Origin of the sequence: Leptotrichia sp. oral taxon 498, assembly GCF_002240055.1 — a bacterium.
In the GTDB taxonomy this organism is placed as follows: Bacteria; Fusobacteriota; Fusobacteriia; order Fusobacteriales; family Leptotrichiaceae; genus Leptotrichia; species Leptotrichia rugosa.
In genome coordinates, this window is the sequence record NZ_CP016753.1 from 57,672 (window position 1) to 173,014 (window position 115,343).

The window sequence follows — 115,343 nt, forward strand, 5'->3', positions numbered from 1 at the left end:
AATCAACAATATTTTCAGTAACAAACTCCGTCATTTTTTCATCATTAATCACAGGAGTATAACCAAGTCTTATGCTAACTTTCACTTTTCCACCAAGACTTTCTACAAAAATTGGCAAATCCCTCTCAATAGTTTCTTTTATAAAAAGTCTAGTCTCATTAGAAAGTGTTCTAATTGTCCCTAACATTTCCACTTTATCACAGACAATATTATTCGTCTCTCCACCTTTAAATGATCCAATCGTAATAACTGCACCTTCTCTAGGATCAATTCTTCTGCTCACAATTGACTGAAAAAACTCCAAAACTTTCGCTCCAATCAATATCGCATCAACCCCTTTATGTGGTAACGCCGCATGAGCTGAAACTCCATGAATAGTAGCTTTCAATTGTGCCGAACAAGCATGAGCTTTCCCAACTTTCACACCAATTTTCCCAGTCGGAATCTCTGGTGCCATATGAAGTGCAAAAAACGCATCAATCTTTCTTCCAGCACCTTTACTGTTTTTTTCTTTGTCCTCAAAATCACTATTTCCAAAAGCTTTTTTTTCAAATTTTAAAGCGCCATTTTTTATCATTCTATCAGCACCACCATTAGTTTCCTCCGCAGGTTGAAAGAAAAATCTCACAGTTCCATTCCATTTATCCTTATTTTCCACTAAAACTTTCGCGACTCCCAATTGAATAGTTGTGTGAGTATCGTGCCCACAAGCGTGCATTTTCCCAAGATTTTTCGACTTATACTCCACATCATTTTCCTCAAAAATCGGCAATGCATCAATATCTGCCCTCGTCGCAACAGTATGATTTTTACCATTTTTCTTATCATCATTATAAATTGTCGCAACCACGCCAGTATTTATAATCTCAAAAAATTCAATATTATTTTTTGATAAAAATTCCTTAATTAGTTTACTCGTTTCAAATTCTTCGTCCCCCAATTCAGGATTCATATGTATAGTTCTTCTAATTTTTACCATTTCATCATAAATTTTATCAACATTTTCTTTTATAAATTTATTTAATTCTTGTGAATTCATCATCATCACTTCTTTCTCTTTTTATTTTCTATATTATATTTGAAAAATCGAATAAAATCAATGTTTATTTGATTAATGGCTAAATAAACTTTTTTCAAAAAACTGTAATACTAAAATCAAACTTAAAAGCTATGGCTATTTACTCAAAACCTAAATTTATACAATTTCATTAGTTTAATTTTAAATTAGTTCGAATATATTTAAGAAAATAAAAATAATTATAAAAAGCACCAAGATATTTTTTTCTCAGTGCTTTATTTTTTATTTAATCTTTAAATTTAATAGTAGTCTGTAAACTATAATATTTTTAATCTAAAAATTTATTTAATTTAATCAATTTATCTAATTTTTCCTTTTACAAAAGCACCTACTTTCACAATTAACATTATAACAATCAAAGCTACTATTATAGCTGGTCCTGATGGAATGTTGAAAATATATGAGAATAATAATCCGAATAATATTCCTAAAAATGAGAATAATATTGACAAATATATTATTACACTGTATTTTCTTGCGATAATTGCCGCTGTTGCTTGTGGTATTGTTAAAATTGAGATTATTAGAATAATTCCAATTGTTTTTATATTTATAATAATCGCTGATGAAATCATTATAATCATAAAGTAATTTACAAACTTGACTGGTACGCCGTATAATTTATAAAAATTTTCATCAAAACTTGAATAAACTATTGCTTTGTAGAAAATTACGAAAAATATGATTGTAATAATGTCTAAAATTAGCAGCGAAATTATATTTATGCTATTTGACAGCAAAATATTTCCAAAAAGATAAGTTGACATATCCGCTTGATAGCCCGGTGTCATAAAGGAAAATATAATTCCAATTGCCATTCCAAATGACATCATTATTCCAATTCCTAAATCGCCATTTACACCAAAAAAATCTTTCAGTATAAGTATCAATACTCCTGATAATATAGAAAATATTAATCCAAAAATCAATGGATCGTTTAGTGGCAATTTGAAAAAATATATTAAATACACTCCTATTCCGATTCCACCATACGAAGCGTGACTGATACTCGACGATATGAACACCATTTTTTTATTTACAATATAGGTTCCTATTATCCCACAGCAGATGCTTGATAAAATACCCACAATAAGAGCATTTCTCATGAAAGCATAGTTAAAAATTTCTAAAAATTCCATTTTTCTCCCATTCTTTATGTATTTCCTTTTTTATAAAAATATTAGTATCTTTATTTATGACTCGTTACTTTTACTGTATTCTTACTATTTTTGAAAAATCTCTATTTTTAATAATTATTAGCTAAAGCTCTATATTTTATGATTATGAATGTGCCTGTGAGCAAATTCACTCTTGAAAAATTCATTTTTATCTTCAAAAATACGAATTTCTTCTTCCACAATAAAAATCGAATCGACATAACAGCATAATTTATCCAGTTCATGCGAAATTACAACAATCGTAGAATCCGATAATTGCTTTATTTTCTCATATAACTCAAACTCAAATTTTTTATCCAAAAAAGATTCAGGCTCATCCAAAAATAAAATTTCTGGCGATGATATTAAAGCTCTCGCAATCAAGGCTCTCTGTAACTGACCTCCAGAAACTTCGCTAATCAACTTATCTTTCAATTTTTCGATTTCAAATTCAACAAGCAAGTCATTTGTCCTTTTTCTATCTTCTGCACTAAATTTTTTAAATAAATTCGACTTTTTTGTAAGTCCAGAAATCACTAAATCAAAAATATTAATAGGAAAAGAAGTATCAAACTCTCTAATTTGTGGCAAATATCCAATTTTATTCTTGTCAACATAGTAATCTATTTCTCCAGACTTTTTCTTCAAAAAGCCAAGCATCAATTTTACCAAAGTTGACTTTCCGCCACCATTTCTCCCAATTATTGCAACATTTTTTCCTTTATAAATATCCAGCGAAATATCACTCAGAATAGCATCTTTTCCATAATTAAAATTCAAATTTTTTACTGATATTAACTTTTTATTATTCTGCATCTTTTCCCCTTAATTTTGTAACTCTGTTTATTAATTACACAAAAACAATTATTGTAAGCTATCCACAAATTTTCTTAAATTTTCAAAAACATCTTCTTCATCTGTATTAAATGTTACAATCTTCGCATTCGGAATCTCTTTTGCAATAATGTCAATACTTTGTTTTGGAAATTGAGGTTGCACTAAAATAGTTGAAATTCCGTCTTCTTTTGCTTCACTTATTATTTCTTGAATTTGCTTAGCTGATGGTTCCTTACCTTCAGATTCAATCGCTTCTTCTTCAATTCCAGTTCCTTTCAAGAAATATTCCAAAGCTGGATGGTAAATCATAAAATGTTTTTTTGTTTTTTTAGACATTTTTTCTGAAATTTCTTTTTTAAATCCATCCAATTCTTTTATAAAATCATTATAATTTTTTTCAAATTTATCTTTTTGATTCGGATAAGTTTCAACCAATTTATTTTTTATATTTTCTGCAACTTTCGGCATCATTTCCAATGAAAACCAAACATGCGGATCAAACTTCCCATTATGTTCATGCTCGTCGTGATGATGTCCACCATGTTCGTCGTCATCGTGATCTTCCAAAAACAAATGCGGATCAATTCCATTTAAAACATTTAAAACTTTATTTTTATCATTAATCGCACTCGTAATTTTTTCCTCAAAATTTAAAGCATCATATGTAAAAAATAATTTAGATTTCTCAAGTCTTACCAAATCATCAGTTTTAGGCTCAAATAATTCATGATTCATATTCGGCTGAATTACAGAAATCACATTGTATTCTTTTCCTGCTATTTTTTGCACTACCCATTTTAATGGCGGAACACTTGCAACCAAAGTTTCTTTATCTTGATTTTTTGAAAAATTAACATTTTTTAAATCATTTTTCCCACTTTCAGTTTTATTTCCGCACGAAACGATAATCAATCCCGCCGCCAAAACAATAAAAAATTTCTTCATTTTCTTCTCCCTTCAAAACTTTGTTCTATAAATAGAATTTTACTACAAAACTTTTATAAAGTCAAATATTTATCTCAAAAAGTTTGACTAACAAACTATAATATGATAAAATATTAATAATTTTTTTCACTATTAATATAAAAACTTTGAACAAAGCATTAATGTGAACAAAATAAAAAATAAATTTATCGAAGGAGATATATGAGAAATTTTTTAAAATTAATTTTGTTAGGTTTAGCAGTTTCACAATTTGGAGCAGCAAATCAGGATTCATTAAAAAAAATTAGTTTTCAAAGTGAATGGAGAAACCGTTATACTGATAGGACAGGAGATGATGCAAACAACTTAGGAAATAAAGGATTTAAAGGCTCAAATAGAAACAGAAGCCGTTTTAGAAACACAACTTCGGGGACGATGAAATTATCCGATGAATTTGATATGGACGGAAACTTTAGAATTTTGAGAAACCAAGATATAATTTATGGAAAACCTAGTACAAGAACTTCGGAACATGAACTTTGGGAAACAGAGTTTTCACTTACAAAAAATTTAAAATTAGGAAATCTTGACACAAAATGGAACTTAGGCTGGGAAAATAAGACAAATAGAGCAAGAGCCGAAAAAACAAGTGGAAGCTATAAAACTACAGGAGCTTCAAATGAAATCTATTTTGGACCTTCCTTCGACCTTAAATTATTTGGTCAAAAAATAGGAACTAGTTTACAATTGGCATATTTTGACATAAAAGATAATAAAACAGGCGATTATTATTTAACTGGAAGTAAATTGGCAAGAGGAAAAGGGGAAGGCTGGGGAATAAACCTTAATTTAAACAACTCGAATGATATTTTAAAAGGAAAATACGGAACTTTAAGCTACAGCATTAATTTACTAAATAAATTGAGAGATATAAGAGGAAAAATAGCTGCAACAAACGAAGAAGCAAAATCAAGTGTCTATTTAGACTATGTAACAAATTTAGTATACACAACCCCTTCATTTGCTGGATTTACAGCATTTGTCTCACCTGGAAACGAATATGAAAAACATACGGCAAAAACAGGATATGACAATACATTTACTATTTGGACAGGTATTGGATATAAAAAATCGATTGAAACAAATGTTGGAACAATTACTCTTAATCCATCTGTAAAATATAGTGCACTTGAAAGATATACATACAAAAATAAAAGCACAAAAAAAACTATCGAAAGAAACGAGCTAAGAACTGGAATAACAGTAAGTTTGTCAGCAAAATAATAATAAAATAAAAAAACTATATCTAAGTCGACTTAATAGGGTGTGTAAAAATTTTTGTGTAAACCTCTAGATAATATATGGTAAAATAACTGTATAATATTTGGAGGTTTTTGTTATGGCTAAAAAGAAAATTAAGAAAGACTATTTCATTAGACTTGACATCATACATAGTCCAAAAGCTCCACTATTTATAACAGACTGGGAATTTCTTTCATCTATTCCGCCTATTGCAAATACAGGAATGTTTAATACGGATGATAGATTTTCAACAAATTTTAGTCCTCTTGGCTCTAAGCCTTTTTTACAATCTGTTTTAAATATATGTCCTGCAACCACATAGTTTGCTCCCAAACTTTCTGCTTCTTTAGCTTCCTCAAGACTATGTACAGATACTCCTATTTTTTTATATTTTTTTATAAGTCCTGTTTTAATATTTTCTTCTAAAGACTTAAAAACATTATAACTTAAATGAATACCTTCAATATTATATTTTTTATCTAAGTTTAAATCATGATTTTGATGTAAAATTAAATTTATCTTATATTTTTGACAAATAGGATAAATTTTTTTCACTAAGTTTAGATATTTATTTTTATCTAAATCTTTTTCTCTTAAAGTAAGTGCAGTAATCTCAAAATTTTTTAAAATTATTTTTTTCTCATAAGCAGAAAAAATTTTTTCTATTTGTTTTTCAAGATTGCCATTAGCACATAATTTTCTGTTACTAATAATATTTAATTTTATTTTATCCATAACAATCAATTAATCCTTTAAATAAATATAGTCGTTCATCACAGGTTGTAAATTTTCACTTTTTATCTTTTCAAATATTTGGGCTACTGTTCTTTTATCTGCTATTTCAAACTGCTCGTCACCTTTTTTATTTGAACATTCACTATGAGCGCCTATTCCTGTATCCACTCCTGCCGAAATTTTTGTTGCGGCTATTTTTATTATATTATCCCTAAAATTAGGCTTTTCTCTTGTAGATATTGTTATATTTGCAAAAGGTAAAAATAGTCTATATGCACATACAATTTGAAACAGGTCTTTTTCACTGATAAATTTTTGTTCTATTTTTAGATTATTGATAATAGGTCTTAATCTTGGACAAGAAATAGAAATTTCTGCATGAGGATATTTTTTTTGTAAGAGATAAGCATGATAACCTGTTGAAAAAGCATCTTTTCTAAAATCATCCAGCCCTAGCAATGCTCCAAAAGCAACACCTCTCATCCCCCCCATTAAAGCCCTTTCCTGTGAATTAAATCTATATGAAAAAACTTTTTTATGTCCTTCTAAATGTAATTTTTGGTATTTTTCTTCGTTGTATGTTTCTTGAAAGATTGTTACATAGTCTGCTCCACAAGAATTTAGGTACTTATAGTCTTTCACATTTACAGGATATATTTCGATTCCTACATTATTAAAATATTTTCTTGCTAATTTACAAGCCTTTCCAATATATTCAATATTGGAATATTTTTCACTTTCTCCTGTAAGTATAAGTATTTCTTCCAAACCTGTTTTTGCTATTTCCTTTAATTCAGCTTCTATCTGTTCAAAATTTAATCTAGCCCTTTTTATCTTATTATGCGAGTTAAAACCGCAGTAAACACAATAATTATCGCAATAGTTTGAGATATATAGGGGTGTAAACATATAGACAGAATTTCCAAAATATCTTTTTCTGCATTCTTTTGCTTTTTGTGCCATTTCTTCAAGATAATTTATAGCTTTTGGAGATAGCAGTGCTTGAAAATTTCTTGTGGATAAATAATCTTTATTTAAGGCTTTTTTTATATCTTCATCTGAAAAAGAATTGTAGTCATAATCATTTATTTTATTTATTACTTTATTCAAAATATCTGAGTTAATGTTTTCTAGTTTCATTAGTCCACCTCATTTAAAAATCCTGTAAGCGGTGAAGAGGCACAGCCTCCGTTTTCCAAAACTCTTCCTACTTTTGCAAGATAAGCATCTCTTCCAGCTTGTATTGCATACTTAAAGGCTTTTGCCATTCTTGGAATATCATTTGCAGTTGCTATTGCAGTATTTGCCATAATTGCGGTTACTCCCATTTCCATTGCTTCACAAGCTTGAGAAGGTTTCCCTATCCCTGCATCAACTATTATTGGTAAATCTATCTCATCTATTAAAATCTGTATAAATTCCTTTGTTATCAGGCCTCTATTAGAGCCTATTGGTGCTGCAAGAGGCATAATACAACTTGCCCCTGCATCCCTTAAATCTCTTGCAACATTCAAATCAGGATACATATATGGCATTACAATAAAGCCTTCTTTTGACAATATTTCAGTTGCTTTTATAGTTTCATAGTTATCCGGCAAAAGATATTTGCTATCTTTTATAACTTCAATTTTAATAAAATCTCCTTGAGTGCATTCTCTTGCAAGTCTTGCTATTTTTACTGCTTCTTTTGTATTTCTTGCACCAGAAGTATTAGGAAGCAAGGTTATGTTTTTAGGAATATAATCTAAGATATTTTCCTGAACTCCACTAACAGCTCTTCTCATCGCAACAGTTACCATTTCTGCCTGTGCATAATTAATGGCACTATTTATTAATTCATTTGAATATTTTCCTGAACCAAGGATAAATCTTGAATTAAATTCTTTATTTCCAAGTTTAAAACTATCTTTCATTTTTCTTCTCCTAGTATTAATCTTAAAACCATATTGGCTTGGTGTGCGGCACAGATCATAACTCTAGTTGATATAATGCCCGAATATTCTTCATAATCTGAATAATTATCCCCAATCAAATAAAAATTATCTCTAACTCTTCTTGTAATAATTTCATTTGATGAGCCTAAACCAGCCATTCCAGATGCGGATATAACTATTTTATTTTTATTTGTCAGTAATTTTTCTATTGCCATAGCTTTTGTTTCAGCTCTATCAAAGGCTTCTACAATAATTTTTATATCTTTAACTATAGAAGATATATTTTCTTTATCCACTTTTGTATCCAGAATATCAACTTTTACAAAAGGATTAATTTCCTTTATAATATTTTTTATAGCTTTAGTTTTTTTCATTCCTATATGAGATACTCTATATTGCTGTCTGTTCAAATTACTTGCTTCAACAACATCAAAATCTACTAATTTTAAATATCCTATCCCTGCTCTTGCAAGTAAAGCCGCCACATTTGAACCCAATCCTCCCAAGCCTAAAATACAGATTTTTGTCTTTTTTAATTTTTCAAATGTACCTTTCACATTTCTTTTAAGCAAATCTTCTTCTTTTAAATCCATATACTAACCTCCACCAACAAAACATACGATTTCTATCTTATCTGTATTTTTTATATTAATTTTTTCAAAATCTTCCTTTTTTATTATATTTCCGTTGAAATCAACAACAATTCTATCTGTTCTATATTTATTTTTTGTTAAATAATCTAGCAAGTTAATATTGTTAATTTCTTCATATTTTCCATTAATTTTTGCCATTTTACACTCCTATTTTAAAATATTTACATCTTCACCTGACATTATTTTTTTCATAGTTCTCATAGAACACATTTTTCCGCACATAGTACAAGTATCTTCATTTTCAGGAGTAGACTCTTTTCTATATCTTCTGGCTTTTTCTTCATCTATTGCTTCTGCAAACATTCCTTCCCAATCTATATCTGCTCTATATTTTGCCATTCTATTATCCCAATCTATTGCCTTTGGAACTTTTTTACTGATATCAGCAGCATGAGCAGCAATACGAGAGGCTATTATTCCTTCTTTCATATCATCTAAGTTTGGTAATCTCAAATGTTCAGCTGGTGTTACATAACATAGGAAATCAACTCCAGCTGCTGCTGCTATTGCTCCACCAATAGCTGAAGTGATATGGTCATAACCTGGAGCAATATCTGTTACCAATGGTCCTAGTACATAGAAAGGGGCATTGTGGCAAAGTTTCTTTTCTAACTTTACATTTGCTTCTATTTCATCTATTGCCATGTGTCCTGGTCCTTCAATTATTATCTGTACATTTCTTTTCCAAGCTCTTTTAGTTAATTCTCCTAATGTTATTAGCTCTTTTATTTGGCAGGCATCTGTTGCATCATTTAGACAACCTGGTCTTAATGCATCTCCTAAACTTATTATCATATCATATTCTTCACAGATATCAAGAAGTTTATCAAAGTTTTCATAGAATGGATTTTCTGCATTGTTAAGTTCCATCCAAGCATACATAAGAGAACCACCTCTTGAAACAATATTAGTTATTCTTTCATTTCTTTTAAAAAGCTCCACTGCTTCTCTATTTAATCCTGCATGGATAGTAACAAAATCCACTCCATCTTCTGCATGTTTTCTTACCACATCTAAAAATTCTTCTGCCTTTATATCCTTTAATTCCTTATCATAAAAGCCAATTGCATCGTAAACAGGAACTGTTCCAATCATTGCAGTAGACATAGCGATTAATTTTTTTCTAAATTTTTCTGTTTTACCAAACGAGCTTAAATCCATTATTGCATCTGCTTTCATATCTATGGCAACTTTTGCTTTTTCCAATTCTCTATTTAGATTAGGACAATCCTTTGATATTCCTAAATTTACATTTATTTTTGTAGATAAACCTGTTCCAACTCCTTTTGCTAAAAGAGAGCTATGATTTTTATTTGCAGGAATAGCAATTTCACCTTTTGCCACTCTTTCCATCAAAATTTTTTCATCCATAGATTCGCTTTCTGCAATAATTTTCATCTCCTTTGTTAAAATACCTTTTTTAGCAGCTTCCATCTGTGTTTTATACATAATAATATCATCTCCTTGTATTAAATAAAATTTTTTAACATAATATTTACTGTTTTTTTACAATCTTTTTCTGATAATATCCCTGAAACTGCACATATTCCCTGCAGTCCAATATTTTTTAACATACATACATTATTAATATTTATTCCTCCTATTGCAAAAACTGGTATTTTTACACTATTTACTATCTTTTTTAAATCTTCCATTTCTAATTTTTTTGCATTGCCTTTTGTATTTGTTCCAAAAATAGCTCCGCTTCCAATGTAATCTGCTCCTGACAGCTCTGCTTTTTTAGCTTCTTTTACATTTCTTGCTGTTGCTCCAATTAAAAATTTATTTTTTAAAATCTTTTTTGCCTTTTCTATTGGCATATCAGTTTGTCCTAAATGAACTCCATCTGCCTCAACAGCCTGTGCTATGTCCAATCTATCATTTATAATAAAGAGTGCTCCATAATTTTTGCATATTTCTTTTACTTTTAATGCCTTTTCATAAAAGTCTTTTGTAGAGCTTTTTTTTTCTCTTAATTGAACTATTTTTACTCCACCTTTGATACTTTCTTCTATACATTTATAAAAATCTTTTCCAAGACAGGCTTTTTCATCGGTTACTAAATAAATTCTACAATCTTTTAAGTCCATATACTCCCCTTAATAAAGTTTTTCTATATCAATATTTTTATATATTTCACCCATTTGATTTATCGTCCCACCTATTTCTCCAAAATCTACTGAATTTCTTATTGAACATAAAACAAAATTCTTAGCTTTCTTAACTGAGTCCAGCATAGAATAGTCCTTAGCTAAATTAGAAGCAATAGCTGAAGATAAACTGCAACCAGTCCCATGAGTATTGTTATTAAAAATTTTTTCTCCTTTTAAAACATATACTTTTTCTTTATTTATAAGAATATCCACTGCACTATTTGAAAGATGTCCCCCTTTAACAAGAACCCATTTTTTAGTAAAATCTGCAATTATCTTTCCATAAGTTTTCATTTTTTCTATGCTATTTATGTCCTCAATATTTTTATTTTTTAAAATTATTTTTACTATTTCTTTTGTTTCATCTAAATTAGGTGTAATTATATCCGCCAGTTTAAATAATTTATTTACTAAAAAGTCTTTTGTTTCATCTTTTATTAAAGAATTTCCGCTTGTCGCAATCATCACAGGATCAAGAACTATATTTTCTGCTTTATATTTCAATAAAGATTCATATATTATTTTCCCGTTTTCTCTAGTATTTATCATTCCAATTTTTATGGCAGAAACTTTTATAGTATCTAATATTGCTTTTATCTGACTTTTTAACATCTCTATTGAGACATTTTCTATCATCTTTACTTTCTGCGGGTTCTGTGCAGTTAAACTTGTAATAACTGTCATTCCATAAACTTCATTTGCAACAAAAGTTTTCAAGTCAGCTTGTATTCCCGCTCCTGCACTGCAATCTGAACCTGCTATTGACAATACATTTTTCATATTTTCCTCCAAATACAAAAAAAGTATATACCTAATTTGTATATACTTTGTAATCTAAAATAAACTTTCTTACTTCCTACGTTGGCATTATCCAAATCAGGTCAAAAGGTCAAGGCTCACATCCTTTTCTCAGTCAATTTATTGACTCCCTTGTAACTAGTTTTATTATTTAATTTTATTATATTTTATTTACACTTAATATAATAGCACATATTTAATTTTTATGCAATAAATAAAAAAAGTTATTCTGCACTATGTATTATTAAAATTATGAACACTCTTAAATAATAAAAAAACTATATCTTAAAAATTGGCTTAATGCCTTTTAGATATAGTTTATTTTTTTATATTATTTAATATATTCTTTTGTAACTTCTTCCACATTATAGTCTTTTGCAATTTGGTCAATTAAGCTATTTCTTTCCTGTACTGCTTTGTTATTCAATAAACCGTTTGCAATTTGCTGGTATGCGCTGTTTGGAGTTACATTTCCTAATTTTGCTTTTTCTTTTTCATAAATTTCTGTAATTTCTTCTTGAGTTACCTTTACATTTTTTCTAACTTGTAAATCTAGATAATAGTTGATATAAACATTGTCTTTAACAATTTCTAAATCTTTTTTATTTTTTTCTTCAAAGTTTTTTTCTTCCATTTTTTTAGCAATTATTTTTCCAACAATCAATGTTTTTAAAACTTCTGAATTTCCTTTAGAAAATAAAATTTCTTCTTTTGTGATTTCTACTTTATCTTCCATTTCTTGAACTAACTTGTCCAACTCTTCAGCTTCAAGAGTTGCAACTTGTTGATTCAATAAATCTCTTTGAATAATTTCTTTTGCTTGTGAAAACGAAATGTTTTGTGCATCAAAATTTGCTTTATTTTTAGTGTAAATTTCTGTAACATCATTTTCATTTACTACAATTTTATTTTCAATTAATTTTGCAATAAAAAATTTGTTTTTTTCATTTTTGTAGAAATAATCAAACTCTTCCTTTTCTTCATCTGTAAATTCATATTTTTTTGCTGTATCCAAAATTGCTTTATTAATTAAAAGATTTTTTATTCCTTCTTCATTTAAATCTTTTATTTCTTCATCAGTTAAAATCAATTTTGCTTTTTCAATCTCTTTTTCTTTTTTAGCCATTATATCTCCTAAATTTCTTATTTTTATTTTATTTGGTTATTTATTATTTTACACTATTTTAGAAAAAATTTCAAGATTTTTCTTTAATTTTATATTACTTTTCTAATTTTTTTCAAAAATGTATAAATACTGAGTTTTTAAATATTTATAAAAAATTTTATTTTAAAATCTAGATATATAAAGAAACTAATTATTATAAAATAATTAGGTAATTTCTTTAAATTCTATTGCTTTATCTTAATTTTTTGTTTTTTCAATAAATTTAAAATAATTATTCACTAATTAATTCCTTTACATAATTTGGAAGTGCAAAAGCTCCTTTATGAAGTTCTGTATTATAATATTTTGTCTTTATCCCAAAACTGTTCCAGATATCAGCTTTTAAGTCGGTTACTGGATTATATTTTTTTGAAGCGAATCCGAATAGCCAATGTCCTGACGGATATGTTGGAATATGCAACTGATAAACTGTCGCAAAGGGAAAAACAGCTTTTAACTGTTTATTTGCTCTTTTGGAAGCAATTGCATCAGCTTCGTAATAAGGACTCTCATGCTGATTTACAAGTATTCCATCGTCTTTTAACGCATTAAAACAATTCCCGTAAAATTCTCTTGTAAATAAATCTTCTCCAGGCCCAAAAGGATCTGTGGAATCGACAATTACAATATCATATTCATTATGTTTGGAACGGACAAATTTTAAACCATCTTCATAATAAATATTTACTCTTTTATCTTCTAATTTACAGGCAGTCGATGGCAAAAACTCCCGACACAGATCAACGACGGCTTTATCAATCTCAACCATATCTATTTTTTCAATGTGGTCATATTTTACAAGCTCTCTTACTGTTCCACCGTCCCCAGCGCCGATTACCAATATTTTTTTTGTATTTGGATTAACTGCCATTGGAACATGAGTTATCATTTCGTGGTAAATAAATTCATCTTTTTCTGTGAGCATCATAAATCCGTCTAATGTTAAAAATCTCCCAAACTCTTTCGATTCAAAAATATCTATTCTTTGAAATTCGCTTTTAAAACTAACTAGCTGTTTGTCAACTTTTATCGAAAAACGGACATTTTTCGTATGTTCTTCAGTATACCAAAGCTCCATAGTTTTTCCTTTCTTTTTTACTTTTTTTCTTGTTTTATTTTTTTTTTCATTTTTTAAACATTTTTCAAATAATTTTCTTTTCTTTTTACTCTGTTTAGCCATCCAGCCAAAAAGACTTTTTGCTTAGGATTGCTTTTAACAACTGCATTGTAATATTCAATTTGTAATTTATGATATTCTGCTTGTAATTTATGATATTCTGCTAAAAATTTTTCAGAATTTACCAAATTTAAATATTTGACTGTCTGAAGACCTATTATTCCATCGGCTGGTGAACTACTCCCGCTTTTAGAAGCGGGAGCTTCTTGGGAAGTATCTGCTTTTGCTAGCCAAATATTATTTACCAAGCTCTTCGGGCAGTTCCTGACCTGTTTTTTTATTTCCTAATATTTCAACATTTCTTTTCCAACATCTCTTATATTCAATGCCGCATTGTAATCTCTATCAATTTCAATCCCACAGCACTCACATTTATAACTTCTTTCTGATAATTTCAGTTCCTCTTTAATATTTCCACATCTACTACAAGTTTTCGACGATGGAAACCATTTATCTATCTTCAAAAATTGTTTCCCTAAAAACATCAGTTTATACTCAAGCATTCTCAAAAACATTCCCCATCCATTATCTCCTATACTTTTACCAAAATTTAATGCCTGGCTCATCCCTTTCATATTCAAATCCTCAACAACTACAGCATTATACTCTTTAGATAATTTTTTCGATAATTTATGCAAAAAATCTCTTCGGCAATTTTTGATATACTCATGCAATCTTGATATTTTCTCTTTTTGTCTATACCAATTTTTAGAAAATTTCACTTTTCTTGACAATGATTTCTGTAATTTCTTCAATTTTTTCTCCAGCATCCTAAAATATCTTGGATAATCAGCCCTTTGGTTTTCAGAACTGACAAATAATTCAGGCATTGAAAAATCAAGCCCAATTACTTTATCGCTACTTGGTATTTTTTGAATTTCTTTTTCAAATTCCGTCAAAATAGAAACATAGTAATTTCCATTACTGTTTGTCAATGTTACCGACTTTATTCTGTAATCCTTTGGTATTTCTCTATGATATTTCAATTTTACTCTTTTCAATTTTGGCAAAACCAAATATTTGTTTTCCTCAATTTGTATTGAATTGTTCACACAATTTGTCGTGTAACTTTTAACATTATTCTTTTTAGATTTGAACTTTGGAAACTTCGCTCTCTTCTGAAAAAAATTCGTAAACGATCGTTTTACATTCAATTGAGCATTTGAAAGTGCTAGACTGTCAACTTCTTTCAAAAATTGGTTTTCACTTTTCAAACTGGCAGGTGTAATTATTTTATTTTTTCCAGTCTCTTCATAAATTTTATTAGCAGTGTACAAAATCGTATTGTAAACAAAACGAACACATCCAAAAGTCTTGTTTATCAACAATTCCTGCTCCTTATTTGGATAAATTCTGTATTTGAATGCTAAATTATATTTCATAAAATTACACCTCCTTTTGATTTTGAATATTATTTCTAATTATTTCTTTAGAAATTTTATTATTTATAACGTCTCTTCGATATTTTATACAAAAATTGTATCATGGATGTATCCTTTTTTCAATTTTTTTACAAAAAAAGCAATTCATCTCCCACTTGTAGAGAGCCTACGACTTCTTGCTATCTTTTTGTTAAAACATTTTTTTCATAAACTTTATTTACAGCTTCCTGCGCTTTTTTTATTCCATATTTTCCAGAGTTTACGACAAAATCAAAGATACTAAGAGCCATTTTATCATTTTTAATTTTGTCAATTTTATAAGCTTTGTAATATTTCTTTTCATAAATTTTTTGTGCAAGAGCTTTTGTCAAATCTGTCATTTCTCCTTTGTATCCATAACTTCTGGCAGTTTCTTTTGTTATTCCGTATTTTGTTTCACCGCCTTTGTCATCAGGATGATTGGAATAGTTCCCTTCTATAAATAAAAGATAGTCAAAAAATTTATTAAATCTGTCAATCATTTGATATCACTTCCTTTTTTATTTTATTTTTTATTTTTCTCGCTCTTCTTTTCTCCTTCTTCTTTTTTATTTTTGATTTTTTCTTATTTCTGACTTATTACTTTTTATTTTATAAACTATTTTTCTACAACTACATTTATTTTGTCAACATGCATATCTTCAGTTCCAGTTAAAAGACAACCTTTCTCTTTTGCATAAGAAATATACCGAATAATTTCGTCGGTAATTTTTTCTCCTGGCGCTAAAATTGGTATTCCTGGCGGATAAGCCATCACAAATTCTGCGCTCACTCTTCCAACGCTATCTAAAATTGGAATCATTTCTTTTTCAGAATAAAAGGCATCTTGAGGAGTCATGACAACTTTTGGATTTATATATTCGTGGTCAAACATTCCTTCTGGACTTTTAGAGTAAAGTCTTTTAATTTCAGCAAGTGATGAAATTAACCGCTCAATTTCAAGTCCTCTGTCTCCTGCAGTAATTATCGACAGAATATTTCCCAAATCTCCAAGTTCAATTTGAATTCCATATTCATCTCTCAAAATATCATAAACTTCAATTCCCGCAAGTCCAATATCTTGTGTATAAACGGATAGTTTAGTTGTGTCAAAGTCAAAAACTGCATCTCCATCAATAAGTTCTCTCCCGTAAGCATAATAACCGCCCAATTTATTAATTTCACTTCGTGCATATTCAGCAAATTTTACAGTTTTCTCAAATAATTCTCGGCCGTTTATGGCAAGATTTTTTCTTGCCACATCAAGTGATGCCATAAGTAAATACGAAGCACTTGTAGTTTGTGTCAAATTTATTATTTTTCGCACATAGTCGGCATTAATTTTCTCTCCGCTCAGCAAAATGGAGCTCTGTGTAAGAGAACCACCTGTTTTGTGCATACTTATCGCTGCCATATCAGCTCCTGCTTCCATAGCCGAAATTGGCAAATTTTCATCGAAGGAAAAATGTGCTCCATGCGCTTCGTCGACTAAAACATACATTCCATTTTCGTGTGCCAGTTTCACAATGGATTTTAGATCCGAGCAAATTCCGTAATAAGTTGGATTATTTACCAAAATTGCCTTTGCGTCAGGATTTTCTTTGATTGCCTTTTTCACATCTTTTATCGACATTCCAAGTGAAATTCCCAATTTTTTATTTAGTCCAGGATTTATATAAACTGGAACTGCACCGCAGACAACCATGGCATTTATGGCACTTCTATGGACATTTCTAGGAATTATAAGCTTATCCCCAGCTCTGCAAGTTGACATAATCATCGCCTGTACTGCTCCTGTCGTTCCGCTTACCATAAAATAGGCTTCTTTTGCCCCAAAAGCTTCAGCTGCTATTTCCTGTGCTTCTTTTATGACGGAAGTTGGATGACATAAATTATCCAGCGGTTTCATAGAATTGACATCCATTTGCATGGCATGTATCCCAATAAAATCTCTAAATTCTTTGTTTCCACGTCCACCTTTGTGTCCTGGTACATCAAATCTTACCACTCTGTTATTTAAGTGTTCTTTTAGTGCGTCAAAAAGTACAGTTTTTTTCTGTCTTTTCAAATCAATATTCTTTTTCATTTTTTGTTTTCTCCGTATTTTATCTATTCTTTACTAAAATAATTTCTAATAAATATTCATTCCGCTGTAGATTTCTATCATTTCTTTTCTTAAATCATCTATTATTTTCAGTCTTTCTCGTGGTGGAATTTCATAAACATCACGGTTAAAAAGATAATTTTGGAGCTCAATTTCCTTTATGAGCATCTTTGTGTGAAAAATGTTGGACTGATAGACATTTACATCAATCGCATCGTAAATTTTTAATTTATCAGGGTCAATGTAATCCTGAATAGAAGTAATGTTGTGGTCGGTGAAAAATTTTTTACCCGAAATATCTCTAGTAAAACCTCTTATTTTGTAGTCTATTGTAATAATATCGGATTCAAAGCTGTCAATCAAATAATTTAAGGTATTCAGTGGTGAAATCTCTCCGCAAGTTGCTATATCAATATCCACTCTGAAAGTAGAAATTGAATTTTCTGGATGATACTCGGGAAAAGTATGTACTGTAATGTGACTTTTATCCAAATGTGCGTGAACCGTATCTGTATCTTTAATTTTTAAATCTTTATTTTCATCAAAAAAAGGCTTTCCCCGATTACATGATTTATCAATGTTTGCAGAATTAATTCTGGCTTCCGCAATTAAGATGTTGACAGAAGCTCCCTGCGGCTCATAATCTTGCTTTGAAATATTTAACACTTTAGCTCCTATCATCTGAGCAACATTTATCAAAATTTTTGTGAGCCTATCAGAATTATACTGCTCGTCAATATAAGCGATATAATCTTTCTGCTCCCTTTCCATTTTGGCATAACAGACATCGTAAATATTAAAGCTAAGTGTCTTTGTAAGATTGTTAAATCCATATAACTTTATTTTATTTTCCAACTCATTCATCACTTCCCTTCGATTTTTTTATCTATTTTCTAAAAATTAGTTTTTTTTAAATTTTGTAAAAATTATATCACTTATGGAAAATTTTTACAATTATAATTTTTGTTTTAATTTTAATATTTATAATTTTTAATATGATTTTTGTTTAATAAAAAAAATGTGCTATAATTGTACTATAGTAAATATAGTATTTATTGAATTGAATCGAATTGAAAGGAAGTGAAAAATTTTGAGCCAAAAAGATATACTTTTGAAAATAGAAAATTTGACTACGAGTTTTCGGATTGATGAAAAATATTTTCCTGCTGTTGATGATGTGTCGATTGAACTTAGAAAAAATGAAGTTTTGGCGATTGTTGGGGAGTCTGGGTGTGGGAAAAGTACTCTTGCTACTTCTATCGTGGGACTTCATAATCCAATTAATACTAAATCTAGTGGAAAAATAACTTTCGAAGGTAAAAATCTTTTAGAAATCCACGAAGAAGAATTTAATAAAATAAGAGGAAAACATATTGGAATGATTTTTCAAGATCCATTATCTGCACTTAATCCGCTTATGAAAATTGAAAATCAAATTGAAGAAAGTCTTATTTACCACACAAATTTTACAAAAGAAGAAAGAAAAAAGAAAGTTTATGATTTGCTACAAAAAGTTGGGATAAATAATTACAAAAGAGTTGCAAAACAATTTCCACATGAGCTTAGCGGAGGTATGCGACAAAGAGTTATGATTGCAATTGCGCTTTCCTGCAAACCACAGATTGTCATAGCCGATGAGCCAACTACAGCGCTGGATGTAACAATTCAGGCACAGATATTAGATTTATTAAAATCTCTTCAAAATGAAATGAATGCTGGAATTATACTGATTACACACGATTTGGGAGTTGTTGCGCAGATGGCTGACAGAGTTGCCGTCATGTATGCGGGAGAAATTGTAGAAATTGCTGATGTTACCGAATTATTTAAAAATCCGAAACACCCTTACACAAGGTCGCTTCTTAACTCCATTCCACAACTGGACTTAGAAAATGAAAAACTTCATGTGATTTATGGAAATGTACCGTCGCTAAAAAAAAATAAATAGAAAAGGCTGCCGATTTGCTGATAGAATTCCGTGGGTTGATAAAAGTGAACATGAAGAAAATCCAAAATTGCATGAAATTTCTAAAAATCATTTTGTTAGATGTACTTGCTATAAAAATTTTGAATTAAAATAAATTGAATAAGTTAAAGAAAATTAAATTGAAATAAAGTATAGTGAAACTGATTTAAAACAAAACTCAAAACTATGACCATTTTATACAAACCCTAAGTTTATATAATTTTTAATACTTCAATTTTGGATAGGTTTGAGTATAAATTGAAATAAAATCAAGTAAAAGAAATTAAGGAGAAAAAATATGAGTTTTCTTGAAGTAAAAAATTTAAAAGTTCATTATCCAATCCGCAGCGGATTTTTTAATAAAATTGTCGACCACATCTATGCTGTTGACGGGGTGTCGCTTACAATTGAACAAGGAAAAACTTATGGACTTGTCGGGGAATCTGGCTCGGGAAAATCCACAATTGGAAAAGCGATAATTGGACTTGAAAAAATTAAAAGTGGAAAAATTATTTACAAAGGCAAAGAGATTGACAGAAAATTTAGAAATAGAAAAAATGAGTACAATAAAAATGTTCAAATGATATTTCAGGACTCTCTATCAAGCCTCAATCCAAAAAAAAGGATAATTGACATAATAAGTGAACCACTAAAAAATTTTGAAAATTTGACTGAAACGGAAAATAAGAAAAAAATTTTAGAATTGCTTGAAATTGTAGGACTTTCTGAAGATGCACTCTACAAGTACCCACATGAATTTTCAGGAGGACAGCGTCAAAGAATCGGAATTGCAAGAGCGGTTGCAACAAAGCCACAGCTTATCATCGCTGATGAACCTGTTTCTGCACTGGATTTATCGGTTCAAGCGCAAGTACTAAATTATATGAAAGATATTCAAAAACAGTATAATTTAAGCTATTTATTCATCTCGCACGACCTTGGGGTTGTAAAACATATGTGCGACTACATCTACATCTTAAATAGCGGAAGATTTGTTGAAACTGGGACAAAAGCTGATATTTATGATTTTCCAAAACATCCATATACAAAAAGATTGATTGCTGCAATTCCAGAAATTCATCCTGAAAAACGGATGGAAAATGCGATAAAAAGAAAAAAAATTGAAGAGGAATATCAAAAAAATAAAAAAAATTTTTACGACGAAAATGGAAAAGTTTTTGATTTAAAAAATTTAACCGATACACATTTTGTCGCTTTAAAATAAAGATTTAACAAGACAAGAAGGGAAAAAAATATGTGGAAAACGATTTTAAGACGGTTTATAATTATGATACCGCAATTATTTATACTTAGCATAATTGTCTTTATTTTGGCAAAACTTATGCCAGGAGACCCATTTACAGGACTTATCACTCCGCAAACTGATCCATCCGCACTGGAAGCTCTGCGAAGAAAAGCTGGACTTCTTGACCCTTGGCACATTCAGTATATAAGATGGATTAAAAATGCTTTTTCTGGAAATCTGGGAATGAGCTACACTTATAATGTTCCCGTTAAGACTTTGATTGGGGAAAGGGCTGTAAATACTTTTATTTTGTCACTTGTAAGCTTGATTTTGACATATTGCATTGCAATTCCATTAGGAATGCTATCTGGACGATACCAGAACTCATTTTTGGACAAATTTGTAACTTTTTATAACTATGTGAGTTATGCAATACCGACATTTGTCTTGTCGCTTATAATGATTTGGTTCTTTGGCTACAAATTGGGATGGTTTCCTACGACAGGTTCCGTTACCGCTGGACTTGAAACTGGAAAGATGGGACATTTTTGGGACAGAATTTATCACATCATACTTCCAGCCATAACTTACGCACTGCTTGGAACAACTTGGATTATTCAGTATTTGAGAAATGAAGTCATTGAGGCAAAGTCGCTTGATTATGTGAAAACAGCGAAAAGTAAAGGAGTTCCTGAAAATAAAATTTATTCACGACATATCTTTAGAAACTCAATTTTACCGATTGCGGCGTTTTTTGGTTATGCAATAACAGGATTACTTGGGGGTTCGATTTTTATTGAGAAAATATTTAGTTATCCCGGAATGGGCGGACTTTTTATAAATTCTATCGTAACTAGGGATTACAGCGTAGTAACTGCTCTTATTCTACTTTTTGGATTTTTAACACTTTTTGGAAGTTTGCTTTCTGACATAATTTTGAGCATTGTCGACCCTAGAATTAGAATTAAATAAAGGTGGTGAAAAAAATATGAATGAAAAACCGACAGGTATTAGAATAATAGTAAAAGAACTTTTAAAGGATAAACTTGCGCTTGCATCATTAATTTTACTTGCAGTAATTTTTGGAATTATTTTTATCGGCTCGCTGTTTGCAAATCAAGATGAAATTATGAAAATAAGCCTTTTGGACAAATATGCCATTCCAATGAAAGAAGGATTTTGGCTGGGCTCAGATTCAGGTGGACGTTCAATTTTAGGACAGCTTATATTGGGAGCTAGAAACTCGATTATCATTGGCTTTACAATAACTATCTTGACAAGTTTTCTAGGAACTTTTTTTGGAATGATAAGCGGGTATTACGGCGGAATTATTGATAATATAATTATGAGAATAATTGATTTTATAACAATTATGCCGACACTTATGATAATTATTGTATTTGTAACAATTGTGCCAAAATACACAGTTAGTTCGTTTATTTTCATAATGAGTGCATTTTACTGGGTTTCAACAGCACGGCTTATTAGGAGTAAAGCTCTTGCAGAAAGTAAAAAGGAATATGTTCTTGCTTCAAAGACAATGGGAACAAGCGATTTTAAAATAATTTTTAGAGAAATCTTGCCAAATTTAAGCTCTTTAATAATTGTGGATTTGACACTTGCCTTTGCCGGAAATTTGGGAATTGAAACTGGACTTAGCTTTTTAGGATTTGGTTTGCCTCCTTCAACTCCAAGTCTTGGGACACTTGTTGGATATGCAGCCGATCCGGAAGTTTTATCTTCAAAACTTTGGATTTGGCTTCCAGCTTCGATTTTAATACTTGTTATGATGCTTTGTATAAACTACATTGGACAGATGTTAAACAGAGCTGCTGATGCGAAAAAAAGACGAGCGTAACTTTTTTGAGAGGAGAATTTATGAAAAAAATATTGATTTTTTTAATTGGACTTATGCTAATTTCCTGTAATCCAGGTAAAAAGAGAAGTGAGATGCCGGGAGCTAAAATAAATTTGTCAATTTTTCCGATAAAAACTTCAAATAATGAACCAGCTGTGGAAAATGCAACACTTCAAGTGGCTCTTGTCAAAGATGACCCGCTTGTTGGAGTTTTTAACGAGATTTTGTATCAGGACGGCTACGATGGAGATATCCTTTCGATGTTTTTAAGCTCCAGCCTTTTTGAAGTGAATGACAATTTTGAAATAATTGACACGGGTGTTGCCACATTAAATGTCGATGCAAAAAACAAAAAAGCAACTATAAAAATTAAAGATGGTATAAAGTGGTCAGATGGCGTTCCACTTACCGCAGATGATATAATTTATGCTTACGAAGTTCTGGGAAGCAAGGATTACACAGGAATTCGTTATACTAAAGAATATCAAAAAGTCATTGGGATGAATGACTACCACAGTGGAAAATCTAAAACAATTTCCGGCGTGAAAAAAATTGATGATAAAACAGTGGAAATTTCATTTTCTGAGATGGGACAAAGTATTTTTAGCGGTGGAAACGGACTTATGGCAAACGCACTTCCAAAACACTATTTAAAAGATGTTCCAATAAAAAATTTAGTTTCATCTGACAAAATAAGAACAAAACCCGTCACATTGGGGCCTTATAACTTGGTAAAAATTTCTCGCGGAGAAAGCATGGAATTTGTGGCGAATCCTTATTATTACAAGGGAAAACCTAAAATAAAAAAGGCGATTTTGCAAGTGGTCAATCCACAGTCGATTGTTGCGGCTCTAAAAGCCGGAAAGTATGACTATGTTATGGAAATGCCAGACAGTTTATACAATAATTATAAAGATTTTAGAAATTTAGAAGTTTTGGGACAACAAGATTTGTATTATTCATATGTTGGATTTAAATTGGGACATTTTGACAAAGCAAAAGGAGAAAATGTGAGTGATCCAAATGCTAAAATGGCAGATTTAAATTTAAGACAAGCGATGATTTATGCAATTGATGTCGATCAAATCACACAGGCCTTTTATTTTGGACTGCGTCAAAGAGCGACTTCCACAGTTCCTCCAGTCTTTAAAAAATATTTTCCAAAAGATTTGACAGGATTTCCGTATAACTTAGCCAAAGCAAAACAGCTTCTTGATGAAAGCGGATACAAAGATGTGAACAATGATGGATTTCGTGAAGATAAAAATGGTAAGCCGCTTCAAATAAAAATGGCGTTTATGGCTGGTGGAGATGTGGCTGAGCCACTTGCTCAGTTTTATTTGCAAAGCTGGAAAAAAATCGGACTAAATGTGAGCTTGACTTCTGGAAGATTACTAGCTTTCCAGAACTTTTACGAGAAAGTACAAAGTGATAGCAAAGATATCGACGTATTTTTCGGTGCCTGGGGAGTCGGAACCGACTTAAATCCAACTTCTTCGGCTGGAAGAAGTTCTCAGTTAAATTACACAAGATTTGTATCCCCTGAAAATGACAAATTCATCGCCGAAATTTTGGGTGAAAAATCACTAACTATCCCAAATTACAAAGCCGAAATGTACAAAAAATGGCAAGAATACTACATAAATCAAGCCGTTGAAGTGCCACTTATGTACAAATACAAATTAACTCCAGTAAATAAAAGATTAAAAAATGTCTACATTGGTTATGACAGCGCCTTAAAAAACGAAGGTATTCAAAAATGGGAATTAACGGCTATAAATCCAATGAGATAAAAATTGTAAATTTTTTTTAAATATGCTATAATGACAAAAATTTTTTAAGTAAATAAAATTAAGAAAGGTAAAAACTATGAGAAAACAAAATATACATACATTTATTGGCTGCGACAATGAATATGACGAAAGTAGTATTGTAATTTTCGGTGCTCCATTTGACAGCACTACTTCCTTTAGACCTGGGACACGATTTGCAAGTTCCGTTATGAGAAATGAGAGTTTTGGAATTGAAACTTACAGTCCTTATCAAGACAAGGATTTGGAAGATTACAAAATTTTTGACGGTGGCGACTTGGAACTTTCTTTTGGAAATTCAAATTTGGCGCTTCAAGACATTCAAGATGAAACCGAGAGTATTTTAAATGACGGAAAAATTCCATTTATGATAGGTGGAGAGCATTCTGTCACATTGGGAGCCGTAAAAGCGGTTTTTAAAAAATATCCAGATTTACACATAATTCAGTTTGACGCTCACACAGATTTAAGGGATGAATATTTGGGTCAATATTTTTCACACGCTTCAGTAATTAGAAGATGCTGGGATATGGTTGGCGACAATAAAATTTTTCAGTTTGGAATAAGAAGCGGAGAACGAGCTGAATGGGATTTTGCAAAAAAACATCTTCATACGACAAAATTTAACTTTGGAAAAAATTTTGACGAACTGGACAAAGTTATTGAAAAACTAAAAGGTAAACCTGTTTACTTCACATTGGATTTAGATGTGCTAGATCCGTCAGAATTTCCAGGAACGGGGACACCTGAAGCGGGAGGAGTTACTTTTACTGAGTTGCACAAATCAATAGAAAAAATCTCAGAATTAAATATTGTAGGACTTGATATGAACGAATTATCGCCTATTTACGACCAATCGGGACAATCTACCGCTCTTGCATGTAAGCTTCTAAGAGAAATTTTGCTATTTATTTCAAAATAATCAACAAATCATTTAAACAAAGTGAATTGCTCAAATTTACAAAAGTAAGATTTCTTTTGTTAATATGATTTAAAATTAAAAATGAGAGTGCAAAAATTTTAACACTCTCATTTTTTTATAAAATTTTCCTTTTGAAAATTTGTAAATTTATCAAAATTAGTAAATCAATCTAAATCCTAGTCCACCTCTTACGTTTTCTCCCTTAGTGTCATACCCAGCATTTACTGTCACTCCAAATCTTGTGTTGTCAATTCCTAAGTTCAAGTCAAATTTACCATTCCCGTGTCTGTCTTCCTTGTCATTTCTCAAGTTGTACCAGTCTGCCGTCGTATAACGTACTCTCGCCTGATTAAGTCTATTCAGTTTCTCAATCTCATTTTCATATGCCGCCGAAAGTCCAATCGATAACTGCGTTCTTACAGCTAATGGTTGAATATACTTGAATTCCGCTCCAACTTCAGGCTTAACTGAGAAATAGTCGTTTCCTTTAACTTCCAGGTTCATCTGTCCCCTGTCCTCATTTATATCCGTAAATCTTCCATATTCCATTTTTAACGCTCCGTAAGGTCTCAAATGCGTTCTTTCAGATAATCTTATGTCATAACCTAAATCAGTTTTTAACGCCGCTCCATAGGTATAATAGTCAGCCTTTGAGTAGAACGTGTCGTCAACTACCCAGAATTTTCGGTGCATATTGTTTACACCTCCAAACACATCTCCTGCAATCGTCCATCTTAAGTTTCCGTTATGGTCCTTAACTGGCGACACTGTCTTAAATACTCCTGCTCTAATCATTGACTGCTGTTCAGTCGATTTTCCTAAATCCTTGAACTTGAATCTGTTTGAAACTGCTCCAGCATACCATCCAGCTGAGTTTCCAAGCGTAATTGCCTCGTCTTCATGCACATAGGCAACTCCGTAAGCGTTGCTGTCGTAGTCAATTACTCCTGCCGTATCAGTTCTGTATTCATCTTTCTGTCCAAACACTTTTATCTTGTTGCTCTGCTTAGATGGATTTCTCCATTCGTCGTGCAAATATTTGAACTCCTTGTCCAAAGTATTTCCTGTTGCATTTATCCTTTGCTGCGTATTTGAATATTCATAACCCTTCATCTCATTTACAGCCTGCGCAAATATATGATTTTCACCTTTTCCTAAGTCATTCAGCTTATTAAATATCTGTTTTTCCCTCGAATGTATGCCTTCGACTCCGTATCTCTGTTCAAGTCCGTCCAAAAAATGTTCCGTGTCAACGTCGTTTTTGCTTGCAAAGTCTGTATAAGGTATTTTTACCATGTATACTGTCTTTATCGGTGCCGCTATGTTTCCTGATTCCACCGGCTGCGCTATCCAGGTCAGGCTCGAAGAGTTCACATTTAATGTCACCCCTGTCGATACAACACTTGCCAAGGCATCATTATACGGCTTTAAGATGTTATCACCTATTTGAATCGCTTTCGCATTCAGATATTTTGTAACTTCCGTTCCCATTATCAGGTCTATATCTGTAAGTCCATATAGGTTGCTTAATCCTTGAATCGGATTTGTGTAGTTTATACCTGATGTGTCAACATACATTCCTATGCTTGATATTTCTCCATTCGAGTGGGTATGGTTGTGGTCCATCTGCTCAGTCGCCAAGTTTAATGTCGTAACTCCTGTTAAATCTGTTATGTTCACTTCTGGAGCTTGAGGAGACGCTACGTTCGTATCAACTTTTACTGGCTCAACCTGTACTCCATCTATTGATATTGACACTGCGCTCGGTAATGATGCTGGCGGAACTTTTACTATCGCCTTTCCTGTTATTTTCTTGTCTGTCGCTGTCCCTTCCAGATATGGTCTTGTCGAAGTGTTTCCTGTCCCGTGTTCTTCATACGGTTTATACGTCGAGCTTGTTTCATCGCCTCTGAATACATACACTCCTATATTTTTACTTCCCATAATTTTTATTGTCCCGTAGTTCTTAATGACTCCGCCGTTTGTCACTACCACACCTTTTATTCCTGTTCCATTCGCTGTTGGTGTCGTCTGGATCACTCCGTAGTTTTCTCCTTCCGCATATCTGTCAATATACATTCCTGTCGTGTTCTTGCCGTCCAGGTTTATAGTTCCTCTATTTACTGCCTTCGCACCTCTTCCAACTGCATACATTCCTACACTGTTTTCCTTTGTGACATTTATTGTTCCATAGTTTTCAACTGTCCCTACATTTGATGCAGCTTTTGTATTTTCATCGTAATATCCCGTCGCCATTCCAATTCCATACTGCTTGGTTGTCACATCACTCATTCCAACTTCAATTGTTCCATAGTTTTTTCCAGTTCCCTGCGTTGAGTAGATTCCAATATTTCCATTTCCCGACATCAGATTAATGTTTCCGTGATTTATTGAATCCTGCGATGAATAGATTCCATATCCATTGTTCTTATCAGTCACAATATTAGAATAGTTTTCAATCTTTCCACCAAGAGCTTTTGGCGCACCTGAATAGATATATACAGATTTTTCTCCAATATGAACGTCATTTGGCGCATGAGTTGTCAAGTCTGTCTTAGCATTTGAGGCTGTTATTAAATATCCAAATGAATCTGTATCTCCTACTTTCATATCCACATTTGAATTTACCGTTGTCGCTACCGGCGCTTTATTGTCATCTGCGATGTAAACTCCGACAGCGTTGTTGTTTGCAATATTTATTTTTCCACCAGTAAGGTTTACAGTAGGTCCAGTTGAATAAATACCTATGGCATCGTCAGATACATCAATTTTTCCACCAGTCATATCTACATTTTTACCATAAACACCATATGAAGATTGTCCTACATTGATAGTTCCTGCTGTGCTTAATTTTGTATTAACATCATCTGTAAACATACCAATTGATTCATTTCCACTTGAAGTTGCCACAACATTAATTGTCCCAGTATTTGCATTTGTTACAACTGACGAATTGTTTGCATACATTCCAGCTGATTTAGTTCCATTTACATTGATTACACCTGCATTTGTTAATGTTGCCTTGCTTCCAGCCATTCCAATTGCATTATTGCTTCCATTCATTGTTATTGTACCAGTTGCAGTATTTGTTGCCCAAGTTTCATTATTCCCTCTTACAGTACTCGCTTTACCGCTATTGTTAAGTACATATATTCCAATTGCAGAATCATCGTTCATAGTGACTATTTTATTATTTGTAATCTCAATTTTTCCAAAATCGCCAGCACTTGTAGCAAAAGGCTCAGATACATGGTCAACTAAATTTCCTTTTGAATCAAGTCTATAAGAAAGCCCTAAAATACCAAATGATTTTTTACCTCCAACAGTTACTGCACCATCGTTTGTAATTGGAGTGCTGTTTGTACCGAAAATACCAACCGCATTGTCATTTTTGTTAGTAGCTTCTACAGCAACAGTTCCATTTGACTTATTATGTATTTTACCATAATTTACATAAAGTCCAACCCCACCAGCACCTGTATCAGTTCTGTTCACTTCGATTTTACCATCGTTATTAATTTGTGTAGTATTGTTACTTGTGCTTTTACTGCTTGCACTTAATGCAATTCCAATTGGAGAGTTCCAGCTAGAATCAATATCATGAACTTGCGCTGTATTTAAGTTAGCTTTAACTCCACCAGTTGACGCTACATTGACAATTGAGTTTTGATAAAGCAATCTTTTACTAAATACTTCACTGTCACTATTTTCAGCTGGTGTTGTTAATCCTCTGTCTAATGAAGCATTAACATTTAAAATTCCATTGTCAACTGAAGCATATTTATATTGTGTTGCTGATGGATCGTTAGTTACAGTTATTCCAGTACCTAATGTCTGATCCTGTAATGAACCTGAACCTAATGGAGAGTTGTTAATATTTAATGTGACAACCCCTCCTGCGGCTGGATCACTATTTCGTAAATCAGCTATTATTACATCATTTGAAGAAACATGAATAGTGGCATCTGTTAAGTTTACAGGACTATTAGGCATATGTGTATCATTAATATAACCTACTGCTTTTCCTCCTAATTCAAGTCTTGAAGCTTGTGTTCCATTTTTACTCATATCAATTGTACCGCCATTATCCGTATAAAGCGCATATCCCGCACCTTCATAATGTACTGTACTTCCTTTTAACGAAACATTTGCCCCGTTAGTAGAAGCCACCGCTGTCGAACCAGCTATAACTTTAATTTTATTGTTATCCGCTATTATTTTAGTTGGATTACCCGAAACATTACCATCAGCATATAATCCAAACCCCGTGTATTCATCAATAGGCTGCCATGTTCCAGATACAATTTTACCTACTTGTTTACCAGCAACATCAACATTCCAATCTGTTGAAGATGTAAATGAATTTGTTGTACCTCTTGAAATATCTACTTTTGCACCGCCTTTGGCGTAAACTGCTCCTGTTGTAGGTGTAGAACCGCCGCTTAATGGATTATTTGAAATAGTGCTTTGAATTTTTAATCCACCCAAGTTTTCATGAGTTTTAACTCTTGCTCCCCCATCTGCAAAAATAAATATATTATCCGTTGTCACATTACTTGTTGAAATACTTCTTGCTGTTGCTTCCCAATTATTTACAGCATTTGTGTTAGTTGTATTTTTACCACTGGCAAAAATAGCTGTATTATTAGTACCACCATCAAGCACCATATCACTTTCTGAATGTACAGAACCACCATTTTCAACTGCTATTCCTGTATTATTTGAACCACCAGTCATCTTAATTCTACCAATTCCCAAATTTACCATTACACCATTTGCAGTTCCAGTTCCTGGCGTATAAACTCCCACATTATTTTGACCATTACCATTACTTGCAGCACTTCCATTTAGATGAATATAATGAGCTTGTAAGTCAATTGCTGATTTCGAATAAATCCCTGCTGAACCTAATGAGTTTCCACCACCATCTTTTCCACCATTATTTTGTAATTCAACTCCAAATGCCCCATTTATCCAGTTATGTGTTCCAGGAACATAGATACCAGCACTATTATTACCTTTCATTATAATTGCTTCATCTGTCATATTCGTATCTGCCCATTTTCCACCATCACCTGCATTTGTTCCAACATTTATATCAAGTTTATTAATCTTATCTCTACTACTGCCATTCCAAAAAGCATCACCTACATATGTTACAGTTATGTTAGTACCAGCTAAACTAGTAGCTGTACCTTGTACTGGAGTTCCAGATGCTTTTCCTGCCGACAAAGCTTTAGAAAAATTAGTAAAAACTAATGAGTGAGAAAATTGAGTTGGAGCGTTATCAGGATCAGTAACCTCTCTTGGATTAAAATAAATACCTACACTTTGATCTCCTTCCATAGTCATTTTACCTTTATTTATTACTGCTATCCGTCTATCAGAAATCCTTGGAAAAGGTGGATGAGGAGGAGCAGGAGTAGGAATAGGATCAGGAAATTTACCATTACTACCACGATAAACATCATTCGCAAAATAAAACATCGCTGTTTTGTTTGCTTTTGTAGTTATATCACCTATTCTAGCACCAGTCCCAGATAATTTACCTTCATTATAAAAGAATTGCTGTGTATAATTATGAGTAGTGTCAGGCGAAACAATAAATACAGCACTTTCTGTGGAATCATGAATTATTTTTCCTTGATTTAAAATTATCCCATTTGCTCTTCCATAATCATCATGCGAATAACTATTTGAAAAAGTAGCATATTTACCACTTATATCAATATTTCCTGTATTCGTAAAAATATTATATCCTCCATGCGAAGCCGTTCCATCTTCTATTATTTTCATACCTAGAATATCTTTAAAACTTTCACTCAAATCAAGTCCTGAAGAAGCTAAATCACTAAACTCAGTAATCACTTTACTAAATTGTAGTCCATTATGTATGTCTTGATGCACAAGTTCCTCGGTATGTGCAGCATCATTACTACTAACATATGTTACATTCGCATTATTTAAAAAGAATGCAGCGCTAGGTACACCGGCATTACCAGAAATTTGAAACAAACCATTCACATTATCTTCAGTTGTTGAAGTAATTCCAGAAACTGATTTGTCACCTCCACCATATGCTAATGTATTTAATGAAGTGTATGAATGCACATTAAAACCTGGAGAAGTATTTTTTATAGTTATATCAGGTACATTATAGGTTAATTTTTGATAATTTGTATTTGTTCCTAGATTCCTAGTAACATTGATTGTTCCACTTTTAATAGTAACTCCTTCAAATACCCCATTATAATTATTATCATATTTAGTTTTTCCTAATGCTCCTATATTATTATTACCATTCATTGCAGAAACTCGCTGCCAGCTTCCTCTTGATCTAGCAGTTAATGTTAAATCAACATTCAAATTAACAGATGGAGCACTGACATTAGGTGCTTTTGGTGCATTGACTGTTCTAGGAATAAAATTAGGCAGATTGCTTACATCAATATCCATCGATAAATTTGCATTTTTAACCTTAGGAACTAATGGTGTAAGTGAAGCAGATACTGGTATTATCGCAACGGGTTCCTGTTTTAATCCAAGATCTGTTGTATTTCCATAAAGAGAGTGTGCATCTGGAGTTGTGTTGTATTTATACTTCCCCATCGTTTTATCTCTTTCATACTTCACATCGGCAACTTTGTCCCCACGTCCTTTGTAGTGCCCTTGCCAATTGTTATAAAATCCATTTATTCCATATTGCCAGCTGCTCCAAGGTGACTTAACCACGTGATCCCCTTGCTCCATCAACTGAATCAGCTCTAAATTTGTGTTACGGAGAAGCTTGTTATTTTCTGCTCTCGCTTTTCTAAAGTCCTGCTTTAGCTGAACAATTGATGTATTTATTGCTTTTGTCTGTACTTTAATCTCATCTTCAGCCGAAAAAAGATTGATTGAAATTCCTCCTATCCCTATCGCTCCCGTCAATAAAAACGAAATAAGCGCCGCATCTGTGTACTTAAAGTCTTTTACTCTTTTGGCAAAAGATTTTAATTCTTGTTTTAATTTTTTTAAATTGTTCGTCATTTTCCTTCCCTTCTCAAAAAATTATTCTAATCTTTTCTTAATTTAATTTCATTATTTTTGCAAAATTTCAAAAAAAATATAAATACTTTCTTTTTTTAAATATCACAATTTTATAACAAGCCTTATTTAATTGTATAAAATTTTTTAAAAAAAGTAAAGCTTTTTTGTTTTCTTTTAGAATAAACTTTTTTACAAAAAATTTTTTATTTATTTTTTTAATGATTTATCTATAATAAACAGAGGACCAAAATTTTTTGATAAATAATTGTCTCAAATTTTAGTGGCAAAGATTAATAATTCAATTTAAATCCAAGCCCTTCTCTAATATTTTTACCTTTAGTATCATATCCTAAGTTCGCCGTCACTCCAAATCTTGAACTATTAATTCCGACATTTAAGCCAAATTTTATATTTCCCTTTCTATCTTCTTTTTCATTTTTTAAATTATACCAATCTGCCGTAGTATAACGAACTCTAGCTTGATTAAGTCTATTAAGTTTTCCAAGTTCATTTTCATACGCCGCCGAAAGTCCTGCTGAAAGTTGTGTTCTCGCAGTAAGTGGCTGAATATATTTAAACTCTGCCCCAACTTCAGGCTTAACTGAAAAGTAGTCGTTCCCCTTGACTTCTAACTTCATTTGACCATTATTTTCCTTTATATTCGTAAATCTTCCATATTCTATTTTCAGTATTCCATATGGCCGCAAGTGAGCTCTTTCAGATAATCTTATATCATAGCCTAATTCATTTTTTACAGCTGCTCCATAAGTGTAATAATTAGCTTCAGACTCAAACACATCGTCTACAACCCAGAATTTACGATGCATATTATTTATTCCCCCGAATACATCTCCTGCAACTGTCCACTCTAATGAACTGTTGTAATCATTTTTTGGTGACATTGTCTTAAATGCTCCAGCTTTAATCATAGATTGCTGTTCAGTCGATTTTCCTAAATCTTTGAATTTAAATCTATTTGTAACAGCTCCAGCATACCAACCTTGAGAATTCCCCTTTTCAATTGTTTCATCTTCGTGCATATAAGCTACTCCGTAAGCGTTGCTGTCATAGTCTACAACTCCAGCTGTATCTGTGTTATACTCATCCTTCGCTCCAAACACTTTAATCTTGTTATTTTGTTTAAGCGTATTTCTCCATTCTTTCCGTAAATTTCCAATTTCCTTGTCCAATTCATTTCCAGTTTCATTAATTCGCTGCTGAGTATTTGAATATTCATAACCTAGCATTTCACTTATAGCTTGCGTGAATATAAGATCTTCATCATTCCTCAAATCGTTCAACTTATTAAAGACTTGCTTTTCTCTCGAATTTACATCTTCAACTCCATATCTCTGTTCAAGCCCATCTAAGAAATGTTCAGCATCCGTATCATTTTTATTTGCAAAATCAGTATAAGGAATTTTTTCCATATACACGGTTTTCATTGGTGCAGTTAAATTCCCTGATTCTACCATCTTTGCTCTCCAAGTCAAACTTGCTGAATCTACATTTAATTTAACTCCTGTCGGCATAACACTTCCCAAAGCATCGTTATATGGTTGTAAAATGTTATCTCCTATTTGAATCGCTTTTGCATTCGTATTTCTTGCAGCTTCTGTTCCCATTATTAAATCTATGTCTGTAAGTCTTGTTAAATTATTTAATCCTTGAATAGGATTCGTATGATTTATTCCTGAAGTGTCCACATACATTTCTATGCTTGATTTATTTGTATGATTATTACCGCCTGATACTTGCGGCAAATCTATATTTGCGTTATCTCCTAATGATTCAGCTATCACAGCAGGTATCGGTATTGACACTGGACTTGGATGTGCAGGGACTTTTACTACCAATTTTTCTGCTACTGTTCTACTAACTGCTGTTCCTACCGAAGATTTATTTGTTGAGTTGTTAGTTCCATGCTCCTGATATGTACTAGTCGTGTCAGTTTCTACTCCTGTATTACTACTTCCAACGATATTTATTGTTCCATAATTTTTAATAATTCCTCCATTTTTTGCAACCACACCTTTTATTCCATTACCGCTTGCAGTTGTCTGAATCGTTCCATAATTTTCTCCAGCAGCATGATTGTCAATATACATTCCAACCGTATCATTGCCTTCCAAATTAATGGTACCCCTATTTACTGCTTTTGCACCAGAACCTGAAGCGTACATTCCAACACTGTTATCTTTTGTAACATTAATTATTCCATGATTCTCTATAGTTCCCACTGATGCAGCTGTACTTCCTGTCGCCATTCCAATTCCATATTTTCCATTTACTACATCACTTGGACCGACTTCAATGGTTCCATAGTTCTGTCCAACCCCTTGTGCCGAATAAATTCCAACATTTCCAGTTCCTGATCTCAAATCAATATTTCCACGATTTATAAAATCTTGAGATGAATAAATTCCATAACTATTATTTCCATCAGTCACAATATTTGATTTATTTTCAATTTTTCCACCTAAACCTTGTGGTGCTCTCGAATAAATATAAACTGAATTTTCTCCAATATGAACATCATTTGGTGCTTTTGTATTTAAGTCTGTCTTAATATTTGCCGCTGTTATTAAAAATCCAGCTGAATTTTGCCCAACTTTCATATCCAAGTTTCCTTTAACAATTGCAGGTTTTGGAGCTACTGTTGCGTCATCAATATACACTCCTACTGCATTGTCGTTGCCTACATTAATTTTCCCTGCAATAAGATTGACATCAGGCCCTTGAGAATAAATTCCTACTCCATCATCACCTACATTTATTGTACCACCATTCATTTCTATATTTCTTGCAAAAATACCATAAGAAGATCGTCCAACATTTATTATACTGTTATTTCTTATTCTAGTTCCATTTTCTTCTTCCAACATATAAACTTTTGACTCTGGATCATCTCCATACATTCCTATTGATTCATTTCCAGGAGAAGTTGCAGCAACATTTATTATTCCAAAATTTTTCAAATCAGTATTATTTGTCCCGTACATTCCAAACGATTGTGTCCCATTTATATTAATTATTCCAGAATGATAAACATGAGTTACAGGATCTTCACCTTCATAATTTGAAACGGCACCAAAACTAGATCCCATTCCTATCGCATGATTATTTCCATTTATTGTAATAGTACCTTCATTTACACCGACAAGCCAAGCTTTAGATGTAGATGGAACAGATTTTATAGTCGGATCAATGCTGTTATTTTTTGTAAATATCCCAATTGCGCCGTCATCGTCCATTGTAATTGTACCCCATGGCAAATTCATAATATCTATTTTCCCAAAATTAGCTGGATTTTCAGCACTTCTGAAATAAGGTTCATTAGACGGATCTACAGCTAAACCTGTAGAAGGGTCTATTCTATACGAAAGTCCTAAAATTCCAATTGAGTTTTTACCACCGACATGTATTGGACCAGAACTTACCATATTTGAATTGTTTGTTCCGTACATTCCAACTGCTCTGTCATTATGTGTCGCACCTTGTTCCACTTCTAATTTTCCAGCATTATAGTTATTAAGCCATCCATAATCGGCATAAAATCCTATTCCACCTTGTCCAGCATCTGTTCTGTCAACAAAAACTCTCCCCTTATTTCCAATTTCTGTTGTTCTATTATTAACCGATTTTGAACTTCCAGCAATTGCAAGTCCCACTGGTGCTAAAAATCTGTCATCTATCGCCTTCATTTGTGCTGTATTTAATTCTGCTTTTACCGAACCATATGCTTCGACATGCAATCTCGAATTTTGATATAAAAATCTCTTTGTGAACACTTCGCTGTCTGAATCACTTATTAGATTTGCTTTATCAATTGCCGATTTTATTTGAATTGTCGCATCATCTGCCAAAGCATATTTATAATTTGTCTTTCCATTTGAACTTGTAACATTTACATTTCCTCTAAGAAGCCGGCTCTTTAAGCTATCATTACCAGCTTTATTTTCCACATCTATAACAAGCGGACTTTTTGAATCTGTTAACTCTGCAATTACTGCATCATCAGAAAGCACATCAATATTAGTATTATTAAAACTTACAGCATTTGGTCTAGCCTGGTCAAAAACATAACCAATAGCTTTTCCATCTAGTATCAATGTCGCATCTTTCATATTAATAGCACCTTCAGAATTACTTGTACTGTCAGTATAAAGTGCATATCCATTTCCCTTATATTCCACTTTACTGCCTTCCAAATCAATTTTTGCATTGTTTAGTGAAACAATGTTCATTGGACTGTCTGTCACTTTTATCCAGTTCTTCTGCGCATTAATTATACCGCCATTATTGGCAAAAAGTCCAAATTTTGCATTTTTCTTTGTCTGAGAATCAATCCCATTTGCTATAGAAATATTTGGCATTGACGGAAGAGAAGTTCTGTTCATTGTTATCGTTTCGCCATTACTTGCATGAACTGCTCCAACATTATCATCTGCTACTGTTTTTTTATCCGAAGTATTTCTACCTCTAGTATATTTAATATTTTTTACCTTATCTCCACGACCTTTGTAGTGCCCTTTCCAGTTGTTGTAATTTCCGCTCACTCCATATTGCCAGCCTCCCCAAGGTAATTTAACCGCATAGTCTCCTTGCTCCATAAGCTGAACTAACTCCAAATCGGTATTTTTAATAAGTTTCTCATTTTCTCGTTTTACCCTTTTAAAGTCTTTTTTCTGCTGTGCAACCGAGACGCTTATCGCTTTTGTCTGTGTTTCAACCTTATTTCCATCTGAAAACAGATTAGCTGGCGCACCTCTTCCTATCGCACCAGTCAATAAAAATGTGATAAGTGCTGAATCAGTGTATTTAAAGTCTTTCACTTTTTTAGCAAATGACTTTAATTCCTGTCTTAACTCTTTTAAATTTTTTGCCATTTTTCTTCCTTTCCAAAAATTAAAAAATCTACTTAAATTATATATTTTTTATCCACTATAATTTAATTTTTTTAATTTTTATAGATAAAATATCAAATTTAATTTTATTTAATATTTTACAACTATATAACATTCTTTATTCAAATTATATAAAAGTTTTTTGAAAAAGTAAACTTTTTTTACTATTTTTTTTAAAAAAATATGGTATAATACTAGTGCAAAATTATAAAATTTCAATTAAATTTGTAGGAGAATAAAATGAAAAATTTAATTTTAATAATTTTAATGCTATTCTCACTAACTTCCTGTGTTACAGGCGGAATAAGTGTAGGAAGTAACGGAAAAATTCATGGAAATATAGGAGTCAGCACAGGTGGACTGATAAATACTGGAGTGGGAATTGACTTTTAAAAAATAAATTTATAAACTGAAAGGAGAAAAAATTATGAAAAAAATAATTTTAATGATTTTGATGTTAGTTGCACTAACTTCTTGTCTAAGTGCGGGAATTGGAATTGGAACAAATGGAATTCACGGTGGTGTCGGAATCGGATTTTAAATTTTTAGGAAAAAAAGGAGAAAAAAATGGGTGAATTATTTTGGGCAATGGCAACTGCGGTATTTGCAATACTAGAAATTATTATACCGGGACTTGTGACAATTTGGTTATCCCTTGCAGCACTTGTTTTAACTGGATTATCTTTTTTTATGAGAAATCCTGTCGTCGAAGTCTTTATTTTCTCAGCTTTGTCAGTAATTTTTGTAATTTTCACAAGACCCGTCTTAAAAAATTACATCGAAAAAAACAAAAGGACAAATTTTAATTCTAAAATGATAGGAAACGAGATAAAAATCGAAGAGGTTTTAAATTTAACAAGTTCAAAAAAAGAGTACGAAGTTAAATTCAAAGGTATCCTTTGGAAGGGGATTAGCGAAGATGTCTTAAAAAAAGATGAGATTGCTAAAATAAAAGGTTTTGTTGGAAACAAAATCATTTTAGAAAAAATGAAGAAAGAAATGTGAAATTTAAAATAATATAAAATTTAGGAGGAATAAACAGATTTTAAAATTATATGATAATATACTAACTAATAAGTATTTAAATATATCATAAATATTAAATTTAAACTAAATAGATTTAATAAAGTTGTAAACAAAGAAAGTATAAGAAGTGATTGAAAAATGACAAAGAACTATAAATGCGTAAAAATCGAAATCAAACCTACTAGTGAACAAATTGAGAAAATTAATAAAACTATTGGAACAGGGAGATATTTGTATAATTTTTATATAACATATAATAAAGAAATTTATGAAAAAGAAAAGAAATTTGTAACAGGATTTGAATTTTCAAAATATATAAATAATATTTTTAATAAAAGAAAATCCTGATAAAGTTTGGATAAAAGATGTTTCTTCAAAATCTAATAAACGAGCGATAATGGATGGTGAGAAAGCATTTAAAAGATTTTTTAAAAAATTATCAAAGTTTCCAAAATTTAAAAAGAAAAATTGTAATAACCAAAGTTGTTATTTTCCTAAAAATAATAAAACTGATTTTGAATTTTATCGACATAAGATAAAAGTTCCAACTTTGAAATTTGTAAGACTTAAAGAATATGGATATATTCCTAAAAATGCAAATATAAAAAGTGGAACTATATCAAAAGAAACTGATAGGTATTTTTTATCACTTGTTTTAGAAATTGAAAAAAAATTCAAAAATACTAAAAATTTACAAATTAAAAATGGAATTGGAATTGATTTTGGGATAAAGGATTTTGCAATTTGCTCTGACGGTAAAGTTTTTAAAAATATTAATAAAACTTGTAAAGTTAGGAAAATCGAGAAAGAATTAAAGAGAGAGCAACGAAAACAATCAAGAAAATACTTAGTTTGTAAAAAATCAGGAAAAAAACTTTATGAGTGTAAAAACTTTCAAAAACAAAAATTAGTAATATCTAAACTATTTTTTAGACTAAATTGTATTAGAAACGATTATATAAATAAAATTGTTAGTGAAATAACGAAAACCAAGTTAAACTATATAACAATCGAAGATTTAAAAGTTTCTAATATGATGAAAAATAAGCATTTGTCAAAGGCAATTTCAAATCAAAAGTTTTATGAATTTAGAATGAAACTGCTGAACAAATGCAAAGAAAACAATATTGAACTAAGACTTGTTGATACATTTTATCCTAGTTCCAAGTTATGCAGTAATTGTGGGCATAAAAAACATAATTTAAAATTGAAAGATAGGATTTATAAGTGTGATAACTGTGGAATTGAAATGGATAGGGATTTTAATGCGAGTCTTAATCTAAAAAATGCTGAAAATTATAAGATTTTAGCATAATAAATAATATATTCTAAATAAAAAAAAGAAGGAGAATGCTACTATATAGACTAATAGTGAAAGAGAATATATTATGTGTACCGATGGCTAGTCGGGAATTTACGACTGTGGAGAGCAAAAAGAATACGAGTAGATAATTTTTTTTATCAAAAGTATGTTCGATGAAGCAGTAACATTCTAATGTGTTAAATATGTTTTGACACATTTTTAGTAGCAGGCTATTATGAACGTCATATTATTACCATTAATTATTATTTTACTTGCTTTTCTTGCAATTTTAGTTCTGAAAGCAATAAGAATCGTACCCGAATCAAAAGTTTACATCATAGAAAAATTAGGAAGATATTATCAGTCACTGGATTCTGGATTAAGTTTTATAAATCCATTCTTTGACAAAGTAGCAAGAGTTGTGTCGTTAAAAGAACAGGTTGTTGATTTCCCTCCACAGCCAGTAATCACAAAGGACAATGCCACAATGCAGATTGATACAGTCGTATATTTTCAAATAACAGACCCGAAACTATACACTTACGGAGTTGAGCGGCCAATCTCAGCAATTGAAAATTTAACTGCGACAACCCTTAGAAACATCATTGGTGACATGACAGTCGACCAGACTTTGACTTCAAGAGATGTTATTAATACAAAAATGCGAAAAGAGCTGGATGATGCGACAGATCCTTGGGGAATAAAAGTAAACAGAGTTGAGCTAAAAAGCATTTTGCCACCTGCAGACATAAGAGTTGCAATGGAGAAAGAAATGAAAGCTGAAAGAGAAAAAAGAGCAAATATTTTGGAAGCACAGGCAAAAAGAGAAGCGGCTATTTTAGTTGCGGAAGGAGAAAAACAAGCGGCTATTTTAAGAGCAGAAGCCAAGAAGGAACAGCAAATTAAAGAAGCGGAAGGGGAAGCAGAAGCAATTTTATCAGTTCAAAAAGCAAAAGCAGAAGCTTTAAGAGTTTTAAACGAAGCTGCTCCAAACGACAAAGTGCTATCTTTAAGAGGACTAGAAGCATTTGAAAAAGCGGCAGATGGAAGAGCTACAAAAATTATTATCCCAAGCAATATGCAAAATTTAGCAAATCTTGCGACTGTATTTTCTGAATTGACAAAAAAAGATGAAAGTGAAAAAAAATAAATTCAAAAACTTTATTTTTGACAAAAAATTTGTAAAAAAGCATATTGACATTAAAAAATTTCGTTGATAAAAGTGTTGATATATGATAAAATTAAAATAAGAAAATTTATGAATATTGGAGGAAAGATTAATGAGAAAAGTAATTGTAGCAGGAAACTGGAAAATGAATAAAACTGCAAAAGAAGCAGGAGAATTTTTTGCAGAATTCAAACCATTAGTAAAAGATGTTAAAAATGCTGGAATTATAATTGGTGCACCTTTTACAGCATTAGAAACAGCTGTTAGAGAAACTAAAGGAACAAACATTAAAATCGCAGCTGAAAATATGAATGCTAAAGAAAGCGGAGCTTACACAGGAGAAGTTTCACCTTTGATGCTAAAAGACTTAGGTGTTGAATATGTAATTTTAGGACATTCTGAAAGAAGAGAATATTACGGAGAAACTAACGAAATCATTAACGAAAAAGTAAAATCAGCATTAGCACACGATTTAAAACCAATTTTATGTATCGGTGAAAAATTGGAAGAAAGAGAAGCAAATACAACTGAAGATGTGGTTAAGAGCCAAATTATTGGTGGATTAAAAGATGTAACTGCTGACCAAATGGCAAATATAATTTTAGCATACGAACCAGTTTGGGCAATCGGAACAGGAAAAACCGCAACTCCTGCACAAGCTCAAGAAGTTCACGCATTCATAAGAAGTTTATTAACAGATTTATTTGGTGCACAAGTTGCTGAAAATGTAACAGTTCAATATGGTGGATCAATGAATGACGGAAATGCCGCTGAATTAATCGCTCAAAAAGATATCGATGGTGGATTAGTTGGTGGAGCAAGTCTAGTTCCTGCAAAATTCACAGTAATAGTAAAAGCTGGAGATGCAGTAACTAAATAGTTATTTTCTCAGTCTTTGCACAATTTAGGAGGACTTTAATGTTAGAAAATTTATTAATCGTAGCTTTGGTAATCTTATCAATTATTATGATAAGCGTAATCTTATTGCAACCTGACAGAAGCCAAGGTTTAGCAAAAAGTGCAGCAAATATCTTAGATGAAGAAAAAGAAGGAATTGAAAAATTTACTGAAGTTATCGCAACATTATTTTTGGTTGTTGCAATATTATTTCAAATAGTGAGATAAACTAAAAGAGAGATTTTCGTCTCTCTTTTTTTATTTTAATATTCAGACAATGTAAATCACTTTATGTAACTGACTGTAGTCATAAATCCCTATATTAATGAACTTGTATTAATATTTACACAAAATTACATATATTTTCAAAATTTATAAACAAATTTATTTTTTCAAAAAAAAACTATCTTAAAAAATTTAAGATAGCTTTTTTAATAACAACAACATTTAACTTAACTATTATTGAGAAACTACATTTGTTGCTTGAGGTCCTTTTGGTCCTTCTTCTACATCAAAACTTACTTCTTCACCTTCGTTAACTGTTTTGAATCCTTCTTTATTGATTTTTGAGAAATGTAAGAAATAATCTTGTCCATCTTCTCCTGAAATAAATCCGAATCCTTTTTTGTCGTTAAACCATTTTACTTTACCTAACAAAGTATTACCTCCTAAAAATTTACACCTCAAACAACTTGTTACAAATATTAATTTTGTTACATTTTACTTGCTTTTGGTTATCTATGAATAGTATATCATATTTTTAAAAAAAAGAACAGTTTTTTTTCAAATTTATTTAAAACTTTTTTTATTTTTTTAAATATTCTAAAAGTGAATTATATCTTTTTCGAGCTTCATTGTAGCCAATTTTGTAAACTTCTTCAAGTTTTTCCCTATTTTTTTCAATTCTTCCCAATGTAAGTGGAACTTGCGGCTGAATTACAAAAATTTCCCCTCTTTTTTCTAAATCATAAATATATTCTAAAGTTTTATTATATCTAGTATATCTTGTTTTCATCAGTTCCACAAATTTGGGATATTTTCTATATTTCACTTTTGAGATTACACCTAATTTGCTTTGAGTTTTTCTGTAACTTCTATCTCTTGTAAGTACAACTATATTCTTTTTATTTCCTTTTTTTATTGAATATTTTAACGGTATGGAATCAGCCACTCCGCCATCCAAATACTTTTTATCTCCCAATTTCACCATTTTTGACAAAAATGGAAGTGAGGCAGAAGCTCTTAAAATATCTATATCTGTAATTGCATCTTTAATTTCAGGATATTCTGGCTGCCCAGTTTCACAATTTGTTATGACCGCTTGAAATTTTATGGGACTATTTTTAAACGTATTGTTATCAAAAGGATTATATTTTTCAGGTATATCATGATAAGAATACTGAGTTTCAAAATAATTTCCAGTTTTAATTAGATTATAAAAACTTCCGTATTCTCTTTTTTGAATGTGATCCGCAATCGCCTCAAAGCCTCTTTTTTCCTGCTTAGACAAATAATTAACCCCAAGCAGTGCTCCTGCCGACACTCCAATGCAATTGTCAACTTCCACATTTTTTTCCAAAAACAAATCTAACACACCTGCAGTAAAAATTCCTCTCATTCCTCCACCTTCAAGAACTAGTCCGATATTTTCTTTTTTTGCTTTTTCATTTTCCATATAAATTTCCCCTTTTCTAAACTTGTTTTTTTATTATATCACTTTTTCTATAATAAAAAAATAGAAAAAACTAATTTCTTAACTTTCTCTATTTTCTTGTAAAGTTATTTTTTTTATTTACAATTTATTTTTATATTTTCTCAATTTATATTTTTATTTACAAACTTCTGGAAAAACCTCTTTTAAAGCACTGTAAAGTCTATCTAAAGCTTCTTTTATGACCCAAGTTGGCGCAGCTAAATTTATTCTTTCAAATCCACTTCCATTTTTACCAAAAGTATAACCTTCGCTGAAATAAAGTTTTGCTTTTTCATTCATAAATTTTTTCAACTCTTCATTTGAAAGTTCCAAACTTTTAAAATCTAACCATTGAAGATAAGTTCCTTCAATTAGCGGCGCGCTTAAATTTACAAAATTTTTATTGAAAAAATCATGAACTAATTTTTGATTTTTGTCAATTAGCAAAATAAGTTCATCAAGCCATTTTTCACTTTCATTATACGCCAATTCACAAGCTTTGTAACCCAGCGCTGCAAATACATGAGAACTTGATCTATCTTGTTCAATTTCAAATTTTTTTCGCAATTTTTCATTTTTTATAATAATATTTGAAATTCCAACTCCCGCCAAATTAAAACTTTTTGTGGGAGCAGTACAAGTTATAGTAATTTCTGACAATTCGTCTGACAATGTTTGTAAAACTGTGTGTCTGTAATTCGGCATTATTAAATCAGAATGGATTTCATCAGAAATAATTATTAAATTATTTTTTAGTGCGATATTTCCAATTTTTTCCAATTCTTCCCTTTTCCAAACACGTCCTAACGGATTGTGAGGACTACAAAATATTAATAGTTTATTTTTTTCATCACTTGCAAGTTTTTCAAATTTTTCAAAATCAATTTCATAGTAGTTATTTTCATTTTTTAACATCTCACATTCTATAATTTTTCTATTATTATTTTTTATAGAACTGTAAAAAGGATAATAAACTGGCGTAAAAACAATAATTCCATCATCTTCTTTCGTAAACGCCTTCACACAGTCATAAATTGCTGAAACCACGCCGTTTGAACAGACAATCCACTCTTTTTTCACTTTAAAGTTATGTCTTCTATTAAGCCAATCAATCACAGCTGAATAATAACTTTCATAAGGTCCTGTATATCCTAAAATCGCACTGTCCAAATATTTTTTCAATCCATCAATTATTTCTTTTGCAATTTTTAACTCCATATCTGCAACAGATAATGGAACGATATTATCAGCAATATTTGGGTCAATTTTATACATTTGATCCCATTTATAGGATCCTTGTCCTTTTTTATTTATTATTGTTTCAAAATCATATTTTTTATTCATAGTTTTACCATCCAAAATTTATTTTTATCAAAGTATGATAACATATTTTATTTTTGTAGTCAAACATTTATTAAAGCAAAGATAGGGTAAAAATTAATTTATCCAATTTCTTTATTTCTGTTTGCAAAATATATTAACAAAATCTTCTATTTCTACAAATGAGAGTAGTTTAATTATCTTCTGGAGTTCCTTTTTTTATTAACTTATTGTTTTTTCTATAAAAATCCCATTCGTCAATTTCTTTTCCATCTTTAAATTTACAAACTCCATATTCATTCCCGTCGCCATCTAATTTAATAATAGATTTTCCGTCATTTTTCTCGCAATAAATTGAAGCAGGATTAGGTATTCCTATCATCCTTTGCTCAGGAATATCACTATTTTCTATTTTTTTTACTTTTGGTAACTTTGAATTTTTACTTTTTATTTTTGTCAATGACTTTTTTGCTGCTTTTTTGGAAATTTTTGCAGTTCTTCTTTTCATAGTTTTTGCCCCTGCAATATTTAATGAAAACATCATTACTATACATACAGCCAAACTAAATAATTTTTTCATAAAATTTCCTCCTAAATTTTTATCTTTCAAAAATTTTATTTTTTTTGTATTACTTTTTATTTGCAGTTTAGCACAAAAATATTTGTTTTTTATTTATTTATAATTTATTTTTTAGAATTTTTATTTTAGTATAATAAAATAAAGGTGTTTATAATTTTTAAAAAATATAGTATAATATATAAGTACAAACTAAAAAAAGGAAGTTTTAAAATGATATATTTAGATAATGCAGCAAGTACAAAACCAAGAAAAGAAGTTATAGATACAATGGTTTGTGCGATGGAGCAAAGTTATGCGAATGCTGATGCGATTCATGATTTTGGACATAGAATTTTTCTTAAAATTAAAGATGCTAGAAAGACAATTGGAAAATATCTTAAAGTTAGCCCCGAGAGAATTTTTTTTACTTCTGGTGGTGGAGAAGGAAATAATATTATTTTGCAAGGAATTATTAATGCGAACTCAAAATTAAAAAAACATCTGATTACGACAAAAATTGAACATCCATCAGTTTATGAAGTTTTTCGGTACTATGAGGAAAATGGATTTAAAGTTGATTATCTTAATGTCAACAAAGACGGATTTGTAGATTTAGATATGCTTTCTGACTTGATTTGCAAAGATACTATAATAGTGTCAATTGGTGCTGTAAATAGTGAAACTGGAACTATTCAAGATTTAGAAAAAATTTCTAAAATTATAAAAGACAAAAATAAGAATACTTATTTTCACACGGATTTTGTGCAAGGATTTGGACTTCCAAATATAAATTTTAATAAAATAAAAGTTGATGCACTTACTGTGAGCGGGCACAAAATTTATGCTCCGAAAGGAATTGGCGCTATTTATGTTGGAGAAAATGTAAAAATCAATGACATAATTTTCGGCTCAAATAGTGCAAATGGCATTATTAAACGAACTTTGCCAGCTGAGTTAATTTTGGCTTTTTCAAAAGCGGTTGAAATTCTTGCAAAAGAAGATAAAAAAGAAGCGATTCATTCACAAAATTTTAAAATTAATCTTGCAAAAAAATTAACAGAAGAAATTGAAGATATGAAAATAAATTCACTTTTGACAGAAAAATCAACGCCAAAAATTTTAAATGTTTCGTTTAATGGGACAAAAGGTGAAGTTTTAACGCATTTTTTAGGAATGTATGACATTTTTGTGTCAACTGGGTCAGCTTGTTCTTCAAAAAAAGGAAACAGCAGAATTCTTGCTGCGATGGGTCTTAATCAGTCTGAATTGGACGGAGCGATAAGATTTAGCTTTTCAAATGAAAATAAACTTGAAGAAATTGATGAAATTGTGAAAAGAGTTAAAGAAAGCGTTGCTAGAATTAGAAAAATGAAATAATAAAATAATAATAAATAAAATAAAAAATATTATTTTTAAAAAATTAAAAATAAAAAAAAGAAAGAAGAGTGATTGTATGAAAAAAATGTTTTTAACTTCATCATTTGGATATGTAGAAAAATTATTTAAAAATTTTTTAGAAAACGATTTAGGACTTGAAAACAAGCTAAAAGGAAAAACTGTGGCTCTGATTCCAACTGCGGCATTGGTGGAAAATATTGACATTCACATAAAAATAGCGATGGAAATTTATGAAAGTCTTGGAATGAGCATAACTCTTTTGGAACTTACCGAGGTGAGCGAAACAAAAGCAAAAGATTTGATAAATGACTCCGATATTTTGCACATCTCAGGCGGAAATACTTTCTTTTTAATGCAAGAAATTCAAAAGAAAAATTTATTGGATTTTATTGTAAAAAAAGTTGAAAATGGACTAATCTATGTTGGTGAATCAGCGGGAAGCGCCATTATGAGCCCCGATATTGAATATGTTTCAGAGTGTGACGACAAAGCTTTTGCACCAGAATTAAAAAATACTAAAGGACTTAATCTTTTACCATTTTATCCAGTTCCCCACTACCAAAGCGAACCTTACAAGGAAAGTTGTGACAGATTGGTTCAAAAGTATAAAGATAAACTTCATTTAGTTCCGTTTAACAATATTCAAGCCATAACTGTGGAAGACGATGACTACAACTTAGTTACGCTTCAAAAGATTTAAAAAAATAAAAATTAAAAAGAATTGAAGAAAGGAGAAAAAATAAAAAATGGAAAAATATACGGATAAAAATTTGCTTGACGCAATCGGTCTTTCTTATGGCGAACTTTCGCTAAAAGGTAAAAATCGCGGGCAATTTGAGCAAAAATTGAGAAATAGAATAAATAGAAACCTAAAGGAATTTGACTATAAATTAGTCGAAGATTTATCTAAATTATATGTTTTGATTGACCCAAAAGATTTGGAAAAAATCACAGAAAAACTAAAAAAAGTTTTTGGAATTGTTGGAATAAACCAGTCAAGCAGAGTTTCACAAAAAGACGAAGAGATTAAAGCAAAAGTTTTAGAATTTGCAAATTATGCATATGAAAAAGGAGCTAGAACTTTTAAAATTTCTGTCAACAGAAGCAACAAGGAATTTCCCATTAATTCTATGGACTATGCCAAAGAAGTTGGGGCTTTTGTGTTAATTAACAGTCCTTTTGAAAAAGTTAAGATGAAAGATCCTGATGTTATGATATACATTGACATAAGAAAAGAAGTTTATATTTATACGACGAGAATCAAGACTTATGGTGGACTTCCGCTTGGATCAACTGGAAAAGGACTAGTTTTACTTTCTGGAGGAATTGATAGTCCAGTTGCTTCATTTATGATGGCAAAAAGAGGAATGAGAATAAACTTTGTGACATTTAACAGCTTTCCTTTTACAAGTAAACAGGCACTTGAAAAGATTAAGGAATTAACCAATATTTTGACTGATTATACTGGAAAATCAAGACTTTATACGATTAATATTTTAAAACTGCAAGAAGAAATTAATGGCAAAACTAGAAAAGAATATGCAACTATCTTGACAAGAAGAGTTATGATGAGACTCAGCGAAAGACTGGCAAATTCAATGCAATATCAGGCATTGATTACAGGAGAAAGTCTGGGGCAAGTCGCTTCTCAAACATTGGGTGGACTTACTTGCACAAATGCCAGTGTGGAAAAACTTCCTGTCTTTAGACCGCTTATTGGAATGGATAAGACTGAAATTATCGATATTGCAAAAGAAATTGGAACTTATGAGAAGTCAATCGAGCCTCACGAAGATTCCTGCGTGATTTTTGCTCCAAAACATCCTGTTACAAATCCCAAATTGGAAGATATCCTTGCAGAAGAAGCAAAAATTGAGAATTATGAAGAATTAATGGATGAAATTTTTAGTGAAAAAGAATATTTTAATTTTGGATAAATTAAGAAAAATGGAGAAAATAATGGAAATGAATTTAGAAAATACAAAAAAAATTTTAATGATTTAAAAAGAATGATATATTTAATTTACAAAAATTACAGAGATGGTGAAACTCAGATACTTGCAATTTCACTCACTTACTATTCACTTTTAGCGGTATTTCCGTTTGTGGCACTAGTTCTTGGAATAACTAGAGGATTTGGATTTGATAAAATTTTTATAAAAAAATTGTTTGAATTTTTGCCAAACAGTTCCATCATAAAATCTATTTTAAGTGTTGCACAAAAGCTACTTGCTTCCACCGAAGGAAATTTACTTGCAGGAATTGGAATTATTGTTTTAATCTATTCTGTTATAAAAGTCTTGATTATGCTAGAAAATTCGTTTAACAAAATTTGGAGAATAAACAAAAAGCGTTCGCTTCCGAGAAGAATTGTCGATTATGTCGCAATCATATTTTTGGGACCAATATTTTTTGTAGCATTATCAGCATTAAATTCTTTTATAATTGACGAGCTTATTCACTATTTTTCCAAGCAATCAATTTTTATTGATTTATTTATAGCAGTTTCGGGACCCCTAACTTACATAATTTTATTTTCTTTTATATTTTATTTGATTCCAAATACAAATGTAAAAGTAAAGCCTGCGTTAGTTGCTGGATTTATCACAACAATTTTGACTTTTTGCTGGAAACTGTTATTTTTACTGCTTCAATCAATTATTACAAGCTATAATATAATTTATGGAAGTTTAGCGTTAATCCCAATTTTTTTGATTTTTATTCAATATATTTGGGTAACGATTTTACTAGGTGCACAAATTGCCTTTTCAATTCAAACTTCAGACAAATTTTTGTATAAAGAGGAAATTGAGATGCCAATTAAGATTAAAAGAGAAGCTGGAATGCTTATTTTGTCGCTAATTATTAAAAATTTTGCACAAAAAAAAGAACCTTTTACTTTTCAAAAATTGTCGGATAGACTTGGAATGGATGTGCTTTTTGTTAAAGATATTTTGTCAGACCTTGAAAAAATGGGATTTATAAATGAAGTCTTTCTGGGAAAAAATTCAGAATCAATTTATCAGATTGCCTATAATCCTGAAGCCATCACCATAAATGAATTTATAAAAGAATTTGACACAAAAAATATCGAATATTATACTGATGTATTTAAAAACTTAAAGGCAGAAGATAAAAGAATACTTGAAAAAATACAGCAAAAATTGACAACTCAAAAAATTGAAAAAAGAGATATTTTTGATATTCAGTTTCCTGAAAATGTCAAAAGTTATAGTAAACAAGGAATGCCCCCTTTCTTAGATGAACGACAAAAAAAATATGAAAATTTGGAAACTATCATAAAAAAAGAAGAGAAAAGTTTAGAAGAGAATGATGAAAAAGATTCAAATTTTCACGACGATGATGACAACAATAAATTTGAAAATGATAAAGAATTTGAAGATGATAGAGATGATAGTGATAATAACGATGACGGCGACAATTTATCAAAAATAAAATATGAAAATGGAAAATGGAAATTTTTATAAAAAATCAGGAGTGCAATTTATGAAAAAAACTGGTATAATCTTTGGAAAATTTTATCCGATTCATATGGGACATGTTGACTTTATTCAAAAAGCCGGTGGCTTTGTCGACGAGCTTTATGTCGTTGTTTGCAGTGACGACACTAGGGATAAAAAATTATTTGAAGAATCTAAAATGAGAAAGATGCCAACTATAAAAGACAGATTAAATTTTGTAAAAGGTATATTCAAATATCAAAATAATATAAAATTAATTCATTTAGCTGAAGATGGTATTCCATTTTATCCAAATGGATGGAAACTTTGGAGCGAAAGAGTTTTTGAGGTCTTACTACAAAATGATATAAAAGTCGATGTGATTTTTTCAAACGAACTGCAAGACGTTGAAAATTACAAAAACAATTTTCTCACTCTTCCAAATTTTGAAAAAGTTTTCAATAAAAATCTAACGATTCAAACAATCGACATAAATCGAGATAATTTCCCAATAAGTGCGACTGAAGTGAGAAATTCCCCTTATCACAACTGGGATTTTATGCCAAAACCTGTCCAGGAATTTTTTACAATAAAAGTGGCGATCATAGGAACTCCGCACTCAGGAAAGACTACTTTGGTTCACAAATTATCAAATTGTTATAATACAAATTTTGTAGAAGATTACAAAAAGAAATATTTGAAAAAAAATAATTTAAAAAATTTAGAAGAAAAAGATTTTAACAGCATTGCTGAAAAATATCAAAAAAAATCTTAAATTCTGTAAAAAGTTCCAACAAATTAGTGTTTATTGATACGGAATTTTGTTCACTTCAGGCTAATCTAATGGAATTTAAAAGTAAAGAAAATGAAATAATCAATAATTTTATAAAAAATGAAGATTTTGAGTTGATTTTTTATCTTGAAAGCGAGGAAAAAACTGATAAAATAAAAGAATTTGATAAAAATTTAAAAAAAATTTTAAAAAAAAATAATAAAAAAATAGTTATATTAAAACTAAATAATAATAATTTTACAGAAATTTATAATTGCTGTCTTAGATATATCAATAAAATGATTGAATAATTTAATATAAATTTTATTAAAATTCTATAGGAAAATTTTTAAAAATATGGTATAAATACTATTGAATAAATATTTATTATTCATATAAAAAATATTTTTAGAAAGGAATGAAATTAATGAATGCTGCGTCGATTAACTACCAACAGATGATATTCGGATTTTTAGGTGGACTTGGATTATTTCTATTTTATATGAAATATATGGGAGATGGACTTCAAATGGCAGCTGGAGATAAACTTCGATATATCTTGGATAAATATACAACTTCACCTTTTTTAGGAGTCTTAGTTGGGATTTTAATAACAGCTCTTATTCAATCCAGTTCAGGAACGACAGTAATTACAATAGGACTTGTCGGAGCGGGATTACTGACACTTCGTCAAGCTATAGGAATTGTAATGGGAGCTAATATTGGTACAACAATTACAACATTTATTATAGGATTTAATATATCACATTATGCACTTCCAATTATATTTGTAGGTTCGCTATGTCTTTTTTTCTTTAAAAATCAGACCATGAATAACGCCGGGAGAATTTTATTTGGATTTGGAGGAATATTTTTTGCACTAAGCTTGATGTCAAATGCGATGGCTCCACTTAGATACCTTCCCGCTTTTAAAACTTTAACCACAAGCTTGGGAAAAAATCCTATTCTAGGAGTTCTTTTGGGAACTGGGATGACTATGGCTGTACAGGCGTCAAGTGCCACAATAAGTATTATCCAAAATATTTATCAAGAAGGGCTTATGCCACTAAAATCTTTACTTCCAGTTCTTTTTGGAGATAATATTGGAACTACAATAACAGCTATTTTAGCTTCAATAGGGGCTAACACATCAGCAAAAAGACTCGCATTATCTCATACCTTATTCAATATGATTGGTACTGTAATATTTATGATTGTTTTAATCCCTTTTACAATGTATGTGACTAAAATGCAGCAAATTTTCTATTTGAACCCCAAAGTTACAATTGCATTTGCTCATGCTTCCTTTAATATAATTACAACAATACTTTTATTTCCGTTTATTAGAGTTTTGGAATATATAGTTGTTAAAGTAATAAAAGACAAAGATGAAGACAAAGCGGAAGAATTTAAGCCAAAATATTTGGATATGGCTTTATTAAATGCACCTTCTATTGCAATTGGACAAGTAAAACAAGAAATATTAATTATGATTTCAATGGCTCTTGAGAACTTAAAAGAATCTGTTGAGTTCTTTCATTCACACAATGAAAAATTAGCTAAAAATGTTGAACTTTCTGAAGATAACATAAATAGCATGGATCAGGAAATCACAAAATATTTAACAATGTTATCACAGGGAACTTTCACTGAAAAAGAAGGAGAAGAAATCAGCATTTACCTTGATATGTGCCGTGACGTTGAAAGAATCGGCGACCACGCTTTCGGAATAGTTAAAGATGTTCAATATGAAATAAAAAAAGAATTGGTTTTTTCTGATGTGGCACATAACGAAGTGAGTAAACTTCTTGAAATTACTGTAAAATTAATTGAAACAGCGATTGACGCACTAAAAGAAAATGACAATGAAAAAGCTTTTTCTGTGATTGATTTGCACAATAAATTATATAGAAAAGAAAAAGAAGTAAGAAAAGCTCACATAAAAAGAGTAAGTAAACAGGAATGCGATGTAAAAGCTGGACTTTACTACATAGATGTCATTTCTCACTTCACAAGAGTTGGAGATCATGGGAGAAATTTAGTTGAGAAAATGATTGAAACCAAAGTGAGTAAATAAAAATAAAATAAAAACTGCCTTACTTTCATAAATAAGACAGTTTTTTTATTTATTGTAATACAAAAATCAACTGTTTTCCGCCATTTCCGTATAATCCCAATTTATTATTTTTTACTTTATAGGTGTAAGTTCCATCTGATAAACTATCACTTTTTTGATTAAATGACAAATTTTTCTTTTCTACACTTGTCCCATTTTCACCTTCAACTGTGTAAACCACTCTATACTGTGTTCCCTGTCTTTCAAAAGTGACCACTCTGTCGTCGAGTGAAAATTGGTGTCCTAAAACACCATCTACATGTTTTAATGTCGGACTATTTTTCGCTTGAGGATTTGGAGATTGTTGTACCCCATTTTGAACTTGATTTTGAGTTTGATCTGTATTTCCATCTTGATCATTTTGCGGCTGCAATGCTGTCTTAGTTGGATTTGTTGTATCTAAAGCTTGAGTTTGTTGTGATTGCTGTTGTTTATTTGTAGCATCAGATGTGCTGTTGCTATTTGCATCACTTGACTGAGATTGTGAAATATTTTCTTCAGGTTTTTCCACATTTGCTGGATCAGATTCTTTATTACAGCTAATCGTTAAAACTGCTAAAATTCCAATCAACAAATATATTTTAAAAAAATTTTTTTTCATAAATTTTTTTCACTCCTTTTTTTTGTTTTATTTTTACTTTTATTATTTTTTCTAATTTTTTTATATTCATTTTTATTTTTTCGACTATTTATTTTTCTATCTGTTTTTTCGTTTATTTTTTTGTTTCTACAAATTTCACATTTTTTGAAATGCTCTCAGGAATTTTTATTCCCAATAATTCCATATTTTGTTTATTTACTTCGATTTTTAAATCTTTTACATTTTCAATCGGAATTTCATTTGGCTTTTTCCCATCTTTCAATATTTGAGCGGCTATTTCTCCAGAACGGTAACCTATGTCATAATCAGTCGTCCCTTGTGAAATAAATCCTCCTGCATTTGAATAAATATTATTTGTCCCAAAAATTGGTTTTTTCTCTCTGTTAAAAATATCCAATATTGCTGAAATATATGAAGCAACTGTATTATCTTGAATCGCATACAATAAATCCGCTTGTTTTACCACAAGATTGGCCGCTGACACAAGCTCGGTTCCATTAGTTACAGATTTATCAACTACATTAAATCCATATTTTGGTGCCAATCTTTTCAAATTATTTACTTCAGAAACAGAATTTTGTTCAGATGAATTATAAATTATTCCTATATTTTTAGCTTTTGGAAATAATTCTTTCATCAATTTCAAATTTTCTTCCACTGGAGCTGCTCCACTTGTTCCAGTAACATTTGATATTCCTACTAATCCTGCACTCTTTGGATCTGTCACAGAAGCAAACACAACAGGGATATTTTTATCCACCTGATTTTTTGCCGCCTGAGCTGTTGGCGTAGTTATAGCATAAACTAAATCTTTTTTGTCTGATGAAAATTGCTGCATTATTAAAGTTTGATTACTCATTTCGTTATTTGCAATTTTGTCATCATAATCCGCTTTTATCCCTGCTTTGGCAAGTGCATCCTTAAATCCTTGTTTTGCTGCATTTAATGCTGGGTGATCAACAATCTGCGACACTCCTATTTTGTAAACTTTTTCATTTTTTGTAGCTTGGGAATTAGTAGAATTGTTAGAATTATTACTCTTATTTCCGCAAGCTAAAATCATTCCTCCAAGCATACCGAATAACAGTACACCTCTCATAATTTTTTTCATCTGATTTTCCTCCTAAAATAAATTTTATTTTTTATCATTTATATTTTACCATATTTTTTATTAAAAATAAAAAAATTTTTTTAATAAAAAAACACTAACTTTCGTCAATGTAAATCAATAATTTTATTTAAAAAAATAGGAGTTTTTAAACTCCTGTAATTATTCAGCTTCTGTTGTAGTTTCATCAGTTTTCAACACTTGTCTACCTCTGTATACTCCTGTTTCTAAATTTAATCTGTGAGGTCTTCTCACTGTTCCGTCAGCTTCTACCACAATATTTGGAGCTGTGATTGCATCATGTGCTCTTCTCATATTTCTTTTAGCTTTGGAAGTTCTTTTCTTAGGTACTGCCATTATTTATCGACTCCTTTCCATATTTTTATCATTTCATTTATAGATAATTTGCTAAAAAATCTTTTTATTTTGACAAATTTGCCACTTTTAAATTTTTTAGTTTTTATCATATTAAAAAAACTTTCTAAATTTTTATAGTAATTCATTATATCATATATTGATATATTTTGCAACTTGCCAAATGCGAAAATTTTTATTTTAACATCAAAAAATTACTCATAGCTATCTGCAATTTCCTGCAAATTTTCTTCTCCATTCAAATATGCCTTTATAATATGCTTACAAGCCAAATATCTGTTTTCATAGCTATTTGATTTCACAGTCACATACGAAATATTATATTCTTTATACAATTTTTTTAATAGTTTTTGAAATTTTTCTCTTCTGTCGTCGTCTCCAATCGAACGAAGCCCATCATTTACCCATTTTACATTATTTTCCAAAAGTATTGTAAGATCAAATCTATAATTTTGCACAAACTCTCTGACAATCGGATTATCTCTTTCTTCATACGTCAGACAAAACGCCAAAGTTGTGATGTAATCCGTATCTATCAGTGCAAATTTATTTGCATTTCTTGCTGCATACAAGACATTTGACTGATGTCCAAAAACTATCTTTTCATAATCCGAATATTGCAAGGCATCTTCATCTCCGCCTAATTTTTCAAAGACATATTCACGCCCATATTCCCAAGCAGAACTTGTGTTAAACACATTGGCAAGTTTGTCTATCATGATACTTTTTCCGCTGCTCTCACCGCCACATATAGTTATAATGGGGATTAAATGTTCTCTTACTTCTCTAGGTAAATAATTCCAATATTTGCTTGGATTTTCTCTGATTTCGTGAGAATTTACATTATATTCATTGTAATTTTCATCAATTGATTTCGTCTGTGAGCCAAAATACTTTAAATAATATTTTTTATCATCCTTGTGATTACTTATGAAAATCACATTATTTTCCCAATCTAAATTTTTTTTATTTTTTTTACTCTCTTTATTTTCTCTATTTTCTCTTTTTTCAATTTCATCTTTCAATAATTTTGACCACTTTTCCCAGCCGTCTGGATATGGCGGGCAATCGTCTTCGTTAAACAAAAAAGAAACTATATTAGGCTGATTTTTAAATGTCTGTTTGACAAAACGAAGTCTGTCCTTTGGTGTTATTTCTTTCACAAACCTAGAATTTGAAGTAATAAGGTCGTCTCCATCAGTCGAATATGAAACTACTACATATAATTTTTCCACTATTCCACTTGCCCTTTGAATTAAATTCACATGTCCTATGTGAAGCGGAAAAAATTTCCCTACAACAATTCCTATTTTTTTCATTTTTCCTCTTTCTAAAATCTTTTAAGTTTTTTATTTTAATATTTGTTTTTATATACAAAAACTTCTACATACTAAAAAAGCATATAGAAGTTTTTTTATTTTTATTCCTATTTCATATTTTTTACTAATTTTGCAAGAATTCCATTCAGAAAATCCTTTGTGTCATTGTAAGAATATTTTTTTGCAAGTTCCAAAACTTCGTTTATTGCAATTTCAAATCCTACTTTTTTTATAAGGATTTCATAAAAAGAGATTTTTAATAATACCTTTTCTATTGTTCCCAGTCTTTCATAAGTCCAACCGTCAAGTGTATTTTTTATTTTTTCTACTAAAATTTCTTCATTTTCAATAATTTCAGTTACATAACTTTTTAAAAAATTAATCTGGTCTTCTTTTGTAATTTTTTCTTCTTCGACAACTTCCTCAATTCTTTTTTGAATATCGTTATCAATTAATTCATGTTCAAAAAGAAGCTTAAAAATTTCTTCTCTAATTTTTCTTCTTGTCATCAAAATTTCCCTTCCTAAAATCTTCAAAATACTCGAACTACCATAGAAAAAATCCTGTGGTTCTCAGTAAATTTACCAAGCTATCCTCATTGTTCTTGCGGTTCTTATATTATTTCTTAGATAATATTTCCAATTATTCTTGCAATTTTATTTTTTTAAGTTACTCTGTTTTTTCTTTTTTTTAAAAATTTTTCTCTTTTTCAATTTCTTTTTCTTGATTTTTATCTGTACTTTCAGATTTTTTTGTTTCAGAATCTTTTTCAGAAAAATCCATAGCTTTTCTTTCTGTTATTGTTTCACTTAAAACTTTTCTTAATTTTATTTTACTTTTTTTTACTGTAATTCCAGTTGAATGAAAAACATATTCGGTTAATTCATTTTGAATCTCTGAGAGCTTGTCATTCAAATTTTCTACATTATATGTATCCACACTCGCTTCAATAATAACCGCTTTTCCTTTTGAATATGATTTCACTTTTGAGTTTTTTATAATTTCTTTTGTTTTTAAAAACTCTTTTGTCGTTTCATTTATTGTTTTAATTGATACTTCAATTTCGCCACTTTTACTTCTCACTTTTTTATTTTGAGAATATTTAGTAAGTTTGTTGATATATGAAAGTAAAAATAAAACTAAATAAATTACTGCAACTACTCCAACTAAAATCTTAACATTAAAATTACTCAAATCAACCGCACTATCCAACTGATCTAAATATGTTGTTTTGAATAAAATATCTGAAATACTAGAAAAAGCAATTCCAATAAATCCCAATATCACTGATAATTTTGCTAAAAATCCTAATATAGCTGTCATTTATCCACACCTATTCCTCTGTTTGTTCTGCCACTGCTACTTCATTTTTTTTATCATCTTCAACAATTTTTTGAATGTATACATTCACTTCTTGAACTTTTAATCCAGTTGTTTCTGTGATTGCTTTTACCACTTTTGTCTGAATTTCTCCAGCAAGGGCTGGTAATTGGTAACCCATTTTAGCTACAATATACAAGTCGATTGTACATTCAGTTTCACCAACTTCTACATCAATTCCTTTTCCTCCAGCAGATACGCTTTGGAAAAATTTAATTATTTCATTTTTTGATTTTCCTCCAACTAAACTGCTTACTCCTTCAATTTCTGAAACTACTAATTCTGCAATTGTTGCAACAACTTCCTGTGATATATTTACATTTCCTAATTCGTTCATTTTGATTCCTCCTAAATTTTAAAATTAAATATTTAATTTTTTTAAACAGTTTTTCCCATTTTTAAAAAACAGGAAATCTTGTTTTTATTAATAAAATTATACCACAATTTTTTATTTTTTTCATCTTTATTTTAATAATTTTTTTTATTTTTCCAAAACTTCGCTAAAATAAGTTTCAATAAAGTTTGTATAAAATTTTCCTTCTCTAAATGCCTTGTTTTTAAAAACTTTTTGATGAAAAGGAATTGTTGTGTCAATTCCTTCGATTATAAATTCCTTTAATGCTCTTTCCATTCTTACAATCGCTTCTTCACGATTTTTTCCTTTGACTATTAACTTAGCTATCATCGAATCGTAATAAGGCGGTATTTCATAATTTTGGTACGAGTGTGAATCCACTCTCACTCCAATTCCACCAGACGGAATATATTTTTCCAAAATACCAGACGACGGCAAAAATCCATTTTCTGAATCTTCAGCATTTATTCTGCACTCAATTACATGTCCATGTATGTTTATATCTTTTTGAGTAAAACTCAATTTTTCTCCCGCTGCCACTCTTATTTGCTCTTTTACTAAATCAACTCCTGTAATTTCTTCACTTATTGTATGTTCCACTTGAATTCTCGTATTCATTTCCATAAAATAAAAATTCATTTCTTTGTCAACCAGAAATTCCAATGTTCCAACACTGTCATAACCTATCCCTTTAGCTAATTTTACTGCAAATTTTCCCATTTTTTCACGAGTCTTTGCGTCAATTCCAGCTGATGGGCTTTCCTCTATCAATTTTTGATGTCTTCTTTGAATAGAGCAATCTCTTTCTCCTAAATGAACGACATTTCCATATTTATCTCCAATCACTTGAATTTCAACATGTCTTGGTTCTTCAACATATTTTTCAATATAAACATCTGGATTTCCAAAATTTGCTTTGGCTTCATTTTGCGCAACGACATAGTTTTCAACTAATTCTTGTTCATTATGAGCAATTCTCATACCTTTTCCACCGCCACCGGCAGTTGCTTTTATCATGACAGGATAAGTTATCCATTCTGCAATTTCTTTAGCTTCTTCAACACTTGGGACAATTCCGTCCGAACCTTTTGTCATTGGAACTTTATGTTTACTTGCAGTTTCTCTTGCAGTCGCTTTATCTCCCATCATGCTAATAAGTTCAGGTTTAGGGCCAATAAACACAATACCATTTTTTTCACAAATTTCAGCAAATCTTTGATTTTCTGATAAGAATCCATATCCTGGATGAATTGCCTCACTATCTGTAATTTGTGCCGCTGAAATGATATTTGGTATTTTTAAATAAGAATCAGCAGCACTTGGCTTTCCAATACAAATTGCCTCATCTGCAAGTTTTACATGCAGGGAATCCTTATCCGCTTCTGAATATACAGCAACTGTCGCAATTCCCAATTCTCTTGCTGCTCTTATAATCCTCACAGCGATTTCCCCTCTATTTGCTATTAATATTTTTTTAAACATTGATTCCTCCTAAATATTAACTTTTTTAATTTATTTTATTTCGATTTTAAATAATTCTTTTGAAAAATCAACGGCGATTCCATCAGAGACCAAAACTTCTTTTATCACTCCGTCAACTGTGGCTCTTACTTCATTTTCAATTCCCATTGTGTAAATTTTAGCTAATATTTCACCTTTTTTAACTTCTTTTCCACTATTTACATTTAATAATTTTATCTTCCCAACATTATCTGACTTAATAATTTCTTCTTTTTTTACCTTTTCTTCTTTTTTCATAACTTTTACAGGATGGGACACATTTATTTTTTGACTGGCATCACAAGAATTAATCAATGTTAATTTCATTTTTCCATATCTAATTTTAAGCTCTTCCAACTCTTCTTTTTTCATAACTTTCATCAATTCTTGAATATCTTTTAATTCCATCATTTCTCCTCATTTTAAAACTATCATTTTTAAAAATTTAAATTTTTTTATTTTGTATTAATCGCTTAATTTTGATAATTTATTATAACATACAATATTATATTTTACAATATTTTTAAGGTTTCAAGAAAGATCATTATCTTATCTTTATTTTTTCAAATCCTGTTAATTTCACCAATCTGCGCAAAAAATTTAAAGACAAATTTATAGTGTATTTAGAAGTTTTAAACTCACTTTTTCCACCTTTTTCCAAAACTTGAATAAATTTATTTTCCCCTCGATATTTCAAAATTAATTTTTTAATTTCTTGAGATTTTTTTATCGTATCTTCATCAATTTTAATAAATAATTTCAAATCCTTTCTTTTTTCCAAATTTTCCAATTTACAAATATTTTCTAAAAAAATATTATATTTTTCATTTTCAAAATTCACATTTCCTTCCAAAATAACAATTTCGTTTTCTTTAATCTCATTTTCAAAATTTACATATTTATTCGGAAAACATATAATTTCAATATTTCCATCAAAATCTTCCAATTCAAATTTTGCCATTTTTTCGCCTTTTTTTGTATTAAAAACACTCAAATGCTTTATCATTCCAATAATTCTTACATTTTTTAATTTTTTTTTGGAAATATTTTTAATTCTATTGTGAAAAACCATATCTATCAAAACTTTTTTCAAATCCAGCGGGTGTTTTGAAACATAAATCCCCAGATATTTTTTTTCATTTTCCAAAAGTTCTGTTTGTAAAATTTTTTTACTTTTCGTTTTTACATCTTTCAAATTTTTTAAATCAGAATTTTTTTTATTTTTATCTTCTAAACTTTCTTGAAATATTTTACTTACTTGTGTTTCTTCATCAAGCAATTCTAGATTTTCAATCAAATCAAGCATTTTACTCCGACTTTTCCCGAATTTGTCTAATGCCCCTGAAAATATCAAAATTTCGAGTTGTTTTGCCGTCATTTCATTATCTTTCATTCGCTGAGCAAAATCTTCATAAGAACTAAAGTTCCTATTTTTTGCCTCTTCACTCAAACTTTGAAGCAACTTTTCTCCTATTCCTTTTATTCCGCAAAATCCAAAGCGAATACTTCCATATTTCTCATTTTCTTTTCTGCGTATTTTTTCTTTCACAACTTCAAAATCTTTATTACAAATATTTACATCAGGCAAAAGTAAATCTATATCTTTTTTCTTAGCTTCATTTACAAAAATTTGAAATCTATCTAAATTTGAAACTTCTACTGACATTATTGCAGCAAAAAATTCCAAAGGATAATTTGCCTTAAAAAAAGCTGTCCAGTAAACGATTAATGAATATGCCGCCGAATGTGACTTGTTAAATCCGTAACCACCAAATTTTTCGATTAAGTCATAGATTTCATTTGCTTTTTTTTGTGGATTTTCACTCTGTAAAACGCCTTTTTTTAAAGTATTTTTTACAAATTTTTCACGGTTTTTCTGAATTAATTCAAGATTTTTTTTACTTATCGCTCTTCTCACTTCATCAGCTTCCCCAAGCGTATAACCCGCAAGTTCACTTAAAATTTTCATAACCTGCTCCTGATACAAAATCATTCCGTAACTTTCCACCAAAATATCTTTTAGAGAACCGTCAATATATTTTATTTCATTTTTTGAATTTTTTTGAGAAATAAAGTCATCTACCATTCCACTTCCAAGAGGCCCTGGTCTATAAAGCGCAAGAAGCGCCACAATATCGCTAAAACTCTCAATTTTCATTTTTTTCATAAGGCTTCTGATACCGACCGACTCGCACTGAAAAACTCCCATTGTATCAGCATTTGAAAGAATCTCATAAGTTTTTTTGTCATCTAATGGGATTTTATCAAGAAATACTTTATTTTTTGATTCTTCAAAAAAAATCTCATTATATTTTTTGCTCTCTTCCACATTTTCAACAGTTTTTCGCAAAATTGTCAAGTTTTTTAAGCCTAAAAAATCCATCTTCAAAATTCCTAGTTCTTCCAGCTCTTTCATCTGATACTGAGTTGCCACAACTTTTGTCTTTCCATCGGAATAAGTTGGTATTTCATCAGTCAAAACATCTTTTGAAATGACAATTCCTGCTGCATGAATAGAAGTGTGTCTAACCTGCCCTTCCAGCTTTAAGGAATAATCAATTATTTCCCTTGTTTCCCTGTCGGTTTCATACATCATTTTCAATTCTGCCACATTTTCTTTTGCTTCACTCAAATCCATACTAAACGGTATCATTTTCGCAATTTTATCAATTTTTGAAATTTTCACATTCAAAACTCTTCCCACATCTCTAATTACAAGTCTTGATTTTAATGTTCCAAAAGTTATGATATGAGCGACATGCTCACTTCCATACTTTTTATAGACATAATCTATAACTTGCTCCCTTTGCTCCTGATCAAAATCTATGTCAATATCAGGCATAGAAATTCTTTCAGGATTCAAAAATCTCTCAAAAATCAAATTATATTCAAGTGGATCAATATCTGTGATATTTAAAGCATACGAAACTATGCTTCCCGCAGCAGAACCACGTCCAGGTCCAACATAGATTCCATTTTCTCTAGAAAATTTTATAAAATCCCAAACTATGATAAAATAACCATTATAACCCATTTTATCAATAATTTTAAGCTCGTATTCCGCTCTTTTTATTATACTTTTCCCATCCAAACTTTTTTCATTTTTAAATTTGGCGCTTGAAAATTTTTTAATAACTTCTTTTATATCTTCTTCATTTTCCACTTCAAAAGTTACAGTTGAATATCTTTTTACAATTCCGTTATAGACAAGTTTTCGTAAAAATCCTTTTTCAGAAATATTTTTGGGCAATTCATATCTAGGAAATTTAAATTTATGAAATTCAAAATCAACTTCACAATTTTGAACAATTTTTTGAATATTTTTTATTGCCTTTTCAAAAATCTCAGTTTCGTTTTTAAAAGAGTTTTTCATTTCAATATAATTTTTAAAATAGAAGTCATTATTTTTAATTTCCTCACTATTTACAATCTTTTCTGAATCTGACTTTTCTCCATCTTTTATCAGTTCCACTATTTTTTGCAAAATTTTATCTTCTTCATTCAAATAATAAATGTCATTCGTTACAACAAAATTACTTATGTTTTCTCTTTTCACCGTTTCAATGAGCAGCTTTTTCACTTTCTCAAGTTTTTTTGATGCTGGAATTTCCAAAAAAAAATTTTCGCCAAAATCAAAAGAAAATTTTCTCATTATTTTTCGTGCAATTTCATTTTTTTGCTCCAAAATGCAATTTGTAATTTCTCCATTCAACCCGCTTGACAAAATATACAAATCTTGTGAATACTTTTTCAAATCTTCATATTTTACTTTATTTCTTTTCCGTGAAAACTTTTCAAACGAAATCGAAGATAACTTACACAAATTTTTATAACCATTTTTATTTTTGGCAAGTAAAGTTAAAGAATATTCTCCAAAATTTTCCATTCCGTCTAAAAAGATTTCAAGTCCAATAATTGGCTCAATCTTAGCATTTTTACATTTTTTAAAAAATTCTATTGCACCAAACATATTGACATCCGTTATTGCAAGGGAAGTCATCCCAAGTTCACTTGCTTTTTTCACATACTCGTCTATTTTTCCAACGCCTTCCAGCAAAGAATACTCGGTGTGCAACTTTAAATGTACAAATTTACTTTCCATCAATTTCCCCTACTTTATAAATTTTTTAGAATTTCATAAATTCCATCTTCGTCATTGGACAAAGTTATTCTGTCAGAAGAAAATTCCTTTTTTAAGTCTTCAGTCGCATTTCCCATAAGATACCCATATTTTACCGATTTTAACATCTCCAAGTCATTCCACTGATCTCCAAAAGCCATTGCCTCCTGCGGCAAAATATTATATTTTTCAAGCATAACTTTAACAGTTAACCCTTTATTCACTTCTTTATTTAGCGCTTCCAAATACTTTAATTTTGAAAACACAAATGTAACATCTGGCAACTTTTCTTCCAATTCTTTTTTCAATTTTTTTAAAACCTCATTTTCATTGATAAAAAGCGCTTTTGTCGAAGTTTTTTCAAAAAAATTGTCAAAATTTTCCACATAATACGGAATTCCAACACTTTCAGCATACGCTTTCCCTTCATCTGTCTCTTTTTCAATGTACAATTTATCATCTGTGTACAAATTCAAGTGAATATTTTTTTCTCTTGCAATTTTTATTATCTTTTCCACAGCATTCGCATCTAACGGTTTTTCATAAATCATTTTTTTTGTTGTAGGATCCACGATTCTTCCACCGTTATAAGTAATCACGGGATTTTTTATTTTAAGCATTTCGATAAAAGGACTTGCTGAAGTAAATGTACGACCTGTCGCAATAAAAATTTTAACTCCTTTTTTTTCTAATTCATTCAATTTATTTTTTAAATTTTCAGAAATTGTATGCTCACTTGTTAGTGTTGTCCCATCCAAATCCAAAAATATTGCCTTAATTTTGTCCATTTTTACTTTTCACTCCTTCACAAATTTTTATATTATCTCTTTCAAATTTTCAATAAAATAATCAATTTCTTCAATTGTCGTATCTTTTCCAATACTGATTCTAAACGAACTTTTCAATCTTTCATCATTTAATCCCATAGCTTCTAAAACGTACGAATTTTCAAGCGAACCAGACATACAGGCTGAACCTCCGCTCACACAAATTCCCCTCATATCAAGAGCTACTAAAAGCATTTGAATATCCGTATTTTCTATAAAGACATTTGTAATATTTTTCACTCTTCTTGAATTTTCTCCATTTATTTCCACTTTCTGAATTCTTCCAATTTCATTTTTCAATTTTTCCTCCAAATATTCTTGAATCTTTTTTTCGTGTTCAAAAATCACTTCCATTTTTTCATAAACTTCCTCAAGTGCAACGCCGGTTCCCAAAATTCCATTCACATTTTCAGTCCCCGCTCTTCTGTTTCTCTCTTGACTTCCTCCAAAAATTTCTTTTTCAATATTATATTTTTTGTCGATAAACACAAATCCAGTTCCTTTAGGCCCATAAAATTTATGCGATGACACAGTCAAAGCATCTATTCTCAACTCTTTTGGATAAATTTCAAATTTTCCAATTGCTTGAACAGCATCCGTGTGAAAAAAAATTTCTTTTTCTTTTAAGAACTCACCAATTTCCTTTATTGGCTGAATAACTCCAGTTTCATTATTTACAAACATAACCGACACAAGAGCGGTATCTTTTCTAACTGCTTTTTTTAACTTTTCAACATCAATTATTCCATCTTTTGTAACGTCTATGTAAGTTACGTCATACCCTTGCTTTTCAAGACTTTCAAAAGTTTTTAGCACAGTCGAATGTTCGATTTTGGTTGTTATAATGTGTTTTCCTTTATCCTTATTCTGTTTTAAAAATCCTTTTATGACAAGATTGTTCCCTTCCGCACCACCAGAAGTAAAAACTATTTCTTTTGCTTCAACTTTTAAATTTTTTGCCACAATATGTCTTGCATTTTCAACTACAGCTTTTGCCTTTTGCCCCAAAGTATGTGTTGAAGATGGATTCCCATAAATTTCTTCAAACGATTCTGTCATCTCTTCAATCACTCTTTTTGACATTTTTGTCGTAGCCGCATTATCTAAATAAACTAATTTCATTTTTTTCTCCTAATTTTTAAAAACTTTTATACCATTATTTTACCATATTTCACAATTAATCAAAAAATTTTTTTTATTAATTTTATTTTTTTATAAATAATTATCAAGCAAATCCACTGATTAATTTGTTTATTTTATATTTTGTTTTTAGTTTAATCTTTTTATTTTTTTTTAACAAAAAGATAGCAAGAAGTCGTAGGCTTTCTACAAGTGGGAGATGAATTGCTTTTTTTGTAAAAAAATTGAAAAAAGGATATGTCTATGATACAATTTTTGTATAAAATATCGAAGAGAAATCACTAATGATAAATTTCTAAAGAAATAATTAAAAATAATATTCAAAATCAAAAGGAGGTGTAATTTTATGAAATATAATTTAGCATTCAGATACAGAATTTATCCAAATAAGGAGCAGGAATTGTTGATAAACAAGACTTTTGGATGTGTTCGTTTTGTTTACAATACGATTTTGTATGCTGCAAATAAATTTTATGAAGAAACGGGAAAAAATAAAATAATTACGCCTGCCAGTTTGAAGAATGAAAATCAATTTTTGAAAGAAGTAGACAGCTTGGCACTTGCAAATGCTCAATTAAATGTAAAACGATCGTTTATGAATTTCTTTCAAAAGAGAGCAAAGTTTCCAAGATTCAAATCTAAAAAGAATAATGTTAAAAGTTACACGACAAATTGTGTGAACAATTCGATACGAATTGAAGAAAACAAATATTTGGTTTTGCCAAAATTGAAAAAAGTAAAATTGAAATATCATAGAGAAATACCAAAGGATTACAAGATAAAGTCAGTAACATTGACAAATAGCAATGGAAATTATTATGTTTCTGTTTTGACAGAATTTGAAAAAGAAATTCAAAAAAATCCAAGTAATGATAAAGTGATTGGACTTGATTTTTCGATGTCTGAACTATTTATCAGTTCTGAAAACCAAAGGGCTGATTATCCAAGATATTTTAGGATGTTGGAGAAAAAATTGAAAAAATTACAAAAATCATTATCAAGAAAAGTAAAATTTTCTAAAAATTGGTATAAGCAAAGATCGAAAATATCAAAACTACATGAGTATATTAAAAATTGTCGGAGAGATTTTTTACATAAATTATCAAAAAAATTGTCTGAAGCGTATAATGCTGTGGTTGTTGAGGATTTGAATATGAAGGGGATGAGTCAGGCATTAAATTTTGGGAAAAGTGTAGGAGATAATGGATGGGGAATATTCTTGAGGATGCTTGAGTATAAACTGATATTTTCAGGGAAACAATTTTTGAAGATAGATAAGTGGTTTCCATCGTCGAAAACTTGTAGTAGATGTGGAAATGTTAAAGAGGAACTGAAATTATCAGAAAGAAGTTATAAATGTGAGTGCTGTGGAATTGAAATTGATAGAGATTACAATGCGGCACTGAATATAAGAGATGTTGGAAAAGAAATGTTGAAATATTAGGAAATAAAAAAACAGGGCAGGGACTGTCCGAAGAGCTTGGTAAATATATTTGGCTAACAAAAGCAGATACTTCCCAAGAAGCTCCCGCTTCTAAAAGCGGGAGTAGTTCACTAAGTAGAAATGGCGGTCCTTTTCCCTTATGGAAAAAATATGAAAATAATATTGAACAGAATAACGCTTTGTAACCAAAAATAAATTAAAAGTATTTCTAAAAATTAATTTATAAAAAACTTAAATTTATGATATAATACAATTATAGTTATTTTTTTTAATGAAAGGAGAAAATTTTATGAAAAGATTTAAAATAGGTCTGGTTTCACGACTACTCATAGCAATTATGCTGGGGATTTGTGCTGGATTTATTTTACCAGGACCGATTATTAGAATTGCTGTAACTTTTTCAGGACTGTTCAGTAAATATTTGGCATTTATTATACCACTTATGATTATTGGATTTATAGTAACAGGAATTGCTGATTTAACACAAGGAGCGGGAAAACTTCTAGGAATAACAACTGTTATAGCGTATGGTTCAACGATTTTAGCAGGTACACTGGCCTATATAATGGCTTCAACTGTTTTTCCACATATAATAGATGGAAATACTCTAGCAAAAATAGGGGATCCAGAAAAAGGAATGTTAAAGCCTTTTTTTGAAATAAATTTACCACCTTTACTAGATGTAACTTCAGCAGTAGTCTTTTCATTCATAATGGGTCTTTCAATAAGCTGGTTAAAATCTCAGAAAAATGATTACGGTGAAACAATTTATAATTTATTTTCAGATTTTTCTATTATTATTGTAAAAGTTTTATCGACTTCAATCATTCCAGTCTTACCTTTTTATATTTTTGGAACATTTGCAAATATGGCTCACAGCGGTGATGTATTTACGATAATGTCAGTATTCATAAAGGTATTTTTGTGTGTTTTGACTTTACATATTATATATTTAATAATTTTATTTATAATTTCTGGCGCAATTGGAAAGAAAAATCCACTTCAGTTGTTAAAACATCAAATTCCAGGATATATAACTGCACTTGGAACTCAGTCTTCTGCAGCTACAATCCCTGTAAACGTGGAATGTGCTAAAAATAACGGAGTTTCTGAAGAGATAAGGGATTTTGTCGTACCACTTTGTGCGACAATCCATATGGCTGGAAGTATTATTACGATAACAAGCTGTGTTACAGCTGTCTTAATGATAAATAATATGCCTCATAGCTTGTCAACCATGTTTCCATTTATAATGACTTTGGGGATCGCAATGGTAGCAGCACCAGGAGCACCAGGTGGGGCAATAATGTCAGCACTGCCATTTTTAGGAATGGTCGGAATTGTGTCGACAGGTTCATTAGGAACAATGCTTATTGCACTATACATAACTCAAGATAGTTTTGGAACTGCGGCAAATGTATCTGGAGATAATGCAATTGCTGTTATTGTAGATACAATTTATCATAGATATATAAAAAAATAAAATAAAAAAAAAGAGAAATTAAGCATTTTATTGCCCAAAACTCTTTTTTTATTTTTTTATCCCAATTGAAAAATTTGATTTTCGTAGTGTTTTATCATTTCACCATCAAAAAACTTTGAAACTTCCCTTTCCATTAAGTCCGCAAATAAATATTCACTTTCCAAATGACCTATATCAACTAGAAGTCCACCTTCTTCAAGCGTATCAAGCGCTTCATGATATCTCAAATCCCCTGTTAAAAACACGTCGACACTTCCTTTTGCATGACCAGTAAAGGAACTTCCACCACCTGTCACAAGACCAATTCTTTTGATAATTCGGTTTTTATCTCCAACAAATCTCACATAAGGCAACCCAAGTTCATATTTAATTTTTTTTACCAAATTTTCCAAAGTGATTCCTTCATTCAAAATTTTTATTCTCACAGTTCCGCCATAATGTCGTTCCATACAATGCTTAACTTCATTGTAATCCTCAAAACTGACTTCATTCAAGATTTTTGTTTCTCCATCTAAATTTAACTTTTCCATCACAAAGTCATTTAATCCATTTATTGCAAAATCAGCATTTGTATGAATTGAATAAACAGCTATCCCACTTTCAATAAGTTTTAGAACTTTTCTTCCGTGCAATGTCTCATTGTTAATTCTTTTCATTCCAGAAAAAATAACTGGATGGTGTGAAATTATTAAATTTACATCATTTTTTATTGCTTTTTCAATCGCATTTTCAGTCACATCCAAGCAAAATAATATTTTTTTTATTTCTTTATTTTCATCTCCAATTAAAAGCCCTACATTATCCCAATCTTCTGCCATTCTGGGATTATATTTTGTCTTTAATTCTCCTATTATATCTCTTAATTTCATTTTTTTTGTGCTTTTCTCCTTTCTTTTATTTATTTTTTATTTTTTAATTTTTTTGTTTAATTTTAATTTATTTTTTTCAATCAACTTCCTAATTAACTAAAAAATTCAAATTTTCACTATTTTTTACAAAATCACTTTGCAACATATCTATAGATAGCTTATTAAGCGCTTTTTCCTTCAAAATATTCACATTGTGATACGCTATGTTCAAATTTTTGGCTATTTCCTTTTCAGAATAAATTTTATCATCCAATCCGTAAAACATCACTAAAATCTGTTCATCAATATATCCCAATTTTTTGGGAATATTTTCTAAAATATATGTTTTTGTTATTTTATCAGCTTTTTCAAATATTTTTTCACTTTCGATAGATTTTTCATCTTTTACTTTATCAAACAATTTTTCCAAGTCTTCCAAATATTCTGGATTTACACTCATCTGCTTACTAATTTCTTCAAGGCTGTAACCATCAGCTTTGTCCAATTTTAATTTTAAGTATAAAATATATGACAATTCCATTGATTTTATATTTTTTAGCAATTTTTTCTGAAATTCCAAAATATATTTTATTGAAAAATTTTTCAAAAAAAATTCTGGACTTTTAAAATGCTTCATTATTCTATAATAATAATTTAACCCTGAAATCAGCCCTAAAGTCGCTTCTTGAACTATATCCAAAAATGAAAATCCAAATTTTGAATAATTAAGACTCTCTTTTACTGCAACTTTCAAATATCTGTCAATTAACTCGTCAGTTTTAAAATTTTTCTTTTCTTTAATTTTTTCAAAAACCTCTCTATTTCTTTCTTTTACATCTTCCAAATAAGATTTTATTGTATTTTTTTCTAAAATATAGAAATTTTCATCTTCCAAGGCGATAAAGTCGCTTCCATCAACAGATGTCCGCACTTCTGGAACATTCTCTGAATAAATAAATTTTAATAACTCAAAAAATTCATCATCGGATAAATCGTTACTTTCAACAATTTTTTCAAAACTAAATTTACCCTTTTTTCTTATATCTTCTATTACATTACTTAACAATTTTCCACCTCTATTTTAAAATGAAAGGAGCCATCCAGATTTCTAGCTCCTATAATCTTCTAATTTTTTTCTTCTACTTGGGTGTCTTAGTTTTCTCAGTGCTTTCACTTCAATCTGTCTAATACGTTCCCTTGTCACATTAAATATTTTTCCAACTTCTTCCAATGTCTTTTGTGAACCATCATCAAGACCATATCTGTATCTAAGAACTTTTTCTTCTCTTTCATTCAATGTTTTCAATACATCATCAAGCTGTTCCTTTAAAAGCACCCTTGTAGTTGCATCGTACGGATTTGCGAATTTATCATCTTCTACAAAATCTCCTAATTCACTATCTTCTTCACTTCCCACAGGTGTTTCCAAAGAAATGGGATCCTGATTCATTTCAAGTATATTTTTCACTTTTTCAACCGGTAATTCCAATTTTTTCGACAGCTCCTCAGCAGTCGGCTCTTTTCCAGTTTCCTGCAAAATAATTCTGCTTTCTTTTTTTATTTTATTAATTGTTTCTATCATATGAACAGGTATTCTTATTGTTCTTCCTTGATCTGCAATTGCCCTTGTTATAGCTTGTCTTATCCACCAAGTCGCATAGGTTGAAAATTTAAATCCTTTTTCATATTCAAATTTTTCTACCGCTTTCATAAGCCCCATATTTCCTTCTTGAATTAAATCCAGCATTTTTAGACCACGATTAGTATGTTTTTTAGCTATACTTACAACTAATCTCAAATTGGATTCTATTAATTTTTGTTTTGCTTCCTCATCTCCATTTAAAACTTTTTGCGCATATTCTATTTCTTCTTCATAACTTAAAAGCGGTATTTGACCAATTTCGCGTAAATACATTTTAATTGGCTCATCCACATCCATACTTTCGGCCATTTTAATTAAATCTGCCTGTAATAGCTTATCTACTTCAGTATCATCAATTTCACTCTCTACAAACTCATCGTTTCCATCCTCAAAATCAGAAATTTCCATTTTTTCTATTTCTTCCATGGTTTTTGGAACTTTGAGCAACTCATTTTTTTCTTTTTGCGTATCAACTATTTGGACACCATCGTCAGCTAATTTTTTTATCAGCTGTTCAATTTTTTCAGGTGGATAATTTGCTGGTAAAGCGGCATTAATTTCTTCATAACTAGCTACTTTCTGCTTTCTTGTTTCCTTTATAAAATTTGCGAGACTGTTTTTTAATTTATTTTTATTTTCAGACATTATTCTGGTCTCCTTATTTCTTCAAATTTCTTATATATTTTCTTTAAATCTTCAAATGTATGAAATTCTCTTTCAAGTTCAATTTCAACTTCTCTTTTTAATGTAAATTTTTCCGCTCTTGTCATATCTTTTCGGGCATCTTTTATTTCTCTTCTCAGCCAACTTTTAAATAATTCATTAAAATAACTTTCTTCTTTTTCAAGTTTAATTTCTTTGTCTGCAAAGCATTTCAAGCCAAATGTTTTTTCTTTTTGTTCCTCTGTAAGCTCAGTTTCATTTATTTGCAAAACAGTTTCTACTGCAAAATTTATTTCTTGTAATTTTGAAAATAAATTGTGATAAAACTCATTCGTCAAATTTTTTTTCAGAAGCAATTGAATTTTTTCTTTTTGCAACTTAAAATATTTTATACAATACATAATCGTCTGCTCTTCCAAATCATCATATAAATCTTTTTCTTCTTTTTTATATTGTACCTTTGAATCAAAACTATTTTTTTTATATAATTATTATTACTTTTGTCCTTTTTCGTATAACTTTTTTCACTCTCAAATTCCTGTCTTAAATACTTCTCTTCGATGCCAATCTCATGTGATAATTTTTGAATATACAGCTCTTTATCCAGCTCATTTTCAAAAGTTTCAAAAAATGGTTTAAATTTTTTAACTAATATCCGTTTTGAAGTAATCTCTTCTATATTCAAATTTTTTGTAAACTCTAAAAATAAAAAATTATAAAAATCAACCGATTTCTTTAAAGTTTCTACAAATTTTTTCTTGCCGTATTTTCTCAAAAATTCATCTGGATCTTTTACATTTTCGGTTATTTTAAGACATTTTATTTCAAAATCAAACTTTTTTAAAATATATCCAGCTCTTATAATAGCATTTTTTCCAGCTTCATCGTTATCATAAGCAATTATTATGTTTTTTGTATATCTTTTTAACAAACTTGCCTGTTCTTCAGTAAAAGCTGTTCCAAGACTTGCAACCGCAGTTTCAAAACCATATCTTTTTACCGTCAATACATCCAAGTAACCTTCCATTAATATGGCAAAGCCTTTTCTTTTAATCGCTTCCCCACGATTTTTTAGACCAAATAACTCCTTACCTTTTTTAAAGACAACTGAATCGGCTGAATTTAAATATTTAGGCAAATCTGTCTCCTTTTCAATAATCCTTCCACCAAAACCAACAATTTTATTTTGTGGATTATAAATCGGAAACATGACTCTGTTTCTGAAAGTGTCGTATACCGCTCCTGATTCATTCCTTTTTACAAGACCCAATTCCAATATTTTTTTTTCAGAAAAATTTTTCTTTATTAAATATTTAAACAGCTCATCTCTTTCATTCAAAGAAAATCCTATTTCAAATTTTTTTATATCTTTCGGTGAAAAACCTCGCTCTTCCATATATTTCAATGCTTTCTCATCATTTTTTATGGAATTCTTAAAAAATTCGTGAGCGTCACTTAAAATTTTATAATATTCTTTATATTTGTCCTGATTAATTTCATATTTATTTCCAAAATTTGAAATTTTTAGCGGAATGTTATATTTTTGTGACAATTCTTTTATCGCTTGTGGAAAACTTACATCATTTATCAATTGATAAAATTTTATCACATTTCCACCAACTCCTGAACTGAAATCAAAAAATATATTTTTTACCGGATTTACTGAAAAAGAAGGCGTTCTTTCTTCTTTAAAGGGAGAGAGACCCTTATAACCAGAACCTGATTTTTTCAAATTTACATACTCTGAAATCACCTCTACAATATCTAAATTATCTATTAATTTTTGAATTTCCTTTTTTTCATACATATTTGTTCACTCCCTTTTATTTTTTTCTAAGGGAATTCTTTTAATAATTTTAGATGTTACATTATAAGTATAATTTGATTTTTTAAATAGTCAATACTTTATTAAAAAATTTTTTAAATTTCTTCATTTTCTTTTTTTTTGTTGTCATTATAAATAACTTCAACTTCGTCATTCATGATGTCAGAAAAAACGTCATCCATCACTTCAAATTTCGCTTTATCTTTCTTAAATTCAGCCTTTGCAATTTTTCCTGCGATAATTGCCAACTCATATTTATTCGGCACTTTTTTTAATAGCTCATCTATCGTTATTTTTTCTTTTTTCATTGTTTTAAAAAGTTTTTATAAAAAAACTTTCTCCTTTCAATATTTATAAATTTATAATATTTATTAAATCATTGCATGCTTTCTCAATTTCTTTGTTTACAATTACATAATCATATTTTTTTTCGTACTCAAGTTCTTTTTTAGCGTTTTTTAGCCTTAATTCTATAACTTCGTCGCTGTCTGTCTTCCTATTTCTCAATCTATTTTCCAGCACTTCCAAATTTTCCGTTTTAAAAAAGACTAAAATCGCATCTTTTTTCTTTTCTTTTGCAATTAATGCACCTTGCACATCAATCTCCAAAATGACATTAAGTCCTTTTTCCAAATTTTCTTCCACTGTTTTTTTCAGTGTCCCGTAATAATTTCCATGGACATTTGCAAATTCATAAAACTCATCATTTTTTATTTTTTTTTGAAATTCTTCTTTTGTCAAAAAATAATAATCTTTTCCGTCAATTTCTCCATTTCTAGGCTTTCTCGTAGTTGCAGAAATTGAAAGTGGAATATTTAATTTGTCTTTTACCAATTTTGTAACCGTTGATTTCCCTGACCCAGATGGTCCTGATACAATAATTAATTTTCCTTTCATAAAAATCACCTTATTCTTTTTAAATTATTGAAAATAAAAATTAACTTTATATTATGAGATAAGGGAAATTTAAAATTTCCCTTATTTTTTTAATCATAATTTTCTATTCTTCAACAGAAATTTCGCCATTTTCTTGAGCATTGTCATCCAACATTTCTTCCTGATTTTCTTCTTTTTCACTAGCAATATCAGATTTTAACTTGGCATCTAAATGTAAGTAATCTTTGAATCCAGTTCCTCCTGGCACTCTCTTACCGATTATGACATTTTCTTTCATTCCTTCAAGTTTGTCAATTTTTCCTTCAACTGCCGCATTTGCCAACACTTTTGTAGTTTCTTGGAACGATGCAGCTGAAATAAAGCTTTCTGTATTTACTGCAGCTTTTGTAATACCTTGTATTACAGGTTCGTAAGTTGCAGGATTTTTCCCATTTGAAATTAACTTTTCATTTTCTCTTTCAATAATTTTCTTTTCAATTAATTCATCTTCTAGGAACAGAGAATCTCCAACTTCTTTAATTTTTACTTTTTGGAACATCTGTTTAACTATTATTTCAATATGCTTGTCGTTTACTGTAACCCCTTGTTCACGATAAACTTGCTGCACTGATTCCAAAATAAATTGCTGTGCTTCCACAAGTCCTTTAATTTTTAGAATATCGTGAGGTGAAACTGGTCCATCTGTAATTTTAGCACCTTTTTCAATTAACATTTCATTAGTTACAACTAGATGTTCTCCTACGGGAACCGTATATTCTTGAATTAATTCCCCAGTTTCAGGATCTTCAATTAAGATTAGCCTCATACCTTTTTTCTTTTTATCAGAGAATACAACACGCCCTGCAAATTCTGATAAAATAGCTTTTCCTTTAGGATTTCTTGCTTCAAATAATTCTTGCACACGAGGAAGACCTCCAGTAATATCTTTATTTCCTTCTCCTGTTTTCAAAATTTTTGTAATAATTTGACCTTTTTTAACAATATCCCCTTCATTTACCATCAAATATGCACCATATGGAACTGCATATTCCACTCTTCTGTTATCTTTTGTATAAATTATGATTCTAGGATTTACATCGCTGCTTTCCACAGGTTTTATTGCTACTTTTTCAGTAACTCCATATTTTACATCAATATTTTCTCTCACATAAATATCTCTAAATTCAACTTTACCTTCTTCAGATGTAATAATTGGTGTCTGATAAGGATCAAATTCAACTAGCACTTGTCCTTTTTTGACTGCATCTCCGTCCTTCACATGTAAAATCGAACCAGATTGTATTTCATATCTATGTTTTCCTATTATTAAACGTCCATTTTGAGAAACGACAATTTCTTTCCCTTCTTCATTTACAAGTGTAGAAATACCTCTAAATTTAACTTTTCCAGAAACATCCGCTTTATAGTCAGATTGGACTGAAGCCGCTGTGGCAACCCCTCCAGTATGGAAAGTACGCATTGTAAGCTGTGTACCAGGTTCTCCAATTGATTGAGCTGCAATTACTCCAACTGCTTCTCCTTTCAAAATTTCCTTATGATTAGACAAATCAAGTCCATAACATTTTCTACAAACACCTTTTTCTAATTTACAAGTTAGCGGCGTTCTGATTTCCACTTCACGAATGTCCAGTTCTTCGATTTTCTTAATCAATTCATCGTTAATCAAAGTATTTCTAGTCGCAATAACTTCTCCATTATGAATCAAATCTTTTGCAAGTGTTCTACCATAAATTCTCTCACTTAATTTTTCAATAACTTCCCCAGCATCCATCAAATCTGATACGACAATTCCGTGTTCACATCCACAGTCATCGTGATTTACAATAACTTCGTGCGAAATATCAACTAACCTTCTTGTCAAATATCCTGAATCCGCCGTTCTTAATGCAGTATCGGCAAGTCCTTTTCTTGCTCCATGCGATGACATAAAGAATTCCAAGATATTAAGTCCTTCTCTAAAGTTTGCTTTAATTGGCATCTCAATAATTCTACCTTGTGTATCTGCCATAAGTCCACGCATTCCACCTAATTGACGCATTTGTGCGATTGAACCCCTGGCTCCAGAATTTGCCATCATATACACTGGATTAAATTCATCTAGGTTATTCATCATATCTTTTGTTACTTTTTCAGTTGCTTCTGCCCAAATACTTACTGTTTTTCTATATCTTTCTTCATTAATAATTTCCCCAGCTTTATATTGTTTTTCAACTTCTGCTACACCTTTTTCAGCATTTTCAAGTATTTCTTTTTTAGTTTCAGGAATTTTTAAATCTTCAATTCCAACTGTAATTCCAGCAAGTGTACCATAATGGAATCCAAATGCTTTAATATCATCAAGTAAACTTGAAGTTTTCTCAAATCCATATCTTTTATAAAGCTCAGCAATCAATTTTGCCAATTCTTTTTTCCCAAACGTGATTCCATAATTTCTAACTTCTTTCGGCAAGATTAAGTTAAACATTAATCTTCCAGGAGTTGTGTCAAGTAATTTATCTTCCACTCTTACTTTTACTAAGGCATGGACTGACACTTTTCCACTTTGATAAGCAGTAATTAACTGATTTCTGTTAGAAAATACTTTTCCTTCTCCTTTTGCACCTTTTTTTTCTTTTGTCATATAATAACATCCCATTACCATATCTTGAGAAGGAACTGCAATTGGTTTTCCACTTGATGGCGCAATAATATTATTTGTTGCAAGCATAAGTAATTTTGCTTCCATTTGTGCTTCTTGTGACAACACTAAGTGAACTGCCATTTGATCCCCATCAAAATCGGCATTAAACGCTGAACATACTAAAGGATGAAGTCTTATCGCTTTTCCTTCTATTAAAATTGGCTCAAACGCTTGAATTGACAGTCTATGTAATGTTGGCGCACGATTTAACAGCACAGGGTGATTTTTAATTATTTCTTCAATCAATTCCCATACATTTTCGTCTTCTTCTTCCACCATTTTTTTTGCGATTTTCACATTGGAAGCCAATTCTCTTTGTACTAATTCTCTCATTAAAAATGGTTTATATAGCTCAAGCGCCATCTTTTTAGGAAGTCCACATTGATTCATTTTTAAGCTTGGTCCAACAACAATTACCGATCTTCCAGAATAATCAACCCTTTTTCCCAAAAGGTTTTGTCTAAATCTACCTTGTTTTCCTTTTAACATGTCAGATAATGATTTTAGCTCCCTATTGTTTTGAGTAACTACTGGTTTTCCACGACGACCGTTGTCAATTAAAGCGTCAACAGCTTCCTGAAGCATTCTCTTTTCATTTTTTATGACAATTTCAGGCGCTTTTATCGACATCAATTTTTTAAGTCTTATATTTCTGTTGATTACTCTTCTGTATAAGTCATTTAAGTCAGATGTTGCAAATCTTCCCCCATCAAGCTGCACCATTGGTCTTAAGTCTGCAGGAATTACAGGAAGTACAGTCATAATCATCCATTCAGGTCTATTTCCAGAAAGGATTAAATCTCTTACTATTTTTAATCTTTTTATAACTTTTTTCCTTTTTTGAGATGAATGTTCCGTATCCATCTCATTTTCCAACTTTTGTTCCAACTCTTTCAAATCAATTTCTTCTAATAGCGCTAAAACTCCTTCAGCTCCCATTTTTGCTGTAAATTCATTTTTAAATTGACTTTCATAAAGTTTATATTCCCTATCAGTCAAAATTTGACCTTTTTCAAGTCCCGTTTCTCCTGGATCAGTTACAATATATCTAGAAAAGTACAAGACTGATTCCAATTCTTTTGTGCTTATTCCAAGTAAAAGACTCATTTTATTAGGTGTTCCTTTGGAATACCAAATATGTGCAATTGGCGTAGCAAGTTTAATGTGTCCCATTCTTTCACGACGGACTTTTGAAGTAGTTACTTCAACTCCACATTTTTCACAGACCATTCCTTTGTAACGCATTCTTTTGTATTTTCCACACGCACATTCATAGTCTTTTGAAGGTCCGAATATTCTCTCGCAGAAAAGCCCTTCCATTTCAGGCTTAAGTGTTCTGTAATTTATTGTTTCCGCTTTTGTAATTTCTCCGTATGACCATTCCAATATTTTTTCCGGCGATGCCAGTTTTATTTGAATACTATCAAAATCTCTTATACTCATTAATAAGAGCCTCCTCAATATTATTTATTCCACTTTTTTTAAAAGAAAGTGGCAAACTTTTTTATTTTTTTATGCATCAACATTTTTATCTAATTCAATTTGCTGCCCATCTTTATCATAAAGAGCCACATCTAATCCAAGTGACTGGAATTCTTTTATAAGCACTCTGAATGATTCTGGTGCATCTGCTTCTGGCATTGCTTCTCCTTTTACGATTGCTTCATAAGTTTTTGTTCTTCCGCTGATGTCATCTGATTTTACAGTCAACATTTCCTGCAAGATATTTGATGCCCCATAAGCTTCCAATGCCCAAACTTCCATTTCTCCAAGTCTTTGTCCACCAAATTGAGCTTTTCCTCCAAGTGGCTGTTGAGTGACAAGTGAATATGGTCCAATTGCTCTGGCGTGCATTTTATCTTCTACCAAGTGGTGAAGTTTTAACATATACATACGACCAACTGTTACAGGATTGTCAAACGGTTGCCCAGTTCTTCCATCAATTAATTTTACTTTACCAGTTCTACTGTATCCAGCTTCTTCTAAATAATTTTTCACATCATCTTCGCTAGCACCATCAAATACAGGTGTTGCAATATATTTGTCAATATCTCCAATTGCAAGTCCCAAGTGAACTTCTAATACCTGTCCAATATTCATACGTGATGGCACTCCAAGTGGATTAAGGCAGACATCAATTGGCGTTCCGTCTTCCAAATGCGGCATATCTTCAATCGGCAATACTCTTGAAATTACCCCTTTATTTCCATGTCGTCCCGACATCTTATCTCCAACCATTATTTTTCTTTTTTCAGCGATATAAATTCTAATTAATTTATTTACTCCAGCTTTTAGGTCATCTCCGTTTTCTTTAGTTAATTCCAATACATCGACAACTGTCCCTTTCACTCCATGTGGAAGTCTAAGCGATGTATCTCTCACATCTTTTGCTTTTTCTCCGAATATTGCACGAAGCAACTTTTCTTCGGCAGGCGGTTCAGTTTCCCCTTTAGGTGTAACTTTTCCGACTAAAATATCATCTGGGACAACGTGTGCTCCAACTCTTATAATTCCATTTTCATCAAGGTTTTTAAGCGCTTCTTCAGATACATTAGGAATTTCTCTTGTAATTTCTTCATCTCCCAATTTTGTTGTTCTTGCTTCAGTATCAAATTGTTCGATATGAATTGAAGTAAATACATCATCTTTACGAAGTCTTTCTGAAATCAAGATTCCATCTTCAAAGTTATATCCTTCCCAAGGCATAAACGCAAGTAAAATATTTTTTCCAAGTGCTAAATCTCCTCCAGCTGTTGAAGGTCCGTCAGCAATTATATCACCTTTTTTAACTTTTGCTCCCAAATCTGTAATTGGTTTTTGGTGAAGACACATAGACTGATTTGATTTTTCAAAATTCAAAAGTCTGTGTGAGTACTCTTTTCCATCTTCATCTGTCACAACTATTTTTCTAGCGTCGACATAAGTAACTGTTCCAGTTGCTTGTGAAGTAATTACTGCTCCAGAATCCACAGCCACTTTTCTTTCAAGTCCTGTTCCCACATAAGGTGCTTCTGTTTTAAGCAAAGGTACTGCTTGACGTTGCATATTTGACCCCATTAGCGCACGATTGGCATCATCATGTTCTAAAAATGGAATAAGTCCCGCTGACACTGACACAAGCTGTTTAGGCGACACATCCAATATATCGACTTTAGATTTGTCAATATGCACAATTTCATCTCCGTAACGGCAAACAACTTCATCTGTTAAGAAATTTCCATCTTTGTCAATAGGAGTATCCGCCTGTGCGATAAATAATCCTTCTTCTTCATCCGCTGCCAAATATTCAATGTCATCAAAATCCGCTTTACCATTTTTAATTTTTACAAATGGAGTTTCGATAAATCCATATTTATTAACTTTTCCATAGGTTGAAAGTGAAGCGATAAGTCCGATATTTGGTCCTTCTGGTGTTTCTATTGGACAAATTCTACCATAGTGTGAATTATGAACGTCACGCACTTCAAATCCCGCTCTATCTCTTGAAAGTCCTCCAGGTCCTAACGCAGAAATTCTTCTTTTATGAGTCAATTCTGACAATGGATTTGACTGATCCATAAATTGCGACAATTGTCCACTTCCAAAAAATTCAAGAATTAACGCATTTAATGGTTTTGTATTTAGCAAGCTTTGTGGTGTCAAAGTTGTAATATCTTGGATTGTCATTTTTTCTCTTACCATTTTTGACATTTTTAACATTCCGCCTTTTATCTGAATGGATAAAAGTTCTCCAACTCCTCTCACACGACGGTTCGACAAGTTATCAATATCATCTGTAAATCCTTCCCCACTCACAAGATTTTTTACATATTCAATTGTGTGTAAAACATCTTCTTTTGTAAGTACAATTACATCTTCTGGCACATTAATTTTAAGCCTTTTATTAATTTTATATCTTCCTACATCTGCTAGATCATATCTTTGAGGATTAAAAAACATCTGTTTTACAAGTGATCTAGCACTATCAACTGTAACTAAATCCCCTGGTCTTAGTTTTCTAAACACTTCTATTACAGCCTCATCATTTGTCGTTGTGCTGTCGTTTAACATTGCATTCGCAATAATTCTATCTTCAGGTTTCACTTCCCAAATATCAAGTTTTTGAAGTTTTTCATCCAATATTTTTTCAATGACAACTCCGTCAATCAATTCTTTAGATTCAACAATAAATTCCCCTGTTTCTTCGTCAATTACATCCTCTCTTACAAAACTTCCTTCCAGTTTTAAACGCAAAATTTCGTCTAACTCGTTCCCCTTATATTTTTCATAAATTTCTGACAAATCAATAGTTTTAGCTTCAAAAAACTCATCCATAATTTGTTCGTTTGATTCAAAAAAATCAACTGCTTTTAAGAAAACTGGAAGTAAGACTTTCTTCCTTCTATCAATTTTTACATTAAGAACATCATTTTTATCCGTTTCAAACTCAAGCCAAGTTCCTTTATAAGGAATTATCTTTCCAATAAATACATCTTTTCCCGTCTGAATGTTCAATTCTTTATTAAAAGTTATTCCTGGAGATCTATGTAACTGTGAAATGACAACTCTTTCTGCTCCATTTATAATGAATGTCGCTTTATCTGTCATTAAAGGTATATCTCCAAAATGAACTAATGTTTCCTGAATTTCTCCTGTTCTTTTATTAGTTAATTTTAATCTAACTTTTAATTGACCGGAATATGTTTTACCTCTTTTTTTACACTCTAGTTCGTCGTTTAATGGCTCGTCATTTTCGTGAATTTCATACCACAAATATTCTAATTTTAACAGTCCGTTGCTTGATTCAATCGGAAAAATTTCGTTAAAAATCGACTCAAACCCTTTATTTTCTCTTTTTTGAGGTGGCAATTTTGTCTGTAAAAAATCTTCGTAAGAATTTATCTGAAATTCTAAAAAATGTGGCATTTCCCCTCTGTCTACTATTTTTCCAAAACTATATCTTTCAATAAGTTTGTCCATTTAAAAATTTCCTCCCTGTCATAGAACATATTCACTTTTATTAAAATTAAATTTAAAAATTAAACTTTACTTGAATGTTCTTATTTAATTTGATTTTTATATTTAATTATTTCAAAATTCACAAAATAATTAAATCTTAAATTTATTTCAACATAAAAATTAATACAAAAAAGACCGTATTTACACGATTTTCTTTTTATACTGCAAAATATATTTATCAAACTATATAAAAAATTCAATAAATATACTTTAATTTTTATATTCAAACACAAAATAGTGGAAAAAGACACTCCCTATTCTTTCAAAAGAGTGTCTTAACTATTGATTTGGCTTAAGCGAACTATTTTAATTCAACAGTTGCTCCTGCAGCTTCTAATTTACCTTTAATTTCTTCAGCTTCTTCTTTAGATGCTCCTTCTTTAACTGCTTTTCCTCCATCTTCAACTAATGCTTTAGCTTCTTTCAACCCTAATCCTGTAATTGCTCTTACTTCTTTAATTACTGCTAATTTAGCTCCTCCTGCTGATGTCAAGATTACATCAAATTCAGTTTTTTCTTCAGCGGCTCCTCCTGCTGCAGCTCCTCCTGCTACTGCAACTGGTTGTGCAGATACTCCAAATGTTTCTTCAATAGCTTCAACTACTTCTTTTAATTCTAATACAGACATAACTTTTAAGTCTTCTATAAATTGATCTTTATTAAATGCCATTATTTTATTTCCTCCTAAATTATTTTTATTTTAATTTTTTCAGCCCGCTATTCAGCAGCTGGTTCTCCATTTTCTTTTTGTTCTGCTACATTTGTCAACGCCACAGCTAACATTCTAACTGGCGATAGCAATCCGTAAGCAACTTGACCAAGTAATTCTTCTCTTGATGGTAATTTTGCTAATGCTTCAACAGTTTTAACATCAACTCTTTCGGCATCAACCATTCCACCTTTAATTACTAATTTATCTTTTAACTTATTCCCAAATTCGTAAATTAATTTTGATGGTGCAACTCCATCTTCATAACCTACTGCAAAAGATGTTGTCCCTTCCAATAAGTCATCAAAGTCTGCTTCGATTCCAACTTCTTTTAATGCAATTTTCACAAGTCTATTTTTTGCTACAAAATATTCAACTTTTGATTCTCTAGCATTTTTACGAAGTTCTGTATCTTCATTAACACTGATTCCTTTATAATCAACAAAAACCATAGCTTTTGCATCTTTTAATTTTTCAGTCAATTTTTTAACTGCATCTAATTTTGCTTGTGCTGGCAATTTATTCACCTCCTCAAATAAAAAAGCCTCTGAAACAAAAACAATAAGCCAGAGGTATTATTATAACGAAACCTATCATAAGAATTCATACTAAAAACTCCAATAATTCATTACAACTACCTCGGTAGGATTTTATGAATTTTCCATTCTACCTACTGTCTTTGGTTATAGTTAAATAATTCAATTATTTTTTACTATCAAGTGTAATTATATACTATTTATAAAAAAAAATCAAGTATTTTTTGAAAATTTTTTCTTAATTTAACCTGAACTCTCTTTCTTTTATTTTTTATTTTTCAAAAATGCTGGACTTATAATAACATTTTTTAGTATAATACAAATGTTGAGTAATAAAATAAACTTAAATTACAATTTTTTTAGGAGGAAGAATGACAGATATAGAAATCGCTCAAAAGGCAAAATTAAAAAAAATTAGCGAAATTGCGCAAAGTATTGGACTTTGTGAAGACGACTATGAACCTTATGGAAAATATAAAGCAAAAGTTAGTCTTGACGTTTTGAAAAGAAATGCTAATAAAAAGGACGGAAAATTAATTTTGATGACAGCTGTTACACCAACACCTCCCGGTGAAGGAAAATCAACTGTAACAGTTGGACTTACTCAAGCGTTAAATAAACTTGGGTATAAATCTATTGCAGCATTAAGAGAACCATCGCTTGGTCCTGTTTTTGGGATGAAAGGGGGAGCTGCAGGTGGCGGAATGTCGCAAGTTGTTCCAATGGAAGAAATCAACCTTCATTTTACAGGAGATATTCATGCAATAGGAGCTGCGCACAATCTTATTTCAGCTTGTATCGACAATCACATTCACTTTGGAAATGAGCTTGATATTGATGTAAATAACATCACTTTTAAAAGAGTTGTGGATATGAATGACAGGAATTTAAGAAACATAGTAATTGGACTTGGACCAAAAGTAAATGGAATCCCTAGGGAAAATTCATTCCAAATCACCGTTGCATCAGAAATTATGGCTATCTTTTGTCTAGCTGATTCAATTATCGACTTAAAGAATAGAATTGGAGAGATTGTCTTTGCTTATAACAGAAAAGGTGAAATGTTGAAAGTAAAACAACTAAACATTCAAGGAGCGGTTGCAGCTCTATTAAAAGATGCAATTAAGCCAAATTTAGTTCAAACATTGGAAAATACCCCTGTATTTATTCACGGAGGTCCATTTGCCAACATTGCTCACGGATGTAACTCTTTAATCGCAACAAAGATGGCACTAAAATTATCGGATTATGTTGTAACAGAAGCTGGATTTGCAGCAGATTTGGGAGCTGAGAAATTTTTAGACATAAAAGCTAGATTTGGAAATCTTGAACCAAATGTAATCGTTATAGTTGCAACAGTGAGAGCACTAAAACATCACGGCGGCGATAAAGACTTGAAAACTGAAAATTGTGAAACCCTTGCAAAAGGACTGGAAAACTTGGAAAAACATATCGAAAGTATGCAAAAATACAATATTCCAGTTGTTGTTGCAATTAATAAGTTTATAACTGATACAGATGCTGAAATTAAAGTGATAAAAGATTTTTGTAAAAAACAAAATGTTGAAGTTGCACTTTGTGAAATTTGGGAAAAAGGTGGCGAAGGTGGAAAAGAACTTGTTGAAAAAGTGATGGATGCTATCAAAAAAAATGAAAATTCATCTAAAAAGTATGCTCCACTTTATAATTTAGATCTGACAATTCAAGAAAAAATTGAAAAAATTGCAAAAGAAATTTATGGAGCAGACGGAGTAAACTTTTCTGCAAAAGCGAAAAAAAATATTCAAAAATATTTGGAAAATGGTTATGACAAACTCCCAATCTGTATTTCAAAAACTCAAAAATCACTTTCTGACAACCCAAACTTATTGGGACGGCCAAAAGGATTTAAAATTACGATAAACGAAATAAGACTATCAGCTGGAGCAGGATTTTTGGTAGCAATGGCTGGAGAAATAATAGATATGCCAGGACTTCCAAGAAAACCAGCGGCTGAGTTAATTGACATTGATGAGAACGGAGTAATATCAGGATTATTTTAATAAAATTAAATTTAAAAAAAGAGAGTTTTAAAATAAACTCTCTTTACTTTATTCTTTTTATTCTTTTTATTTTATTTCTTTACTTCTTTATTTCTGTAATTTTTTAATTTCTTAATTTCTTAATTTCTCTCTTTATTATTTTTCTCTTTTTATTTTTTTATCTTTCTTTATTTTTATTATTTAAAAGATATTTTATCTTATCTTATCTTATTTTATCTTCCCTTTCCAAAAATTACAATTGTGATGGTTTTTAATAAAATTTTCATATCGAATAAAATATCATGATTTTTTATGTAATATAAGTCATATTGCAATTTTCTGTAGGCATCCTCGACACTTGCTCCGTAGGGATACATCACTTGAGCCCAGCCTGTAAGCCCGGGTTTTACCGTATGTCTTAAATTATAGTACATTATTTCTTTTTCTAATTGTTTTATGAAAAATTCTCGCTCAGGTCTTGGACCGACAAAACTCATCTCACCTTTTAAGACATTCCATAGCTGCGGCAATTCGTCCACCCTTGTAAGACGCATAAATTTTCCAAATTTTGTGACACGGTTATCATTTTTTGTAGCCCATTTTGGTCCATCTTTTTCAGCATCAGTCGTCATCGAACGAAATTTTACGATTTTAAAAGGTTTGTTTCCCTCACCAATTCTTTCCTGAATAAAAAATATCGGTCCTTTTGACTCAAGTTTTATAATAATCGCTGCAATAATCATAATCGGAATTACACAAACTCCTATTAATAGCGCAAAAATAATGTCTAATATTCTTTTGGCTTTTAAGTTGAAATTATTGTGGTAAATTTCAAAACCTGTATTTTCCAAAAACCACTTTGGACTCAGATGCGAAACTGGCAATTTATTTTCATACATTTCATAAAATTCTAAATAATTGTAATACTGAAGTCCCTTTAATTTATTTTTCAAAAGTTTGTCAACAATTTTTGGATTTATAAGTAAATTTTCTGTAAAATCGACAATTATATTTATTTTTTTTAAATCACAAATTTTTAATATATCATATCCGTAATCTTTTTTTTGAACATTTTTGTAATGCTCAATAAACCTGTATTGTTCGTCATTTTTTATGCTTTCAAGTAAATCTTGGGTATAATCATTTTCTCCTATAAACATAATTCTTTGTCTTTCAACAACTCCCACGATTATAATATATCTAAAAACAATTTGAAACATGGCGATTATTCCAAATAGAACTATCGCTTCATAAAATGTAAATATTTTAAAAAAATTAGCCACGGTGGCAAAAATAAAGTTAACTACACAGACAACCGCCATATCACGAAGACGGTATCTTCCAACTGCAATATTGTAAATATTTCCAACATAATATGCAATTAGCGCGACTCCAAATATTCCTATATTCCTGAATCCAAGTCCTCTATTTATAATAATAAGACCTATAAAGTAAACAACTATCGTAAGTATCCAAAATAATGCCAAATAATTTTTTCTAACACCACTCACTGTTATAATACACCTCTTTCTGATAATTTTTTAATATAATAAAAAGATAAACTTATTATAAACGATAAAAAAATATGCAACAAAATGAAATAACTATATACTTTCCATAACTTATCCTATTTTTTAAATAATTTTCACAAAAATAGACAAAAATTGGATGAATTAAGTAGATATCGAATGTCATAGCTGACCCAACTTTTACAAATTTTTTTAAACTTGAATTTTCATTCTTTAATTTTTTTTTTTCAAAATTTACTGCAAACTCAAAAATTATAACTGATATAAAAAATACAAATATCGAGTAATAATTATAAAAATAGTCAAACAGCTTGCCATCTTTTTTTGTGAAAATATAAGTAAAATAAATAATCATAGAATTAAACAAAAAAAACAGAACTGCACTTATTTTTTTATTTTTAAAAATCCTAATTTTTTTATTTCCAATCAAATATCCGAGTAAAAAATACCCAACATACTCACCAACCTGTTCATAAGTATTTATCTTTAACTTAAAAAAAGTGTTAAAAAATGGCATCAAAACCCAAAAAAATATCCAAACTGATATTAGATATTTTGTATTTTGAAAATTTTTTTCTTTATCCCAAAAAACAATTTTTCGTAAAATTGGTGTAATGAGATAAATTGAAACTATCATGTAAATATACCACAAATGATAATAAATTTTTCCAGTTAATAGCTGTTTTACAAAATTTATATAAAAACTTTTTTTGAAAAATAGATTATTTTCAAAACTGTTATTATGAAAAGTTATTGTGAAAAGATAAAAAATTATAGAGTAAATTAAAAATTTGGGGATAATTTTTAAAATCCGCTTTTTAAAAAATACTATTATTTTTTCATCTTTTCCAAGCAAAAAAAATCCACTAACCATCACAAAAATTGGCACGCAACTCCTACAAAAGCTGTCGATGACATTGGAAATAATCCATTCATAAGAAAGCTCGCCACTTTCAACTTCATAAAGTTTCCCGCAGACAATATGAATAAAAACAACCATAATTATTGCAACAAACTTTAACGTGTCAAATTTAGAAAATAAATCTTTATCTTTATTATTCATAAATATTTCTCCAGTTATTTTATTGTAATTAATTAATTAATTTTATCACAATTTGATAATTTTGTGAACCAACTATTTTTTGCTTAATAGAGTAAAAATTTTAGAGGTATATTTTTAGTTTAAATTTATTTTTAATTAAAAAATGTTATTCTATTCAACATTATTTTAATAATTTTATGGTTTAGATAAAGGGACTCAAAGCAGAATTTTTATTTATCTCTAAATATTTTACTCCGTCCAAAATCAAAAAAAATTTTGAAAAAACAGAAAAATATGGTAAAATAAGTTTGTAGAAAAAGTTACTACCACTACAAGAAATAAAAAAATGCTGATAAAATCCATTCAAAGTCAGTAAAAATAGGGATTAGGAGTTACGGAAAATACTAAAAAAATGGCAAAAAATAATAAAAATTAGTCAAAAAATTGCAATTTTAATGTCTGAAAAAATCTCTGTAACATTGATAAATAAAGGATTTTCTCGAAAATACAGGTTAAAGTAGTGAATCCATTAAAATAAGGATTGAAACTTATTTTTCACATATGTATAATGTATATCTATTAGTTAAAGTAGTGAATCCATTAAAATAAGGATTGAAACCTAAATCCATAAACATCGGTTTTCCATCTTTCCTTTTAGTTAAAGTAGTGAATCCATTAAAATAAGGATTGAAACTTTTAGGAATATCTTTCATACTGAATGTACCGTGCTCTCTTGTTAAAGTAGTGAATCCATTAAAATAAGGATTGAAACAGACTATCTAAAGAGTTTAAAGCTATACCAGCAGATGTTAAAGTAGTGAATCCATTAAAATAAGGATTGAAACGTATAATCTCTTTTTTCAAAGTCAATCTTTCCTTTGTTAAAGTAGTGAATCCATTAAAATAAGGATTGAAACTTATCTATATTTGTAGATACTTCATAATTTGTATTTACGTTAAAGTAGTGAATCCATTAAAATAAGGATTGAAACTTTTTCTTTTTTTCCTAATCCAAACATTTTTCTACCTCGTTAAAGTAGTGAATCCATTAAAATAAGGATTGAAACTATTACACAGATGTACCGATTTATTTAATGGTTAATTGTTAAAGTAGTGAATCCATTAAAATAAGGATTGAAACACATTGGTTTAGAATCCCAAATACCATTTTTAGTAAGTTAAAGTAGTGAATCCATTAAAATAAGGATTGAAACCTATTCAACAGTATCAACAACAACAAGGACAAGTACAGTTAAAGTAGTGAATCCATTAAAATAAGGATTGAAACTTAAATTTCCAATCTAATGTTAATGTATTTGTAGGTATTAGTTAAAGTAGTGAATCCATTAAAATAAGGATTGAAACGTTCTTGGTACAGAGTTGATATCGTATAATTTCACTTTCATGTTAAAGTAGTGAATCCATTAAAATAAGGATTGAAACGTTCTTGGTACAGAGTTGATATCGTATAATTTCACTTTCATGTTAAAGTAGTGAATCCATTAAAATAAGGATTGAAACCTTTCTCCTTTCCGATAGCACTCTGCCATCGGTGTAAAGAGTGTTAAAGTAGTGAATCCATTAAAATAAGGATTGAAACCCATAATTTTTAATTATTCCTTTAATTCTGTAACGTTAAAGTAGTGAATCCATTAAAATAAGGATTGAAAACTTATCCAATATGGATCTATATTCCCATAGTCCGTTAAAGTAGTGAATCCATTAAAACAAGGATAAAAAATTTTAAAATATTTAAGTACAAATAAAAAAACTCTATTTTGAGTTTTTTTTATTTTTTTATTCAATCCATAAAATTACTAAAATAATATTAAACAGAATAACATCTTGTAATCAAAAATAAATTAAAACTAAAAATCTTTTCTAAATTTTTCCCCCTATCTCTATCCTATTTGATGTTCAAAAAAAATTTTCATCTTTCTTTATTGACAAAGGAGCAAAAATGATATATAATTATATTTAAATATGAGCCTTTCCCACAAAGGACCGTTATCCGAATAAAATTTAATTGAAAAAAATAGGAGGATGAAGTGAGTAAATACACTAAAATGCAAAAAAAAGAAGAAGTTACAAGAAATTGGTATGAAATAGATGCCGAAGGAAAAATACTTGGTAAAGTTGCTGCAGAAATCGCAGTAAGACTTATGGGTAAACATAAACCAAGCTACACACCACATGTTGATGGAGGAGATTTTGTTATTGTAACAAATGCTGAAAAAATCGCAGTTACAGGAAAAAAATTATTAGATAAAAAATATTACAGACACAGTGGTTATCCAGGTGGACTAAAAGTTAGAAATTTGCAAGAAATGTTAGAAAAACAACCTACTGAAGTAATAAGAAAAGCCGTTGAAAGAATGTTACCAAAAAATAAACTAGGAAGTCAAATGATTGGCAGACTTAAAGTATTTGTAGGAAATGAACATGTACATTCAGCACAAAAACCAGAAAGAATAGATTTATAGGAGGTAAAAATTCGTGGCAAATAAAATTCAATATTTAGGAACAGGAAGAAGAAAAACATCAGTAGCAAGAGTAAGATTAATCCCTGGAGAAACAGGAGTTACAATTAACGGAAAAGATATGAGAGAATATTTTGGTGGAAGAGAAATCTTAGCTAAAATCGTAGAACAACCATTAGAATTGACAGAAACTTTAAACAAATACGGAGTAAAAGTTAATGTAAACGGTGGAGGAAATACAGGTCAAGCAGGAGCTATAAGACATGGTGTTTCAAGAGCTCTATTATTAGCAGACGCTGAATTAAGAAGAGCACTAAAAGAAGCTGGATTCTTAACAAGAGATTCAAGAATGGTTGAAAGAAAAAAATACGGGAAAAAGAAAGCAAGAAGAAGTCCACAATTCTCAAAAAGATAATTTTATTATTTTATATGCCCTTGGAAACATTGGTTTTCAGGGGTTTTTATTTTGAAAAAAGTATGGAAAAGTATAGAAGTGTATGCCTACAATATACACACAATATACAAGCAATATACAAAATACAAAGAGTGGACATGATTTTTGTAAACTTAACTTAATTTCCTATTTCATAAAAAAGAAAAAGACTAGAATTTTATCTAGCCTTATTTTTATAATTCAATCAACTTATCCCAAAACCTCTTCAACTTTTTTTGCCAATTCTTTGATATATTTATCCACAATTTCTTGTTTTTCCGCTTCAACCATCACTCTAATAAGTGATTCGGTTCCAGACGCTCTCACTAAGATTCTACCTTTTCCAGCAATCTCTTTTTGTTTTTCTCTTATAAAATCCATCAATTCTTTATTTGTTTCCCAAGTTGCCTTTTTCTCCTTAGAAACCATTATATTTTTAGAATCTTGTGGCCACAGTTTTATATCTTTTACTAATTCATTCAATGTTTTTCCACTTTCTAAAATTGCTGAAACTAACTGAATTGAGGATAAAACTCCATCTCCAGTCGTGTTGTAATCCAACATCAAAATATGTCCAGATTGCTCTCCACCAATATTTAGACCATATTCTTTCATTTTTTCAAGAACATATCTATCTCCAACATTTGCTCTAATTAATCCAATTCCTTGTTCGTCCAGATATTTTTCAAATCCCATGTTGCTTAGAACTGTTGTAACTACTTTGTTGTCATTCAAAAGTCCTCTTTTTTTAAAATATCTAGCGATTATAGCAATTACTAAATCTCCATTAATTACATTTCCTTCGTGGTCAACTGCAATAAGTCTGTCTGCGTCTCCGTCAAATGCAAGTCCCAAGTCAGCTTTATATACTTTTACAACTTCCTGCAAAAGCTCCGGATGAGTTGAACCACAGTTTACATTTATATTTTTTCCATTTGGAATGTTGTTTATTACGATAATGTCCGCTCCAAGTTTTTGATAAATTTTTGAAGCTACTCTATATGCTGCACCATTCGCTGCATCAATTACAATTTTCAAGCCTTTAAAACTTGTTTTCACAGTTGAAGCCAAAAAGTCCAAATAAATTCTCATATCATCTTCAACATACTTAAATCTTCCTAAATCATCTCCAGCAATTTGATGTTTCAATAATTTTTCCCTGTCTTCCATAAGCGCTTCTATTTCTTCTTCAACATTATCTGGAAGTTTATAGCCGTTTGAGCTAAAAATTTTAATTCCATTATCTTTTACTGGATTGTGTGAAGCAGAGATCATAATTCCCGCATCAGCTTTTAATTTTCTTGTCAAATAACAAACACCAGGTGTTGGAAGCACTCCGACAAAATCAATATGCACTCCCATTGAATTTAATCCAGCAGATAATGCTGATCTTATCATATATCCTGAAATCCTTGTATCAGTTCCCAAGATAATTCTTGGTTTTCCCGCTTTTTTTCTATGTTTTTTTAAATAATATCCAAGAGCAAGTCCCAAATTTCCAACTAAATCAATAGTTAAATCTTTGTTGGCTTCTCCACGCATTCCATCTGTTCCAAAATATTTTCTAGCCATTTTTATTACTTTTTATTCCTTTCTTTTTTCATTTTTTTCACTTTTTTTGTTGCTTTATTTTATTTTTTACCTTTCTTTTTTTTAAAAACTTAAAAAAAGAACTTGACTTTTCTTTTGTTCTATCTTTTTTATTAAATTTTTCATTTTTAGCTATAATTTCTTTTTCATTTATTGGCAAAACTATAGAAATTTTAGTTCCTTTTCCCATTTCAGAATCAATTTCTATTTTTCCGTTATGAATTTCAATTATTCTTTTCACAATTGCAAGTCCAAGTCCAGTTCCTCCAGTCGCTTTAGTTCTCGATAAGTCAACTCTGTAAAATCTGTCAAAGATTCGCTTCGTATCTTCTTTTGAAATTCCGACACCTTCATCACGAATAGAAATTACACCATTTCCATTTCTTATTTCTGACTCAATATAAATATTTGTATTTTCTTCCGAATATTTTGTCGCATTTTCAATTATCGCCCTAATCGCCTGTTGAAGCAAAGTTTCATCTCCGTTTATTTTAAAATTTTCTCCCTCTTTTAAGTGGATTTCGTGAGTTTTTGTTGAAACTTTTGTATCCAAATAAATTTGCCTAACCATTTCATTGGCATCAATTTCAACAAATTTTGTATTAATTTTTGTAATCTCACCTTTTGCCAAAAACAGCAATTTTTGAATTAAATTTCGCATATTATCAGTTTCGTTTATAATTGAATCGATTGATTCCTCAAAAATTTCTTCATTTGTAAGTCTACGCTTTTTAATTATTTCCGCATAACCCTTTATTATTGCAAGTGGCGTTCTAAGCTCATGCGATGCATCTGACACAAATTTTTTCTGATTTCCAAAAGAAATCTCAATTCTATCTAGCATCTCATTTATAATTAGAGTCAATGTCTGAAGTTCATCTTCACTTTTTGGAACTTCTATTCTTTGGCTCAAATCTTCACTTGTAATACTTTTTGCCGTTTTTATTACACTTTTAATAGGTTTTAAGATTCTTCTGCTGACTATTTTTGACACGATTATCGTAAGAACTGCTCCTATTATCGTAAATAAAATTACGAGATATTCCAGTCTTTTATAAATTTTATTTTCCTGTGAAATATTTTTTAATACATAGATATTGAAATCATAATGCTTTATATTTCTTGCAACTTTAAAAGCAAAATATTTATTTTCACTACCCAAGTCAATAGTTTTTCCATTTGCCTCATTTTCTCTTAAATTAAATTTTTCCAGCATTTTTACGATTTCTTCGTTTGTTGCACTAGCTTCTTCTGTATCAGTTCCACCAATTGTATTTATTGGAATTGCACTACTGTTATTTCTTTTCATTTCAAGAACGTACAGATAACCTTCTTCCCCAGGATTAAAAGGCTTTAAGTAAATAATTTTTCCTCCTTCCATAACTTGTGGGTTAAAATCAAATGTAAGTTCATTTGTTTTTCTTGAAAATACAGTAACTTTATCTAAAAAACTGTTTATATCTTCTATTTTATTTTGTGCCAAAGACACTAAATTTTTTTTTGACTGTCTTTGCAGTGAATATACTAAAATAACATTTGAAAATAATATCAATACCAAAAATAGAAGAACATAGTTCAAAGAAATACGGTCTTCTAATTTTAAATTTCTCATAATTTAACCCCTTATTTAAAGATAAATCCAATTCCTCTCACGGTTTGAATAAATCTTCTTTCGTAAGGTCTGTCAATTTTATCTCTCAAATATTTGATATATAAATCCAAAATGTTATCATTTCCAATATAATCAAATCCCCAAACTTCTTCTAATATTTTATCTCTCGATAAAACAATCCCTTTATTCAGAACTAAAAAGTCAAGTAATTCAAATTCTCTTTTAGACAGCTGAATCAAATCTTTTCCATAACCTCTAAAAATCTCATAAGTCGAATAATTTATGGTCAGGTCTTCAAATTCAAAAAGCCCTTTGTGATCGACCGCTTTTTTAGTTCTTCTTAATAAAGCTTTTATTCTTGCAAGTAATTCTTCATTTGAAAATGGCTTTGTCATGTAGTCGTCAGCTCCATAATCAAATCCAACCACTTTATCACTTATTTCATCTTTAGCTGTAAGCATAATTATAGGCACTTGCGAAGTTTCTCTCACCCTTTTACAAACTTCCATTCCGCTCATTTTTGGAAGCATTACATCTAGCAAGATTAAGTCATATGAACCATATTTAGCCATATTTAAACCTTCTTTACCGTCATATGCAAAAAAAACATCAAAACCTTCAAATTTTAATTCAATTTCAAGAAGTCTTGAAATTTTTGGGTCGTCTTCCACAACCAATATTTTTTCTTTCATCATTTATCACCACTTTTATTTTAATTTGTCAGAAATTTCATAAAAAAAATTTCAATTCGTTCTAATTATTATACCTTATTTTTTAAAATTTGTATACACTTTTATCTTTTTTTTATAATAATTTTTAGATAAAAAGTAATTATAAATAGATTAAGATAGATAATTTTTCTGAATTTTGCTTTTATTTTGTTAAATTTTCAATTAAATAAAAATTATAAAAATTTAAAATTAGAAATTTTCTTTATCCATATCGCTATCTGACTTTCCTTCTGGAAGTTTTATTCTTAATAAATCCATCGGTCCCATTTCAACTTCAGTTTCTATAATTGCAATCGTATTAGGATTCACATGATCTTCGTACTTTTCTTTTTTTGTATTGAAAAAGTTTTTTACTTTAAATTTTACAACTTCTGATTCTGGTCTCACAAGTTCCAATTCCTGCGTTGCAAAGACTTGATTTCTAATTTGAATTTTATATTTATTCGTATCAACTTTTTCTAACACATTTGCAATCAATCTGTATGTTTGACTATATGAAAGCCCAGTCTTGTAATTTTGATCTTTTTCAGTTGTAGGCCCCAAGAAAAACCCATTTGAATACTGTCTGTGGCTAATTGTTTTAAGCTCTTTTAGCCAGTCTTCATCAAATTTATAACTTCCTGAATAATAAGAATCTAATGCTCTTTTATACTGTTTTACAACTGTTGAATTGTAATAAATACTTTTCATTCTTCCTTCAATTTTTAGCGAATCCACTCCTGCTTCAATAATTTTATCAATAAATTCAATCGTACACAAATCTTTTGCATTAAACATAAATGTTCCATCTTCATTTTCTATAATATCATGCGCCCCAGTTTCTTCATGCCCTTCAGCAATAACTTTATAGTTCCAACGACAATCCTGTGCACAAATTCCACGGTTGGAATCTCTTCCGGTAAAATAGTTACTAAGTAAACATCTTCCCGAATAAGTCATGCACATCGCCCCATGAATAAACACTTCTATTTCAACATCTGGCACTTTTTCACGAATTTTTTTAATTTCGTTTAGTGACATTTCTCTTGCCAAAATAACTCTTTTAGCTCCCATCTCTTTCCAAGTTTTGACACTCATCCAGTTTGTATTATTGGCTTGTGTGCTGACATGTATTCTCAAGTTTGGCGCATATTCTCTAACTAGCTGAAAAACTCCAAGATCGGCTACGATTGCCGCATCTGCCCCATATTCCTCCAGTTTTTTTATAAATCTTGGCATATATTCAATTTCTGCATTGTGAGCAAAAATATTCAGTGTCACATACACTTTTTTTCCCAAGCTGTGAGCATAATCAATAGCTTGTTTTAATTCCTTGTTATTAAAATTAGAGGACATTCCTCTCAAATTAAAGGCATTTCCTCCAATAAAACAAGCATCCGCTCCAAAATGAAAAGCACTTTTCAACTTTTCCATATTTCCAGCAGGTGCTAGTAATTCTACTCTTTTTCTCTTTTTCATCTCTTCTCCTTATTTTTTTAATTGTTTGTCGTATCCAAATTTTTTTATTCAGACGGCGGTAAATATTTGTCACTCTTTATATTCAAAAATCTTTGATACGAAGCTTCAAATGATAATTTTACTGTTCCAATTGGTCCGCTTCTATGTTTTCCAATGATTAATTCCACCTCTTCACCTTTTTCATTCTCTTCGCTATTGTTATTATTATCACTGTTAGAAGATTCACTTTCTTCTTCATCATCAAAATTATTTTTTTTGTAATAACTGTCACGATATAAAAACATTACCATATCCGCATCTTGTTCTATTGCTCCAGATTCTCTCAAGTCAGATAACATCGGTCTTTTATCATTTCTCTGCTCCACTCCCCTAGAAAGCTGTGACAAAGTCAAAATTGGTATATTTAGCTCTTTTGCAAGAAGTTTTAGTGAACGGGAAATCTCTGATATTTCCTGTTCTCTGCTTTTTCTATAGCCTTCCTGCGGGCTTATAAGCTGCAAATAATCAATTAAAAGAAAATCAAGTTTTCCTTCCGATTTTAATCTACGTGCCGTTGACTTTAATTCCATCATATTTACACTTGCGGAATCTGAGATATAAAATGGCATTTCAGTAATCTCACCAAAAACTTCTCCCATTCTATACATTTCTTCACTCTTGAGCATATTATCTTTTAATGATTTCAACCTTATCCCCGCAGTAATTGATAAAATTCTGTCAAACAGCTGCTCATTTCCCATCTCCAAACTATATACCAGAACATGCTTATTTTGTTTTGCGACACTTATCGCAAGATTTAGTGCGAACGCTGTTTTCCCCATAGCTGGTCTAGCCGCAAGAATCATTAAGTCAGATCCATGAAGACCACCCGTCATCTGGTCAAAAGCAGAATATCCTGTAGGTATTCCACTTAATTCACTCGTCGAATTTTGATATTCATCCAATAACTTTAATTTTTTATCCGCTAATTCCCCAACTTTTATGATTTCCTGATGCTGCTTTTTTTTAGAAATTTCAAAGATTTTCTTTTCGGCATCATCTATGATCTTTTCTATACTATTATAACTATTTTGCGACAATTTTATAATTTCTTCTCCAACATCAATAAGCTGTCTTTGAATTGATTTTTCTTTTATTATTCTGGCATAAGTTGTCGCATTTGCCGCTGTTGAAACAACTTCTGTAAAATCATAAATGGTGTCTTCTCCACCGACTTCTTCCAAAAGATTATTTTTTTTCAAAAGTTCGATAATTACGAGAACTTCTATAATTTTCCCACTCTCGTGAGCCTTTTTCATCTCATTAAATAATATTTTGTGACTTCCCTTATAAAAATCTTCTTCATTTACGATTTCCAAAATTTCAGACATAATTTTTGGTTTTAAAAATATTGATCCAATCAATCCTTCTTCAGCTTTTATACTATATGTTTTTTCGGGTAAGCCATTTACTTTCTCATCAGTCAAATTCAAATCATCTATATCCATTCTTCCCCTTTGCCCCTAAAAAATTTATTTTGCTTCAACTTTTACTTTTATGCTTCCTTTCACTTCCGAATGAAGTTTTAATTCAACTATGTGAAGTCCCAAATCTTTCACTCTTGTATTACTTGAAATTTTCTTTTTGTCAATTTCAATATTTAATTGCTCTTTTATCGCTTCCGCAATTTCTTTTGCTCCAATTGAACCAAAAACTTTTCCATTTTCTCCAGCTTTAACTTTTAGCACAACTTCTTTTTTTGCAAGTATATTTTTTAATTCATTTGCTTCTTTTACATCTCTTGCGTGATTTTTTTCTATTTTTTCATTTTTTTTCTGCAATTTATTAATATTTTCTGGCGTTGCCAAAACCGCTTTATTTTTATTTAACAAAAAGTTATTGGCATATCCATCTTTTACTTCAATAATTTCGTCCTTTTTTCCTATTCCTTTAATTGTTTCTGTCAAAATTACTTTAATTTTCATATTAAAAATCTCCTTTTTATTTATTTTTGTTTTTAATTTTTTTATTCTTTATTTTTTCGCTTCAAAATTTCTCCCTCAAAAAAATCCGTCATCTTATCCAAAAATTTTTGGCTCTCACTTTTAACTTTATTTTTTAAAACTACGGCTTTCACTTCAATATTAGTTTTGCAAATTTTGTTTATTACTTCTTCTATTTCCTTCTTATCTTCCCCCATAATTTTATTTTTAATAAAGTCATTTTCAACTTCCACATAGAGCATATTTTTTTCCACTTTCAAAAAATTTGCATTTTGAAAATAAATTGAGAAAGCTGTATTCAAATTTTTCAATTCAGACATTATTCTTCTAATTTTTTTTCTAAAAATAGAAATATTAATATTTTCCTCAGACTCCAATTCTTCTTCTACAATCTCTTCTTTTTCTTTAGAAATGTCATCAACTTTTTCTTTTTTCTCAAAACTTTTTTTAGTTTCATTTGCTTCCTCTGAGTCAAAAGTTTTTGAGTTTCCATATGAGTTTTTTTCATCATCAACATCAAGATTTTCAAAATTTTCTAGTTTTTTTTCTAAAACTTTAACTCTATTATTTTTATATAACTCATGAATCAAAACATATCCAAGCAGTCTTTTGTCCTCTTCATACTTAAATTCATTTAATGTAAAATAAATTGAACTTATTGTATCGAGTAAAAAATTTACTTTAATATCTTTACTTTTTCTAAACTGCTCCTTCAAATAATAAGCAAAATCTTTTAAAAAATTTTCAATTACAACTCCGTCTTCCCATATTTTATCAATAAAATCGACAAGTTTTTCTTTATTTGCGAGAAAGATTAAATCTAAAAACTCTCTCAAAAGAATTTCAGGTACGACTCCCAATGCCTTTTGTGTCTTTAAAATATCAATTGCTTCTCCAGAATAGTTTGACACAACTTGCTCAAAAATCGAAAAGCTGTCTCTTGCACTTCCTTCAGACTTTTGATATATCAGATCCAGACTTTCTTCATCAATTTCAATATCTTCTTTAAAAGCAACTTTTTTTAACAATTTTATTATATCTTTTTTATCAATTGGTAAAAAATCATATCTTTGACATCGTGAAATAACCGTATCTGGAATTTTATCAATTTCAGTTGTAGCCAAAATAAATATTATATGTGACGGCGGTTCTTCCAATGTCTTTAAAAGTGCATTGAATGCTTCTTTTGTGAGCATATGAACCTCATCAATTATATAAATTTTTTTTCTTCCTTTTACGGGTCTATAATTTATCTTTTCTTTTAACTCCCTAATTTCGTCAATTCCACGATTGGATGCCGCGTCAATTTCCACCATGTCCATAGAAATCCCTTTACTAATTTCAACACAGTTCTCGCAAACTCCGCAAGGAGAATCTGTCACATCTTCACTGTTTAAACAATTTACCCCTTTTGCAATAAGTCTTGCAATCGTAGTTTTCCCAACTCCACGAGGTCCGTTAAATAAATAAGCGTGTGATAATTTATTTTCTCTCAAAGAATTTTTTATGGCACGAGTCACAAATTCTTGTCCCGCTATTTCATCGAAATTCTGAGGACGATATTTTCTATATAATGTAATATTCAATATTCTCACTTCTCATTTCTTTTTATGACTGTTTTTATTATATCATTTTTAATAAAATTTGTGAACCACAAAAAAATTTTAAATAAATAATAATATATAATACAAAAAAAATTGGCAATACAAACTACCAATTTTAAATTTATATTTTCACTTTATATTTTATTTTTTCATTTTTTGTAAAAAAGCTAATGCTTTGTCTATGTCAGCCTCATTTTTTTCATCTTGTACATATTCTATATATTTAACAGTATTATCTTTATCCAAAATGATTAATGCACGAGTAAGAAGACCTTTTTCTTTAATAAATAAACCGTTTTGCAGACCGAATTGATGATATTTAAAGTCTGAGATAGCTTTTATCCCGTTTATATCGTTTTCAGTACAAAATCTAGCTTGTGCAAATGGTGTGTCTTCTGTAACTGAATAAAATTTTATATCTGGATTCTTCTGAGCCTCGTCATTTAAAATTTTGGTTTGAATTGAGCAAACTTTTGTATCTAAAGAAGGCGCTGTATACAAAACTTTTATATTCTTATCATCAAAAATATTTTTTTCCTCCAATTTTGCATTTACAACTAATGGAACTTGAGTTATTTTGTCGCCAACTTTCAATTTTTTTCCAACGATTGTAATTGGCTCTTCACCCATTCTGATTTTTAAATCATTTTCTGATTTTAAACTGTCAATATATTCCAAATATTTTTTATCTATACCTTTTACTTCTTCAGTTTTACTTTTAGTCTTATTCCCACAAGAAACTATTGCAAGTAAAATTAAAGAATTTAAAATTATTTTTTTCATTTGATTTCTCCCTATTTCAAATTTTAATTTTTTTTATTATATCACTAAAAATTCTTTCTTGCAAATACAAATGTTTTTAAAACAAAGAAAAATATTTAAAGCTAGATTTTTAATTTCAAATTTTTTAAAGTTATCCTTAATTACAAGATGTTATTTTGTTTAGTATAGTTTTTTCTTTTTTTACATAAGGGGAAAGGACCGCCATTTCCCCTTATAATCCCCACGCTCGTCTAAGAATTTTTTTGAAGTAAAGCCGAAACTCACTTCGTTCAAACAGTCGTCTTTACTCCAAAAAAATCACGACACTTTTATATAGTAGTAAAATTTAAACCGTCGGAGCATTTTTATGTGCTGACAAAACTGTTTGAGCACGATTAGTGCGAGTTTTTTGTCAGTGCATAAAAATGACGAAGACTAGCCGGGGTGCAGGGGTGCAGCGATGAGCACTTCTGCTTAAAAAAGGATATTGAAAAATTTTTATTTTAATAATTTCATAGATTACATAAGAAACCTAAATTAGAAATTCTTTTATTTACCTCTAAATATTTTATTTCATTATATTTTTTAATAAATATATTTTAACTACAAATGTAATCTTCTTTTAAATTCTTCCCTATACGATTTATATGAATATCTTAAAAGTATATTTAGAATAAAAAGCGGAATTGATGAAAATATTGACCAGGTCATTTTCCGGCTTATTATAAATTCCAACACCAATAAAAATATTCCGACAAAAAAGATAAAAAAATTTAATATTTTTAATTTATCTGATTTATGCTTGTCCCAAACAAATGAAAAAATTAATCCAATTACAGTAAATGCCACAACAATCGGAATTCCTAATTTTAAGCTCCAAGTCAAAACTTTATTTCCATAATCCAATATCAAAAAATAACTGCTAAGTCCAAAAAAACTAATAAATAAATTTGTTCTCATTCTATAAGAATCAAGTAAAATAAATAAAAATAAATCAAAAATTAAAATTGACGGAATTGTGTAATATGCCCATTTCATTTTATGGTACATTATCATATTCTGAAAAAATACTTCTAAAATTGGAATTATTGAAATTGAAAAAAAAGACAAAAATACCGTTTTTTTTATTTTTTTCATTCTCAATTCATAAAAATTTATGTTTATTTTTGGATACTCACTTTCATAACTGATTTTTTCTAAATCGTCCAACTGTGGTACAGGAGTTTCACACAGAGGACATTTTTTTACGCCATCTTCAAGTTCTACGCCACATTTTACACAATACATCTCATTTTCCTTTCTTTATTTTTTTTTAATGATTTGTTATAATTTTTGACCTTATTCCCCGCTTTCGCAAATAAATAAAAAAATCTCGTTCTATTTCGTAATTTGTAGTCAGATTCCCAAAGTTTATATATATTTTTTTTGTATCGCTAATTACTCCAACTTTTACTTTACATCTCTTGCTAGGCGGTGGCAAAAATCTAAATCCCAAAATATATTTTTTGTATTTCGGCTCAGTTCTAAAAATTCCCAAATTTGAAAATCCCGTCGTATATCCCCGCTCACCGTAATAATCAAAAATAAATGGAAAAAACATTCGCTTTATAAAATACGGGACTATTTGTATTAAAATATTCTCAACTGGATTCATCGCTTTATAAATACTTTTGTAAAACTCCTTTTCATTTATTTTAAGAGCAAAATAATTATCCAAATATGTGATGATTTCCGAGAGCGAATAAGTCCCAAGACTTGCATCAATGCTTGGTGTTATGTTCATAAAAAAATTTCTGTAAGTATTTTCACAAAAAATTTTTCTTAAATCCACAGGAACACCAATAACAATCGGATTTTTCGCACTTGAATATCTATCAAGCAAAATTTTAAAATAAACAGCGAGTAAATATTTTCCAATTGTTGTGTTATGTTTTTTACTTTCTTTTTTTATTTCACTCAGAAGAATTTCTCCTGTCGTTATATGATACTGACCTTTTTTTAATATCTTTAGCGGCAAATGAAATGCTGATTTTATTGTCACTTCTTTACTCACTTTTCGCAAATACTTTTCATATGAATTTACATATCCATCTTTTTCAACATTTTTGACTTCTTCAAAATTTTTCTTTTCTTCCACAAAAATTTTCATTTTGTTTTTTACAAAAAAATATTTTTCTTCTAGATATTTTTCTATTAAATCTCTAAAAAATATCATAGCTCCCCCGCCATCAGTCAAAAAATGAGCGATTTCCACCGAAAGTTTATTATTATAATAAATTATTCTCAAAGGATTATTTTTTTGAATATTTGTACATGGATAAGTTTTTTCTTTTTCAAGCATAAATCCAGTATTTTTTTCTTGAAGATAGTTCCAGAAAATTCCCTTTTTAAGCTCTGAATTAAAAAATGGATATTTTTTTTCCAAAAAAGGTAATATTTTCTGTAAAACTTCCAAGTCAACATTTTCCAAAAATTTAACGGAAAGTCTAAAGCAAGTTGTTCTACCTTCACTTATGATAGAAGAATAAGTTTTTGCAAAAGCGTCTAATTTATACCAAACTTTTTCATTCTTTCTCATTCTTTTCCAGCCTTTCTAATTTATAATTTCCAATTTTTGATTTATAATTTAATAATTTATAACTTTTAATTTTTAAAAAAAATTTTTTAGTTTTATATTATTATACAACGATTAATTTTATTTTTCCACACTTATATTTTTTATAACAAAATGGAACTATAAACTATAATTATAATATTTGTTTTGAATTAATTAGTTTTACCTCATAATCGTACTTTTTCTATTTTTTTCATAATAAGTATGTTGGACATAATATGCAAAACTATGATACAATGACAACAACAGGAGCTTCATCAGGAACGTCATCAGGAAAATCTCCTAGAGTTACAAACATTGGATTTAATCAAGATGATAGAAATAAACAAGAAGTAACTAGAAATACAGTAGTTGGAAATGCTGAAATAGATAAAACTTCTGAAAGTCCAATAAATAGGGATGTTATGAAAACTAATGAAGTTACAAAAGATTGCAGTGTTCGAGAGATAGTCTATTGAGTATGCTACTAATCCTGGTAAGTTGAAAGAAGATTTGAGTAAGATTAAAGATAAAATAAAAGACGTTACAAAGGCATTGGATAATTTAATTCATGTTTCAGAAAAAGAACTGGATATGCAGAGTTAAAATTTAAACCTGATGCATTCACTCGTCAAAAATATAATCTGCAAAAAATATATTAGAGAGGTAAAATGATGAAAAAATTTATAGTTTTTATAATTTCATTAAATTTACTGGGTAGTGAGTTTAAAAAAATGGATGACAATTTTACTAGGAAAATGGATTTAAAATATGAAGAATTTATCTTAAAAAATGTTAATCATAAAGACTTTATCACTATTTCAGAAACATCGGGAAATATTATTATCTTTTTTAATCAGGAGAAAGAAATTAACAAAATCGTTTATTTTAATAAAAATAATAAAATAAAAAGAGAAGAAATTTATAAAAACGCAAATATTTATAAATTGAATATAGCAAGATATTTATATGGAGAAAATCTGAATGAACAATCAAATATAAAAACTGGTATTGAAAAGGTTATAGAATATTATAATTATGAAAAAAATAAAATAAGAAAAATTATAATATTTTCTGGATTAGAAAAAGAATTTGAAATAGAATTTGATGAAATTGGCAATGTAAAGAATATTCTAAAAGAAACGGAGCTAAAAAAATGAAAAGGGTTATTTTATTAATAATATTCTCAATAAATGTTATGTATTGTAAAGAAAAAAAAGTATTTGGTATAAAACCTGATTATCCTTATGAGGGAATAATAATCAATCAGATTTTTCATAGTTCAGATAATGAAGATTATTTAAAAAACCTAACAACAGGTAGTACACCATTATATTATGATGGAAAAACAAATACTTTTATTCATAATGTATATAATCATCATACTATGTATTATTCACATGATTTCGTTTTAAAATCTAAAAATTATGTTGAAAAAAAAGCTCAGATATATTTTAGGAAAAACAATTATCCAGAAATTCATTGTTTAAATAATTTAGATGAAGAGTCAAAATCAAAAGTATTAAATTTTTTTTCATTTGACATTGAAAAATATTATATGAATTTATATCCAACTTGCATAATAAAGAAAGATAAAGAAAGTAATATTTTGTTTGGAAAATGGGAAATTGAAAATAATAAAGTCTCCCTTGAACTACATTATAATAATTTTGAAATAAGAAAAATATCTAAAAAAAATAATGAAATATTTAAAATTATAGAAAAAATTGATTCAATGAAACAAGAAGAAGGTTATTATTGGGTTCCAGATTATAATTTTGAATATACAATATTTACTCCTAATAAAATATTGCATAAAAAAGATATCAGTCTTTCTGAAGATGAAGAAAAATTGATTAACACTTTAAAAATATTATTTAAAAATGAATTTCTAAAAGAATATTGGTGTAAATCAAGAATTTTTAATAGTTGTATTGACGAAAAAAATGAGCAGTCAAAAGATTAAATAATAAATAAAAAATTACATTTTAAAAAAGAAAAAAGATGTCAGAGAATTATTTTACATTGCACCTAAATTTTGGGCACAAAATAGGAGATGCAGTTTTTTTACATTTTTTCTGTATTCCAAATATTGATTTTTTTGAGCTGTATAGATGTTATACGAGCTTTTTAAATGATATTTTTTATGGTTAGATAGAATATTTCTAAAATTCATAGTAAAAGAACAGTAAAACTAAAATTTTTAATTTTTTTCTTTAAAATAGATGAAATTTTTGTTGTGAGATAATACATATGTGACAAGAGTATGTAAAAAAGAAAGATTTCTGGAAAGCGGTGAAACAATAATGATTATAAAAGACTATAGTGAAGCAAAAAAAATATTTTTACATTATAATGGAAGTTATTTTCATATGCAAAGAGAGGAGTATCTTGATCAATATATGAAATTTAATATTTCAAAAAAAGAAGAAAGAAAATGGTTAAAAGAAAAAGTAGAGAAAATACTATCAACAATAAGTGAAGTGAAGAATATAAACTTAAAATATGATAAATACTGGAATATTCTATATATATTAACTGAAACTTTAGAAGATAATCATCTTTTAGATAAAACAATAAGTGCGTTTGAAAAAGATTTAAAATATCTAGATATATTTTCAATTAACATGATATTGGAAATGATTCATGATAATAAAAAAATATGGAAAAATTTTAAAAAGAAATTAAAAAAAATAATACAAAATAATGATATAAGTAAAAATGAAATTATATCGAAAGAACATAATAAATTAAAGGGAATTCAGTTTTTGACAGAAGATGAAGTAATAAAAAGATACAGAGAAATTTTATCTAAATTACAAAGTTAAATATTAAAATTTTTTTTAACACATAATAAAAAATAACATAATCGTCGCTACAAGAAAAGGAGCGACAGTTCTTGAAGAAGGATCTGATGGAGTATTCCGAGTTCTTAAAAATGTGACAAAACCTTCAAAAAATGTATCTAGGAGACTGCCACATAATACAACTTCCAGCACAACAGAAGTTACAGGCCATACAAGAAATGTTGAAAGAATTACACAGACAGCAGGAAATGCGGCTAAAAATTTAAAAACTCCTGCTATAGAATACAAAGCTCCTTCCAAACCAAATGCTGTTGAAAAAATAACAACAAATATAGAGATAACTGGTTCAAAAGGCAAAAATGTTGAAATCATAAAAAAATAGATGGGAACTCTACCATAACAATAGAAAAACATATGTCAGACATACTGCCAGCATACATAATTGACGATATAGCAAAAGGCGGAATGGGAAGAACTTTAAGAATAGGAAACGGAAGTTATCTTGAAAATTATGGCGGAGGAAAGGCTTCAAATGAAGTGCCACCATTTGTAAACAGGGAAAATATTCATAGAAATAACAGTACTCAAAATTATGAATTTAAGTCTCAAAATAATGGCTCAAGTGGTTCAAATAGCGGAGGTGGAGGAAGTGGCTCTAAAAAAAGTATTGAACCTCCTGTGAAGGATAATAGCAAGATTTATACATTGGAATCACAAAATGCAAATTGGAAACTTAAACCAGAAATTCCAAGAACAGCAGTAAAAAATTCTGAAGGTAATTATACATTAGGTAGAGGTAATGAGTGGAGTGTAAATAATACTGTAACTTCTGTTAAAAAAATGGAAACTTCCGGTTTAAATGATGTATACAAGGTTGAGATAAATAATGGAATCACACCTAATTATGCGATAGTTAATGGGCAAAATTTTTTAACTATGAAAGAATACAATAATATTGCTACTAAAATGTCTAATTCTATAAAACCTTTAGAAGCTATAAAAGATCCTGTTTTAAATGTAGATAAAATAAGAAGTTTTCTAAAGACTCATGAATCAAAATATTTAAAATCAAGTTACAAAGCGGATGATTTATCAATTGCAACTGCAAAAATTGTAACAACTGATGGTAAAGTAGAAAATATTTTATCAGTTAATGGTAAAGCATGGAATGGGAATGCTCCAAAAGAAGTTACTATTAATAATGTGAAGTACAAGGTTATTATTAAGGACAGTGAATCAGTAAAGACATATACAGGGATTTCTCGAAATGGGAATAAAGTATCGAATCTAAACCATGCAGAGAAGAAACTGGCAAGCTATATTCAGGATAATTATTCAGGTAAGGGGGTAAAAGTAGATATTGGAGTCCAGAATACATCAAAAGAAGTGAGAGGTATGTGTCCAAACTGTAATTCTTCAATGTTTGATTTTGCAAAAGATAATCCTGATATGAGAATAACCATTTATGAAGGAACAACAGGAATAAATCCGTAAGAGAAAGGAAGACAAGATGAATAAAAGATACATGGATATACTAAAAGAATATCTAAAAAAAAACGAAAGAAAGGCAATAGGATACAGTGAAGAAGAAATAATTAAGATTGAAAAGCTGTATGATATAGAAGCAAAAGGAGATTTCAGGGAGTTCTTAAAATATGCCGGAAGATGTGGAGGAGGATTACTTGAAGATTATACAATAATTCTTTATAGAGAACTTTGGAGTATACAGTCTTTCTTAAGAAAAAATTATTTTGGATTTATAGATGATGAAGATTTTGAAGAAAAAGTATTTTATGATGAACTGAAAAGAAAGCCATTCATATTTTCAATAGAAATGGAAAACTATTATTTTTATATAAGGACAGCAGATGATGATTTAAAGGTATACTGTTTTGATGAGAATGAAGAAAAGATAAAGGATACTGGAATGGATTTTAATGAATACATGGTTGATTTAGTAGAAAGATACAATCCTGAATTAAAACCTATATTGGAAATTCCATCAATAGGAGAACTTCTGGTACAGTGTGATACATCTGAAAAAAGAATTACAGGATTAAGGGAAATAAGGGAATATATATCTTCAGAAAGAAAAGAAAACAAAGAGCTTTTTATCCTTCTTGAAAGATATCTTGAAAAGAACAGGAAGGAATTTACAGGATACAATGATGATGAGATAAGAGGAATAGAAGAATTATATGATATAGAAGTGAAGGGAGATTTCAGGGAATTTTTAAGTATAGCAGGAAAAAGTTTGGGAGGATTGTTAGGAGAAGAAGAATTGTCATTATATAATGACTGGAGTATAAGAGAAAGAATAGTGTTACAATATGATTTTCAGGAATATGTACAAAAAGATAAATTTCGTGGAAAAGGAAGAGATGGTAAACCTTTTATAATTGACTTAAAAAGTAATTCTGAATACATTTTTATAACTACAAGGGATAATGATTTAAAAGTATATCATTACAGCAGAGAGAACAGGACTTTAAAGGAAACAGGAATGAATTTCAGTGAATATGTTGCAGATTTAATTAAAAGATATAATCCGGAACTTGAAGAGTTAAAAGATGTTTCAGTATCTGGAGATATTATAAACATATAATAAAGTTTTCTTCATTTCTGAGTGATAGTTTAGTGAAAAGCTAAAGAACTGTTATATTAAAATAATACAAAAAAGTTTGAACTTAGGAAATAAAAAGAAAGGTAAGTTAATAATAGAGGGGATTGGAGTGTACCCAAAATCTTGGACAAATAATTTGAAAACTTGTTTTCTATTTATTAAAACTTAGTTTAAGAAAAGTAATTTGAAAAAAGTACATAGATGAATTTAAAATGTTAATTTTAGAATTATTAGAAGAAGGAAAAATAGAAATTATAAAAAAATAAAGCTATATTTTCAAATAATCGTTGTTGTAAAAGACAACGGTTATTTTTCTCAAATTCTTCATATATTCAAAATAATTAATACAAAATATTTTGATTATATCAAATTCACTCATATAACTCTTGTAAGTCAAAATTTTCATTCAAGACATAGGGTTTTGGTTTTATACTAAAAATGAATTTTTTGAGCTGTATAGATGTTATACGAGCTTTTTAAATGATATTTTTTATGGTTAGATAGAATATTTCTAAAATTCATAGTAAAAGAACAGTAAAACTAAAATTTTTAATTTTTTTCTTTAAAATAGATAAAATTTAAACAAGACAAAATCATTTTTTTTTGTTATAATTAATATAAATCACAAAAAGAAAGCGAGAACGAGAAAAATATGAAAAAAATCATAGGAATTAATCCTGTAACAGAAGTTTTAAAATCCGATAAAAACATTGAAAAACTTGAAATTTATAAAAAAGTTAAAAAAGAAACTATAAAAAATATTTTAAATTTAGCAAGTAAAAAAAATATAAAAGTTTTTTATAACGACAAAAGAAGTGAAAATTCACAAGGTGTCGTCGCAATTATCTCAGATTTTGACTACTATGTTGACCTAAACGCATTTTTGGAAAAAGTTTTGAGAAAAGAAAAATCAAAAATAGTAATTTTAGATCAAGTTCAAGATCCAAGAAATTTTGGTGCAATAATCAGAAGTGCTGAATGTTTTGGAGTTGATGGAATAATCATTCAAGACAGAAATAGTGTAAAAGTGACAGAAACAGTCGTAAAATCATCGACAGGAGCGATAGAACACATGGATATTGTAAAAGTTACAAATATCTCAGATACAATTGATAAATTAAAAAAATATGGATATATGGTTTATGGTGCTGAAGCGAATGGAGAGTGCTACTACTACGAAGAAAAATATCCAAATAAAGTTTGTCTTGTACTTGGAAGCGAAGGAAATGGAATGAGAAAAAAAGTTAGAGAGCACTGTGATAAAATTGTAAAAATTCACTTAAATGGAAAAATCAATTCTTTGAATGTATCTGTCGCAGGTGGAATTTTACTTGCTGAGATGTCTAAATAAAAAATTATATATAGAAAAAGAAGGAGAAAAAATGTCAGTTGGAATTGAAACATTTATAACATTTGGAATATATTTATTATTTTTAATAGGAATAGGAGTATATTTTTACACAAAAACAGATACACACGAAGATTATGTGCTAGGCGGAAGAGGTGTTGGTTACTGGGTTACAGCAATGTCAGCTCAAGCCAGTGATATGAGCGGATGGCTGCTTTTAGGACTACCTGGAGCTGTTTATTTATCTGGATTAAAGCAAATATGGGTCATTGTAGGTCTTACCATCGGAACATATTTAAACTGGAAATTCGTTGCGCCAAAACTTAGAACTCAAACGGAAGAACACGATGCACTGACAATTCCTACATTTTTATCAAGAAAATCAGATGACAAAAAAGGATATGTAAAAACTTTTTCTGCAATTGTAATATTATTTTTCTTTACAATTTATTCTGCTTCGGGTTTGGTTTCAAATGGAAAATTATTTGAATCACTGCTTGGAATTGACTATAAATTAGGAGTTTTACTAGGTGGTGGAACTATTATTATTTACACTTTTTTAGGTGGCTATCTAGCTGGAGTTTGGACTGATTTCTTTCAGGGAATACTTATGTTTTTTGCAATAATTGTCGTTCCTGTCGTTGCATATTTCGTAGTTGGCGGAAATAAAGGAATTGAAACTGCCATGGTTCAAAAACATATTTCTTTAAATCTTTTAAAATATCCTGAAGCACTTAGTTTACCTGTCATTATTTCAGGACTTGGATGGGGACTCGGATATTTTGGACAGCCGCACATAATTGTAAAATTTATGAGTATTAAAGATGTAAATGAACTTTGGAAAGCACGGCTTATTGCAATGGTGTGGGTCATCATTTCCCTTGTCGGCTCAATTGCAGTTGGACTTACAGGAATGGCACTTTATCCTGATATAAAAACAATTTCAGGTGATGCTGAAAAAATCTTCATTTACATGATTGGCGGACTTTTCAATCCTTGGGTTGCAGGAATTTTGTATGCTGCGATTTTATCAGCCATAATGTCAACAATTTCCGCACAATTATTGGTTGCTTCAAATACTTTGACGGAAGATTTTTATAAATACATTGTAAAGAGAGAAAAAAGCCACAAAGAGCTTATTTGGGTTGGAAGAATATGTATAATTTTAATTTTTATCGTTGCAACAATTTTGGCAATGAATCCAAATTCACAAGTTTTATCACTAGTTTCATACGCTTGGGCAGGTTTTGGAGCTGTATTTTCTCCTGTTATTTTATTCATTTTATACAAGAAAAATTTACATTGGAAAAATATATTAATTTCAATGCTTATCGCAACTGTCACAGTTATTTTCTGGAATCAAAGCGGACTTGGAAAAACAGTCTACGAAATCGTTCCTGGATTTATAATAAATTCTTTAACTTTGTATATTTTGGAAAAATTCAGTGAAAAAAATTCTTCAAATTAACTATAAAAATTTTAAATTTGTTAAATAATATTTTATTTAAATAAAATAAAAAATTATCTTGAAATGACAGGAATAAAAATATTTCTGAAATTTTAAGATAATTTTTTTATAATTTTTTATTTATAATTTTCATTATTTCATCATTAATTTCTTCAATAGATTTTAACTTTCCATTATTTACGCAAGAAATTATTTCCCAGCTATATTTTAGTGCAAGGCTTTTTGCCGTTTCATATGATTTTCTCAAATACTCTTTATCTTTTTCATGAATATCCTTTTTAATTTCTCCAGTTATTTTATTTTCCCGATTTTTCATAAGTTCATCACTAATTTCAAAAGGAATATCCAAAAAAAACACAATATCAGGCTTAGGCAAACCAATTTTATTCCACTCTAAATCGACTAACCATTTCAAATATTTTTCTTTTTCAATTTCGTTATCTATTTTTGGAACTTGATGAATCATATTTGAAATTGTATATCTGTCACTTACAACTATTCCTCCACCGTTATAAAAATTTTCCCACTCCATTTTATAAGAAGCAAATCTATCGACTGAATAAAGAACTGAAGCCGCATAAGCATTCACACTTTGAGCTTTTTTTCCAAATTCACCCGCAAGATACATTTTTACTGGTTCCGAAGCTTTACTGTCATAATTTGGAAAAGATATTTTTTTTATTTTTTCTTTTCCTTTTAATTTACACAATTTTTTATATAACAATTCTGTCTGTGTCTGCTTTCCACTTCCATCCGTTCCTTCAATAATTATTAATTTTCCCATCTTTCTTTAATTCCTTTTTCTATAATTTTTTTTATATTATATTTTTTTATATTATAACATATTTAAAAAATTTTTTCTAAAGTTTAAAAATAAAAAAAAGAGACTGTTCTAAAATTCAACTTTTAGAACAAAGTCTCTAATTTATTAATTATTCAAACTATATGGTCCTTGTTTCAAGCTATTTGTCGCATTTTTTGGATTTGTCAATAAAGATTTATAGCTAAAAAATATACTTCCTTTGACTGCTGGATAATTTCTGTTAAAATTAATTTGATTTACCAATTCTTTTGCATTTTTCCATTCATTTACTTTATAGGCAGCTTGTCCTATGTATAAATCAGTATTTGTTTCAGCTGCATATTTACTCCACCATTTTACTAAAGTGTTGTATTCAGCAACTTTAAATCCTTGATTCCAGTAGATTTGCGGTGCAACATAGTCAATCCAGTGGTTATTCATCCAAAGTAAAATATCTGCATACAAATCATCATAATTTTGAACTCCAGCTTTCGTTGCAGAACCTCTTGCGGGATCTGTTGAATCATTTCTCCAAACACCAAAAGGACTTATTCCAAATTCCACATTAGGATTTTCTTTTTTTATTTCTTTGTGCAATTTTTCAATCAGTGTATTTATATTATTTCTTCTCCAATCTCCAACATTCGAGAATTTTTTCCCATATTTTTGATATTGTGCAGAATCTGGATATTCTTCATTTTTCACTTTATATGGATAAAAATAATCATCCATATGAACTCCATCAACATCATAATTTTTTACAACTTCAACAATACTATTTACAACATAATTATTAACTTCTGGAATTCCAGGGTTTAAGTAAACTTTTCCACCATATGTCACGGTCCATTCAGGTTTTTTCTTACCAATACTTTCACTTGATAACTTTTCTCTTCCACCAGTCGCAGTAAGTCTGTAAGGATTAAACCAAGCGTGAAACTCTATTCCTCTTTTATGAGCTTCTTCCACCATAAATTTTAATGGATCATATCCAGGATTTACTCCTTGAGTTCCAGTTAAATAACGAGACCAAGGTGCGTATTTCGATGGATAAAAGGCATCAGATTCTGGTTTAATTTGCACAAATACGGCATTCATATTCCAACTTTTTACATTGTTAAGAATTGAAATAAACTCCGCTTTTTGTTTTTCTACACTAAGACCTGGTTTTGACGGCCAATCTATATTACTTACACTTGCAACCCACACACCTCTCAACTCTTTAGGTTTTGCTATTTTTGCATTATCTATTTTTGTTGCATTCTTATTTCCACTAACTACTAAATTAGCGGCATTTAGCGACGTTACTGTCAAAATTGAAATTACTAATAATGATAATTTTTTTACTATTGATTTCACTAAAAAACTCCTTTCTGAATATGTTCTTCACTATAATTTTAATACATTTATTGAATTTTTGCAACTTTTTTTCAGATTTTTTACAAGATTATAATATATTAAAATCAATTAATACTGGCAAGTGATCAGAAAGTTTTGTTTGAATAACTTTAAAATTATTTATTTTTATTTCTTGTGAACAAAGTATAAAATCAAGTTCTTTTTTAGGTTTCCAACTTGGAAAAGTTGGCTGTGAATTAACATTTGAATTTTTTAATCCTGACGCTTTTAAAAACATCGCAAGTTCATCATATCCCCAAAAAGCATTAAAATCTCCAGCAACAATCACAGGCTTTTTCGCACTCTTTACCAAATCATAGAGCTGAACTATTTGTTTTTGGCGAGTTTTTCCTCCCAATGCCAAATGTACTAAAAATACTATCACTTTTTCAGTTTCAACTTCGATTATCAATTTTTTCATTCCACTGTCTAAATAATGAAATTTTTTCTTCACTATTTCACTTTTTGAAAGCAAAGCATTCCCCTGTTTACGAACCATAGGAAATTTCATATATTTTGAATTTTCTTCGTATTTATACTGAAAAACATTGTTATTTCTCGTAATTCTCGCAAGGACGGCAGCCTGATTTTTACTTTTCATTCTAAAAGAACCTAAATCAACTTCTACAAGTCCCACTATATCAGGTTTATATTTATTTATGAGACTTCCAATTTTGTGAATATGCCAGTTTGAGCGGCCTAAGTATCCTCTGATATGCTTAAATGGCTGATTTAGATATTTTCCTGTCCCATAGCGTATATTATACAAGAGAAATTTCATTTTTATCACTTCTTTCCGCTAACCTTTATTTTTTGACTATTCCCACTCCATCGCCAAACGGCAGCAAAACAAAATTATACTCGTCATTTAATTTTTTAATAAATTCATTCAATCTTTTTACAATCGTTTTATATCTTTTTGGAACTTCTTCCTTAGATTTTGCCACAAATCCACGAAATACAATGTTGTCAATAAAAATTATTCCATTTTCACAAAGCAGCTCATAACACATTTCAAAAAATTTTGAATACTGACCCTTTGCCGCATCTATGAATATAAAATCATACTTTACATTTTTATCTAATTTGGGTATTTCTTCCAGCGCATCTCCCATAATTAAATTATTTTTTTCAAATATCCCCATTTTTTTGAAATTCTCAATCGCTTTTTTATAACGAATTTCATCAATTTCTATTGTGGTCAAAAATCCACCATTTTCATTTGCAATTTGTGCCAAGAAAATCCCTGAATATCCAGTCGCAGTTCCAATTTCTAAAATTTTTTTTGACTTTTTATTTTTTGCAGCAAATATCATAAAATTAAGTACATCATCTGTAATTATAGGTACTTTTTTCTCCAAACTTTCTTCTTTTATTTCTTTTATAATCTCATATTTTTTTGATTTTTTATTTTTATAGTAAAACAAATCTTGCGCATATTTTGATAATTCATTAAAATTTTCTATCATATTTTTCCTTTTTTATTTTTTATAGCATTTCTCCCATTTTAAAAATTGGAAGCATAACCGAAAATATTATTCCACCGATTAATATTCCGATAAAAATTATCGAAAATGGCTCAAACATTTTTAAAAGCCATTTAATTTTTTCATTTACTCTTTCATAATATATTTCGTTCAAATTAAAAAATGAAATTTCCATTTTTCCAGTTCTCTCGCCTATCGTTAAAAAACTTCTGTATTCCACATCAAAAAAAGTTGTATTTTTAAATGATTTTTGT

99 protein-coding genes, 1 pseudogene, 1 CRISPR repeat array, 1 riboswitch and 1 other annotated feature (2 of these 103 cut by a window edge) are annotated in these 115,343 nt (G+C 29.8%); of the genes and pseudogenes, 35 read left to right on the plus strand and 65 right to left on the minus strand.

Annotated elements, in window-relative coordinates:
* From BCB68_RS00240 to BCB68_RS00255, 4 genes are all read right to left on the minus strand, one after another.
* Positions 1-1,039 carry the 5' portion of a M20 metallopeptidase family protein gene (locus BCB68_RS00240; RefSeq protein ID WP_094080726.1) on the minus strand. It extends 230 nt beyond the left edge of the window, so the window shows 1,039 of its 1,269 coding nt (coding positions 1-1,039); it begins with the start codon at positions 1,037-1,039; its stop codon lies beyond the left edge, outside the window.
* Positions 1,040-1,377: 338 nt separating this feature from the next.
* On the minus strand, positions 1,378-2,217 hold the full coding sequence (locus tag BCB68_RS00245; RefSeq protein WP_094079007.1) for a metal ABC transporter permease: 840 nt from the start codon (positions 2,215-2,217) through the stop codon (positions 1,378-1,380).
* Positions 2,218-2,346: 129 nt separating this feature from the next.
* Complete coding sequence (locus BCB68_RS00250; RefSeq protein WP_094079008.1) at positions 2,347-3,051, minus strand: metal ABC transporter ATP-binding protein; 705 nt, start codon at positions 3,049-3,051, stop codon at positions 2,347-2,349.
* A gap of 48 nt (positions 3,052-3,099) precedes the next feature.
* Entirely contained in the window at positions 3,100-4,017 is a 918-nt protein-coding gene (locus BCB68_RS00255) for a metal ABC transporter substrate-binding protein (RefSeq protein ID WP_094079009.1), read from the minus strand.
* Positions 4,018-4,218: 201 nt separating this feature from the next.
* On the opposite strand from BCB68_RS00255, the gene BCB68_RS00260 reads away from it, so the two are divergent.
* Positions 4,219-5,280 (plus strand): hypothetical protein, encoded by a 1,062-nt coding sequence (locus tag BCB68_RS00260; RefSeq protein WP_094079010.1) that lies wholly within the window; start codon positions 4,219-4,221, stop codon positions 5,278-5,280.
* Between the two features lie 141 nt (positions 5,281-5,421).
* Here BCB68_RS00260 and BCB68_RS00265 read toward each other — a convergent pair whose 3' ends face one another.
* The 15 genes from BCB68_RS00265 to speD all read right to left on the minus strand — a co-directional run bounded on the left by BCB68_RS00265 (position 5,422) and on the right by speD (position 18,281).
* Positions 5,422-6,039, minus strand: a complete 618-nt coding sequence (locus tag BCB68_RS00265) for a thiamine phosphate synthase (protein ID WP_094080727.1) — start codon at positions 6,037-6,039, stop codon at positions 5,422-5,424.
* Between the two features lie 3 nt (positions 6,040-6,042).
* Positions 6,043-7,173 (minus strand): 2-iminoacetate synthase ThiH, encoded by a 1,131-nt coding sequence (gene thiH, locus BCB68_RS00270; protein ID WP_094079011.1) that lies wholly within the window; start codon positions 7,171-7,173, stop codon positions 6,043-6,045.
* Positions 7,173-7,946: a thiazole synthase gene (locus BCB68_RS00275; protein WP_094079012.1), complete on the minus strand. Its 774-nt coding sequence runs from the start codon at positions 7,944-7,946 to the stop codon at positions 7,173-7,175. The genes thiH and BCB68_RS00275 overlap by 1 nt, the downstream gene beginning before the upstream one ends.
* On the minus strand, positions 7,943-8,560 hold the full coding sequence (gene thiF / locus BCB68_RS00280) for a sulfur carrier protein ThiS adenylyltransferase ThiF (protein ID WP_094079013.1): 618 nt from the start codon (positions 8,558-8,560) through the stop codon (positions 7,943-7,945). The genes BCB68_RS00275 and thiF overlap by 4 nt, the downstream gene beginning before the upstream one ends.
* Before the next feature lie 3 nt (positions 8,561-8,563).
* On the minus strand, positions 8,564-8,758 hold the full coding sequence (thiS, locus tag BCB68_RS00285) for a sulfur carrier protein ThiS (protein ID WP_018499107.1): 195 nt from the start codon (positions 8,756-8,758) through the stop codon (positions 8,564-8,566).
* A gap of 9 nt (positions 8,759-8,767) precedes the next feature.
* Positions 8,768-10,069, minus strand: coding sequence for a phosphomethylpyrimidine synthase ThiC (gene thiC, locus BCB68_RS00290; protein WP_094079014.1), 1,302 nt, complete (start codon positions 10,067-10,069; stop codon positions 8,768-8,770).
* A 20-nt stretch (positions 10,070-10,089) separates the two neighbouring features.
* Positions 10,090-10,710, minus strand: a complete 621-nt coding sequence (thiE, locus tag BCB68_RS00295; RefSeq protein WP_094079015.1) for a thiamine phosphate synthase — start codon at positions 10,708-10,710, stop codon at positions 10,090-10,092.
* 9 nt (positions 10,711-10,719) lie between these two features.
* Positions 10,720-11,553: a bifunctional hydroxymethylpyrimidine kinase/phosphomethylpyrimidine kinase gene (thiD, locus tag BCB68_RS00300; RefSeq protein ID WP_157697328.1), complete on the minus strand. Its 834-nt coding sequence runs from the start codon at positions 11,551-11,553 to the stop codon at positions 10,720-10,722.
* 56 nt (positions 11,554-11,609) lie between these two features.
* Positions 11,610-11,715: riboswitch (TPP riboswitch) on the minus strand.
* Between the two features lie 187 nt (positions 11,716-11,902).
* Entirely contained in the window at positions 11,903-12,697 is a 795-nt protein-coding gene (locus BCB68_RS00305; RefSeq protein ID WP_094079017.1) for a viral A-type inclusion protein, read from the minus strand.
* A 271-nt stretch (positions 12,698-12,968) separates the two neighbouring features.
* Positions 12,969-13,814, minus strand: a complete 846-nt coding sequence (speE, locus tag BCB68_RS00310; RefSeq protein WP_094080728.1) for a polyamine aminopropyltransferase — start codon at positions 13,812-13,814, stop codon at positions 12,969-12,971.
* Positions 13,815-13,867: 53 nt separating this feature from the next.
* Positions 13,868-14,161, minus strand: a complete 294-nt coding sequence (locus BCB68_RS00315) for a putative peptidoglycan-binding domain-containing protein (RefSeq protein WP_237048645.1) — start codon at positions 14,159-14,161, stop codon at positions 13,868-13,870.
* Positions 14,162-14,197: 36 nt separating this feature from the next.
* Positions 14,198-15,295, minus strand: a complete 1,098-nt coding sequence (locus BCB68_RS00320) for an RNA-guided endonuclease TnpB family protein (RefSeq protein ID WP_094079019.1) — start codon at positions 15,293-15,295, stop codon at positions 14,198-14,200.
* Between the two features lie 179 nt (positions 15,296-15,474).
* Entirely contained in the window at positions 15,475-15,816 is a 342-nt protein-coding gene (locus BCB68_RS00325; protein WP_094079020.1) for a glycosyl hydrolase 108 family protein, read from the minus strand.
* Positions 15,817-15,932: 116 nt separating this feature from the next.
* Entirely contained in the window at positions 15,933-17,399 is a 1,467-nt protein-coding gene (locus BCB68_RS00330) for an aminotransferase class I/II-fold pyridoxal phosphate-dependent enzyme (protein ID WP_094079021.1), read from the minus strand.
* Positions 17,400-17,444: 45 nt separating this feature from the next.
* Positions 17,445-18,281: an adenosylmethionine decarboxylase gene (gene speD, locus BCB68_RS00335; protein WP_094079022.1), complete on the minus strand. Its 837-nt coding sequence runs from the start codon at positions 18,279-18,281 to the stop codon at positions 17,445-17,447.
* A gap of 223 nt (positions 18,282-18,504) precedes the next feature.
* Between speD and BCB68_RS00340 the strand changes: the two are divergent.
* The 6 genes and pseudogenes from BCB68_RS00340 (at position 18,505) to speB (ending at position 25,220) form a co-directional block, all read left to right on the plus strand.
* Positions 18,505-19,498: pseudogene (locus BCB68_RS00340) on the plus strand (ABC transporter ATP-binding protein).
* Positions 19,499-19,681: 183 nt separating this feature from the next.
* The gene (locus BCB68_RS00345) at positions 19,682-20,608 is read left to right on the plus strand and encodes an ATP-binding cassette domain-containing protein (protein ID WP_094079023.1); all 927 of its coding nucleotides are present in this window, start codon (positions 19,682-19,684) and stop codon (positions 20,606-20,608) included.
* Positions 20,609-20,638: 30 nt separating this feature from the next.
* Positions 20,639-21,601 carry an oligopeptide ABC transporter permease gene (gene opp4B / locus BCB68_RS00350; protein WP_094079024.1) on the plus strand — a complete coding sequence of 321 codons (963 nt, stop codon included), beginning with the start codon at positions 20,639-20,641 and terminating at the stop codon, positions 21,599-21,601.
* A 16-nt stretch (positions 21,602-21,617) separates the two neighbouring features.
* Positions 21,618-22,487, plus strand: a complete 870-nt coding sequence (locus BCB68_RS00355; protein ID WP_068156925.1) for an ABC transporter permease — start codon at positions 21,618-21,620, stop codon at positions 22,485-22,487.
* Between the two features lie 20 nt (positions 22,488-22,507).
* A complete protein-coding gene (locus tag BCB68_RS00360) occupies positions 22,508-24,280 on the plus strand; it encodes an oligopeptide ABC transporter substrate-binding protein (protein ID WP_094079026.1) in 1,773 nt (590 codons plus the stop codon).
* A gap of 76 nt (positions 24,281-24,356) precedes the next feature.
* A complete protein-coding gene (gene speB, locus BCB68_RS00365) occupies positions 24,357-25,220 on the plus strand; it encodes an agmatinase (RefSeq protein WP_094079027.1) in 864 nt (287 codons plus the stop codon).
* A 156-nt stretch (positions 25,221-25,376) separates the two neighbouring features.
* Here speB and BCB68_RS00370 read toward each other — a convergent pair whose 3' ends face one another.
* Positions 25,377-32,249 carry an autotransporter-associated N-terminal domain-containing protein gene (locus BCB68_RS00370; protein WP_094079028.1) on the minus strand — a complete coding sequence of 2,291 codons (6,873 nt, stop codon included), beginning with the start codon at positions 32,247-32,249 and terminating at the stop codon, positions 25,377-25,379.
* A gap of 290 nt (positions 32,250-32,539) precedes the next feature.
* The gene (locus tag BCB68_RS00375; RefSeq protein WP_094079029.1) at positions 32,540-37,138 is read right to left on the minus strand and encodes an autotransporter-associated N-terminal domain-containing protein; all 4,599 of its coding nucleotides are present in this window, start codon (positions 37,136-37,138) and stop codon (positions 32,540-32,542) included.
* A gap of 258 nt (positions 37,139-37,396) precedes the next feature.
* Here BCB68_RS00375 and BCB68_RS10595 point away from each other — a divergent pair, with 258 nt between their 5' ends.
* The 7 genes from BCB68_RS10595 to secG all read left to right on the plus strand — a co-directional run bounded on the left by BCB68_RS10595 (position 37,397) and on the right by secG (position 41,778).
* Positions 37,397-37,549 carry a hypothetical protein gene (locus BCB68_RS10595; RefSeq protein ID WP_172826450.1) on the plus strand — a complete coding sequence of 51 codons (153 nt, stop codon included), beginning with the start codon at positions 37,397-37,399 and terminating at the stop codon, positions 37,547-37,549.
* Positions 37,550-37,723: 174 nt separating this feature from the next.
* On the plus strand, positions 37,724-38,161 hold the full coding sequence (locus tag BCB68_RS00380) for an NfeD family protein (protein ID WP_094079030.1): 438 nt from the start codon (positions 37,724-37,726) through the stop codon (positions 38,159-38,161).
* A 159-nt stretch (positions 38,162-38,320) separates the two neighbouring features.
* A complete protein-coding gene (locus BCB68_RS10740) occupies positions 38,321-38,530 on the plus strand; it encodes a helix-turn-helix domain-containing protein (RefSeq protein WP_237048646.1) in 210 nt (69 codons plus the stop codon).
* Positions 38,531-38,576: 46 nt separating this feature from the next.
* A complete protein-coding gene (locus BCB68_RS00385) occupies positions 38,577-39,497 on the plus strand; it encodes an RNA-guided endonuclease InsQ/TnpB family protein (RefSeq protein WP_237048715.1) in 921 nt (306 codons plus the stop codon).
* A 223-nt stretch (positions 39,498-39,720) separates the two neighbouring features.
* Positions 39,721-40,635, plus strand: coding sequence for an SPFH domain-containing protein (locus BCB68_RS00390; protein ID WP_094079031.1), 915 nt, complete (start codon positions 39,721-39,723; stop codon positions 40,633-40,635).
* Positions 40,636-40,765: 130 nt separating this feature from the next.
* A complete protein-coding gene (gene tpiA, locus BCB68_RS00395) occupies positions 40,766-41,533 on the plus strand; it encodes a triose-phosphate isomerase (protein WP_094079032.1) in 768 nt (255 codons plus the stop codon).
* A gap of 38 nt (positions 41,534-41,571) precedes the next feature.
* Entirely contained in the window at positions 41,572-41,778 is a 207-nt protein-coding gene (secG, locus tag BCB68_RS00400) for a preprotein translocase subunit SecG (RefSeq protein WP_094079033.1), read from the plus strand.
* A gap of 231 nt (positions 41,779-42,009) precedes the next feature.
* Here secG and BCB68_RS00405 read toward each other — a convergent pair whose 3' ends face one another.
* The 4 genes from BCB68_RS00405 to BCB68_RS00420 form a co-directional block, all read right to left on the minus strand.
* The gene (locus BCB68_RS00405) at positions 42,010-42,207 is read right to left on the minus strand and encodes a cold-shock protein (RefSeq protein ID WP_068156890.1); all 198 of its coding nucleotides are present in this window, start codon (positions 42,205-42,207) and stop codon (positions 42,010-42,012) included.
* 148 nt (positions 42,208-42,355) lie between these two features.
* Positions 42,356-43,225, minus strand: a complete 870-nt coding sequence (locus tag BCB68_RS00410) for a patatin-like phospholipase family protein (protein WP_094079034.1) — start codon at positions 43,223-43,225, stop codon at positions 42,356-42,358.
* Between the two features lie 153 nt (positions 43,226-43,378).
* Positions 43,379-44,587 (minus strand): MalY/PatB family protein, encoded by a 1,209-nt coding sequence (locus tag BCB68_RS00415; RefSeq protein ID WP_094079035.1) that lies wholly within the window; start codon positions 44,585-44,587, stop codon positions 43,379-43,381.
* 169 nt (positions 44,588-44,756) lie between these two features.
* Positions 44,757-45,143, minus strand: a complete 387-nt coding sequence (locus tag BCB68_RS00420) for a putative hemolysin (protein ID WP_094079036.1) — start codon at positions 45,141-45,143, stop codon at positions 44,757-44,759.
* A gap of 210 nt (positions 45,144-45,353) precedes the next feature.
* Between BCB68_RS00420 and BCB68_RS00425 the strand changes: the two genes are divergently transcribed.
* The 7 genes from BCB68_RS00425 to BCB68_RS00450 all read left to right on the plus strand — a co-directional run bounded on the left by BCB68_RS00425 (position 45,354) and on the right by BCB68_RS00450 (position 52,830).
* A complete protein-coding gene (locus BCB68_RS00425) occupies positions 45,354-46,499 on the plus strand; it encodes a cysteine desulfurase family protein (RefSeq protein ID WP_094079037.1) in 1,146 nt (381 codons plus the stop codon).
* Between the two features lie 76 nt (positions 46,500-46,575).
* Positions 46,576-47,220 carry a Type 1 glutamine amidotransferase-like domain-containing protein gene (locus tag BCB68_RS00430; protein ID WP_094079038.1) on the plus strand — a complete coding sequence of 215 codons (645 nt, stop codon included), beginning with the start codon at positions 46,576-46,578 and terminating at the stop codon, positions 47,218-47,220.
* 46 nt (positions 47,221-47,266) lie between these two features.
* Positions 47,267-48,457 carry a tRNA uracil 4-sulfurtransferase ThiI gene (gene thiI / locus BCB68_RS00435; protein WP_094079039.1) on the plus strand — a complete coding sequence of 397 codons (1,191 nt, stop codon included), beginning with the start codon at positions 47,267-47,269 and terminating at the stop codon, positions 48,455-48,457.
* A 72-nt stretch (positions 48,458-48,529) separates the two neighbouring features.
* Entirely contained in the window at positions 48,530-50,008 is a 1,479-nt protein-coding gene (locus BCB68_RS00440; protein ID WP_094079040.1) for a YihY/virulence factor BrkB family protein, read from the plus strand.
* A gap of 19 nt (positions 50,009-50,027) precedes the next feature.
* On the plus strand, positions 50,028-50,756 hold the full coding sequence (gene nadR, locus BCB68_RS00445) for a multifunctional transcriptional regulator/nicotinamide-nucleotide adenylyltransferase/ribosylnicotinamide kinase NadR (RefSeq protein WP_237048647.1): 729 nt from the start codon (positions 50,028-50,030) through the stop codon (positions 50,754-50,756).
* 68 nt (positions 50,757-50,824) lie between these two features.
* Complete coding sequence (locus BCB68_RS10745; protein ID WP_237048648.1) at positions 50,825-51,064, plus strand: hypothetical protein; 240 nt, start codon at positions 50,825-50,827, stop codon at positions 51,062-51,064.
* 107 nt (positions 51,065-51,171) lie between these two features.
* Positions 51,172-52,830 (plus strand): Na/Pi cotransporter family protein, encoded by a 1,659-nt coding sequence (locus tag BCB68_RS00450; protein WP_237048649.1) that lies wholly within the window; start codon positions 51,172-51,174, stop codon positions 52,828-52,830.
* 49 nt (positions 52,831-52,879) lie between these two features.
* Here the strand turns inward: BCB68_RS00450 and BCB68_RS00455 are convergent, their stop codons facing one another.
* The 12 genes from BCB68_RS00455 to BCB68_RS00510 all read right to left on the minus strand — a co-directional run bounded on the left by BCB68_RS00455 (position 52,880) and on the right by BCB68_RS00510 (position 65,576).
* Positions 52,880-53,470: a hypothetical protein gene (locus tag BCB68_RS00455; protein WP_094079042.1), complete on the minus strand. Its 591-nt coding sequence runs from the start codon at positions 53,468-53,470 to the stop codon at positions 52,880-52,882.
* A gap of 112 nt (positions 53,471-53,582) precedes the next feature.
* Entirely contained in the window at positions 53,583-54,581 is a 999-nt protein-coding gene (locus tag BCB68_RS00460) for an ABC transporter substrate-binding protein (RefSeq protein ID WP_094079043.1), read from the minus strand.
* A 159-nt stretch (positions 54,582-54,740) separates the two neighbouring features.
* Positions 54,741-54,935: a 50S ribosomal protein L32 gene (rpmF, locus tag BCB68_RS00465; protein ID WP_094079044.1), complete on the minus strand. Its 195-nt coding sequence runs from the start codon at positions 54,933-54,935 to the stop codon at positions 54,741-54,743.
* A 212-nt stretch (positions 54,936-55,147) separates the two neighbouring features.
* Entirely contained in the window at positions 55,148-56,272 is a 1,125-nt protein-coding gene (gene nadR, locus BCB68_RS00470; protein ID WP_094079045.1) for a multifunctional transcriptional regulator/nicotinamide-nucleotide adenylyltransferase/ribosylnicotinamide kinase NadR, read from the minus strand.
* 107 nt (positions 56,273-56,379) lie between these two features.
* The gene (gene nusB / locus BCB68_RS00475) at positions 56,380-56,781 is read right to left on the minus strand and encodes a transcription antitermination factor NusB (RefSeq protein WP_094079046.1); all 402 of its coding nucleotides are present in this window, start codon (positions 56,779-56,781) and stop codon (positions 56,380-56,382) included.
* Positions 56,782-56,962: 181 nt separating this feature from the next.
* The gene (amaP, locus tag BCB68_RS00480) at positions 56,963-57,595 is read right to left on the minus strand and encodes an alkaline shock response membrane anchor protein AmaP (RefSeq protein WP_094079047.1); all 633 of its coding nucleotides are present in this window, start codon (positions 57,593-57,595) and stop codon (positions 56,963-56,965) included.
* Between the two features lie 10 nt (positions 57,596-57,605).
* Positions 57,606-57,989 (minus strand): Asp23/Gls24 family envelope stress response protein, encoded by a 384-nt coding sequence (locus BCB68_RS00485; protein WP_094079048.1) that lies wholly within the window; start codon positions 57,987-57,989, stop codon positions 57,606-57,608.
* A gap of 144 nt (positions 57,990-58,133) precedes the next feature.
* Entirely contained in the window at positions 58,134-59,489 is a 1,356-nt protein-coding gene (gene accC, locus BCB68_RS00490; protein ID WP_094079049.1) for an acetyl-CoA carboxylase biotin carboxylase subunit, read from the minus strand.
* Positions 59,490-59,519: 30 nt separating this feature from the next.
* Positions 59,520-59,915, minus strand: a complete 396-nt coding sequence (locus BCB68_RS00495; RefSeq protein ID WP_094079050.1) for a biotin/lipoyl-containing protein — start codon at positions 59,913-59,915, stop codon at positions 59,520-59,522.
* A 136-nt stretch (positions 59,916-60,051) separates the two neighbouring features.
* Positions 60,052-63,609, minus strand: a complete 3,558-nt coding sequence (dnaE, locus tag BCB68_RS00500) for a DNA polymerase III subunit alpha (RefSeq protein ID WP_094079051.1) — start codon at positions 63,607-63,609, stop codon at positions 60,052-60,054.
* Between the two features lie 14 nt (positions 63,610-63,623).
* A complete protein-coding gene (locus BCB68_RS00505) occupies positions 63,624-64,415 on the minus strand; it encodes a Cof-type HAD-IIB family hydrolase (RefSeq protein WP_094079052.1) in 792 nt (263 codons plus the stop codon).
* A gap of 27 nt (positions 64,416-64,442) precedes the next feature.
* On the minus strand, positions 64,443-65,576 hold the full coding sequence (locus BCB68_RS00510) for a cysteine desulfurase family protein (protein WP_094079053.1): 1,134 nt from the start codon (positions 65,574-65,576) through the stop codon (positions 64,443-64,445).
* A 364-nt stretch (positions 65,577-65,940) separates the two neighbouring features.
* On the opposite strand from BCB68_RS00510, the gene BCB68_RS00515 reads away from it, so the two are divergent.
* Together BCB68_RS00515 and BCB68_RS00520 are read left to right on the plus strand one after the other, a co-directional pair.
* Positions 65,941-67,038 carry an RNA-guided endonuclease TnpB family protein gene (locus BCB68_RS00515; RefSeq protein WP_094079054.1) on the plus strand — a complete coding sequence of 366 codons (1,098 nt, stop codon included), beginning with the start codon at positions 65,941-65,943 and terminating at the stop codon, positions 67,036-67,038.
* Between the two features lie 289 nt (positions 67,039-67,327).
* Entirely contained in the window at positions 67,328-68,521 is a 1,194-nt protein-coding gene (locus tag BCB68_RS00520) for a dicarboxylate/amino acid:cation symporter (protein ID WP_094079055.1), read from the plus strand.
* Between the two features lie 56 nt (positions 68,522-68,577).
* Here BCB68_RS00520 and BCB68_RS00525 read toward each other — a convergent pair whose 3' ends face one another.
* The 11 genes from BCB68_RS00525 to rplJ form a co-directional block, all read right to left on the minus strand.
* The gene (locus BCB68_RS00525; RefSeq protein WP_094079056.1) at positions 68,578-69,390 is read right to left on the minus strand and encodes a Nif3-like dinuclear metal center hexameric protein; all 813 of its coding nucleotides are present in this window, start codon (positions 69,388-69,390) and stop codon (positions 68,578-68,580) included.
* Between the two features lie 88 nt (positions 69,391-69,478).
* Complete coding sequence (locus tag BCB68_RS00530; protein ID WP_094079057.1) at positions 69,479-70,435, minus strand: RNA polymerase subunit sigma; 957 nt, start codon at positions 70,433-70,435, stop codon at positions 69,479-69,481.
* A 42-nt stretch (positions 70,436-70,477) separates the two neighbouring features.
* Positions 70,478-71,656: an RNA polymerase sigma factor RpoD gene (gene rpoD / locus BCB68_RS00535; protein ID WP_094079058.1), complete on the minus strand. Its 1,179-nt coding sequence runs from the start codon at positions 71,654-71,656 to the stop codon at positions 70,478-70,480.
* Entirely contained in the window at positions 71,656-72,075 is a 420-nt protein-coding gene (locus BCB68_RS10750) for a hypothetical protein (RefSeq protein ID WP_237048650.1), read from the minus strand. Before BCB68_RS10750 ends, rpoD begins: the two co-directional genes overlap by 1 nt.
* A complete protein-coding gene (dnaG, locus tag BCB68_RS00540; protein ID WP_237048651.1) occupies positions 72,063-73,481 on the minus strand; it encodes a DNA primase in 1,419 nt (472 codons plus the stop codon). The genes BCB68_RS10750 and dnaG overlap by 13 nt, the downstream gene beginning before the upstream one ends.
* A gap of 113 nt (positions 73,482-73,594) precedes the next feature.
* A complete protein-coding gene (rpoZ, locus tag BCB68_RS00545; protein WP_094079059.1) occupies positions 73,595-73,807 on the minus strand; it encodes a DNA-directed RNA polymerase subunit omega in 213 nt (70 codons plus the stop codon).
* A 43-nt stretch (positions 73,808-73,850) separates the two neighbouring features.
* Positions 73,851-74,396: a guanylate kinase gene (gene gmk / locus BCB68_RS00550; protein WP_094079060.1), complete on the minus strand. Its 546-nt coding sequence runs from the start codon at positions 74,394-74,396 to the stop codon at positions 73,851-73,853.
* A gap of 103 nt (positions 74,397-74,499) precedes the next feature.
* Complete coding sequence (rpoC, locus tag BCB68_RS00555) at positions 74,500-78,519, minus strand: DNA-directed RNA polymerase subunit beta' (protein WP_094079061.1); 4,020 nt, start codon at positions 78,517-78,519, stop codon at positions 74,500-74,502.
* 69 nt (positions 78,520-78,588) lie between these two features.
* A complete protein-coding gene (gene rpoB, locus BCB68_RS00560; protein WP_094079062.1) occupies positions 78,589-82,035 on the minus strand; it encodes a DNA-directed RNA polymerase subunit beta in 3,447 nt (1,148 codons plus the stop codon).
* A 340-nt stretch (positions 82,036-82,375) separates the two neighbouring features.
* A complete protein-coding gene (gene rplL / locus BCB68_RS00565; protein ID WP_094079063.1) occupies positions 82,376-82,744 on the minus strand; it encodes a 50S ribosomal protein L7/L12 in 369 nt (122 codons plus the stop codon).
* A 47-nt stretch (positions 82,745-82,791) separates the two neighbouring features.
* Positions 82,792-83,301, minus strand: a complete 510-nt coding sequence (gene rplJ / locus BCB68_RS00570) for a 50S ribosomal protein L10 (protein ID WP_094079064.1) — start codon at positions 83,299-83,301, stop codon at positions 82,792-82,794.
* A 10-nt stretch (positions 83,302-83,311) separates the two neighbouring features.
* Positions 83,312-83,484 (minus strand) — a sequence feature (ribosomal protein L10 leader region).
* A gap of 206 nt (positions 83,485-83,690) precedes the next feature.
* Between rplJ and BCB68_RS00575 the strand changes: the two genes are divergently transcribed.
* Positions 83,691-85,361, plus strand: coding sequence for a formate--tetrahydrofolate ligase (locus BCB68_RS00575; protein ID WP_094079065.1), 1,671 nt, complete (start codon positions 83,691-83,693; stop codon positions 85,359-85,361).
* Between the two features lie 212 nt (positions 85,362-85,573).
* Here BCB68_RS00575 and BCB68_RS00580 read toward each other — a convergent pair whose 3' ends face one another.
* Positions 85,574-86,851, minus strand: a complete 1,278-nt coding sequence (locus tag BCB68_RS00580; RefSeq protein ID WP_237048652.1) for an exopolysaccharide biosynthesis polyprenyl glycosylphosphotransferase — start codon at positions 86,849-86,851, stop codon at positions 85,574-85,576.
* Positions 86,852-86,906: 55 nt separating this feature from the next.
* Positions 86,907-87,932 carry an acyltransferase gene (locus BCB68_RS00585; RefSeq protein WP_094079067.1) on the minus strand — a complete coding sequence of 342 codons (1,026 nt, stop codon included), beginning with the start codon at positions 87,930-87,932 and terminating at the stop codon, positions 86,907-86,909.
* 490 nt (positions 87,933-88,422) lie between these two features.
* A CRISPR array of direct repeats spans positions 88,423-89,652; the repeat unit is 37 nt; unit sequence GTTAAAGTAGTGAATCCATTAAAATAAGGATTGAAAC.
* Positions 89,653-89,959: 307 nt separating this feature from the next.
* On the opposite strand from BCB68_RS00585, the gene rplM reads away from it, so the two are divergent.
* Positions 89,960-90,394 (plus strand): 50S ribosomal protein L13, encoded by a 435-nt coding sequence (gene rplM / locus BCB68_RS00590; RefSeq protein WP_094079068.1) that lies wholly within the window; start codon positions 89,960-89,962, stop codon positions 90,392-90,394.
* Between the two features lie 13 nt (positions 90,395-90,407).
* Positions 90,408-90,806: a 30S ribosomal protein S9 gene (rpsI, locus tag BCB68_RS00595; protein ID WP_094079069.1), complete on the plus strand. Its 399-nt coding sequence runs from the start codon at positions 90,408-90,410 to the stop codon at positions 90,804-90,806.
* 228 nt (positions 90,807-91,034) lie between these two features.
* On the opposite strand, the gene glmM is transcribed toward rpsI, so the two are convergent.
* The 10 genes from glmM to BCB68_RS00645 form a co-directional block, all read right to left on the minus strand.
* Positions 91,035-92,396 (minus strand): phosphoglucosamine mutase, encoded by a 1,362-nt coding sequence (gene glmM, locus BCB68_RS00600; RefSeq protein WP_094079070.1) that lies wholly within the window; start codon positions 92,394-92,396, stop codon positions 91,035-91,037.
* Positions 92,397-92,433: 37 nt separating this feature from the next.
* Entirely contained in the window at positions 92,434-94,026 is a 1,593-nt protein-coding gene (locus BCB68_RS00605; protein WP_094079071.1) for a sensor histidine kinase, read from the minus strand.
* Positions 94,027-94,037: 11 nt separating this feature from the next.
* Complete coding sequence (locus tag BCB68_RS00610) at positions 94,038-94,718, minus strand: response regulator transcription factor (protein ID WP_094079072.1); 681 nt, start codon at positions 94,716-94,718, stop codon at positions 94,038-94,040.
* Between the two features lie 228 nt (positions 94,719-94,946).
* Entirely contained in the window at positions 94,947-96,215 is a 1,269-nt protein-coding gene (locus BCB68_RS00615; protein WP_094079073.1) for a peptidase U32 family protein, read from the minus strand.
* A 44-nt stretch (positions 96,216-96,259) separates the two neighbouring features.
* Positions 96,260-97,702 (minus strand): replicative DNA helicase, encoded by a 1,443-nt coding sequence (gene dnaB, locus BCB68_RS00620; protein ID WP_094079074.1) that lies wholly within the window; start codon positions 97,700-97,702, stop codon positions 96,260-96,262.
* 24 nt (positions 97,703-97,726) lie between these two features.
* On the minus strand, positions 97,727-98,179 hold the full coding sequence (rplI, locus tag BCB68_RS00625) for a 50S ribosomal protein L9 (RefSeq protein ID WP_094079075.1): 453 nt from the start codon (positions 98,177-98,179) through the stop codon (positions 97,727-97,729).
* 41 nt (positions 98,180-98,220) lie between these two features.
* Positions 98,221-99,783: a DNA polymerase III subunit gamma/tau gene (dnaX, locus tag BCB68_RS00630; RefSeq protein WP_172826452.1), complete on the minus strand. Its 1,563-nt coding sequence runs from the start codon at positions 99,781-99,783 to the stop codon at positions 98,221-98,223.
* A gap of 159 nt (positions 99,784-99,942) precedes the next feature.
* Complete coding sequence (tpx, locus tag BCB68_RS00635; RefSeq protein WP_094079076.1) at positions 99,943-100,584, minus strand: thiol peroxidase; 642 nt, start codon at positions 100,582-100,584, stop codon at positions 99,943-99,945.
* A gap of 582 nt (positions 100,585-101,166) precedes the next feature.
* Complete coding sequence (locus BCB68_RS00640) at positions 101,167-101,850, minus strand: DUF6320 domain-containing protein (protein WP_094079077.1); 684 nt, start codon at positions 101,848-101,850, stop codon at positions 101,167-101,169.
* Positions 101,851-101,875: 25 nt separating this feature from the next.
* A complete protein-coding gene (locus tag BCB68_RS00645; protein ID WP_094079078.1) occupies positions 101,876-103,141 on the minus strand; it encodes an alcohol acetyltransferase in 1,266 nt (421 codons plus the stop codon).
* Between the two features lie 254 nt (positions 103,142-103,395).
* On the opposite strand from BCB68_RS00645, the gene BCB68_RS00650 reads away from it, so the two are divergent.
* From BCB68_RS00650 to putP, 9 genes are all read left to right on the plus strand, one after another.
* Complete coding sequence (locus tag BCB68_RS00650; protein WP_094079079.1) at positions 103,396-103,635, plus strand: hypothetical protein; 240 nt, start codon at positions 103,396-103,398, stop codon at positions 103,633-103,635.
* A gap of 195 nt (positions 103,636-103,830) precedes the next feature.
* Positions 103,831-104,316, plus strand: a complete 486-nt coding sequence (locus BCB68_RS00655; protein ID WP_094079080.1) for a hypothetical protein — start codon at positions 103,831-103,833, stop codon at positions 104,314-104,316.
* Positions 104,313-105,122, plus strand: a complete 810-nt coding sequence (locus BCB68_RS00660; protein ID WP_094079081.1) for a hypothetical protein — start codon at positions 104,313-104,315, stop codon at positions 105,120-105,122. Before BCB68_RS00655 ends, BCB68_RS00660 begins: the two co-directional genes overlap by 4 nt.
* A gap of 340 nt (positions 105,123-105,462) precedes the next feature.
* Positions 105,463-105,984, plus strand: a complete 522-nt coding sequence (locus BCB68_RS00665; RefSeq protein WP_157697329.1) for a hypothetical protein — start codon at positions 105,463-105,465, stop codon at positions 105,982-105,984.
* A 112-nt stretch (positions 105,985-106,096) separates the two neighbouring features.
* Positions 106,097-106,345: a hypothetical protein gene (locus BCB68_RS00670; RefSeq protein WP_094079083.1), complete on the plus strand. Its 249-nt coding sequence runs from the start codon at positions 106,097-106,099 to the stop codon at positions 106,343-106,345.
* A 32-nt stretch (positions 106,346-106,377) separates the two neighbouring features.
* Complete coding sequence (locus tag BCB68_RS00675) at positions 106,378-107,457, plus strand: hypothetical protein (protein ID WP_094079084.1); 1,080 nt, start codon at positions 106,378-106,380, stop codon at positions 107,455-107,457.
* A 16-nt stretch (positions 107,458-107,473) separates the two neighbouring features.
* Positions 107,474-108,568 carry an SMI1/KNR4 family protein gene (locus tag BCB68_RS00680; RefSeq protein WP_094079085.1) on the plus strand — a complete coding sequence of 365 codons (1,095 nt, stop codon included), beginning with the start codon at positions 107,474-107,476 and terminating at the stop codon, positions 108,566-108,568.
* Positions 108,569-109,238: 670 nt separating this feature from the next.
* Positions 109,239-109,937 carry a 23S rRNA (guanosine(2251)-2'-O)-methyltransferase RlmB gene (gene rlmB / locus BCB68_RS00685; RefSeq protein ID WP_094079086.1) on the plus strand — a complete coding sequence of 233 codons (699 nt, stop codon included), beginning with the start codon at positions 109,239-109,241 and terminating at the stop codon, positions 109,935-109,937.
* A gap of 31 nt (positions 109,938-109,968) precedes the next feature.
* On the plus strand, positions 109,969-111,402 hold the full coding sequence (gene putP / locus BCB68_RS00690) for a sodium/proline symporter PutP (RefSeq protein ID WP_094080730.1): 1,434 nt from the start codon (positions 109,969-109,971) through the stop codon (positions 111,400-111,402).
* 106 nt (positions 111,403-111,508) lie between these two features.
* On the opposite strand, the gene BCB68_RS00695 is transcribed toward putP, so the two are convergent.
* The 5 genes from BCB68_RS00695 to BCB68_RS00715 form a co-directional block, all read right to left on the minus strand.
* Positions 111,509-112,186, minus strand: a complete 678-nt coding sequence (locus BCB68_RS00695; RefSeq protein ID WP_094079087.1) for a dTMP kinase — start codon at positions 112,184-112,186, stop codon at positions 111,509-111,511.
* Positions 112,187-112,330: 144 nt separating this feature from the next.
* A complete protein-coding gene (locus BCB68_RS00700) occupies positions 112,331-113,563 on the minus strand; it encodes a glycoside hydrolase family 10 protein (RefSeq protein WP_094079088.1) in 1,233 nt (410 codons plus the stop codon).
* 88 nt (positions 113,564-113,651) lie between these two features.
* On the minus strand, positions 113,652-114,383 hold the full coding sequence (locus BCB68_RS00705) for an endonuclease/exonuclease/phosphatase family protein (protein WP_094079089.1): 732 nt from the start codon (positions 114,381-114,383) through the stop codon (positions 113,652-113,654).
* A gap of 25 nt (positions 114,384-114,408) precedes the next feature.
* Positions 114,409-115,071: an O-methyltransferase gene (locus BCB68_RS00710; protein ID WP_094079090.1), complete on the minus strand. Its 663-nt coding sequence runs from the start codon at positions 115,069-115,071 to the stop codon at positions 114,409-114,411.
* A gap of 19 nt (positions 115,072-115,090) precedes the next feature.
* Positions 115,091-115,343: the final stretch of a type II secretion system F family protein gene (locus tag BCB68_RS00715; protein WP_237048653.1), read on the minus strand. Its footprint extends 767 nt past the window's final position; the window shows 253 of its 1,020 coding nt (coding positions 768-1,020); its start codon lies beyond the right edge, outside the window; the stop codon is at positions 115,091-115,093.

Coding starts and splice junctions, on each gene's coding strand:
- BCB68_RS00245 (WP_094079007.1), bottom strand. CDS start 2,217: ATGGAATTTTTAGAAATTTTTAACTATGCTTTCATGAGAAATGCTCTT.
- BCB68_RS00250 (WP_094079008.1), bottom strand. CDS start 3,051: ATGCAGAATAATAAAAAGTTAATATCAGTAAAAAATTTGAATTTTAAT.
- BCB68_RS00255 (WP_094079009.1), bottom strand. CDS start 4,017: ATGAAGAAATTTTTTATTGTTTTGGCGGCGGGATTGATTATCGTTTCG.
- BCB68_RS00260 (WP_094079010.1), top strand. CDS start 4,219: ATGAGAAATTTTTTAAAATTAATTTTGTTAGGTTTAGCAGTTTCACAA.
- thiH (WP_094079011.1), bottom strand. CDS start 7,173: ATGAAACTAGAAAACATTAACTCAGATATTTTGAATAAAGTAATAAAT.
- BCB68_RS00275 (WP_094079012.1), bottom strand. CDS start 7,946: ATGAAAGATAGTTTTAAACTTGGAAATAAAGAATTTAATTCAAGATTT.
- thiF (WP_094079013.1), bottom strand. CDS start 8,560: ATGGATTTAAAAGAAGAAGATTTGCTTAAAAGAAATGTGAAAGGTACA.
- thiS (WP_018499107.1), bottom strand. CDS start 8,758: ATGGCAAAAATTAATGGAAAATATGAAGAAATTAACAATATTAACTTG.
- thiC (WP_094079014.1), bottom strand. CDS start 10,069: ATGTATAAAACACAGATGGAAGCTGCTAAAAAAGGTATTTTAACAAAG.
- thiE (WP_094079015.1), bottom strand. CDS start 10,710: ATGGACTTAAAAGATTGTAGAATTTATTTAGTAACCGATGAAAAAGCC.
- thiD (WP_157697328.1), bottom strand. CDS start 11,553: ATGAAAAATGTATTGTCAATAGCAGGTTCAGATTGCAGTGCAGGAGCG.
- BCB68_RS00305 (WP_094079017.1), bottom strand. CDS start 12,697: ATGGCTAAAAAAGAAAAAGAGATTGAAAAAGCAAAATTGATTTTAACT.
- speE (WP_094080728.1), bottom strand. CDS start 13,814: ATGGAGCTTTGGTATACTGAAGAACATACGAAAAATGTCCGTTTTTCG.
- BCB68_RS00320 (WP_094079019.1), bottom strand. CDS start 15,295: ATGAAATATAATTTAGCATTCAAATACAGAATTTATCCAAATAAGGAG.
- BCB68_RS00325 (WP_094079020.1), bottom strand. CDS start 15,816: ATGATTGACAGATTTAATAAATTTTTTGACTATCTTTTATTTATAGAA.
- BCB68_RS00330 (WP_094079021.1), bottom strand. CDS start 17,399: ATGAAAAAGAATATTGATTTGAAAAGACAGAAAAAAACTGTACTTTTT.
- speD (WP_094079022.1), bottom strand. CDS start 18,281: ATGAATGAGTTGGAAAATAAAATAAAGTTATATGGATTTAACAATCTT.
- BCB68_RS00345 (WP_094079023.1), top strand. CDS start 19,682: ATGAGTTTTCTTGAAGTAAAAAATTTAAAAGTTCATTATCCAATCCGC.
- opp4B (WP_094079024.1), top strand. CDS start 20,639: ATGTGGAAAACGATTTTAAGACGGTTTATAATTATGATACCGCAATTA.
- BCB68_RS00355 (WP_068156925.1), top strand. CDS start 21,618: ATGAATGAAAAACCGACAGGTATTAGAATAATAGTAAAAGAACTTTTA.
- BCB68_RS00360 (WP_094079026.1), top strand. CDS start 22,508: ATGAAAAAAATATTGATTTTTTTAATTGGACTTATGCTAATTTCCTGT.
- speB (WP_094079027.1), top strand. CDS start 24,357: ATGAGAAAACAAAATATACATACATTTATTGGCTGCGACAATGAATAT.
- BCB68_RS00370 (WP_094079028.1), bottom strand. CDS start 32,249: ATGACGAACAATTTAAAAAAATTAAAACAAGAATTAAAATCTTTTGCC.
- BCB68_RS00375 (WP_094079029.1), bottom strand. CDS start 37,138: ATGGCAAAAAATTTAAAAGAGTTAAGACAGGAATTAAAGTCATTTGCT.
- BCB68_RS10595 (WP_172826450.1), top strand. CDS start 37,397: ATGAAAAATTTAATTTTAATAATTTTAATGCTATTCTCACTAACTTCC.
- BCB68_RS00380 (WP_094079030.1), top strand. CDS start 37,724: ATGGGTGAATTATTTTGGGCAATGGCAACTGCGGTATTTGCAATACTA.
- BCB68_RS10740 (WP_237048646.1), top strand. CDS start 38,321: ATGACAAAGAACTATAAATGCGTAAAAATCGAAATCAAACCTACTAGT.
- BCB68_RS00390 (WP_094079031.1), top strand. CDS start 39,721: ATGAACGTCATATTATTACCATTAATTATTATTTTACTTGCTTTTCTT.
- tpiA (WP_094079032.1), top strand. CDS start 40,766: ATGAGAAAAGTAATTGTAGCAGGAAACTGGAAAATGAATAAAACTGCA.
- secG (WP_094079033.1), top strand. CDS start 41,572: ATGTTAGAAAATTTATTAATCGTAGCTTTGGTAATCTTATCAATTATT.
- BCB68_RS00410 (WP_094079034.1), bottom strand. CDS start 43,225: ATGGAAAATGAAAAAGCAAAAAAAGAAAATATCGGACTAGTTCTTGAA.
- BCB68_RS00415 (WP_094079035.1), bottom strand. CDS start 44,587: ATGAATAAAAAATATGATTTTGAAACAATAATAAATAAAAAAGGACAA.
- BCB68_RS00420 (WP_094079036.1), bottom strand. CDS start 45,143: ATGAAAAAATTATTTAGTTTGGCTGTATGTATAGTAATGATGTTTTCA.
- BCB68_RS00425 (WP_094079037.1), top strand. CDS start 45,354: ATGATATATTTAGATAATGCAGCAAGTACAAAACCAAGAAAAGAAGTT.
- BCB68_RS00430 (WP_094079038.1), top strand. CDS start 46,576: ATGAAAAAAATGTTTTTAACTTCATCATTTGGATATGTAGAAAAATTA.
- thiI (WP_094079039.1), top strand. CDS start 47,267: ATGGAAAAATATACGGATAAAAATTTGCTTGACGCAATCGGTCTTTCT.
- BCB68_RS00440 (WP_094079040.1), top strand. CDS start 48,530: ATGATATATTTAATTTACAAAAATTACAGAGATGGTGAAACTCAGATA.
- nadR (WP_237048647.1), top strand. CDS start 50,028: ATGAAAAAAACTGGTATAATCTTTGGAAAATTTTATCCGATTCATATG.
- BCB68_RS10745 (WP_237048648.1), top strand. CDS start 50,825: ATGGAATTTAAAAGTAAAGAAAATGAAATAATCAATAATTTTATAAAA.
- BCB68_RS00450 (WP_237048649.1), top strand. CDS start 51,172: ATGAAATTAATGAATGCTGCGTCGATTAACTACCAACAGATGATATTC.
- BCB68_RS00455 (WP_094079042.1), bottom strand. CDS start 53,470: ATGAAAAAAAATTTTTTTAAAATATATTTGTTGATTGGAATTTTAGCA.
- BCB68_RS00460 (WP_094079043.1), bottom strand. CDS start 54,581: ATGAAAAAAATTATGAGAGGTGTACTGTTATTCGGTATGCTTGGAGGA.
- rpmF (WP_094079044.1), bottom strand. CDS start 54,935: ATGGCAGTACCTAAGAAAAGAACTTCCAAAGCTAAAAGAAATATGAGA.
- nadR (WP_094079045.1), bottom strand. CDS start 56,272: ATGAAAAAAATAGGAATTGTTGTAGGGAAATTTTTTCCGCTTCACATA.
- nusB (WP_094079046.1), bottom strand. CDS start 56,781: ATGACAAGAAGAAAAATTAGAGAAGAAATTTTTAAGCTTCTTTTTGAA.
- amaP (WP_094079047.1), bottom strand. CDS start 57,595: ATGACAGCTATATTAGGATTTTTAGCAAAATTATCAGTGATATTGGGA.
- BCB68_RS00485 (WP_094079048.1), bottom strand. CDS start 57,989: ATGAACGAATTAGGAAATGTAAATATATCACAGGAAGTTGTTGCAACA.
- accC (WP_094079049.1), bottom strand. CDS start 59,489: ATGTTTAAAAAAATATTAATAGCAAATAGAGGGGAAATCGCTGTGAGG.
- BCB68_RS00495 (WP_094079050.1), bottom strand. CDS start 59,915: ATGGAATTAAAAGATATTCAAGAATTGATGAAAGTTATGAAAAAAGAA.
- dnaE (WP_094079051.1), bottom strand. CDS start 63,609: ATGGAAAGTAAATTTGTACATTTAAAGTTGCACACCGAGTATTCTTTG.
- BCB68_RS00505 (WP_094079052.1), bottom strand. CDS start 64,415: ATGGACAAAATTAAGGCAATATTTTTGGATTTGGATGGGACAACACTA.
- BCB68_RS00510 (WP_094079053.1), bottom strand. CDS start 65,576: ATGAAATTAGTTTATTTAGATAATGCGGCTACGACAAAAATGTCAAAA.
- BCB68_RS00515 (WP_094079054.1), top strand. CDS start 65,941: ATGAAATATAATTTAGCATTCAGATACAGAATTTATCCAAATAAGGAG.
- BCB68_RS00520 (WP_094079055.1), top strand. CDS start 67,328: ATGAAAAGATTTAAAATAGGTCTGGTTTCACGACTACTCATAGCAATT.
- BCB68_RS00525 (WP_094079056.1), bottom strand. CDS start 69,390: ATGAAATTAAGAGATATAATAGGAGAATTAAAGACAAAATATAATCCC.
- rpoD (WP_094079058.1), bottom strand. CDS start 71,656: ATGTCTGAAAATAAAAATAAATTAAAAAACAGTCTCGCAAATTTTATA.
- BCB68_RS10750 (WP_237048650.1), bottom strand. CDS start 72,075: ATGTATTGTATAAAATATTTTAAGTTGCAAAAAGAAAAAATTCAATTG.
- dnaG (WP_237048651.1), bottom strand. CDS start 73,481: ATGTATGAAAAAAAGGAAATTCAAAAATTAATAGATAATTTAGATATT.
- rpoZ (WP_094079059.1), bottom strand. CDS start 73,807: ATGAAAAAAGAAAAAATAACGATAGATGAGCTATTAAAAAAAGTGCCG.
- gmk (WP_094079060.1), bottom strand. CDS start 74,396: ATGAAAGGAAAATTAATTATTGTATCAGGACCATCTGGGTCAGGGAAA.
- rpoC (WP_094079061.1), bottom strand. CDS start 78,519: ATGAGTATAAGAGATTTTGATAGTATTCAAATAAAACTGGCATCGCCG.
- rpoB (WP_094079062.1), bottom strand. CDS start 82,035: ATGGACAAACTTATTGAAAGATATAGTTTTGGAAAAATAGTAGACAGA.
- rplL (WP_094079063.1), bottom strand. CDS start 82,744: ATGGCATTTAATAAAGATCAATTTATAGAAGACTTAAAAGTTATGTCT.
- BCB68_RS00575 (WP_094079065.1), top strand. CDS start 83,691: ATGACAGATATAGAAATCGCTCAAAAGGCAAAATTAAAAAAAATTAGC.
- BCB68_RS00585 (WP_094079067.1), bottom strand. CDS start 87,932: ATGAATAATAAAGATAAAGATTTATTTTCTAAATTTGACACGTTAAAG.
- glmM (WP_094079070.1), bottom strand. CDS start 92,396: ATGGCTAGAAAATATTTTGGAACAGATGGAATGCGTGGAGAAGCCAAC.
- BCB68_RS00605 (WP_094079071.1), bottom strand. CDS start 94,026: ATGAGAAATTTAAAATTAGAAGACCGTATTTCTTTGAACTATGTTCTT.
- BCB68_RS00610 (WP_094079072.1), bottom strand. CDS start 94,718: ATGAAAGAAAAAATATTGGTTGTGGAAGACGACCCAAAAATTTCAAGA.
- BCB68_RS00615 (WP_094079073.1), bottom strand. CDS start 96,215: ATGAAAAAGAGAAAAAGAGTAGAATTACTAGCACCTGCTGGAAATATG.
- dnaB (WP_094079074.1), bottom strand. CDS start 97,702: ATGGATATAGATGATTTGAATTTGACTGATGAGAAAGTAAATGGCTTA.
- rplI (WP_094079075.1), bottom strand. CDS start 98,179: ATGAAAATTAAAGTAATTTTGACAGAAACAATTAAAGGAATAGGAAAA.
- tpx (WP_094079076.1), bottom strand. CDS start 100,584: ATGAAAAAAATAATTTTAAATTCTTTAATTTTACTTGCAATAGTTTCT.
- BCB68_RS00640 (WP_094079077.1), bottom strand. CDS start 101,850: ATGTATTGTGTAAAATGTGGCGTAGAACTTGAAGATGGCGTAAAAAAA.
- BCB68_RS00645 (WP_094079078.1), bottom strand. CDS start 103,141: ATGAGAAAGAATGAAAAAGTTTGGTATAAATTAGACGCTTTTGCAAAA.
- BCB68_RS00650 (WP_094079079.1), top strand. CDS start 103,396: ATGCAAAACTATGATACAATGACAACAACAGGAGCTTCATCAGGAACG.
- BCB68_RS00655 (WP_094079080.1), top strand. CDS start 103,831: ATGAAAAAATTTATAGTTTTTATAATTTCATTAAATTTACTGGGTAGT.
- BCB68_RS00660 (WP_094079081.1), top strand. CDS start 104,313: ATGAAAAGGGTTATTTTATTAATAATATTCTCAATAAATGTTATGTAT.
- BCB68_RS00665 (WP_157697329.1), top strand. CDS start 105,463: ATGATTATAAAAGACTATAGTGAAGCAAAAAAAATATTTTTACATTAT.
- BCB68_RS00675 (WP_094079084.1), top strand. CDS start 106,378: ATGTCAGACATACTGCCAGCATACATAATTGACGATATAGCAAAAGGC.
- BCB68_RS00680 (WP_094079085.1), top strand. CDS start 107,474: ATGAATAAAAGATACATGGATATACTAAAAGAATATCTAAAAAAAAAC.
- rlmB (WP_094079086.1), top strand. CDS start 109,239: ATGAAAAAAATCATAGGAATTAATCCTGTAACAGAAGTTTTAAAATCC.
- putP (WP_094080730.1), top strand. CDS start 109,969: ATGTCAGTTGGAATTGAAACATTTATAACATTTGGAATATATTTATTA.
- BCB68_RS00695 (WP_094079087.1), bottom strand. CDS start 112,186: ATGGGAAAATTAATAATTATTGAAGGAACGGATGGAAGTGGAAAGCAG.
- BCB68_RS00705 (WP_094079089.1), bottom strand. CDS start 114,383: ATGAAATTTCTCTTGTATAATATACGCTATGGGACAGGAAAATATCTA.
- BCB68_RS00710 (WP_094079090.1), bottom strand. CDS start 115,071: ATGATAGAAAATTTTAATGAATTATCAAAATATGCGCAAGATTTGTTT.